The organism is Ammoniphilus resinae, from assembly GCF_017873965.1.
In the GTDB taxonomy this organism is placed as follows: domain Bacteria; phylum Bacillota; class Bacilli; order Aneurinibacillales; family RAOX-1; genus Ammoniphilus_A; species Ammoniphilus_A resinae.
In genome coordinates, this window is record NZ_JAGGKT010000007.1 from 115,344 (window position 1) to 230,686 (window position 115,343).

At 42.7% G+C, this 115,343-nt stretch carries 111 protein-coding genes and 1 riboswitch (2 of these 112 cut by a window edge); of the genes, 94 read left to right on the plus strand and 17 right to left on the minus strand.

Annotated elements, in window-relative coordinates:
* Positions 1–195, minus strand: partial view of a YhcN/YlaJ family sporulation lipoprotein gene (locus tag J2Z37_RS12865; RefSeq protein WP_209810668.1) — the beginning only. 294 nt of this gene lie to the left of the window's left edge; 195 of the gene's 489 nt are visible here — the first part of the coding sequence; it begins with the start codon at positions 193–195; the stop codon falls past the left edge of the window.
* A gap of 617 nt (positions 196–812) precedes the next feature.
* Between J2Z37_RS12865 and coxB the strand changes: the two genes are divergently transcribed.
* From coxB to J2Z37_RS12970, 21 genes are all read left to right on the plus strand, one after another.
* On the plus strand, positions 813–1,832 hold the full coding sequence (gene coxB, locus J2Z37_RS12870) for a cytochrome c oxidase subunit II (protein WP_209810669.1): 1,020 nt from the start codon (positions 813–815) through the stop codon (positions 1,830–1,832).
* 96 nt (positions 1,833–1,928) lie between these two features.
* Positions 1,929–3,734, plus strand: a complete 1,806-nt coding sequence (gene ctaD, locus J2Z37_RS12875) for a cytochrome c oxidase subunit I (protein WP_209810781.1) — start codon at positions 1,929–1,931, stop codon at positions 3,732–3,734.
* Positions 3,734–4,345 (plus strand): cytochrome (ubi)quinol oxidase subunit III, encoded by a 612-nt coding sequence (locus J2Z37_RS12880; protein ID WP_209810670.1) that lies wholly within the window; start codon positions 3,734–3,736, stop codon positions 4,343–4,345. Before ctaD ends, J2Z37_RS12880 begins: the two co-directional genes overlap by 1 nt.
* A gap of 3 nt (positions 4,346–4,348) precedes the next feature.
* Complete coding sequence (locus J2Z37_RS12885; protein WP_209810671.1) at positions 4,349–4,666, plus strand: cytochrome C oxidase subunit IV family protein; 318 nt, start codon at positions 4,349–4,351, stop codon at positions 4,664–4,666.
* 72 nt (positions 4,667–4,738) lie between these two features.
* A complete protein-coding gene (locus tag J2Z37_RS12890) occupies positions 4,739–5,617 on the plus strand; it encodes a cytochrome c oxidase assembly protein (protein ID WP_209810672.1) in 879 nt (292 codons plus the stop codon).
* A 14-nt stretch (positions 5,618–5,631) separates the two neighbouring features.
* Positions 5,632–6,090 (plus strand): DUF420 domain-containing protein, encoded by a 459-nt coding sequence (locus J2Z37_RS12895; RefSeq protein ID WP_209810673.1) that lies wholly within the window; start codon positions 5,632–5,634, stop codon positions 6,088–6,090.
* Between the two features lie 344 nt (positions 6,091–6,434).
* On the plus strand, positions 6,435–7,481 hold the full coding sequence (locus J2Z37_RS12900; protein ID WP_209810674.1) for a LacI family DNA-binding transcriptional regulator: 1,047 nt from the start codon (positions 6,435–6,437) through the stop codon (positions 7,479–7,481).
* A gap of 15 nt (positions 7,482–7,496) precedes the next feature.
* On the plus strand, positions 7,497–8,066 hold the full coding sequence (locus J2Z37_RS12905) for a TRAP transporter small permease (RefSeq protein ID WP_209810675.1): 570 nt from the start codon (positions 7,497–7,499) through the stop codon (positions 8,064–8,066).
* Positions 8,063–9,346, plus strand: coding sequence for a TRAP transporter large permease (locus J2Z37_RS12910; protein WP_209810676.1), 1,284 nt, complete (start codon positions 8,063–8,065; stop codon positions 9,344–9,346). The genes J2Z37_RS12905 and J2Z37_RS12910 overlap by 4 nt, the downstream gene beginning before the upstream one ends.
* Positions 9,347–9,413: 67 nt before the next feature.
* Complete coding sequence (locus J2Z37_RS12915) at positions 9,414–10,463, plus strand: TRAP transporter substrate-binding protein (protein ID WP_209810677.1); 1,050 nt, start codon at positions 9,414–9,416, stop codon at positions 10,461–10,463.
* Positions 10,464–10,538: 75 nt separating this feature from the next.
* Entirely contained in the window at positions 10,539–10,964 is a 426-nt protein-coding gene (locus J2Z37_RS12920) for a MaoC family dehydratase (RefSeq protein WP_209810678.1), read from the plus strand.
* Between the two features lie 52 nt (positions 10,965–11,016).
* Complete coding sequence (locus J2Z37_RS12925) at positions 11,017–12,777, plus strand: FAD-binding protein (RefSeq protein WP_209810679.1); 1,761 nt, start codon at positions 11,017–11,019, stop codon at positions 12,775–12,777.
* Positions 12,758–13,537, plus strand: a complete 780-nt coding sequence (locus tag J2Z37_RS12930; RefSeq protein WP_209810680.1) for an enoyl-CoA hydratase/isomerase family protein — start codon at positions 12,758–12,760, stop codon at positions 13,535–13,537. The genes J2Z37_RS12925 and J2Z37_RS12930 overlap by 20 nt, the downstream gene beginning before the upstream one ends.
* A gap of 9 nt (positions 13,538–13,546) precedes the next feature.
* A complete protein-coding gene (locus J2Z37_RS12935) occupies positions 13,547–14,689 on the plus strand; it encodes an acyl-CoA dehydrogenase family protein (RefSeq protein WP_245203784.1) in 1,143 nt (380 codons plus the stop codon).
* A gap of 18 nt (positions 14,690–14,707) precedes the next feature.
* Positions 14,708–15,907 (plus strand): CaiB/BaiF CoA transferase family protein, encoded by a 1,200-nt coding sequence (locus tag J2Z37_RS12940; RefSeq protein WP_209810681.1) that lies wholly within the window; start codon positions 14,708–14,710, stop codon positions 15,905–15,907.
* A gap of 2 nt (positions 15,908–15,909) precedes the next feature.
* Positions 15,910–16,347, plus strand: a complete 438-nt coding sequence (locus tag J2Z37_RS12945; protein ID WP_209810682.1) for a MaoC family dehydratase — start codon at positions 15,910–15,912, stop codon at positions 16,345–16,347.
* Between the two features lie 113 nt (positions 16,348–16,460).
* Complete coding sequence (locus tag J2Z37_RS12950; protein ID WP_209810683.1) at positions 16,461–17,456, plus strand: LacI family DNA-binding transcriptional regulator; 996 nt, start codon at positions 16,461–16,463, stop codon at positions 17,454–17,456.
* A gap of 137 nt (positions 17,457–17,593) precedes the next feature.
* The gene (locus J2Z37_RS12955; RefSeq protein WP_209810684.1) at positions 17,594–19,063 is read left to right on the plus strand and encodes an MFS transporter; all 1,470 of its coding nucleotides are present in this window, start codon (positions 17,594–17,596) and stop codon (positions 19,061–19,063) included.
* A gap of 124 nt (positions 19,064–19,187) precedes the next feature.
* Positions 19,188–20,762, plus strand: coding sequence for a copper resistance CopC/CopD family protein (locus J2Z37_RS12960; RefSeq protein ID WP_209810685.1), 1,575 nt, complete (start codon positions 19,188–19,190; stop codon positions 20,760–20,762).
* Between the two features lie 23 nt (positions 20,763–20,785).
* Positions 20,786–21,892 carry a molybdopterin-dependent oxidoreductase gene (locus J2Z37_RS12965; protein ID WP_209810686.1) on the plus strand — a complete coding sequence of 369 codons (1,107 nt, stop codon included), beginning with the start codon at positions 20,786–20,788 and terminating at the stop codon, positions 21,890–21,892.
* Between the two features lie 34 nt (positions 21,893–21,926).
* On the plus strand, positions 21,927–22,610 hold the full coding sequence (locus J2Z37_RS12970; protein ID WP_209810687.1) for a hypothetical protein: 684 nt from the start codon (positions 21,927–21,929) through the stop codon (positions 22,608–22,610).
* Between the two features lie 63 nt (positions 22,611–22,673).
* Here J2Z37_RS12970 and J2Z37_RS12975 read toward each other — a convergent pair whose 3' ends face one another.
* Positions 22,674–23,603: an NAD(P)-dependent oxidoreductase gene (locus J2Z37_RS12975; RefSeq protein WP_280922211.1), complete on the minus strand. Its 930-nt coding sequence runs from the start codon at positions 23,601–23,603 to the stop codon at positions 22,674–22,676.
* 188 nt (positions 23,604–23,791) lie between these two features.
* Entirely contained in the window at positions 23,792–24,937 is a 1,146-nt protein-coding gene (locus J2Z37_RS12980) for an acyl-CoA dehydrogenase family protein (protein WP_209810689.1), read from the minus strand.
* A gap of 226 nt (positions 24,938–25,163) precedes the next feature.
* On the opposite strand from J2Z37_RS12980, the gene J2Z37_RS12985 reads away from it, so the two are divergent.
* The 37 genes from J2Z37_RS12985 (at position 25,164) to J2Z37_RS13165 (ending at position 64,754) form a co-directional block, all read left to right on the plus strand.
* Entirely contained in the window at positions 25,164–25,580 is a 417-nt protein-coding gene (locus J2Z37_RS12985) for a MaoC family dehydratase (RefSeq protein ID WP_209810690.1), read from the plus strand.
* Between the two features lie 39 nt (positions 25,581–25,619).
* Positions 25,620–27,206, plus strand: a complete 1,587-nt coding sequence (locus J2Z37_RS12990; protein WP_209810691.1) for an acyl CoA:acetate/3-ketoacid CoA transferase — start codon at positions 25,620–25,622, stop codon at positions 27,204–27,206.
* A complete protein-coding gene (locus J2Z37_RS12995; protein ID WP_209810692.1) occupies positions 27,203–28,147 on the plus strand; it encodes a dihydrodipicolinate synthase family protein in 945 nt (314 codons plus the stop codon). The genes J2Z37_RS12990 and J2Z37_RS12995 overlap by 4 nt, the downstream gene beginning before the upstream one ends.
* A gap of 37 nt (positions 28,148–28,184) precedes the next feature.
* The gene (locus J2Z37_RS13000; protein ID WP_209810693.1) at positions 28,185–28,985 is read left to right on the plus strand and encodes an enoyl-CoA hydratase/isomerase family protein; all 801 of its coding nucleotides are present in this window, start codon (positions 28,185–28,187) and stop codon (positions 28,983–28,985) included.
* A gap of 36 nt (positions 28,986–29,021) precedes the next feature.
* Entirely contained in the window at positions 29,022–30,767 is a 1,746-nt protein-coding gene (locus tag J2Z37_RS13005; RefSeq protein WP_209810694.1) for an FAD-binding protein, read from the plus strand.
* Positions 30,768–30,910: 143 nt separating this feature from the next.
* Entirely contained in the window at positions 30,911–31,933 is a 1,023-nt protein-coding gene (locus J2Z37_RS13010; protein ID WP_245203796.1) for a LacI family DNA-binding transcriptional regulator, read from the plus strand.
* A gap of 93 nt (positions 31,934–32,026) precedes the next feature.
* Complete coding sequence (locus tag J2Z37_RS13015; protein WP_209810696.1) at positions 32,027–33,100, plus strand: TRAP transporter substrate-binding protein; 1,074 nt, start codon at positions 32,027–32,029, stop codon at positions 33,098–33,100.
* 62 nt (positions 33,101–33,162) lie between these two features.
* Entirely contained in the window at positions 33,163–33,753 is a 591-nt protein-coding gene (locus J2Z37_RS13020; RefSeq protein ID WP_209810697.1) for a TRAP transporter small permease, read from the plus strand.
* Entirely contained in the window at positions 33,753–35,090 is a 1,338-nt protein-coding gene (locus J2Z37_RS13025; RefSeq protein WP_209810698.1) for a TRAP transporter large permease, read from the plus strand. The genes J2Z37_RS13020 and J2Z37_RS13025 overlap by 1 nt, the downstream gene beginning before the upstream one ends.
* A gap of 14 nt (positions 35,091–35,104) precedes the next feature.
* Complete coding sequence (locus tag J2Z37_RS13030; RefSeq protein ID WP_209810699.1) at positions 35,105–35,866, plus strand: SDR family NAD(P)-dependent oxidoreductase; 762 nt, start codon at positions 35,105–35,107, stop codon at positions 35,864–35,866.
* Positions 35,867–35,881: 15 nt separating this feature from the next.
* Positions 35,882–36,868, plus strand: coding sequence for a Gfo/Idh/MocA family protein (locus tag J2Z37_RS13035; RefSeq protein ID WP_209810700.1), 987 nt, complete (start codon positions 35,882–35,884; stop codon positions 36,866–36,868).
* Positions 36,869–36,888: 20 nt separating this feature from the next.
* Positions 36,889–37,653: an SDR family NAD(P)-dependent oxidoreductase gene (locus tag J2Z37_RS13040; RefSeq protein ID WP_209810701.1), complete on the plus strand. Its 765-nt coding sequence runs from the start codon at positions 36,889–36,891 to the stop codon at positions 37,651–37,653.
* The gene (locus tag J2Z37_RS13045) at positions 37,646–38,431 is read left to right on the plus strand and encodes an inositol monophosphatase family protein (RefSeq protein WP_209810702.1); all 786 of its coding nucleotides are present in this window, start codon (positions 37,646–37,648) and stop codon (positions 38,429–38,431) included. The genes J2Z37_RS13040 and J2Z37_RS13045 overlap by 8 nt, the downstream gene beginning before the upstream one ends.
* A gap of 90 nt (positions 38,432–38,521) precedes the next feature.
* Positions 38,522–39,280: an SDR family NAD(P)-dependent oxidoreductase gene (locus tag J2Z37_RS13050; protein WP_209810703.1), complete on the plus strand. Its 759-nt coding sequence runs from the start codon at positions 38,522–38,524 to the stop codon at positions 39,278–39,280.
* Positions 39,281–39,722: 442 nt separating this feature from the next.
* On the plus strand, positions 39,723–40,766 hold the full coding sequence (locus tag J2Z37_RS13055; protein ID WP_209810704.1) for a TRAP transporter substrate-binding protein: 1,044 nt from the start codon (positions 39,723–39,725) through the stop codon (positions 40,764–40,766).
* A 54-nt stretch (positions 40,767–40,820) separates the two neighbouring features.
* A complete protein-coding gene (locus tag J2Z37_RS13060) occupies positions 40,821–41,369 on the plus strand; it encodes a TRAP transporter small permease (RefSeq protein WP_209810705.1) in 549 nt (182 codons plus the stop codon).
* Positions 41,370–41,372: 3 nt separating this feature from the next.
* Positions 41,373–42,650, plus strand: a complete 1,278-nt coding sequence (locus tag J2Z37_RS13065; RefSeq protein ID WP_209810706.1) for a TRAP transporter large permease — start codon at positions 41,373–41,375, stop codon at positions 42,648–42,650.
* A gap of 74 nt (positions 42,651–42,724) precedes the next feature.
* Positions 42,725–43,753 (plus strand): C-terminal binding protein, encoded by a 1,029-nt coding sequence (locus J2Z37_RS13070; protein ID WP_209810783.1) that lies wholly within the window; start codon positions 42,725–42,727, stop codon positions 43,751–43,753.
* A gap of 32 nt (positions 43,754–43,785) precedes the next feature.
* Complete coding sequence (locus J2Z37_RS13075) at positions 43,786–44,874, plus strand: TRAP transporter substrate-binding protein (RefSeq protein ID WP_209810707.1); 1,089 nt, start codon at positions 43,786–43,788, stop codon at positions 44,872–44,874.
* An 84-nt stretch (positions 44,875–44,958) separates the two neighbouring features.
* Positions 44,959–46,218 (plus strand): nickel pincer cofactor-dependent isomerase, group 22, encoded by a 1,260-nt coding sequence (locus J2Z37_RS13080; protein ID WP_209810708.1) that lies wholly within the window; start codon positions 44,959–44,961, stop codon positions 46,216–46,218.
* Positions 46,219–46,480: 262 nt separating this feature from the next.
* Positions 46,481–48,673, plus strand: a complete 2,193-nt coding sequence (locus J2Z37_RS13085) for a dihydroxy-acid dehydratase domain-containing protein (protein WP_209810709.1) — start codon at positions 46,481–46,483, stop codon at positions 48,671–48,673.
* 18 nt (positions 48,674–48,691) lie between these two features.
* A complete protein-coding gene (locus tag J2Z37_RS13090) occupies positions 48,692–49,639 on the plus strand; it encodes a U32 family peptidase (RefSeq protein ID WP_209810710.1) in 948 nt (315 codons plus the stop codon).
* Positions 49,630–50,574 (plus strand): sugar kinase, encoded by a 945-nt coding sequence (locus tag J2Z37_RS13095; RefSeq protein WP_209810711.1) that lies wholly within the window; start codon positions 49,630–49,632, stop codon positions 50,572–50,574. The genes J2Z37_RS13090 and J2Z37_RS13095 overlap by 10 nt, the downstream gene beginning before the upstream one ends.
* A 17-nt stretch (positions 50,575–50,591) precedes the next feature.
* The gene (locus J2Z37_RS13100) at positions 50,592–51,254 is read left to right on the plus strand and encodes a bifunctional 4-hydroxy-2-oxoglutarate aldolase/2-dehydro-3-deoxy-phosphogluconate aldolase (protein WP_209810712.1); all 663 of its coding nucleotides are present in this window, start codon (positions 50,592–50,594) and stop codon (positions 51,252–51,254) included.
* A gap of 69 nt (positions 51,255–51,323) precedes the next feature.
* Positions 51,324–52,100, plus strand: a complete 777-nt coding sequence (locus J2Z37_RS13105; protein ID WP_209810713.1) for an IclR family transcriptional regulator — start codon at positions 51,324–51,326, stop codon at positions 52,098–52,100.
* Positions 52,101–52,191: 91 nt separating this feature from the next.
* The gene (locus tag J2Z37_RS13110) at positions 52,192–53,076 is read left to right on the plus strand and encodes a fumarylacetoacetate hydrolase family protein (RefSeq protein WP_209810714.1); all 885 of its coding nucleotides are present in this window, start codon (positions 52,192–52,194) and stop codon (positions 53,074–53,076) included.
* A gap of 45 nt (positions 53,077–53,121) precedes the next feature.
* Positions 53,122–53,886 (plus strand): SDR family NAD(P)-dependent oxidoreductase, encoded by a 765-nt coding sequence (locus J2Z37_RS13115; protein ID WP_209810715.1) that lies wholly within the window; start codon positions 53,122–53,124, stop codon positions 53,884–53,886.
* Positions 53,887–54,002: 116 nt separating this feature from the next.
* A complete protein-coding gene (gucD, locus tag J2Z37_RS13120; protein WP_245203785.1) occupies positions 54,003–55,475 on the plus strand; it encodes an alpha-ketoglutaric semialdehyde dehydrogenase GucD in 1,473 nt (490 codons plus the stop codon).
* A gap of 102 nt (positions 55,476–55,577) precedes the next feature.
* Positions 55,578–56,546: a 2-hydroxyacid dehydrogenase gene (locus J2Z37_RS13125; RefSeq protein ID WP_209810717.1), complete on the plus strand. Its 969-nt coding sequence runs from the start codon at positions 55,578–55,580 to the stop codon at positions 56,544–56,546.
* Between the two features lie 31 nt (positions 56,547–56,577).
* Positions 56,578–57,465 carry a fumarylacetoacetate hydrolase family protein gene (locus J2Z37_RS13130; RefSeq protein WP_209810718.1) on the plus strand — a complete coding sequence of 296 codons (888 nt, stop codon included), beginning with the start codon at positions 56,578–56,580 and terminating at the stop codon, positions 57,463–57,465.
* Between the two features lie 301 nt (positions 57,466–57,766).
* Complete coding sequence (locus tag J2Z37_RS13135; protein ID WP_209810719.1) at positions 57,767–58,828, plus strand: tripartite tricarboxylate transporter substrate binding protein; 1,062 nt, start codon at positions 57,767–57,769, stop codon at positions 58,826–58,828.
* 359 nt (positions 58,829–59,187) lie between these two features.
* The gene (locus tag J2Z37_RS13140) at positions 59,188–60,222 is read left to right on the plus strand and encodes a tripartite tricarboxylate transporter substrate binding protein (RefSeq protein ID WP_209810720.1); all 1,035 of its coding nucleotides are present in this window, start codon (positions 59,188–59,190) and stop codon (positions 60,220–60,222) included.
* A 130-nt stretch (positions 60,223–60,352) separates the two neighbouring features.
* The gene (locus tag J2Z37_RS13145) at positions 60,353–60,790 is read left to right on the plus strand and encodes a tripartite tricarboxylate transporter TctB family protein (protein ID WP_209810721.1); all 438 of its coding nucleotides are present in this window, start codon (positions 60,353–60,355) and stop codon (positions 60,788–60,790) included.
* Between the two features lie 30 nt (positions 60,791–60,820).
* Positions 60,821–62,317, plus strand: a complete 1,497-nt coding sequence (locus J2Z37_RS13150; protein WP_209810722.1) for a tripartite tricarboxylate transporter permease — start codon at positions 60,821–60,823, stop codon at positions 62,315–62,317.
* Between the two features lie 146 nt (positions 62,318–62,463).
* Positions 62,464–63,483 (plus strand): galactitol-1-phosphate 5-dehydrogenase, encoded by a 1,020-nt coding sequence (locus J2Z37_RS13155; protein ID WP_209810723.1) that lies wholly within the window; start codon positions 62,464–62,466, stop codon positions 63,481–63,483.
* A 54-nt stretch (positions 63,484–63,537) separates the two neighbouring features.
* A complete protein-coding gene (locus J2Z37_RS13160) occupies positions 63,538–64,443 on the plus strand; it encodes a DMT family transporter (RefSeq protein WP_209810724.1) in 906 nt (301 codons plus the stop codon).
* A 17-nt stretch (positions 64,444–64,460) separates the two neighbouring features.
* Positions 64,461–64,754, plus strand: a complete 294-nt coding sequence (locus J2Z37_RS13165) for a hypothetical protein (RefSeq protein ID WP_209810725.1) — start codon at positions 64,461–64,463, stop codon at positions 64,752–64,754.
* A gap of 490 nt (positions 64,755–65,244) precedes the next feature.
* On the opposite strand, the gene hemQ is transcribed toward J2Z37_RS13165, so the two are convergent.
* Positions 65,245–65,988, minus strand: a complete 744-nt coding sequence (hemQ, locus tag J2Z37_RS13170; protein WP_209810726.1) for a hydrogen peroxide-dependent heme synthase — start codon at positions 65,986–65,988, stop codon at positions 65,245–65,247.
* A gap of 228 nt (positions 65,989–66,216) precedes the next feature.
* On the opposite strand from hemQ, the gene J2Z37_RS13175 reads away from it, so the two are divergent.
* From J2Z37_RS13175 to J2Z37_RS13215, 9 genes are all read left to right on the plus strand, one after another.
* A complete protein-coding gene (locus J2Z37_RS13175) occupies positions 66,217–67,548 on the plus strand; it encodes a glutamine synthetase family protein (RefSeq protein WP_209810784.1) in 1,332 nt (443 codons plus the stop codon).
* A 151-nt stretch (positions 67,549–67,699) separates the two neighbouring features.
* A complete protein-coding gene (locus tag J2Z37_RS13180; protein WP_209810727.1) occupies positions 67,700–68,983 on the plus strand; it encodes a molybdopterin molybdotransferase MoeA in 1,284 nt (427 codons plus the stop codon).
* A 34-nt stretch (positions 68,984–69,017) separates the two neighbouring features.
* Positions 69,018–70,526, plus strand: coding sequence for a nitrate/nitrite transporter (locus J2Z37_RS13185; protein WP_209810728.1), 1,509 nt, complete (start codon positions 69,018–69,020; stop codon positions 70,524–70,526).
* Between the two features lie 134 nt (positions 70,527–70,660).
* Entirely contained in the window at positions 70,661–71,362 is a 702-nt protein-coding gene (locus J2Z37_RS13190) for a sensor histidine kinase (RefSeq protein WP_209810729.1), read from the plus strand.
* A complete protein-coding gene (locus tag J2Z37_RS13195; protein WP_245203786.1) occupies positions 71,337–71,993 on the plus strand; it encodes a response regulator in 657 nt (218 codons plus the stop codon). The genes J2Z37_RS13190 and J2Z37_RS13195 overlap by 26 nt, the downstream gene beginning before the upstream one ends.
* Before the next feature lie 27 nt (positions 71,994–72,020).
* Positions 72,021–72,470 (plus strand): GAF domain-containing protein, encoded by a 450-nt coding sequence (locus tag J2Z37_RS13200; protein ID WP_245203787.1) that lies wholly within the window; start codon positions 72,021–72,023, stop codon positions 72,468–72,470.
* A gap of 128 nt (positions 72,471–72,598) precedes the next feature.
* Positions 72,599–74,080 carry a PAS domain-containing sensor histidine kinase gene (locus J2Z37_RS13205; RefSeq protein ID WP_425340320.1) on the plus strand — a complete coding sequence of 494 codons (1,482 nt, stop codon included), beginning with the start codon at positions 72,599–72,601 and terminating at the stop codon, positions 74,078–74,080.
* Between the two features lie 299 nt (positions 74,081–74,379).
* The gene (locus J2Z37_RS13210) at positions 74,380–74,607 is read left to right on the plus strand and encodes a DUF2249 domain-containing protein (RefSeq protein ID WP_209810731.1); all 228 of its coding nucleotides are present in this window, start codon (positions 74,380–74,382) and stop codon (positions 74,605–74,607) included.
* Between the two features lie 290 nt (positions 74,608–74,897).
* Positions 74,898–76,403, plus strand: a complete 1,506-nt coding sequence (locus J2Z37_RS13215; protein WP_209810732.1) for a nitrate/nitrite transporter — start codon at positions 74,898–74,900, stop codon at positions 76,401–76,403.
* A gap of 620 nt (positions 76,404–77,023) precedes the next feature.
* Here J2Z37_RS13215 and J2Z37_RS13220 read toward each other — a convergent pair.
* The 5 genes from J2Z37_RS13220 to ric are packed head-to-tail and all read right to left on the minus strand — an operon-like array spanning position 77,024 to position 79,804.
* On the minus strand, positions 77,024–77,323 hold the full coding sequence (locus J2Z37_RS13220; RefSeq protein ID WP_209810733.1) for a metal-sulfur cluster assembly factor: 300 nt from the start codon (positions 77,321–77,323) through the stop codon (positions 77,024–77,026).
* Between the two features lie 14 nt (positions 77,324–77,337).
* Positions 77,338–78,588: a hypothetical protein gene (locus tag J2Z37_RS13225; protein WP_209810734.1), complete on the minus strand. Its 1,251-nt coding sequence runs from the start codon at positions 78,586–78,588 to the stop codon at positions 77,338–77,340.
* 9 nt (positions 78,589–78,597) lie between these two features.
* Entirely contained in the window at positions 78,598–78,813 is a 216-nt protein-coding gene (locus tag J2Z37_RS25550; protein WP_245203788.1) for a DUF2249 domain-containing protein, read from the minus strand.
* A gap of 6 nt (positions 78,814–78,819) precedes the next feature.
* On the minus strand, positions 78,820–79,053 hold the full coding sequence (locus tag J2Z37_RS25555; protein ID WP_245203789.1) for a DUF2249 domain-containing protein: 234 nt from the start codon (positions 79,051–79,053) through the stop codon (positions 78,820–78,822).
* 28 nt (positions 79,054–79,081) lie between these two features.
* A complete protein-coding gene (gene ric, locus J2Z37_RS13235) occupies positions 79,082–79,804 on the minus strand; it encodes an iron-sulfur cluster repair di-iron protein (protein ID WP_209810735.1) in 723 nt (240 codons plus the stop codon).
* 243 nt (positions 79,805–80,047) lie between these two features.
* Between ric and J2Z37_RS13240 the strand changes: the two genes are divergently transcribed.
* Entirely contained in the window at positions 80,048–81,187 is a 1,140-nt protein-coding gene (locus J2Z37_RS13240; protein ID WP_245203790.1) for a TIGR04053 family radical SAM/SPASM domain-containing protein, read from the plus strand.
* Between the two features lie 12 nt (positions 81,188–81,199).
* The gene (locus J2Z37_RS13245) at positions 81,200–81,919 is read left to right on the plus strand and encodes a YwiC-like family protein (RefSeq protein WP_209810736.1); all 720 of its coding nucleotides are present in this window, start codon (positions 81,200–81,202) and stop codon (positions 81,917–81,919) included.
* A gap of 157 nt (positions 81,920–82,076) precedes the next feature.
* Here the strand turns inward: J2Z37_RS13245 and J2Z37_RS13250 are convergent, their stop codons facing one another.
* The gene (locus tag J2Z37_RS13250; protein ID WP_209810737.1) at positions 82,077–82,595 is read right to left on the minus strand and encodes a hypothetical protein; all 519 of its coding nucleotides are present in this window, start codon (positions 82,593–82,595) and stop codon (positions 82,077–82,079) included.
* A gap of 135 nt (positions 82,596–82,730) precedes the next feature.
* Between J2Z37_RS13250 and J2Z37_RS13255 the strand changes: the two genes are divergently transcribed.
* Positions 82,731–83,204, plus strand: a complete 474-nt coding sequence (locus J2Z37_RS13255; RefSeq protein WP_209810738.1) for a hypothetical protein — start codon at positions 82,731–82,733, stop codon at positions 83,202–83,204.
* Positions 83,205–83,246: 42 nt separating this feature from the next.
* Here the strand turns inward: J2Z37_RS13255 and acnA are convergent, their stop codons facing one another.
* The gene (acnA, locus tag J2Z37_RS13260) at positions 83,247–85,949 is read right to left on the minus strand and encodes an aconitate hydratase AcnA (RefSeq protein WP_209810739.1); all 2,703 of its coding nucleotides are present in this window, start codon (positions 85,947–85,949) and stop codon (positions 83,247–83,249) included.
* 356 nt (positions 85,950–86,305) lie between these two features.
* Between acnA and J2Z37_RS13265 the strand changes: the two genes are divergently transcribed.
* The 11 genes from J2Z37_RS13265 (at position 86,306) to J2Z37_RS13315 (ending at position 98,621) form a co-directional block, all read left to right on the plus strand.
* Positions 86,306–87,037 carry an IclR family transcriptional regulator gene (locus J2Z37_RS13265; protein WP_209810740.1) on the plus strand — a complete coding sequence of 244 codons (732 nt, stop codon included), beginning with the start codon at positions 86,306–86,308 and terminating at the stop codon, positions 87,035–87,037.
* Between the two features lie 367 nt (positions 87,038–87,404).
* Positions 87,405–88,574 (plus strand): pyridoxal-phosphate-dependent aminotransferase family protein, encoded by a 1,170-nt coding sequence (locus tag J2Z37_RS13270; RefSeq protein WP_209810741.1) that lies wholly within the window; start codon positions 87,405–87,407, stop codon positions 88,572–88,574.
* Between the two features lie 15 nt (positions 88,575–88,589).
* A complete protein-coding gene (locus J2Z37_RS13275) occupies positions 88,590–89,285 on the plus strand; it encodes a hypothetical protein (protein WP_209810742.1) in 696 nt (231 codons plus the stop codon).
* Between the two features lie 73 nt (positions 89,286–89,358).
* Positions 89,359–91,245, plus strand: a complete 1,887-nt coding sequence (locus J2Z37_RS13280; RefSeq protein ID WP_209810743.1) for a sigma 54-interacting transcriptional regulator — start codon at positions 89,359–89,361, stop codon at positions 91,243–91,245.
* 11 nt (positions 91,246–91,256) lie between these two features.
* Positions 91,257–92,663, plus strand: a complete 1,407-nt coding sequence (locus tag J2Z37_RS13285; protein ID WP_209810744.1) for an FAD-binding oxidoreductase — start codon at positions 91,257–91,259, stop codon at positions 92,661–92,663.
* Between the two features lie 35 nt (positions 92,664–92,698).
* Positions 92,699–94,051 (plus strand): (Fe-S)-binding protein, encoded by a 1,353-nt coding sequence (locus J2Z37_RS13290; protein WP_209810745.1) that lies wholly within the window; start codon positions 92,699–92,701, stop codon positions 94,049–94,051.
* Positions 94,052–94,473: 422 nt separating this feature from the next.
* On the plus strand, positions 94,474–95,556 hold the full coding sequence (locus tag J2Z37_RS13295; protein ID WP_209810746.1) for a TRAP transporter substrate-binding protein: 1,083 nt from the start codon (positions 94,474–94,476) through the stop codon (positions 95,554–95,556).
* Between the two features lie 90 nt (positions 95,557–95,646).
* A complete protein-coding gene (locus tag J2Z37_RS13300; RefSeq protein ID WP_209810747.1) occupies positions 95,647–96,153 on the plus strand; it encodes a TRAP transporter small permease in 507 nt (168 codons plus the stop codon).
* 15 nt (positions 96,154–96,168) lie between these two features.
* A complete protein-coding gene (locus J2Z37_RS13305; protein WP_209810748.1) occupies positions 96,169–97,443 on the plus strand; it encodes a TRAP transporter large permease in 1,275 nt (424 codons plus the stop codon).
* Positions 97,444–97,455: 12 nt separating this feature from the next.
* Complete coding sequence (gene modA, locus J2Z37_RS13310; RefSeq protein WP_209810749.1) at positions 97,456–98,241, plus strand: molybdate ABC transporter substrate-binding protein; 786 nt, start codon at positions 97,456–97,458, stop codon at positions 98,239–98,241.
* Positions 98,242–98,369: 128 nt separating this feature from the next.
* Entirely contained in the window at positions 98,370–98,621 is a 252-nt protein-coding gene (locus tag J2Z37_RS13315; protein WP_209810750.1) for a hypothetical protein, read from the plus strand.
* 60 nt (positions 98,622–98,681) lie between these two features.
* Here J2Z37_RS13315 and J2Z37_RS13320 read toward each other — a convergent pair whose 3' ends face one another.
* From J2Z37_RS13320 to J2Z37_RS13335, 4 genes are all read right to left on the minus strand, one after another.
* Positions 98,682–99,593, minus strand: a complete 912-nt coding sequence (locus J2Z37_RS13320) for a carbohydrate kinase family protein (protein WP_209810751.1) — start codon at positions 99,591–99,593, stop codon at positions 98,682–98,684.
* Between the two features lie 117 nt (positions 99,594–99,710).
* The gene (locus J2Z37_RS13325) at positions 99,711–100,748 is read right to left on the minus strand and encodes a ThiF family adenylyltransferase (RefSeq protein WP_209810752.1); all 1,038 of its coding nucleotides are present in this window, start codon (positions 100,746–100,748) and stop codon (positions 99,711–99,713) included.
* Positions 100,749–100,825: 77 nt separating this feature from the next.
* Positions 100,826–101,566, minus strand: coding sequence for an ATP-binding cassette domain-containing protein (locus J2Z37_RS13330; protein ID WP_209810753.1), 741 nt, complete (start codon positions 101,564–101,566; stop codon positions 100,826–100,828).
* Positions 101,567–101,569: 3 nt separating this feature from the next.
* Complete coding sequence (locus J2Z37_RS13335) at positions 101,570–102,241, minus strand: ABC transporter permease (RefSeq protein WP_209810754.1); 672 nt, start codon at positions 102,239–102,241, stop codon at positions 101,570–101,572.
* Between the two features lie 255 nt (positions 102,242–102,496).
* On the opposite strand from J2Z37_RS13335, the gene J2Z37_RS13340 reads away from it, so the two are divergent.
* Entirely contained in the window at positions 102,497–104,305 is a 1,809-nt protein-coding gene (locus tag J2Z37_RS13340) for an aldehyde ferredoxin oxidoreductase family protein (RefSeq protein ID WP_209810755.1), read from the plus strand.
* A gap of 50 nt (positions 104,306–104,355) precedes the next feature.
* On the opposite strand, the gene J2Z37_RS13345 is transcribed toward J2Z37_RS13340, so the two are convergent.
* Together J2Z37_RS13345 and J2Z37_RS13350 are read right to left on the minus strand one after the other, a co-directional pair.
* Entirely contained in the window at positions 104,356–104,628 is a 273-nt protein-coding gene (locus J2Z37_RS13345; RefSeq protein ID WP_209810756.1) for a MoaD-like domain-containing protein, read from the minus strand.
* 1 nt (position 104,629) lies between these two features.
* Positions 104,630–104,908 (minus strand): ubiquitin-like small modifier protein 1, encoded by a 279-nt coding sequence (locus J2Z37_RS13350; protein WP_209810757.1) that lies wholly within the window; start codon positions 104,906–104,908, stop codon positions 104,630–104,632.
* Positions 104,909–105,086: 178 nt separating this feature from the next.
* Here J2Z37_RS13350 and J2Z37_RS13355 point away from each other — a divergent pair, with 178 nt between their 5' ends.
* The 12 genes from J2Z37_RS13355 to J2Z37_RS13410 form a co-directional block, all read left to right on the plus strand.
* The gene (locus J2Z37_RS13355) at positions 105,087–106,319 is read left to right on the plus strand and encodes a molybdopterin molybdotransferase MoeA (protein WP_209810758.1); all 1,233 of its coding nucleotides are present in this window, start codon (positions 105,087–105,089) and stop codon (positions 106,317–106,319) included.
* Positions 106,320–106,329: 10 nt separating this feature from the next.
* The gene (locus J2Z37_RS13360) at positions 106,330–108,243 is read left to right on the plus strand and encodes a molybdopterin biosynthesis protein (protein WP_209810759.1); all 1,914 of its coding nucleotides are present in this window, start codon (positions 106,330–106,332) and stop codon (positions 108,241–108,243) included.
* A gap of 11 nt (positions 108,244–108,254) precedes the next feature.
* A complete protein-coding gene (gene moaA, locus J2Z37_RS13365) occupies positions 108,255–109,286 on the plus strand; it encodes a GTP 3',8-cyclase MoaA (RefSeq protein WP_209810788.1) in 1,032 nt (343 codons plus the stop codon).
* A 12-nt stretch (positions 109,287–109,298) separates the two neighbouring features.
* Entirely contained in the window at positions 109,299–109,562 is a 264-nt protein-coding gene (locus J2Z37_RS13370) for a DUF1294 domain-containing protein (RefSeq protein ID WP_209810760.1), read from the plus strand.
* Between the two features lie 120 nt (positions 109,563–109,682).
* Positions 109,683–109,782: riboswitch (TPP riboswitch) on the plus strand.
* Positions 109,783–109,941: 159 nt separating this feature from the next.
* A complete protein-coding gene (gene tenI, locus J2Z37_RS13375; RefSeq protein ID WP_209810761.1) occupies positions 109,942–110,550 on the plus strand; it encodes a thiazole tautomerase TenI in 609 nt (202 codons plus the stop codon).
* Positions 110,551–110,552: 2 nt separating this feature from the next.
* Positions 110,553–111,662 carry a glycine oxidase ThiO gene (thiO, locus tag J2Z37_RS13380; RefSeq protein WP_209810762.1) on the plus strand — a complete coding sequence of 370 codons (1,110 nt, stop codon included), beginning with the start codon at positions 110,553–110,555 and terminating at the stop codon, positions 111,660–111,662.
* A 28-nt stretch (positions 111,663–111,690) separates the two neighbouring features.
* Complete coding sequence (gene thiS, locus J2Z37_RS13385; RefSeq protein ID WP_209810763.1) at positions 111,691–111,894, plus strand: sulfur carrier protein ThiS; 204 nt, start codon at positions 111,691–111,693, stop codon at positions 111,892–111,894.
* A 2-nt stretch (positions 111,895–111,896) separates the two neighbouring features.
* Positions 111,897–112,664 carry a thiazole synthase gene (locus J2Z37_RS13390; RefSeq protein ID WP_209810764.1) on the plus strand — a complete coding sequence of 256 codons (768 nt, stop codon included), beginning with the start codon at positions 111,897–111,899 and terminating at the stop codon, positions 112,662–112,664.
* Entirely contained in the window at positions 112,661–113,680 is a 1,020-nt protein-coding gene (locus tag J2Z37_RS13395; RefSeq protein WP_209810765.1) for a thiazole biosynthesis adenylyltransferase ThiF, read from the plus strand. Before J2Z37_RS13390 ends, J2Z37_RS13395 begins: the two co-directional genes overlap by 4 nt.
* Positions 113,681–113,687: 7 nt before the next feature.
* Positions 113,688–114,437, plus strand: a complete 750-nt coding sequence (locus J2Z37_RS13400; RefSeq protein WP_209810766.1) for an ABC transporter ATP-binding protein — start codon at positions 113,688–113,690, stop codon at positions 114,435–114,437.
* Entirely contained in the window at positions 114,434–115,201 is a 768-nt protein-coding gene (locus J2Z37_RS13405; RefSeq protein ID WP_209810767.1) for an ABC transporter permease, read from the plus strand. The genes J2Z37_RS13400 and J2Z37_RS13405 overlap by 4 nt, the downstream gene beginning before the upstream one ends.
* A gap of 5 nt (positions 115,202–115,206) precedes the next feature.
* Positions 115,207–115,343 carry the start of an ABC transporter substrate-binding protein gene (locus J2Z37_RS13410; protein WP_209810768.1) on the plus strand. The gene runs 865 nt beyond the window's last position, so 137 of the gene's 1,002 nt are visible here — the first part of the coding sequence; its start codon is at positions 115,207–115,209; the stop codon falls past the right edge of the window.

The following is a 115,343-nucleotide window of genomic DNA, read 5'->3' on the forward strand; positions in this document are numbered from 1 at the left end:
ACCAGGAATGGATTCAATTTGTCTATTGATCTCCCGATGGGTGTCATGGATATTTCCTGGTTGTTGGAGTTGGTTGGTTTCATAAGAACCGGGTTCATTGTTGGCGCTGTTTTTTATTTCAGCAGACTGATTATTACATCCGGTCAAGAGAAAAGCAGTGATTATACTGGCGACATAAACCGACTTTATTTTCATTCTAACACCTCCATAACTTCAAACGATACTGTGCAGAACTTCCTGTGAGCTTTTTCGATTAGATTCTAATAGAGGCTTTTCTTATAGGGTTGGTCCTGAACGGCCTTTTCAGTCAGGGAAGTTTATCCAAAAACGTTTGGATGTTTTATTGCCTGTAAAACAGTTCTATCGAGGAATAAAAAATTTCGCTCAAATTTAAATAAAAACAACAATTATGTTTCAAATGTGTCTAAATTATGTCAAACAACAAAAATACGTTTTTTACACTTCTAATAATGAAAATTATAATGTATAATCGTCACGTGAGGCGATATGTGCAAAGAAAGGATGGATAAACAATCTAATTCGTGTTTCTAACTTGATTTGTTATCCCTCAATCTCTTTTGACATGTATTATGTTTAAAGCAGAGGATAAATGGGAAAAAAGAAGATAATGGCAAATTTGTCGTTTTTTCTGGATTACGGCTTGTTTTGTCTGTTCTTTTCATGTGCAAAGAGCAGGGGGCTGCTACGGCTTAGTAAAGCCATTAGGTTAGGTTGAACCATCTCGGATGGTCATCATAAATTTATTACATTGTTCATTGCAACTATAAACAAGGAAGTGGGGTTGATTACTGATGAGTGGCTGGAAAAATCTATGTCGCTTGCTCCCGATTGTCGCTTTGGCGATGTTCGTCTTAACAGGATGCGGCGATCCGTATCTATCTGCTCTAGACCCGAAAGGGCCTGTTGCGGAAAGTCAATTATCTCTTATCAAGCTTAGTTTCTACATCATGTTAGGGGTCTTCATAGTCGTAATGGTTATCTTTACATACGTACTTGTGAAGTTTAGAAAACGTCCTGGACAAACGGGGATTCCTAAACAGGTGGAAGGGAATCACAAGCTTGAAATTATTTGGACTACTATTCCAATTATCTTGCTGTTAGTTCTTGCAATACCTACCGTTATTACAACTTTCGATTTGGCGGAAAAATTCCCGTCTGAAGATGTTGTCAACGTAAAGGTCACTGCACATCAATTCTGGTGGGAGTTTGACTATCCAGATCTAGAAGTTTCAACGGGACAGGATCTCTATATTCCTACCGGGAAGAAAGTCCAGTTCCAATTAACTTCTGCTGACGTTATCCACTCTTTCTGGGTGCCGGCACTTGCAGGTAAAACGGATACAAACCCTGGAATGGTTAACCACATGTGGTTCCAGGCTGACCAACCAGGAGTTTACCAAGGGAAATGTGCTGAGTTGTGTGGACCTTCTCACGCTCTGATGGATTTCAAAGTTGTTGCCGTAAGTCCTGAAGAATTTGATACGTGGGTAGGAAAAATGAAGGCAGCTGCAGAGCGTACACCAGCAACAGCTACTGCTCAGCAAGGTCAAGAGATCTTTAACAAGAGCTGCTTAGGATGTCATGCTGTTGGAGGCCAAGGTGGGAAAATGGGACCTAACCTTACAGCTTTTGGAGACCGAGATAAAGTGGCTGGAATTTTAGAATATAATAAGGAAAACATTGCTGCTTGGATTCATGATCCACAAAGCAAGAAGCCTGGAAATCTAATGCCTGCCTTCGGTGATAAGTTAAGCGATCAAGAAATCGACTCCTTGGTTGAGTACCTTGATGGTCTAAAAATTAATGAGTAAAAATGGGGTCTTCCTGTTTAGTTTAAAAAAAAGGAGGAAATAATTGTGGCTGGACATGGACATGTGGCTCATTCCCCAAAACGACATACAGGCCTGATGGATTGGCTCACGACTGTGGATCATAAAAAAATCGGTATTCTGTATCTAGTTGCCGGGGGGTTCTTCTTCTTATTAGGTGGTTTAGAAGCCATCCTAATCCGTATACAGTTGATGTATCCTGATAGTAAGATCTTTATCGGGGCAACATTCAACGAATTGACAACAATGCATGGTACGACAATGATCTTCCTTGCAGCGATGCCTGTCATATTTGCGCTTATGAATGCGGTTGTTCCATTGCAAATAGGAGCTCGCGACGTAGCGTTTCCGTTTTTAAATTCCTTAGGCTTTTGGCTCTTCTTCATGGGGGGACTTTTGCTTAATACGAGTTGGTTTTTAGGTGGCGCACCTGACGCTGGTTGGACTGCGTATGCCCCCCTTTCCTCAGCATTTAGTGGTCGTGGGGTAGACTTCTACGTATTAGGTTTACAAATTGCCGGGATTGGAACTTGGCTTGGAGGAATTAACTTCCTAGTCACGATTATTAACATGAGGGCACCAGGTCTGAGTTTCATGAGATTACCAATGTTTACTTGGACAGCGTTCATCACATCAACTCTTGTTTTGTTTGCTTTCCCAGCAATCACAGTCAGTTTGGTATTGCTCATGTTTGATCGTCTGTTTGGGGCAAACTTCTTTGATGCTGCTGCAGGTGGTAATGAGGTAATTTGGGAGCACTTATTCTGGATTTTTGGACACCCTGAAGTGTACATTCTGATCTTGCCAGCTTTCGGGGTTATATCTGAAGTTATGCCAACTTTTTCAAAGAAGCGTCTATTTGGATATAGTGCAATGGTATTTTCTACCGTATTAATCGGTTTCTTAGGCTTTATGGTATGGGCACACCATATGTTTACAGTCGGGCTTGGTCCGGTTGCCAACGCCATCTTCGGGGTTGCTACGATGTTGATTGCTATTCCAACAGGGATTAAGATCTTTAACTGGCTGTTTACCTTGTGGGGCGGACATATTCGCTTTACTACTGCCATGCTGTATGCTGTTGGATTTATTCCTACATTTGTAATTGGTGGGATGACGGGTGTTATGCTCGCGATTCCAACTGCTGACTATCAGTACCATGATACTTACTTTGTAATTGCTCACTTCCACTACGTAATCGTAGGGGGAATGGTACTTGGTTTGTTTTCTGGACTCTATTACTGGTGGCCAAAGATGTTTGGTAGAATGTTAAACGAAACTTTAGGAAAGTGGAATTTCTGGACATTTTTCATTGGGTTCCATCTAACCTTCTTCCCGCAGCATTTCCTTGGCTTACTAGGAATGCCGCGTCGTGTGTTCACTTACCAGGCCGGAGTGGGACTTGAGTCGATGAACTTTATTAGTACCATTGGAGCTTTCTTAATGGGTGTTGGTTTCATTATTTTCATCTGGAACGTTATTGTTACTAATTCGAAGAAAAAGGATGCACCTGCGGATCCGTGGGATGCACGTACATTAGAATGGACCATTGCATCACCAGCACCGGAATATAACTTTGCGCAAACTCCACTTGTACGTGGACTAGATGCATTATGGACAGAGAAGATGGCGGGTAATAAAAAGATGACACCAGCTGAACCGCTTGGTGAAATCCATATGCCTTCCGCATCGATTTTACCTTTCTTGATGTCTGTTGGTTTATTTATCGCAGGATATGGTTTTATCTACCACATGTATGTGTTAATCGGGGTTGGAGCAGTGATTGTCGTTTCATGTATGTTTACCCGTTCGTTTAAGGATGATCCAGGTTGGCATGTACCTATAGATGAAGTTGAAAGAACGGAAAAGGAGGCTAGAGCGTAATGTCGACAGAAGTATCTACGAATTTACCTCCCCATCCGGAGAAAGCGACCCTTGAAGGGAAAAATAAAGTATTAGGCTTTTGGCTGTTCCTTGGCGGGGAAGTCATCCTGTTTGGTTCGCTGTTCGCCACCTTCATTGCTTTACGTACAGCATTTGGAAGTGGCCCAGCATCCCAAGAATTGTTTAGCTTGCCACTGACTGCTGTAGCAACCTTTATCCTGTTAACTAGTAGTTTATTTAGTGTCTTGGGAATTCAAGCTATGCACCGGAATGATTTATCAGGTGTTCTCAAATGGTTTGGAATTACCGTATTATTTGGGCTTGCCTTCCTTGGACTAGAGATTTATGAGTTTTTTGAGTATGTACATGAAGGACATACTATGTCCAGTGGTGCTTTTGGATCTGCATTCTATACCTTGGTTGGATTCCACGGGGCACACGTACTTGGTGGGGTTTGCTGGATTACAGGCTTGCTATCCAAATTGCCGAAGAAGGGGCTTAATGTCGTAACGGCTCCTAAGCTTTATGTTGCAAGTCTTTACTGGCACTTTATTGACTTGGTATGGGTTTTCATCTTTACCGTCGTTTATCTTATGGGAAAGGTGGGGTAAAAATTGACTGCTCACGCGAATCATTCAGAAGAGAACAAATCTCTTCGTCCGCAAGAAGGACCAAAGCGTCATATTATCACCTTTATCGTTTCAATTTTTCTAACTGCCCTGGCATTCTTTGCTGTAGCATATATGCCTGAAAGCCCATTTGTAATCCCATTTATTGTTCTCATTGGGCTCATACAAGCAGGCTTCCAACTTTACGTATGGATGCATTTAGATCAAAAGGGTCACGAGTTTCCTACTCTTGGTATTTGGATGGGTGTATTCTTTGTTGCCGCGTTCATCATCGTATTTATTTACTGGTTGGGCGGTTATTAATGGAAGGGGGGCACAAGCCTCCCTTTTATTTGGTATAATGGTTTAAAAAGATTACTGGAAGGGGGAAGGAACATGCCACAAACACATGGAACTGTAATTGAGGCCGGATTTGTTGAATTATGGGGTCCTCAAGTCTTCTTGTTCTGTATTCTTGCGATTTTACTGTATGAAAAAATGGCCAAGGCCTTTAAGGATAATGGATCTCAAGTAGAGGCGAAAAATAGATTCTTGTTTTACGCTGGAATCGTCTTGTTTTATGTGGCGAAAGGGAGCCCAGTAGATTTTTATGGGCATCACTATCTGTTTAGCTTGCATATGGTGCAGCAATCCCTTTTGTATTATATTATCCCGCCATTAATGCTAATGGGTATACCTACGCGGGCATGGGAAAAAGCATTGGAGGTAAAGATTGTAAAGAGCTTGGTTACCTTGAATCCTTTAATCGCTACCTTCTTATTTAATGGAATGTTTTCACTCTACCATTATCCGGCTATTTTTGATGGGATCATGGGAAATCCCTATTTCACCGTTCTCTCCCAAATCCTTTTAATTACGGTTTCCTCACTGATGTGGTGGCATATTATATCCCCTGTTCCTAGTGTAGAGCGGATATCTGGCTTGAAAAAAATAGGATACATTTTTTTATCTGGTGTTTTGTTAACTCCTGCTTGCGGATTGATTATGTTCGCAGGGAAGGTGGTATACAGCACATATATTAATGCCCCTATTCTAGTCCGTGTCCTTCCAACTACACTTGATGATCAGCAATTGGGCGGTATTTTGATGAAGATTTTTCAAGAGATCGCTTTGATGGGGGCACTTGTATTGGCTTTCTTTGAATGGTACCGTAAGGAAAATCCAACGGATTCGATCGACCCGATTGGGGGGGAGAATCAGATGGAATACCTTCATCTTTCTACATCGTTGGCAGGTCCGCAAAATAGACCATAGAAAGGGCAAAATTTATGGGTCATGTATTACCTTTGATTAGTACCTTGCTAATTGTCACGAGTGCAATCTTAATTGCTTTCGGATGGTATTATATTCGCAAAAGACAACTTGAAAAGCATAAGAAAATCATGTCTTTGGCTGGCATAGCCGCCTTGCTCTTTTTTATCATCTATTCCAGTCGAACGGTATTTATCGGCAATACGACGTTTGGTGGCCCGGAAAGCATTAAACCTTTTTACACTGGTTTTTTAATTTTTCATATCTTCTTGGCAACGGTCGGTGCTGTTTTTGGGATCGTGTCAATTTCTTCGGGATATAAAAGCCGCCTTAAGATTCATCGTAAAATAGGTCCCTGGACCTCTGTAATTTGGTTTATTACAGCCGTTACAGGGGTAATGGTTTACTTTCTCCTGTACGTCTTTTGGGAACCAGGAGAGGCTGATAGTATGATAAAGGCAATACTTGGGTTGTAATTGTATTAAACAAAAGGATCGCTTCTCATTGCAGCGATCCTTTTATATTTCTGCCAGTTTAATCATTAATGAAAATAATCATAATAAATTATAAAAAAACACTAGACAACCAAATAAAATAATCTGTATACTTATATCAATCAGAAATGGTAGGATATACAGAATGATATTACTCATCAATATTGAAAACGTATACAACTTTTCTCACACAGAATGTAACTTTTTCTAGTTAAATACTTACGATTTACAAGCTGAAATAGTCGAAAAGGGTATAAATGTGTAGGAATTTAACAGATAAGTTGTAAACGATTTCAAACTATAGTTGTTTATTAGGAGGTGATCAATTGAATTCAACGATTTTGGATATTGCCAAATTAGCTGGTGTTTCAACAGCTACTGTTTCAAGGGTTTTGAACAATTATCCCTTTGTAAAAGAACAAACCCGAAACAAAGTTTTGGAAGCGATCGAGGCTTTAAACTATTACCCGGATCTTGTTGCAAGAAGTATGGTTAAAGGGCGAACTTACAATATTGGATTGATTGTTGGAACCTTAGGGAATCCGTTTTTCGCCGAGACTTCAGAGGTAATTATTAAAACGGCGGAAATGTATAAATGCCATGTGACTCTCTGTGTATCAGAAGAAAATGAAACCAAGCTATCAGAGTACGTAGACTTGCTCTGCAATAAACGTGTTGATGGGTTAATCATCGGTTCTATTTTTAAGGGGGTTACTATTCCAAGGTTGAAGTCATCGAATATTCCGTATGTGCTCTATAACCGGAAAAATGTTTTTGAAGATGCTGACTACGTGATACAAGATAATTTTCAAGCAGCCTATGAAGCGGTAAACCATCTCGTTCGTTTGGGACATAGAAAGATTGCCATCTTGCATGGTCCACAGGTGTTTGACAGCGTAGCTGAACGTTTGGAGGGGTATTACAAAGCGCTTCAAGATGCCAAGCTCAAGACCTACGATCATTTCCATCAAGAGGTACATTTTGAAAAGGTAGACGCGGATTTAGAATCATCAATGAATCGGATGATGGAGGACAAAAATCGACCTACAGCGATTTTTGCAACAGCAGATTTTCTTGCACTTGCGGCTATTGAATATCTGATGAACAAGGGGTACCGAATACCTGAGGATGTGGCGATTGTTGGCTTTGATAATTTGCGTTTATCTGGTCACAGTATGATCGGCTTAACCACAGTAGGACAAAGAGCAGAAGATATGGCCAGGTTAGCAGTAGAAAGATTGATGCAAAAAATTGAACAGACCGTTACCGGGAACAGTTCAGAGGAAGATTCTTGGAAAATTAGATTAAAGCCCGAGTTAATTATACGCCGCTCTTGTGGTGCACATCTTAAAGATATGATTTTTAATCCATAAAAAAGGGGGATTGACATGCAATTCATCAATTTTGTAGATAAGTTCAACAGGATATTGGAAATTTTAGCTGGAATTGCAGTGATCGTGATGACGCTTGTTGTATTTCTGCAAGTTATAGTCCGCTTTGGTTTAACAGCTATTGGATGGGATTTGTCAGTTCCCTGGACAGAGGAACTTGCTCGTTATCTTATGATTTGGGTGATATTTATCGGTGGGGCAATTGCGACAAGAAAAGGGAAGTTGATTGCAGTTGAAGCGCTGGTTGTTGCTTTGCCCGCTTTACCGGGGAAATTGATTAAGTTCGTATCACACATCGTATCCCTCGTCTTTTATGCCATTATTTTTACGATTGGTTTGGAATGGGCCAAGTTTGGACTAAGTGAAACAGCCCCAGTAATGAAGTTTCCGATGGTTTATGTTTATAGTGCATTGGTAGTTTCAGCAGGAATTATGATTCTTAATACGATTTCTTTTCTCTTGGAAATATTCATTAAAAAGATAGACATCCGAGAGGCTTCTGTAGATGAGGAAGTGGAGGACGCGTTAGCTGAATACAAAAATAAAGGGGAGGGGGTAACCCAATGATATCTACCTTATTTATTAGTTTACTAGTATTGTTTGTTATCAGTGTTCCCATTGCGGTTTCCCTCGGGTTGTCCTCAATTATTGCCTTGAGTTTGAAGGGAATCCCCCTTATTACGCTAGCGCAAAGTGTATTCGAGAGCTTAGACTCCTTTTCCCTAATGGCGGTTCCATTCTTTATTCTAGCAGGGAACTTGATGCAAACCGGTGGAATTTCAAAACGATTGATCAACTTGGCTAATGTTTTAGTAGGTTGGATCAAAGGTGGACTTGGGGCGGTTGCAGTATTGACATCGATGTTTTTCGCTACATTATCCGGATCGTCTTCCGCGACAACGGCGGCAATTGGATCAACCTTAATCCCGGCAATGGAAAAGAAAGGGTACCCGAGAAATTTTGCTGCTGCTGTGTGTGCCTCATCAGGCGAATTAGGAGTTATCATCCCTCCTTCTATCTCGATGATTGTATATGGCTTGGTAGCAAACGTTTCGATTGGAAGTTTGTTTATTGCAGGTTTCCTTCCAGGGTTATTAATTGGTTTAAGTTTAATTCTTTTAATTTCCATTGTGGCTCGCATCAGAGGGTTTGATACGGTAAGTAGTTTTCAGAAGAGTCAATGGTTAAAAGAATTATGGATTGCCTTTAAGGATTCATTTCTTGCTTTATTGATGCCCATTATTATTTTGGGTGGTATTTACGCAGGATGGTTTACCCCGACAGAAGCATCGGTAGTTGCAGTAGTTTATGGATTTTTTATCGGTACGGTTGTTTACCGGGAAATAAGAATGAAAGACTTGATGCCAATTCTTATCCGCTCAACGTTGGCTACCTCGATCATTATGCTAATCGTGGCGTTTGCTTCGATCTTTGCCTATATCTTAACCATGGAACAGGTCCCACATCATGTAGGGAAATCAATCGCAGAATTTTCAGATAGCCCAGTCGTCTTCTTGATTCTCGTCAATTTGATGCTTTTTATAACAGGGATGTTTATGGAAACACTGGCGTCAATTATCATTATAGCCCCGATCTTGGCACCGGTTGCTATTCAATTCGGAATTGACCCCGTTCATTTCGGTATTATCATGGTCGTTAACCTTGCTGTAGGGATGGTTACACCACCCGTTGGAGTAAATTTATTTGTTGCTTGCCAAATCGCTAATATTCGAATCGATCAGCTTGCGCGGCCTTTAGTTCTTTTCTTAGGGGTATTGATACTAGATGTATTCATTATTAGTTATGTACCTATCCTGAGTACGTGGTTGCCATCTCTGCTCCAATAATGGTTTAGAGGTTTTATATAATTTGTAGAGACAACAATAACAACAATAATAAGGGGGATATTTTAAAATGAAAAAGAATAAAATTCTATCAACTGTTGCAGCGGTAAGTCTAGCTATGGGAACCATATTGACTGGGTGTGGCGGTAGCGAAACTACACAAGATTCTGCTAACGCAAACAATTCGGGTGGGGATCAGCCAAAAGCCGAAACGATTGAACTGAATTTGGGGCATACCTTAGCACCTGATAGTCATTATCATGCTATGGCAACGAAATTAGCAGAGCTTGTTGAACAAAAATCAAATGGAACGATTAAGGTGACAGTCTTCCCACAGTCACAGCTTGGCGGAGAGGTGAAAATGATTCAAGGGGCACGGACAGGTACTGTGGGAATGCTTATTACGGCACAGGCCCCGCTAACAAACACAGTCCCAGAATACTCCTTGTTTGATTTGCCATATCTATTTGATAGTATCGATCAGGCAAATGAAGTTTTGGACGGACCAGTAGGAGATAAGTTTCTAGATATGCTTCCAGAGCACGGAATGGTAGGCTTAGGATGGTTATCTGTCATGGAAAGAAGTGTATTCTCCAATAAACCTATTAAATCTGCTGCAGATATGAAAGGGTTTAAAGTTCGAGTGATGCAATCCCCGGGCTATGTAAAGGCATATGAAGCACTTGGTGCACAGCCTACCCCAATGGCTTACTCGGAAGTATATCTATCTTTACAACAAGGGGTAGTAGATGGGGCAGATACATCCCCTGATCAATTCGTAATGGATAAGTTCGTTGAGGTTTCTAAGTATTTCAATAGAACAGCCGTGCATTATTTACCAGCCCTAGTGGTTGTTTCTAAGCAAAAATGGGATGCTATGACCCCAGATCAGCAAAAAGCATTGCAAGAAGCAACAGATGAGGCATTGGCATATGGTAAAGATTATTATAAAAAGTCATTTGATGAATCACTTGCGAAAGCAAAGGAAGCAGGAGTGGAAATCGTAGATACGGACCTTGAGAGTATGAAGAAAGCAACGCAGCCAGTATATGAGGAATTACTAAAAGAAATTCCTAATGGCCAAGCATTATTTGATGAAGTTCAAGCAGCCAAAAAATAATTGAAAAGTATAATCTCGGAATCCATAGGAATATCCCATGGATTCCTCTACTAATAAGAGAAAGTAGGTTGAATCATGGCTAAGAGACCCAATATGGATATCTTTCAAATCGGTGATCACGCTGAATTTTCAAAGACTGTAAGTGAGTATGATGTATATGGATTTGCTGGAATCGTAGGGGATTTTTATGGGGTTCATTTAAATGAGGAATATTCCAAGAAGACACGGTTTGGCAAGCGAATTGCTCAAGGTGCGTTGTCTGTAGGATTCTTGGCAACAGTTATGGGGTATATGGCAGGAAGGGTACCTGATCCAGGGGCGGTTTCTTATCGTTATGATATTACCTTTACAGCACCCGTGTTTTTAGGAGATACCGTAACGGCCCGGCTGGAATTAATAGAAAAAGAAGAAGAAAGAAATGTATGTATTTTTGAGGCAAAGGTTGTTAACCAGAACGATGAAATCGTGGCAAAGGGAAATACTTATTTAAAAGTTTTATAGCAGAGAGCAGTAATTGCAAACGTTTACGAAAAAATGATAGGAGGTCTGGCTGATGATCGTTCAATGTGATGTATTAGTTATTGGTGGCGGTGCTGCAGCAGGACGTGCTGCAATGGATGCCCATGATAACGGAGCAAAAGTGGCCGTTGTGATGAAAGGCTCGTTTGGAACTAGTGGAGCGAGTGCCTTCAAAATTGCGGAAATTGCTGGATACAATGTGGCAGATGGAGTAGTTGATCAAGCTGATTCACCGGAAACACATTTCGCTGATATTATGAGGGCTGCAGCGGGAATGGCAGATCCTAAATTGGCAAAAATTTTGGCAGAGGGATCGATTGAATCATTAAGACGTCTTGAAGAAATGAATGTTCCCTTTCATAAGGATGTGAATGGAGATTATCTGGAGGTTCTTGGCTGTTTTGCTACGAAGCCGCGCATGCACTTAATATCGGGCCATGCCGAGCCGATCGTTCACGAGCAGAAAAAAGCAGTTTTAAGTCGCAACATACCTGTTTATGAATGGACGATTTTGACCCGTTTTCTAGTAGAAGACAATCAGATTGTTGGGGCTGTTGGGTTTAATCGGGATGGTGAACAAGTCGTGTTTCATACCAAAGCCATCGTAATGGGGACAGGCGGCGCTGGCCAGCTCTTCTCCTATAATATTAATCCGGCAGATATCACAGGTGATGGTTATTCCTTAGGCTTTCGGGCAGGTGCAGAGCTAATCAACATGGAATTTATGCAGGCAGGTCCTGGGTTAATCTATCCTTGTAAAAACATGTTTAATTCCTGGTTATGGGCTTTTCATCCGAAAGTAACGAACGGATTGGGAGAAGAATTTATTCATAAATATCTCCCCGATGGGATGACAGTTGAGCAATGTATGAATTTAAGATCCGGTCATTATCCTTTTTCCAGCTATGATGGATCCCAATGGATCGACATCGCTATCCAAACGGAGATCAAAGAAGGAAGAGGAGGCCCTCATGGTGGGGTTATCGTAGATTTTACCAATGTCAGCGAGGATGCTTTGCCAAAGAACGCCCGCGGCGAAGAATTAAAGAAATCCTGGGATATTACCGTCAATTGGTTAATTGAAAATCGTAATTTAGATATTAGAAAAACGCCGGTAGAAATAGCGATATTAGGCCATGCGATCAATGGCGGTTTGAACATCAATGAAAAAGCGGAAACCACCATTCGCGGGTTATTTGCCGCTGGAGAAACCGCTGGGGGGCCGCACGGTGCCGATCGGTTAGGTGGAAATATGATTTTAACCTGTCAGGTCTACGGGAAGCGGGCGGGAACCTTTGCCGCTGAGTTTGCAAAGGAGCATACCTTTATCGATTTACCGTTAAATCAAATTGAGGAAGAAAACCAACGCCTCACTGCTATAAAAGGGGTGAATGGAACTTTAAAACCTCATCATATCAAGAAGCAATTACAGGAAATCATGTGGCGTTATGTATTGGTTACGCGTAGTGAAGAAAGCCTGACTACAGCGATCGAACAACTGGAAATTCTTCGTGAAAAGTGTCGCAAGGAAATCGCAGTGACAAATACTAGAGAGCTTATGCATGCGATTGAAGCGGAAAACCTCGTGCTTGTTGGAGAAATCATTTCACGAGTTGCCCGGATTCGGAAGGAAACAAGAGGGAGTCATTTCCGAGTGGATTATCAAAGCCGAAACGACGAAGAGTTCTTATACCGAATGGCTGTTAAATTAGACGGAGAAGAGATCAAACTACGGAAAATCAATAGTGATATGGAATGGGTGAGGAGCTACCCTTATGACATCGTACATGTTTGAATCGCTCGTCGTTGAATCCAAGGAACAAGTGATGGTTGCAGCATTTAACCGTCCTGATAAATTGAATGCCTTTAGTCCAAAGGTGATGGGCGAACTAAATAAGTTATTGGATTGTGTTGAAAGTGATGATGAAGTAAAAGTTCTCGTCTTAACGGGTGTTGGGGAAAAGGCATTTGTAGTTGGTAACGATTTACCTCAATTAGCTGCCTTAGACCCAATGGGTGCTTATGAACAGATGGTGACGGGGCAAAAAACATTTTTGCGAATTCACGAACTATCTAAACCGGTTATCGCCATGGTAAATGGATATGCACTTGGCGGAGGGTTCGAGCTAGCGCTTGCTTGTGACATGGTCTTTGCTTCTACGAATGCAAAATTTGGTTTCCCAGAAATCAATTTAAACACCATGCCAGGATGGGGTGGAACGCAATTAGCCGTGAAGAAAATGGGGCTTAACCGGGCGAAGGAAATGATTCTTTCCGGGTTATTTTATAAGTCCGAAGATTGTAGGGAATTTGGTTTTATTAATAGAGTGGTTTCTCCTGATGAATTGTTGGGCGCAACACTTGAATTTGCACAGACTCTTGCAGCTAAAAACAGCTTTAGTATCAAAATGGCCAAAAATGCGATAAACCGTGGGGCTGAATTGGACTTAAACGCAGGATTTTTCTTCGAGGCGCAGGCCTATGCTGTTAATTTTAGTGCACCACATGCTAAAGAAGGTTTTGAAGCCTTCCTCAATCGAAAAACGAAAAAGTAGGTGAAAAAAATGATCGTATTAACAGAAGAGCAAGAAATGATTCGTAAGATGGTGAGAGAATTCGCTGAGGAGGAAGTTGCGCCAATATCTGAAAAACTTTGGGAGCATCAAGATTTCCCCTATGAATTTTGGCGCAAGGCGGGGGAACTAGGCTTAATCGGTCTCCCATACGATGAGAAATACGGTGGTTCTGGCGGTGACTGGTTGTCTTTTGCGATCGTATTAGAAGAATTGGCACGCGTAGACTGTGCTGTAGCTAATTCCATTATGGCAAATTCCTCTGCAGCTAGTCTGATTTCGAACTTCGGGTCTGAACAACAAAAAGAACAATATCTACGACCGATTCTTACTGCTGAAAAAATCGGAGCTATTGGATTAACAGAAGCAAACGCAGGTTCCGATGCCTCGTCTATAAAAACACAAGCGGTACTTGATGGGGATGAATGGGTAATTAATGGCTCTAAGATTTTCATTAGCAATTCAGATAATGACATTACGGGCCCTGTCGTCATTGCTGCTGTAACAGGAAAAAAAGAAAATGGAAAAAACGAAATCTCCAACTTTATCGTACCACAAGGTACGCCAGGTTTTACTTATGGGAGGAAGCTGAATAAAATTGGATGGCGCGCGTCAAGCACAGGGGAACTTTTCTTTGAACAGTGCCGCATTCCGAAGGAAAATCTGCTTGGAGAAAGAGGAGCAGGAATGCGCCAAACCCTTTCGACGATTGGTACCGGACGTATTTTAATTGCGTCACTCGGTTTAGGTATTATTCAGGGGTCGCTGGATCGGTCCATAGCTTATTTACATGAGAGAACGGCTTTTGGTAAGCCGCTTAGTGACTATCAAGCACTCCAATTTAAGATTGCGGATATGGCTACACATGCACACGCTGCCCGATTAATGATTTATCAGGCGGCTTCACTTAGAGATGCTGGTCAGCCTTTTGAACAAGAATCTTCGATGGCAAAGCTCTTTACCACAGAAAAGGCTATGGAAGCAGCACATCAGGCCATTCAGATCCATGGCGGTTACGGAATTATGAGTGAATATGCAGTATCTCGTGCATTTGGTGATGCAAAAGTGTTGGAAATTGTGGAGGGAACATCGGAAATTCAGCGGATGATTATTTCACGCTATTTATTAAAATAAAAGGCAGGGGGAAGTGCTATGCTACAGGGTATTAAGGTTTTGAGTTTCACCCATTTTCTACAAGGACCATCAGCTGTTCAAATGCTTGCAGATCTGGGCGCAGATGTGATTAAGATTGAATCGCCAACAGGTGCTTTCGAACGACAATGGTCTGGCTTTGATGCCTTTATTGATGATGTCAGTGTTTTCTTTCTGCTAGGAAACCGCAATCAGCGCAGTTTATCGATCAACCTGCGGACAAATGAGGGGAAAGAGATCATTTACAAGATGGTGCAAGATGCTGATGTGGTCGTGGAAAACTTCCGTCCAGGGGTAATGGATCGCCTTGGATTTGGGTATGAGAAGTTAAAGGAAATGAACCCTCGTTTGGTATATTGCTCTTGTACGGGATATGGCTCAGACGGACCCTACCAGCAACGCCCAGGACAAGATATGCTGTTGCAGGCAATGAGTGGCTTAGCATCAATTTCAGGTGGGAAAGATCAGCCTCCAACACCCGTTGGTACTGCGGCAGTTGACCAGCATGGTGCGGTTTTAGCGGCATTTGGAATCGTTAGCGCACTTCTGAGCAGAGAAAAGACAGGAAAAGGACGCAAGGTCGAGAGTAATTTATTAAATGCTGCGATCGACTTGCAAATTGAGCCACTTACTTATTACTTAAATAAAGGGCCTCTTTGGGAACGAAGTGAAACAGGTTTAGCGACACAGTTCCATCAGGCACCCTATGGAATCTATCAAACGGCAAATGGTTGGATTGGTATTTCCATGACACCTATAGATAAGTTAATCAGTGCTTTTGGAACAGATTCATTAGCTGGCTATACTAATAAAGATCAAATGGAGAAGAGAGAGGAGGTTAACCGCATTGTTGTCGAAGAGGTAAAGAAGAGAACGACAGAAGATTGGTATAAGATTTTTGAGGAAAATGGAATTTGGCATGCTCCAGTCAATGGGTATGAAGAAATAGAAAAGGATCCACAAGTAAATTGGAATAAGATGATTATAACAGCACAACATCCGGATGTAGGACAAATTCGTTTGCTCAACCATCCAGTGCGCTATGAAGATTATGAGATTGAAGTTAAAAAATATCCCCCGCGTCTAGGGGAGCATACCAATGAAGTACTGGAGGAATACGGCTTTTCTCAAGAAGAAATTGAAAGTTACCTTTCTAAAGGGATTACTGTCAATTCAATGTTAAGCAAGGGAGGAAAATAAATATGATTCCATCCAAAACATTTGACCAAATCCCTGTAGGAACGCAAGAAGTGACCATCCGAACGGTGACGGAGGAAGATGTCAATCAATTTGGGCATCTATCAGGAGACCTCAATCCACTGCATATGAATGAAGACTTTGCAAAGAATACGCCGTTTGGAAGGAGGGTCGTTCATGGGATGTTTACAGCTGCCATTATATCCACGACCCACACGAATCTGACGGGACCGGGATTTGTATACGTTGGTCAGGAACTCAATTTTAAGGGACCTGTTTATATAGGTGATACCATTAGCGTTACTGTAACCGTTTCAAACAGGAAGGAAGAGAAGGGGATTCTAGCTCTTCAAACAGTAGTTACAAACCAGGATGGGCAGTTGATCCTTGATGGTAAATCTGCTTTGATGGAGTTAGACCGTTTAAAACAACGCCGAAAATAACGGGTAGTCCCTATCCTATTACTGATCATGTAATACACGTTTCTTGGCAGTAGACAAAATTCAGAAAAGATAATATAGTAAGGGAAAGATTGTGGAGTTAAAGTGAGGGAATAATGGTTACATCAACAGACGTGGCACGAAGAGCAGGAGTATCGCAAGCTACTGTTTCGCGAGTGCTCAATAATCCGAATAGCGTTAAATCTGGAACGAGAGAAAAAGTTCTTCGCGTGATGGAGGAAATGAATTATAAGCCAAATCTCATCGCCCGTAGTCTAGTGATGAATCACACAAAAACGATCGCTTTACTATCGGGAACTTTAAAAAATGGATTTTTTGTTGAAACCATAGACTCAATGATAAACTTGGCAACTTCCCGGGGATACAAGACTTTGGTTTTTTTTGAAGGAGAAAAAGAGATTACGGATCTATTAGATACTATTAGGGGCAATAAAGTAGACGGCATTTTGTTGTCTGCAATGAAATATGATGATCCGCTTTTTGAAGAACTTGAAAGTTGGGGAATTCCATTCATCCAAATGAGTAGAAGACATCGGAAGGGTGGAAATTATGTTGTTTTAGACAACATTCTGGCCACTCAATTGCTGACAAAGCACATTCTTGAATTAGGGCATAGAAGGCTTGCATTTATTGTTGGTTCAACCAATGCCTCTACCTTTTTAGAACGGAAAATGGGTTTTGAGAAGGCTCTACAACAAGTAGGAATGGAAAATCTAAAGGAGTTCATTTATCCAATCGAACCTATTACTTCTGAAGTGGCAAAAACAACCCGTATGCTTATGAATCTGCCTGAACCACCGACAGCGATTATTTGTTCTTCCGATGCGATGGCCTTAGTTGCCATGGATACGCTTCTTTCCATGGGATTGAAGGTACCGGAAGATGTAAATTTAGCTGGGATGGATAATATCGGGATCACCTCCCATCAAGCGATTCAGTTGACTACGATTGGTCACCAAATGAATTCGATGGGTGAACTTGCGGTGGATCATCTAATAGACCTAATCGAAGAAAAAGTAGAAGCCCCTGTGCAGCAGGTTTTAATGCCAGAACTAATTATTCGAAACACAACAACGAATCTATCAAAATAAATGAATAGAAAATAGTTAACGGTATTTTCCAAAAGACTCTGATCTAGATGTTATGCACAAGAATAAGTGATCAGAGTTTTTTGGTATACCCTGTAGTTTGCCTATTTTAAATATTTACACAAGAGGAGATTAAGAAAATGACGATGGATTCGACTAAGCTTTCCCCCAATCGTATTTTGGCAGGCGTTGTTACAGGGTATTTTATGGTTCAGCTGGCCTTGGTGCCTGTTGCAGCGATGCTGCCAACACTTGCTACCGAATTTGAAGTGGACGTGGGACTTATTGGATGGGTCATGACGATTTATTTGCTTTCATTAACAGGTTTTCAATTGTTTGGTGGTCGTATGGGAGATCAATTATCCCACCAACGTGTATTTAAAGCAGGGCTAATTATTTTTGGTCTTTCCTCACTCTTAGCGGGATTGTCAGCAAGTTATTGGCAAATGGTTCTGTGGCGTGCTTTACAAGGTATTGGCGCTGCCATGCTGGCAGGAAACAGTATGGCGATCGTTCATAAAGCATTTGATTCTAAGGACCGCGGGAAAGCAATCGGATGGCTGACCTCTGCAGCAGCATTTGGCTCCTTATTGGGGATTATTATTGGCTCTTTATTTACCCACTATTTAAGTTGGAGATTGGTATTCTTTTTAGGCATTCCTCTTTCTTTAATTAGTCTGTTTTTATTGAAAGGCAAGGAGGAAAAGGTAGCCAATGGAAATTGGCGTAACATCGATTTCCCGGGTGGAATTATGTTGTACCTGTTGTTGGTTTGCTTTTCCATGTCGTTTGCATCTGGACACAAAGGACATGGAGGGGGTGGGGAACCCACCAATACAGCTGTTTCCATCAGTTCCTTGATACGTTGGGAGTATTTAGCAGCCATGGTGCTGTGCTTTGTATTGTTAGTTTGGATTGAAAAGCGATCGCAAAATCCCTTAGTCATCTTTCATCAATTCAAGAATAAACAATTTACAGGTGCGGTATCTGCTAATTTTATTCTGCATTTTGTTATGATTTGTGTGGTTTTCTTTATTCCTTTTATTGTCGAACAGGGACTAGGGAAAACTGCCATATTTACAGCAGCTGTCCTTTTGTCTGTTGAATTTATGAATGCTATTTTCCCCCCTATAGCCAGTTCCTTTTATCATCGTTTTCAATGGTATTGGCTGCGTCCTTTGGGGATGGGTGTCATCGCAACCGGACTATGTGCTTACTACTTTTTAGTTGATCATACCGGTGTGCCAGGCTTAATCTTGTTAGGAGGTTGGATTGGCATTGGCATGGGGATTTTCTGGTCAATTAATAATCATGTAATCATGACCTCTCTCGATGATGAGTACCGCGGGTTTGCTTCTGGCATGCTTGAAACGACAAGGCAATCGGGGCATACATTGGCATCTGGGATCTCCGCCGTTGCAATGAGTTTTGCTTTGAATCAACAGCTGACCCAGGATATTACCGTCCTTGACTCGCTGTATGTTGGAACCAAGTATATTTTGTTGATTGGCACAGTCACGGCAACTGTTGGCTTGTTATTTACCTTTATGAAAAACAAGCCAAAGGAGCAATTGGTTCATAAAGATGATAGGATTTCAGCCGAGATCTGATAGAGAAAAATCCCTAGAAACGTTTCCTGGGTGGAAATATCTAGGGATTTTGATTTGTTTGGAAGCTCATAAATAATGAGACTTTTCGTGTATATCCAACAAGAATTGAGAGGTGGGGGTGACGGTGATTACTAAAAGAAAAAATGGTTGGTTGCCCTTTTTTCTTTTGTTGCTCATTCTTTTTCCACAACAGGTCTTTGCTCACGCGAAATTGGAGAAAGCATATCCTGGGCCCGACAGTCAACTTTCTGCTTCTCCAAGTGAAATTACCCTGACATTTAATGAACGGTTGGAGAGAGAGCTGTATTATATTCAAGTTTTTGATGGCCATGGAGTGTCGGTGACGGAGAATTTAACAGAAATGAGCCGAGACCAAAGGGAATTGGTTTTGCCGCTTCCTCCGTTAAAAGATGATCACTACACTGTTACCTACCGTGTGATATCTGCGGACGGACATACCATTCGCGGAACCTATGTGATGAATGTGGGGGAGATTGCCCCTGTTGCTACGACTGGGCTCGTTGAAATTTATAAGGATGCTTCTGTCCGGGCGGCGGTTTTTGGGGTGCGAATCTTTTATTTCCTTCTCCTTTTGTTCTTGACAGGTTTGATTCTTTGGGGGACCTATTTTTCGTTTCGATCGAGGGAATTCTCTGATGAATATAAAAAGGAAACCAAAGATGCGCAGGTGCTTTTTTTAGTTGCCCTTTTTGTACTGACCTTCGTTCAAATGGGGGAAGTATTGACCGACTGGAAGTTTGCAGGTATGGTGGACTTTTTATTCAAAACAATGACAGGAGGATCTCTGATTTTTTCTTTAGCTCTTTCTCTTGCAGGTTTTGCTGTTTTACATCGGAGATGGTGGATTGACGGGGGATGGGCTCTTTCTCTTTTATTTGCCAAATCCTTGAATGGCCACGCTGTGGGTTTTGATCCTCCATTTTTGACAATACCATTAAATTTTATTCACTTACTGTCTGCTGCATTATGGGTCGGGGGACTGTTTTACCTGCTGCTTTTTTGGAAAGGTCACCAGGAACAGGTGGTTGGCTTTTTACCTGTCTTTTCAAGAACAGCGGTTGTCAGTATCGTTGTTTTGACGCTTACCGGATCATTGTCCTCTATTATCTATTTGCCCAAATTGAGCTACTTGGTTGAAACCCTCTGGGGAATCTTATTATTGGTAAAATTGGCGTTGGTAGGGTTCGTTATTGTTGTGGGGGCTATTATTCGACAAAGGATGAAAAAGAATTTGGTGGACCAACTCCAAACTTGGATAAAGGTTGATTTGTGTTTGATGATACTAATCGTTGGTATCGTAGGGGTGTTTACCTATCTTAGCCCATCTCCTTCTAATAAACCATTGTATTGGGAGGAACGGATAGAAGTTGCTCGAATAACTACCCAAATCACACCCAATGCCCCTGGTGTCAATCAGTTTCGTGTAAACATTTCCATTAATAAAAAAGAAGTGAAGATGAAGGACGTAACCATGTTCTTAAGCTATCTTGAAAATCCTCAAATTGCTCCGATTGAAGTTCCGTTTTCATCTGAGCAACTTATAGCGGGAAGGGATGAATACGAGTTGAACAGTGTCGGAGCGTATTTGCCGTTTGCCGGTCGCTGGATGGTTGAAGTAAGAATAATGGATGGGGAGGACAATGAAACCGTGTCTAAGAAAGAATTTACAATTTATTGAAATTAGTTCAGGAGGAATGGGCCTTGTCATTTAAAAAGGTAAAAATGATTCATCATTTGCATGTTCTTTTTGTATGCTTGCTTCTATTCACAGGTATTCTCCTTTATTTTGCAGGCATTCCTTGGATTTCAAAAATGTTAATGAGGAATATACATCTTGGCATTGCCGTAGGATACATAGTGCTCCTGCTTTATTCTCTGTTGCCAGTCTATCAATATAAAAAAAAGTTGGGAAAGTCTGCAGGTAAACAATGGCATATCCTATTTATTTATCTATTCTCCTTGCTGTGGTTGCTTTCTGGATTTATTCTTTGGATCAACCATCCCGCAATTTTGGATTATCGGATCATTGCTTTGCAGCTTCATGATTGGATAAGTGTGGTCATTATTCCTTGGGTCCTCATCCATGTCTATTGGAAAAAACGGGGAGTTCCGTTCATCGGGAGGCATAGAATAAAGGGGATTGAACAAGCCTTATCGGAAAGGTTGCTTACCAGAAGAGAATGGCTTGTTCTTGCAACAGGGACAGGATTATCCATGGTAATTGCTGCTTCCTTGAAATGGTTTAAACCCTTCTTGGAGCCATGGGAAACCGTTCGGGCAGTAGGAATGGCAAGAAAAGGGTATTTTCGTATCTATACGGTTACCTCGAAAAATCCCTCATTTGATCCAAAAAGTTGGAAACTGACCCTTGATGGTTTGGTTGACTCCCCTCAGCAGTTTTATTATTCCGATCTGACAGCGATGGAATGGCGGACCATTACCCGTGACTTCCACTGTGTCACGGGTTGGAGTGTATTCAATGTAACGTGGAGTGGGATACCGTTTGTAAGCTTAATAAATATTGCCCAACCCAAGCAGGAGGGGAGATTTGTAAAAATCTATTCTGCAGATGGGGTTTATACTGAAACCTATACAATCGAACAATTGGCGAATCAAGATGTTTTACTTGCATTTCAATTGGATGATCAGCCATTAATTCAAAGCCAAGGGGCTCCTTGTCGTCTTATTCATCCCAAGATGTACGGATATAAATCAATTAAATGGGTTAATCGAATCGAAATTACGAGTGAGAGAGGCAAGGGGTATTGGGAGGCATTAGAAAATTATGATTTGGATGGCTATATTTAAACAGAAACGCTTTATTTGGATGACAATACTTTGCATGTTTTTCTGGTCAGTGACTGGATGGGCAGTTTTTTCGGCGATGCCTAGTGGGGTAAAGCAAAATTGGAACGAGGTTAATTCGGCATTGGAACATATGCAGGAGTGGAATTCCTATCAAACTACAGAAAACGTAATAGTAGATGGCCAGGAGGTAGTGAGTTTAATAGGGAGCATCCAACATATTCCCAAGCAAAGCCGTTTTCAAACGAACATCCGCTTGAATGACAAGGATACCTTTCAATTTGAAGCATATATTCAGGATAAAATGATTTATCTCTATGACCCCTCTACGCCTAAATGGGTTCAGATGTCTATGAGACACCCAACGGCAGGGGAGTTAAATGCAATGACGGATAACTTGAACTTCTGGGTGTTACTTCTTTCCTATGCCAAGTCGGTGGAAAAGAGCCAAGAAGCGGAGGGCTACCTGCGTTATAGAGTGTTACTGAATCCTTTTGCAGAATCCATTCATGGTATACTTTTTGAAGGAGACCAAGGGTATTTAGAGTTTGTCTTAGAAAAACAAACAGGGAATATTATTGAAGCACAATTAATCTCCAAACATAAAAACCTGTTTTCAAATCTTAAAAATGCAACATACACTGCTCGATTCTCCTCCATCAACCAAGTAGAATCATTAAATGTACCAAAAGAGGCTTACCGAGGAGAAAAGTTAGATTGACTCCGTTATTCTATAAAAAAGAACCGTCCCTAGAATTGATAGAGACGGTTCTTTATATATAACTTATTTAAGGTTACCCCATTCTTGATATAATTTAAATACAGATGCTACGTCCTCATCCCCTAGACCTTTATTTGTTGACGTAGTAAACATTTGTTTTGCAAGACCCAATGCAGGGGTAACAACTTTAAGGCTTTCCGCAAGGTTGTAGGCTAATCCCAAATCTTTATTCATCAAAGCCACTGCGAATTGAACAGAATAATCTTCTTCAATTAGTTTTCCGGATTTCATTTCAACCATTCTGCTATTGGCACCACCTGCTGCAACAACAGAAAGAAACTTTTCCAGATCTAAATTACTTTTTTGGGCCATTGTCATCCCTTCTGACAGAGCAAGAAGGGAAATCCCAACCATGGTATTACTAATTAATTTTGTTGTAGCGCCTGCACCACTTTCTCCCATATAGACCCATGATTTTCCCATAGATTTAAAGAGAACTTCAGACTTCTCGTAGGCGTCTTTTGATCCACCAACCATAAAGCCAAGAATTCCGTCTTTCGCTTGTGGAGCAGAGCCTGTCACTGGTGCATCAAGGAATTGTACGTCTCTTTCAGCAAAGATCTGGTGAAGTTCGCGACTAGTTAAGGGGGAGACAGTACTTGAATCGATAATAATTTGACCAGGCTTAACACCCTCAATTACTCCATTTTCACCAAGGAGAACTTCTTTTAGTTGTTGATCTGCACTTAACATCGTAATAATGGCATCTGAATGTTGAGCAACCTCGAAGGGGCTTGATACCACCTTGGCTCCTTTTTCTTTAAAGGGAAGGGCCTTTTCCGCTGTACGGTTCCATACAACTAAAGAAAATCCATCTTTCAATAAATTATCAGCCATTCCAGCTCCCATCGTCCCTAATCCAATCATCCCTATTGTTTTCATGCTTGACTCTCCTTTAATAGTAGATTTGTCTGTGATTGCAAAGAAGTACAAATTGTAAACCTTTACAAAAATAAAAAGTTAAAAGGTTTGCACTTCAATTAAATTACATTCTATTATACCTTTTTAAGAGAACAATCGTCTAGAGATTAATAGGAGGAGTCGCAAAAAATGAGTATGAGGATAACATGATAGAAAAGAAGAAGATGCTCGAAAGAAAATACGAGCATCTTCTTCTTTTTCTATTGATATTGCTTTAGCACATGTCGCGCAATAATCACGCGCTGGATTTGGTTGGTTCCTTCATAGATTTGCGGCAGTTTGGCATCGCGGTACATTCTTTCCACTGGATATTCCTTAGTATAGCCGTATCCGCCATGGATTTGCACGGCATTCGTTGAGATCTCCTGGGCAATATCGGAAGCATAGAGCTTTGCGATCGCCGCTTCTTTTGAATAGGGGCGGCCCTGGTCTTTTAAATAACAAGCTTTATAGATGAGAAGTCGTGCTGCCTCGATTTTTGCTTCGGCGTCGGCAATCATAAACTGGATCGCTTGATAATTGCTAATCGTCTTTCCAAAGGCTTCCCGCTGTAAAGCATATTTAATAGATTGATCCAATGCACCTTGGGCGATCCCTAATGCCAAGGAAGCTATCACAATTCGGCCATTATCAAATGAACCCATGGCATACTTGAAGCCTTCCCCTTCGTGGCCAATCAAATTTTCCATAGGTACGGTGCAGTCTTCGTAAATAATAGAGGAGGTTCCAATTCCGCGAATCCCCATTAGTTTTTCTTTTTTGCCAACTTGAAGCCCTGGACGATCCCGTTCAACTAAAATAGCAGAAATGCCGCGATGCCCAGGCTGTTCGTTTGTCCGAGCCATGGTAACGTAGACATCACCTAGTGTCCCCATCGTAATAAATTGCTTGGTTCCATTGATTATAAACTGATCACCTTCCCTGACGGCACGGGTTTTTAAAGACGCAAGGTCTGTCCCGCCGCTTGGTTCGGTAGCAGAAATACAACAAATAACTTCTCCGCGTCCAATGGCAGCGACATATTTTTCCTTTTGTTCTTCCGAAGCAAAACGCACAAGGAAGTCACTTTGTAATTTAGAGGTGAGTACAGCGTTGGACATTGCAGCAGATACCTTTGCTAATTCTTCAAGCATAATGCTGCAGCTAATATGATCTGCTCCAATGCCTCCATACTTTTCTGGCAATGTTAAGGAAATAAAACCAAGTTCAGCCATTTGTCTCCAAATATCTTTCGGAAATTCATCCGATTCATCAATTTCAGCCGCACGTGGAGCCACGACTTCTTGCGCAAACTGGCGAACTGTCTCACGAATCATTTTCTGTTCTTCGTTCAATTCAAAGATCATGTTCTATCTCCTCCAGATTCGTTGCAAAGTAGGGGTGAAATTCAGGCTCATTATAACCTGTGCTAAATATTCAGTCAATATAGCAAAGGTTAATATTTAATATTATACGAATTGACATAAAAATTAAATAATGTATATTAATATTGAGAGGGAATAAATATCTATTTAATCTCAGAAATATTGAATACGTATTCATAACTTTGATTGACGAGAGGAGCGGTTTGCGATGGGGAAAATTCCTTTGGAAATTGACGAACAGGTTAGTTTCAGTAAAACGATTGGTGAGGCGGACGTGTATATGTTTGCCGGGATTACTGGTGACTTGAGCCCTAATCATGTGAATGAAGATTATATGAGTAAAACGCAGTATAAGAAAAGAATTGCACACGGCGTTTTGTCCATTGGTTTTGCTTCTACGACCTCGACATTGATGCAGCAGAAAACAGATATGACTGCAGTTTCTTACGGATATGACCGGATTCGTTTTATTAAACCGATCTTTATCGGTGACACCATCACCGTAACCTACACCATTGCAGAAATTGATCAGGAAAATTTAAAAACAAAAGCGAATATTGAAGTGGTTAACCAAGATGGTGAACTATGTACAGTAGGACAGCATATTCTAAAGTTTTTTGAGTAGATCGGCTTGAGCTTAAAGATAAGAAGGGATGATCGCATGGTGGACCAGATAAGCATGAAGGAAGCTGCATATAAAATTAAATCAGGTCAGACGATCACAGTTTCAGGGAACGGGGAGTTCCTTAACCCTGATGGAGTATTGGCTGCACTGGAAAAGCGATTTTTAGAAACAGGAGAACCAAAAGATCTTACATTGATTTACAACGTTATACCGGGTTCTCCGCGGCGTGGAACAGGAGTTGACCGTCTGGCGCATCCTGGGATGCTGAAAAGGATTTATGCCGGAAGCTATTATACGCTCGAAGTGGAAAAATTAAACGATTTAATCCGGGAGAATCAAGTGGAAGCCTATCTTGTTCCCTACGGTGCCCTCTACAATATGATGCGGACCGCATCTGCCGGTCAGCCAGGTGTATTAACACCTGTTGGCATCGGGACATTCGTTGACCCCCGGATCGGAGGGGATAAGCTAACCCCACGCACAACAGAAGATATATCACAGGTTATGGAAATTGATGGAAAAGAATATCTTTTTTATAAGGCAGTGCCGATTGACGTTGCCATCATTCGAGCGACGACCGCAGACGAGGATGGGAATCTGTCACTTGAGCAAGAACCCTTTTCCATCGGAATTCTGCACAAGGCGATGGCTGCAAAAAACCGGGGAGGTACAGTGATCGCTCAGGTCAAACAAATCGCCAAACGGGGTTCAATCCATCCAAAATCGGTCGCCGTTCCAGGAATTTTCGTCGATCATGTGGTACTTGCTCCTGATCAGATGGACGCAATGCCATACAATCCAGCATGGACTGGTGATATCCGCATCCCGATGGAGGCAATCGAACCCATGCCGCTGGATTATAAAAAGGTCATTTCGCGGCGTGCGGCAATGGAATTGGAGCCTGGGGACCTCGTTAATTTCGGCTTTGGCATTAGTGCTAGTGTCCCGCAGATTGCTAGTGAAGAAGGGATTGCAGACCAGGTAATTTTCAACGTTGAGCATGGGCCGGTTGGAGGTATTCCTAATAACAAGTATGCCTTTGGAGCGGGTGTCAATATGATGGCAACCATGGATGCGCAAAATATTTTCGAATTTTATGATGCCGGAAGACTTAATATGACCTGTCTTGGGATGGCGGAAGTCAATCGGGATGGCAGCATTAATGTCAGCCGTGTCAACGGAAAGTACAATCTAGGCGGATTCATGGATATCGTTCACGCGACAAAGAAAATCGTCTTTTGCGGAACTTTCACGGCCGGTGGACTAGATATCCAGGTTGAAGACGGGAAGATAAAAATCATTCGCGATGGGCGTTATAGGAAATTTGTCAACAACCTTCAGCATGTGACATTTAACGGAAACTTTGCCCTCGAAAAAGTACAGAAGGTCGTGTATGTTACAGAGCGAGCTGTGTTTACGATCACTGAGGAAGGGCTGACATTAACCGAGATTGCACCTGGTGTTGACTTGGAACAGGATATCTTAGCAAAGATGGAGTTTCGTCCGGCCATTTCAAAAAACCTGAAAGAGATGGATGACTGCTTATTTCAACCTGAACGGATGGGACTTAGGCAAAAAGAGTCGTTTGCACGCCAATTAAAGGATGAGAGGGGATCAAGCAAATGAGACCGGATTTAGTTCTAAAAGGGGTTATCCCGGCAAACCTGATTGCATTTGATGCGAATCTGCAAATCGATGAGAGGAACTATCGCCGACACATTCGCTATATCGTTAATACAGAAGGGGTGGCTGGATTAACGACAAACGGCCATGCAGCAGAAGTAGCCACATTAACTCTGGAAGAACAGCAGCGAAGCCTGCAAATTACCCTTGATGAAGTAAATGGGAAAGTCCCAGTCATATGCGGGGTGTATCAAGACGGAACACAGAAGGCCGTGGACATCGCTAAAATGGCGGAGCGGGAAGGAGCAGACTGTTTGCTTATTTTTCCGTCAGCAGTGTTTGATTACGGTTCACAACTTCGTCCAGAAATGGCCTATAAGCATTATGCAACGATTGCTGAAGCGACGAATCTTCCGATGGTTGCCTTTGTCTATCCGGTAACCTCCGGTCTTCATATTCCAACAGAAAATTTAATAAAAATTTGCAGTGAAATAGATAATGTGATTGCCGTCAAGGAATGGTCTAACGACATCGGTGTCTATGAAAGGAACTATCGTGAGCTAAAGGGCCTAGATAAGAAAATATCCCTTCTAACCAGCTTCAGTAAAGCGCTGCTTCCATCCTTGTGCATTGGTGCAGACGGGATTCTTTCCGGGCACGGAAGTCTAATTGCTGATTTACAAGTAGCCTTGTTCAATGCAGTAGAACAGGAAGATCTAAAGACTGCCCGAAGGATTGCGGATCGAATTTATCCTTTGGTTCAGGTCTTTTATAAGGAACCTTTCCTTGATATGCATAACCGCATGAAAGAAGCCAACGCCATGCTCGGCCGTATTGATGAAGCCTATGTACGCCCGCCGCTGCAGCGTCTATCGAATGAGGAAAGAGAAACAATTGGTCGCGTGATTTTGGAAGCGGGATTGCCTAGCGAACGGGTCAAGTAGTTTATATAAATAAGAGATTAGAGAGGATGTAGCTAAGATGGAGCAACCGTTAATCCTGTTAGATAAATTCGAAAATGGAGTGGCCCAAGTTACCTTAAATAACCCTCCATTTAATTTAAATACCTTAGAATCTACCCGCCAGCTAAGCGATATTTTGGACCAGGTGGAAGCGGATGATTCCATTCGTGTCGTTGTTTTAGCCAGTGCGGGAACCCGGGCGTTCTGTACTGGCTCGGATATCAAGGAATTCCCCTATGTTTCGGATGATGTCATTGAGAAGAAATTACGCAAAGAAAATGAGACCTTTAGCAAATTTGAATTTCTGTCCAAACCAACGATTGCTGCAATTGATGCCCTCGCTTGTGGGGGAGGATGTGAAATTACGCTAGCCTGTGATATACGGATTATCGCAGAAACAGCCCAAATGGGATTGCCAGAGATAAAATTGGGCGTATTTCCAGGAAGCGGGGGACTTTTTCGTCTGCCAAAAATTATCGGTCCAGCTCGAGCGATGGAATTGATGTTCCGTGGCCACTTCATTTCTGCTGGCGAAGCGGAACGGATCGGGTTGGTCAACCAGGTTGTACCTGAGGGGCAAGCCCTGTCTGCTGCGCTAACCTTGGCTGAGGAATTGGCACGTCAGCCTCGGGAGTCAATCAAAGCCATTAAACAAGGAATTAGACAGGCACTCTATAGCACGTATGAAGAGAATCTGCAATTAACACTTAGTTTAAGTGAAAAGGTGTTTAAAACAGAAGATTGCAAGGAAGGGGTCCAGGCTTTCTTTGAGAAACGCAAACCTAGATTTGCAGGGGTTCCCACCATATCTGAGAAGTAAGTCTAATCGATTAAATAAAACGAAGGGGTTTTAGATTTGACTCATACATGGAATGATAGCAATCCTATTATAGTAGAGACTGATGTGTTAGTCGTTGGAAGCGGCGGTGCTGCCTTGCGCGCCGCTCTTGCAGCAAATTCCTGTGGAGCGGACGTGTTGGTCGCGGTAAAGGGGAATTTCGCCAGAAGCGGTGCAACCTTTTATAGTGTGGCGGAAGTGGGAGCTTTTAATGTTCCGGATGGAGCAGCGGATGTAAGCGATTCCCCAGATCAATTCCTGCAAGACATATTAGATGCAGCTCAGGGGATGGCGGATCCTCGCTTAAGCCGTATTTTGGTTTCGGAAGCCGCAGAGGCAATGGAATTTCTTGAAAAATACGGAGTTGTATTCGATAAAAAGGAAGACCGGTATCTGGCCTTTCAAGCCTGTTTTTCTTCCAAGCCGCGGGCACATGTCATCCAAGATCATTTCAAGCCTATTGTGAAAGCATTAGGAGAAGAGGCCACGCGTCGTGAAATTCGCACAATGAGCCGCCTGATGGTTACCAACTTGATCGTTGACGAGGGACAGTGTTATGGTGCTTTTGCCATCGATGAGGATGGGAGATCTATCATGATTCGTGCCAAATCTACTGTTCTTACAACTGGCGGAGCTAGCCAACTATTTAAAACAAACCTGTATCCGCCAGATATCACAGGAGATGGGTATGCCATGGCTTACCGTGCAGGGGCACAGATCGCGAACTTCGAGTTTATGCAAGCTGGGATAAGTATCGTTGCTCCTTTTATCAATTTGTTTGGCAATTATTTATGGGATGCTGCTCCCCGGATTGCGAATAAAGAAGGGGAGTCGTTTATTCATAAATATGCTGAAGATGATCTCACAGTTGCTGAAATCATTAAAGCAAAAGAAAGACACTTTCCGTTCAGTTCGAGCGATATATCTAAGTATATTGAAATCTCTATCCAGAAGGAGATTAACCAGGGTGGGGGGACAGAAAATGGGGGAGTCTACCTTGATTTTACCAGCACAGATTTTGCCGAGGTGCTGGCCAACCCCAACACTAGTATTAGTAAAATGTGGGACACGACTTATCGATGGTACCTAAAACAAAAAGTGGATTTGTATAAAGATAAAGTGGAAATTGCTTGTTCAGCCCATGCGATTAACGGTGGGGTGAGAATTGATCAGCATGGCGGATCAAATATCAAAGGACTATTTGCAGCAGGTGAAGTAGCGGCAGGACCTCACGGTGCTGACCGTTTGGGCGGAAATATGTCTGTGACCTGTCAGGTTTTTGGTCGAAGGGCAGGGGAGGCGGCGGCTAAACACAGCCAATCCTATGAATCTAAAGAACTGCCAGGAATCATAGAGAAACAAAAACAATTTATAAACCAGTTCAAAGGCAATGGTAAACATTCTTTGCGAGGATTAAAGAAAGAATTACAGGAAGCAGCTAATCGACATCTATTAATTATTCGAAATGAGAAAGGGCTTAAAACATTTACAGCAAAGATAAAAGAGATTCAAGATCTGCTGCTAAATGATACAGAGATTGAAACACCGAAGGATCTCATTCGCGCGATCGAATTAAAAAATCTAATCGATGTCGGGTCCATGATGGCAACCGCCGCACTTATTCGGAAGGAAAGCCGGGGAAGCCATTATCGGGAGGATTATCCCGACAAGAGCGGTGATTGGAATAAGAATATTATTCTGGATATTTCCAAGCAGGAGGGTTATTTTACTTCAAGGCTTGAAGATATCGAGACTGGTTATTAATAATTATATTGTTTTAAAATTATATATAATAAAATAATGCGTTAAATTAAGAAAAATATATTGAAAATCACGAGCTGTAATTGTAAAATAGAAACATTCATAAGATTTAATCGTTTTACTTGGGAGTGACAGCATTGGTTACGATGAGGGATATCGCAAAACATGCAGGTGTATCCGTAGCAACGGTTTCTCACGTTCTCAATTCTTCTCGCAGGGTTGGAGCAGAAAGGAAGGAGAGAATTCTTCGCGCAATCGAGGAATTGAATTATGTTCCAAACGCAGTAGCACGGGGGTTAAGAGTGAGAGAAACGCGAACGTTAGGGTTGATATTACCTGATATTACGAATCCCTTTTTTCCCGAACTGGCTAAGGCTTGTGAAGAGATGGCTCAGTCACTAGGATATGCAGTTAATATGATTAACACGAATGACCTTGAAGGAAGAATGGCTGGGGCGGTCACCCAGATTAGGGAAGCAAGGGTTGACGGACTGATTATCACCAGTGCTGCGGAAGGGAACAAAGTATTGTTGTCCAAGCTGGTGCAGGAAGGATACCCGATGGTTCTTGTCCATCGCAGAATTCAGGGGGTTGCAGTAGATACCGTTGTAGCTGATAACTTTACCGGTGGCTACAGTGCCGCACGCCATCTCTTGTCTCTTGGACACACACGTATTGCTATGTTGACCGGGGTTGCCCACTCACCTGTGATAATGAAACGTCTAGAGGGTTATATGAAAGCAATGCAGGATGCCGGGGTTACCATTCAACCGGAATGGGTGACAAGTGGTTATGGCAAATACGAACTGAGTTTCCATGCGACGGAAAACTTGATGCGGTTGCCAGAGAGCAAACGACCTACAGCGATGATTGCCAGTAATGATATTTCTGCCTTAGGTGTCATGGATGCTGCAGAGCATCTAGGAATCTGCATTCCTGAGGAATTATCCCTTGTTGGTTTTGATGATTTGTTTTTCTCTGCTATGAAAGCGGTTCAATTGACTACAGTAAGGATCCCTAGGTACGAAATGGGGCAAATGGCTACTCGTTTGTTGATTGATCGGATAAGCAGGTCAGGGCCGCCGCATCCAATTGAGATGGTGCTGCCAACCACATTGATTATTCGAAAAACCTGCGGAGCTACTAATAATACTTTTATTTCAAAGTAACGGTTTAATCGATTAACTATTGTTGAAAGGGGGGATGTCACAAAAAAGTATTCTTGGTAATTTAACATTTCATTAAGTAAAGGGGGAAAAGCGATGAAAGTAAGAAAGGGATTATCAGCTCTTCTGGCAGGTGTTTTAGTATCTGCTATGGCATTAACAGGATGTGGTGCGAAGCCGGCCGCAGACAATTCAAGCAATAATAACTCATCATCTAATCAAGCTGCTCCGGCACCTGAGAAAAAAGAAGTAAAGAAGTTTAAATTTGGTTATGATCAACCAGACACTACGGGATACGGGATCGCCGCAAATATTTTTAATGACAAATTAAAGGAACTTAGCGGCGGTACAATGGAAATTGAACAATTCCCGGCAGCGCAATTGGGTTCTGAGCCACAAATGCTACAGAAAATCCGTTCCGGTGACTTGGACTTTATGATTTCCTCTACCGCAAATGCTTCTACTGTTGCGCCACAATCAGGTGTTTTTTCACTACATTACATTTTTAAATCGGAAGAACATTTGAAGAAGGTTCTCGCGGATCCTGGGGTACTTCAGGCATACAAGGATATGGTTAGCGAATCCGTTGATGGTGGGCGTATTCTTACGTTGATGACTTTGGGACTGCGGGATATTTATTCAAAAAAGGAAATTAAATCGGTTAAAGACTTAGAAGGATTCAAAATTCGGGTTCAAGCTACACCGACAGAAGATGCCCATTTTCCAGCATATGGTGCACAGACCGTTCATATGCCGTTTGGTGAAGTGTATACCTCCATTCAAACAGGGGTTATGGATGGAGCGGAAAATGGTGTCAACGTTTATTTAAGCAATAAGCATTATGAAGTTGGCCCCGTTTTATCTATGACAGAACACGAAGCAAACAATTCCTTAATCTGGGTCAGTGACAAAGTTTGGAACAGCCTATCTGACGAAGAAAAGAAGTGGGTTGAGGAAGCAGCAGCTGAAGTAGGGAAAACGCAGCCAGAGAAGGCATTTGAACTTGAGCATCAATCACAAGACAAATTAAAGTCCATGGGGGTTACGGTTGTTGAGGATGTAGATAAGTCTGGATTTATCGAAAAAGCCACCCCAATCCAGGATCAATTGGCCAAAGAACTTGGACCACATGCAGAAAAAATTCTTAAGCTTGTACGTGATTTAGAATAGGTATCTATAATTAGCAAAGGCCAATCCAGGATTGGCCTTCTTATTACAAAGGGGGGAACAGGATGAGTCAAAATCAAATGGATTCGATTGTATCACCATTGGATCGAAATATGAAATGGAAATCCTTTGATATCCTTGAACGCATTTTAATGATTTTATGTGGAATTTGTATTTCAGGATTTACCCTCGGGGTATTTCTAGATGTACTGACAAGAACCATTGGGCACCCCTGGTTATGGCTACAAGAAGTGACAATTAGCTTCTTCACCTATGGAATATTTATCGGAGCTGCGGCGGCAACAAGAAGGAATCAACACGTCCTCTTATCATCCGCTGCCTCGAAATATACCGGGAAGGTTCGTTTATTTTGGGAAGTTTTTAACCGCATAGTTATATTAGCTGTTGCATTTTGTTTAATCTTTTATGGCTATTCTAATTATCTCCTTGGCTTTGGTAGTTTTCTTATGCCTTCCATGACACCGATCGCAGTGTTATACGCAGCAATCCCGATTTCGGGCATTTTAATTAGCCTATTTATCATAGAGCAAATTGTGAATGGGTGGAAAAACGGGTTTGACACGCAATCTTTTTATGAGGTTCAGATCCTCGAACAGGTTGGAAGTGAATCAGATAATAAAGGGGTGGCAGGATAATGTCCGCGGGAATGATAATTGGATTGATGGGCGTTTCTTTTATGGGTTTCGGTATTTTGGGTATACCTGTGCCCTTTGCCATCATGGCTTCCGTTTTTCTTGGTACGATGTTTACGGATGTTAGTATGGCATCCATGGTCGGTCAGTTGTATAACGGAATTGATTCTGTTCCGTTAATGGCTGTTCCCTTCTTTTTATTAGCCGGAGAACTCATGGCATCGACTAACGTGACGGAAAGAATTTTTAACTTTACAAGAAGCTTAGTTGGTCATATTCGCAGTGGTCTGGCCCAAGTGAATACTTTGTTCAGCCTGTTTTTCGCTGGGATGTCAGGTTCATCCACAGCTGATGTATCTGCGGAAGTGAGGATTTTAGCCCCGCAGATGAGAAAGGAAGGATACAATCCAGCTTTCTCTGCTGCCTTATCTGCTGCTACATCTACCCTAGCAAATATCATTCCTCCAAGTATTATGGGGGTTATCTATGGAGCAACAGGCAATGTTTCCATCGGAGGAATTTTTCTCGGAGGAATTATTCCAGGAATTATGATTGCAGGCGGGTTTATGATTTATTGTTATTTTTTTAACGCACCTAAGATCAGAAAACCTCGTTCCACTTTCGTAGAGATGGCCGTAGCGGCAAAAGGGGCAGCACTTCCACTCCTCATTCCTTTCGTTATTATGGGTGGGATCTTAAGTGGATGGTTCACGCCAACTGAGTCTGGGATGATTGCGGTTATGTATACGATCTTAATCGTAATTCCAATTATTAAGAGGGATCACCTTAAAAACTTACCAAGAGACTTTATGAATGCCGGGATTTTATATGCTGTACCGATGATCTGTGTTGCGGGGGCATCCGCGTTTGGATGGATGATTGCTTACTTAAAGGCACCTCAAATTGTATCGGGATGGATCCAAGGAATTGCGGGTACAGATCCGTTACTGATCTTATTTTTGGTTATCTTAATGTTTATCGTTGTTGGACAATTTCTAGATGCTGTTCCAGCCATTATCATTTTCATGCCCATTATCGCTGCGCTTGTTGATTTAGGTAGTATTAACCCGATTCATATGGGTGTTATTGTTATTATAACTTTAGCGTTTGGTTTAATTACGCCTCCGTACGGACTATCGCTATTATTGGCTTCATCCATTTCGGGGGTTCCATTCAAGGATGCATTAAAGAAGACGATACCTATGTACGGGATTTTCATAGTTGTACTTTCATGTTTAGTATTCTTTCCAGAATTGGTTCTATGGTTGCCAAAAACATTGATGCCTGAATCTGTAGGCTGCTTTAAGGCACCAGATGGGCTTAGCTATATTTGTCCTTAAGGAGGCAGAAAGTAATGCAATATCCATATGAAATGGAAAACAAGATAGTATTGATAACAGGAGCAGGCAGTGGCATTGGTCGTGCCACTGCAAAGGGGTTCGCAGAGCTAGGGGCTAGCGTGATTCTCGCAGACAGAAATCTTGGAGCTGTTGAACAGGTGAAAAATGAGCTTGCCTCTATCAATACATCGATCCAGACGGTGGAGGTTGATGTCAGCAACCCAAAAAGCATTGAACAAATGTTTAGTTTTGTAGAAATGAAATATGGTAGATTGGATGCCTGTGTAACCTGCGCAGGCGTCATTAGTAAAACGAAGTTGATCGAATTAGATCTGGAAGAATGGAATCGTGTGATGGCGGTGAATCTGACAGGAACTTTCCTATCGATTCAGGGGGCCTACAAGCTAATGCTTCCCAATAAATCCGGTAGTATCGTAGCTATTGCCTCAGATACAGCAAAACGCGGCGGAGGCAGGATTGGAACAGCGGCTTACGGTGCATCAAAAGGTGGGGTGTTGGCATTAGTTAAGTCGATCGCCCGGGAAATGGCTGGTTCAGGCATTCGTATTAACACCATATGTCCAGGTCCGGCAGCGACGGAAATGCATCACGAGCTTCAACCGGAGTTGGTGGCGCAATTAGCTGCAGGAATTCCGCTCGGCCGATTTGCAAACCCTGCGGAAATTGCCAATGCCATCATTTTTCTCTGCTCGGATGCTGCCAGTTATTTCTATGGGGAGAGTATGAATGTTGATGGCGGAGTGATAATGGAATAAAATGGAGGTGGAAGGATGAGCGAAAAACTTCAATTGGCTGTAGTGGGTATTGGTCGAATATCGACAGCCCATATCAGAGGCATTCTTAATAATGAGGATATTTCCGAACTATCTGCTGTGGTGAGCCGCAATGAAGAAAAAGTAAAGCAGGCAGCAGAAACGTTTGGTGTCTCCAAAACGTATACAAGCTACCAAGAGGTACTAGCGGATCCAGAGATTGACGGGGTTGTTCTTTGTACACCTAATAAAGACCATTACAGCCAGACGATCGCTGCGCTTCAAGCCGGGAAACATGTTCTGGTTGAAAAGCCGATGGCGATGGATCGTGGGGAAGCGCTGGAAATGCAGGCGGTGGCCGAGCAACAGCAAAAGATTTTAATGGTAGCGCATTGTCGAAGATTTTTCAAAGCCATTGAACAAGCGAAGCAGCGACTAGACGACTTAGGGACCATCATAGATACTACCCACTTCTTAGGAGTCCAGTTTGGCCATGTTCTTACTGAGTGGTGGAACGATATGGAACATCTCGTTATAGAATTAAATGCACCACATCCTTTGGATACTACCCTTTATCTTTTGGATGAAATGCCGGAGACAGTATATGCTGTAGGTGGAAAATTCAGTGATCAACTGGCGGGGACTACACAGGCGACTATTGTACTTACTTTCCCTTCCGGGAAAACCGCTACCGTGCACTTATCTTTCCATTGCAATCCGCCTCGGAATGAGCGAATAATCATTGGCACCAAAGGGACGATGAGGATTCACGATGAGAAGGATTTGTGGGTCAATGATTGTCAAGTTGTTTCAGAAGATTACGGAAACTACTTGGAGGGTGGAATTAACTTTGACAGGCAGATCAGAGAATTTTGCATGGCCATTAGGGAAAATCGGGAACCTGTGGCTTCTGGAAGAGAGATCATCCGCTTAATGGGAGTGCTTGAGGCTGTAAAGCGGTCGTTAGATCTGAAGCGAATCATCCGTATGGAAGAAATATTATAAGGTAGGGGAGATTAGCAAAAGTGAATGGGAAATTAGATGGAAAAATTGCCCTTGTTACCGGAGGGTCTAGAGGTTTGGGGAAATGGATTAGTTATGCATTGGCACAAGCAGGTGCGAAGGTAGTTGTCAACTATGCTAATCAACAAAGTTTCGCTGATGAAACAGTTAAGTGGATCGCCTCTGAAGGTGGTGAGGCGATTGCTATGCAAGCAGATATTCGGGATGAAGCCAAGGTTATCGGATTGATTCAATCGATTGAAGAGTATTATGGAGGACAGGTGGATATTCTCGTCAACAACGCTACAGGGCCACAGCCGCGCTATTCAATCGAAGAGTCAAATTGGGAAATCTATTTGGAACAACTAGATTTCCATGTGAAAGCCCCCTTATATCTTACGAAAGCGGTTCTACCAGGGATGAAAAAGAAGAAGCAAGGCCGGATTATTAATATTAGTAGTGAAGTCGTTCAGTTGGCTCCGCCAAATTTCTCGAATTATGTAATAGGAAAAACTGCGATGATCGGGATGACGCGTTCCTGGGCAAATGAGCTAGGTTCAAATGGAATTACCGTCAATGCTGTAGCCCCTGGTTTCATCTTAGTTGAACGACATGAAGGGCAAGATCTGGAAGCGCGAATTGCCGATTATGTAAAGAGGGTTCCTTTGGGGCATCAAGGGGAACCGCTTGATGTTGGGAACGCCGTAGCCTATCTTGCTTCAGAAGATGCTAAATTTGTGACTGGACAATGTTTAAATGTAAGTGGCGGGGTTGTGTTTGATGTCTAATGAAAGGGTCACTCAAGTGATAAATGGGGATCACTATCTTCCGTTTATGCTAGAACTAGCCGCAGAAAGTGGAAAGATGATTTTGCCTTATGCTGGCAATGCCGGGGAAGCAACGCAAAAGAGTAAGGCAGATTTTGTGACTGAGATGGACCTCAAGGTTGAAAAATATATCATCAATCAAATCTTGCAGCGATACCCTGAACATCGTATTTTTAGCGAAGAAATCGGTGTGCTGGGAGATTCCAAAGAGTACGAATGGGTGATTGATCCGATTGATGGAACGATTAATTACAGTATGGGCCTTCCTCTTTATGGAATATCCATTGCCCTTTGTTACCAGGACGAATGCATTGCAGGTGTGATTGCCCTTCCAGCACTTGCGGAAACCTTTTGGGCGGTAAAAGGGAAAGGGACCTTTATGAATGGAAAAAAGGTAACTATGAGGCAATGCGAGCTAAGTGAAGCCTATGTATCTTTTGGGGATTTCTCTAAAGAAGGGAATAGGCAAAGTAATGCACATCGCTTGGCTGCCTTTGGGAACCTCGTTAATGAGGTCTACCGTATTCGTATGGTGGGTTCAGCAGCTGTAACGATGTCTTATATTGCAGCTGGGCGTTTGGATGCAGCGGTATATGTTAAACCTAATCGGTACGACGTGGCTGCAGGTGAGTTGCTCGTCTCGGAGGCTGGGGGTACTTGGATGAAGAGCGAAGGCTATACGATTTATGGTAAAGAGCACATAGCTAAAGAACTCATAGAACTTTTACCCGTTCTCTAGTATCTTGGATTGAGAGTTGCAGATTGCTAGAAAAACAATAAAATGGTATAGTAAATATTCGGATATTTGGAAAAAGATGGAGGGATTGTATTGTTTACATTTCAGGATCAAGTGGTTTGGGTAACAGGCAGCAGTACAGGGATTGGACGAGCGGCCGCTTTAGGTTTTGCCCAACACGGTGCGAAGGTAATTATCCACTATAACAGTAGTGCCCAAGAAGCAGAAGAATTAGCGGGAGAAATCAAAAAACTTGGCCGCGAGGTCTTATTGGTCAAAGGGGACGTTGCTGATAAAAACCAGGTAAAAGAAATGGTTGCGCAAATTGAGGAGCGATTTGGGCGGATAGACATATTGGTCAATAACGCAGGCTCCCTAGTGAAACGCGCACGGCTAGAAGAACTTGAGGAAGACCTTTGGGATCGTATTATGAATGTTAACCTTAAATCGGTATACTTGGTAAGTCAAGCAGTCTTGCCTTTAATGAAATTACAAGGAAAAGGAAAAATCATTAATGTTACCTCAGTAGCTGCTCGGAATGGCGGAGGAAAAGGATCGCTTGCTTATGCAGCCTCAAAGGGTGGGGTATCGACGTTGACTAGAGGGATGGCCAAAGATTTGGTCGAATATAATATCCTTGTTAATGCAATTGCACCTGGAGTTATCTCAACACCATTCCACGATCGCTTTTCCTCACCAGAATTGCGTAAAGTCATGGCAAGTCAAATTCCGATGGGCCGAGAAGGGACGCCAGAGGAAACGATCGGATCTATTTTATTCCTGGCTTCAAGCTATGCGGACTACATAACAGGTGAGATTGTTGAAGTAAACGGCGGCCAACTCATGGATTAATTAAAACAATATTTGATTTCGAACGCCTCTTTGGTAGAATGGAACAAGTTGTAATACTACCAAAGAGGTCTTTTTTTGTTCTTTAAAAATCCCATAGTTCCCAATACCCAGAATATTATTGTAGTTTTTTGTAGAAATTTGTAGAAAAAGTGATTAAAATCATTTAAAAATCGTTGACACCCTTTTTAAATTCCACTATCATTAAATTCAGGAAAGCGAAAACAAAACACAATTCTATAATATAAAACAAATTGCAAAGGATGACTTATCCTTGAATCATCCTTATCTGCAAAACGCAGTTTTATATTGTAGACTTCCGTTCGTTGTATGAATGGTGGTTTGTTTGGGAAACCTTCTTTTGAGATTGGCGTGATCTTATTACAGTTTAATGAGAAGGCTTTCAAAACTTAAAAAAGAGATAAAATGAGGGAGGGCAACCATGATGAAAAACAAAAAAGCTTTTGCTGTTTTATCAAGTGTGGCATTAGTAAGTTCAGTTTTCCTTGCTGCTTGTGGTGGAGGAGAACAGTCCGGTTCCGCTGAAAACGGTGAAGGGGCTGTAAAAGCGCAAACAATTAAAGTGGCAAACTACTTTGCAACAGATCACCCGCAAAACGTAGCACTAAATGAAAAGTTCAAGCCGCTTGTTGAAGAGGGTTCAAAAGGAACTTTAAAAGTTGAAATTTACGATAATAGTAAATTAGGTGCAGAACAAGAATTTTACGATGGTGTTCGTAATGGGACGATCGAAATGGGTATCCCGGGAATGATCATGCAAGCTGACGTAGAAAAGATGGCTGTTCCTGAATGGCCGTTCTTGTTCAAAGATTACGACCATGTTGAAAAAGTTCTTAATGGACCAATCGGTGAAGAAATCACCGCAGATCTTGAGAGCAAACACGGGGTAACTCCGCTTGCATGGAGTGCAAATGGATTCAGGATGTTCTCCAGCAACAAGACTTTGAGTAGTATCGATGATTTCAAAGGGCTTCGTGTAAGAATGCCATCCATCCCGAACTATATCAGACAAGGTGAATTGTTAGGTGCGAACGTAACACCGATGCCGATCTCTGAAGTGTTTACAGCCCTTGAACAAAAGGTTGTAGATGGACAAGATAACCCAATTGCAACAGTAAGAGCTTCAGGATGGTATGAAGTGCAGTCTGATATTCTAGAATCTAACCATATGTTCAGTCCGAACATTTATATCATTAACAGTAAATTCTTTAATGGTCTTACTCCAGAACAGCAGCAGGTTATCCGTGACGCAGCGGCAGAATCTGCGAAATATGAGTTTGAGCTAATGAAGAAGAGCTATGCTGATGATAAGAAATTCCTAGAGGATAACGGAGTGAAGTTCACAACTCCTGATGACAAGTTCAAGGCTGACATGGAGAATGCAATGAAGCCGTTATACGACGACATCTTCGCGAAGTATCCTTGGGCAAAAGATATGTATGACAAAATCAAAGCAGAAGCTAAATAGGAAGTAATTCATGGGGCCTCCGGGCCCCAAATTTAAATACAGGGAGGGGAATATATGAAAGGTGCCGGAAAGGCTTTGAATCACCTTCTGAATGTTTTTATTGCCTTTACTCTTGCTTCAATGGCAATTTTAGTATTCGGAAACGTAGTGTTGCGTTATGCTTTTAACTCAGGTATTACATGGTCTGAAGAGATGTCCCGCTTCTTATTTGTCTGGATGGTTTTCTTGGGGGCGATTGCTGCCTTGAAGGAAAATGCGCACCTTGGGATGGATATTGTAGTAAATGCATTGAATAGAACTTGGAAAAAGATCTTTTTCATTATTAGTAACATTACTGTCCTATACATCCTTTGGTTAGTGTTGGATGGAAGCTGGAAAATGACTGTGTTAAACATGGTTAGTAAGGCGCCTGCTACCGGTCTTCCACTTGCTTATGTGTATGGCATAGGTATCGTTATGAGTATTTCAATGATTTTGATTGTATTGATTAACTTTTATAAAGTCATCACAAATAAAGCCTCTGATGCAGAACTTACATTTACTCCAACGTTAGAAATTCATGAAGCGGAAATTATAGAAGACCCTAAAAAAGGAGGGAACTAACGTATGATGTTAGGTATTTTTCTAGGTTCCTTGTTTGTTGCCCTCATTTTTGGGGTACCGATTGCTTTTGCCTTGATGCTTAGTGCTGTGGCAATGATGTTTTCAATGGATATGTTTGATAGCCAAATCGTTGCTCAAAACTTAATTAACGGAGCAAATAACTTTCCGTTAATGGCTATTCCCTTCTTTATCCTGGCTGGGGAATTTATGAACGCCGGCGGGATCTCCAAGCGTATCGTTGAATTTGCGATGGCTTGGGTTGGACATATTCGTGGTGGTTTGGGGTATGTTGCGATTATTGCTGCTGTATTGTTTTCTGGGTTGTCTGGATCAGCGGTAGCGGATACCGCGGCGCTAGGGGCTATACTTATCCCAATGATGGTTGCTAGAGGATATAATAAGAACGTATCTACAGGTGTTATCTGTGCTGCGGGTATTATTGCTTGTGTTATCCCGCCAAGTATTCCAATGATTATTTACGGGGTTGTCAGTGGTGCGTCTATCACCCAATTATTTATGGGAGGGATTATCCCTGGTATTATCATGGGATTGGGATTGATTGTAACCTGGTTCATTATCTCTAGAAAAGAGAAAATGGAACTCCCACCAAAAATGACGATGAAACAAAAAGCAATTGCAACCAAAGATGCTGTATGGGCTTTAATGATGCCTGTTATCATCATCGGCGGATTGCGTGGTGGTGTGTTTACACCAACAGAAGCTGCGGTAGTGGCTGCTGTTTACGCCTTGTTTGTAGGGGTAGTTATTTATCGTCAAATTAAATTGAAAGATATCTATGAAAACCTGATTGCTGCAGGAAAAACGACAAGTACAGTTATGTTCGTAGCAGCTGCAGCGATGGTTGCTGCCTGGTTGATTACAGTTGCCAACGTGCCAAACGATATGGCAGATTTGCTAGGCTCTCTAACAGAAAGTCCATTACTCTTAATGCTAGTTATTAATATTATTTTACTTGCTGTTGGGATGGTTATGGATTTAACACCAGCGATCCTAATTTTCACACCAGTACTTCTTCCGATTATAAAATCTGCAGGTATTGACCCTGTATATTTTGGTCTTGTTATGATCATTAACCTTACTATTGGGTTAATCACGCCACCTGTTGGAACCGTGCTTTATGTTGGATGTGGTATTAGTGGAATTAGTATGGTTGACGTCGTAAAAGGAATTTGGCCGTTCCTGATTGTACATGCTATAGTATTATTGTTATTGATTTTATTCCCATCCATTATTATCGTACCTTTACATTGGTTCGTTTAATTTTGATAGTGACTTGGGAGTAATAATTTTTAATGAAATAATTTTAGATGTGGAAGAAAGAAGGGTATTCATCAATGAAAAAGTTCAAAGTAGTTGTAACAGATTGGGAGTATGATGATCTTCGCTTTGAAGAAGCTGTGTTGAACCATCCTGATATTGAATTAGTGCCAGCGCAATGCCGTACAGAAGATGATGTGATTGCTGCATGCAAAGATGCGGACGCATTAATTAACCAGTATGCACCAATTGGACGAAAGGTCATTGAGGCCTTGGAAAATTGCAAGGTTATTACTCGTTACGGTGTAGGTGTCAATACAATTGATCTTGATGCAGCAACAGAGAAAGGAATCTGCGTAGCGAATGTTCCTGATTACTGCATGGATGAAGTTGCAGACCATGCATTAGCACTACTCATGAGCTGGACCCGTAAAGTTCCGATAGCAAATTATTATGTGAAAAATGGACGTTGGGATTTCAAAGTAACACAACCGATCTACCGTTTACGTGGAAGAAAACTAGGTTTGGTTGGGTTCGGGAAAATCCCGCAAGCATTAGCAGCAAAAACTAAACCATTAGGGTTAGAGGTTATTGCGTATGATCCATTCTTCCCAGCTGATGTTGCGAAGCAAATGGGAGTTGAACTGGTATCTTTAGATGAGCTGTGCCAACAATCCGATATCATTTCTGTACATGCTCCATTAATGGCTGCTACCAAAGGGATGATTGGCAAAGAACAATTTGCTCAAATGAAAAAAGAAACGATTATTATCAATACATCCCGTGGACCTGTTATTGATGAACCAGCATTAATTGAAGCCCTTCAAAACGGTCAAATTGCTGGAGCAGCTCTTGATGTGGCTGAGCAAGAACCGATCAATCAGGATAACCCGATGTTAAAAATGGAAAATGTTATTTTAACACCACATGTTGCTTGGTATTCTGAAGAAGCTGCAGAAGAGATGCGCTCAAAAGCTGCAATGGGTGTTGTTGATACTCTGATTCACGGAGAGTATCCTAAATATTTGGTTAACAAACAAGTGCGCGAAGTGGTCAGCCTCAAAGAGACTCAACCAGAAGAACGCTACGCCCCGCTTGTTCGTTAAATAATAAAAAGCATTTAAGGGGGATTTTTAGCATGAAAAAATGGGTAAAAAACTTGGCAATCAGTTTGACTGTTCCTAGCTTGCTAGTACTTAGTGCATGCGGCGGCGGTGGAGGGAATGAACAGACAGAACCAGCAAAGGATAACAACTCCGCTTCTACCGAGCAGCCAGCTGCAGGGAATGATGTCCAAGAACGTACAATTAAAGCTGGGATTGGTTTGAATGAAGACCATCCACAGGGTATTGCATTAAAGAAATTTGCTGAATTGGTTTCCGAGAAATCCGGCGGCAAGATGAAGGTACAAACTTTCTTTGCAGCAACACTTGGGGATGACCAGAAGATGACCGAAGCACTTCAGGGAGGTCTGCAAGAAGTTACTATTCCATCGACTTCACCTCTTGTAGGGATGGTTAAAGAGTTTGGAATGTTTGACTTCCCGTTCATCTTCAATAATGGAGAGGAAGCAGATGCAGTTCTTGATGGTCCTGTAGGTCAAAAAGTATTGGACAAACTTCCTGAACATGGCTTGGTTGGTTTGGCATATTGGGAGAATGGATTCCGTAACTTAACCAACAGTAAGCACCCTGTTGAAACTGCTAAGGATTTCCAAGGGCTAAAAATCCGTACAATGCAAAATGCAGTTCACTTAGAAGTATTCCAAAAGCTAGGAGCTAACCCAACTCCAATGGCATTCTCTGAAGTGTTTACTGCGCTTGAAAGTAAAACGGTTGATGGACAAGAAAACCCACTTGCAACCATCGAATCCAACAAATTTAATGAAGTACAGCCTTATCTAAGCATGACGAATCACGTGTATACTCCGTTTGTTTTCCTAGTGAGCAAGAAGTTCTGGGATCAGCTTTCAGATACTGAAAAGCAAATCATGAAGGACTCTGCAGTTGAAGCTGGTAAATATAACCGTGAAGTAAACCGTGAAGTCAACGAAAAGACAAAAGAAAGCTTAAAAGCTGCTGGTATGCAGGTAAACGAAGTATCTGATGAAGCCAAAGCAGAAATGAATGAAATGATAAAACCGGTAATTGAGAAGTTCTCTAAAGACATCGGTGAGGATCTTGTGAAAGAAATGTATGCAGAGGTTGAAAAAGTCCGTAATAAGTAATAACTTATAAATGTATTAAATTCTATTGTTTATGGATGATGTGATTAACATCATCCATAAACTCATAAGCAGGAGGAAAGCTCAATGGGAATAATTGAAGATCTTCTTCGCGAGATCCCCATTCCTAAAATGGTGAAAATCAGACAGAATTTTCATGCACCGGAAGTGCCAGATACCGCTGCTGCTGTGCACCAAACCTTGCAGGAAACAGGTGTTCTATCTAGGATTTCCAGCGGTGATCGCGTAGCGATTGCTGTAGGAAGCCGTGGTGTTGCGGATGTACACATTATGGCTCGCGAAATGGTTAACGCAGTGAAATCTGTTGGTGGACAACCTTTCATCGTTCCGTCGATGGGAAGCCATGGTGGGGCTACGGCCGAAGGGCAGATTGAAATTTTAGAACAGTTAGGAGTTACTGAAGAATTTGTAGGTGCACCTATTGTTTCTAGTATGGACGTTGTGAAGGTAGGAGAACTTCCGAATGGCCTGCCGGTATACATTGATAAAAATGCCTATGAAGCAGATAAGATTATTGTCATTTGCCGCGTGAAACCACATACTGCTTTCCGTGGACCAATTGAAAGCGGATTAATGAAGATGATCACGATCGGTCTAGGGAAACAAAAGGGAGCAGAAGCTGCACATGCATATAGCTTTAAATATATGGCTGAGCATGTACCGGAAATGGCGAAAATCACGCTATCTAAGGCACCTATTATTTTTGGGTTGGCTTCACTTGAAAATGCATATGATCGTCCTTCGAAAATTCTTGCTGTACCAGCAGAAAAATTCGAGGAAGTTGAACCGGGCCTTCTGGTTGAAGCAAAGGCACTTATGCCTCGCTTGATTTTGGATCCTATCGATGTTTTAGTTGTTGATGAAATTGGTAAAGATATTTCCGGTGATGGAATGGATCCTAATATCACTGGCCGGTATGCTACCCCATACGCTTCTGGTGGACCAGAGGTAAGCCGGATCGTAGTCTTAGGATTAACAGAAAAAACACATGGGAACAGTAACGGTGTGGGGACAGCGGATATTACAACCCGCAGAGTCTTTGAGGAAACCATTTTCGAAATGGGTTACGCGAATGCACTAACTAGCACTGTTGTCAGTTGTGTCAAAATTCCTATGTTTTTAGATAATGAAAAATTGGCTGTACAGGCTGCAATTAAAACCTGTAATGCCTTTGATTTGAATAAAATCCGCATGGTGCGTATTCACAATACATTAGAATTGAAGGAAATTTGGATATCTGAAAGTATGTTAGAAGAAGCACAGAAACATCAAGATATCGAAATTTTAAGTGAACCAACTGTCATGCATTTTTCAGAAGAAAGATAGCAAACTCGTTCAACCTGCCCTATGACCTATTTTTTCATGCATCACTGCCGGGTGGGTGTTTCTTCTGTTAAATGTGTTAGTTGCTCCAATTCGTTTGAAGTGAAGGCGCTCTATTTTCTGTGGGCCTTTACTGCGAACGTCAATGATCATGATCTTGACGTTGTTGTACGTTGGTTTAAACGTTCTGTTTATAAAAAGGGTCCGTGGGCTTGGCTAGTCTAGGCCAGAGCTTAGGAAAATAGAGAAAAAGGGGAGAGGGAATATGGCAGTTAAATACCCATTGATGAATTCGATAAATTTCTACGAATTTAACGTCCAAGGTAAAGCGAACGAGCCTATTACAGTTGCAGGCATTCTCGATCGGGCAAAGCAAATTCTCGGTGCATCATATAATGGTCCGAAGCCGGATTGGACATTGGAAGCCATCTATGACCGCTTAGAAGCGAATGCCCCAAGAATTGCTATTGTAGGAGGGTCTCCTGACCATCCTGCACATATCATGGATTTTCAAACTTCATCGCATGCGGCTATCCGGATCTGGCAAAATGGTGGCGTTCCGTTTTATTTTTCCACCCCGGTTATGTGCGATGGTACAGCACAAAATACAATGGGGATGAGCTACTCCTTGCAAAGTCGGAATGCGATTGCCCAAATGATTGTTAACCAAATGGAAGCACAAAGCTACCACGGTGCCTTTGTTATTCAGGGATGTGATAAACAACCATTGGGTGTTGTAAGTGCTATGGCACACCTAGACCGTCTTCGTCAGTCCCGTGGGGAAGCCCCATTCTTTGCTACGTTTGTGCCTGCTCACGTATTGCAAGGGGGAACGATTCCTGAACAATTGTTTGTTGAACTTGAAGAAGTGGCGAAAAGAGCCGAATCTCTTGGAGATGAAGATGTCGCTTATGACCTGCGTGATGCGATGGCTTATATTCTGCAATGCTCATCTAATACCGCGTTCCAGGGTGTTTTAGAGCGTGCACAACTAAAAGGTTTAATCACAAAGGAACAACATAAAGATTTTGAGAAGAGATTAGCTGTCGCAACTTGTGATGGACAAGGTGGGGTTTGTGCCTTTAACGGAACCGGTAACAGCTCTCGTCATCTGGTTGCAGGTCTTGGATTAGTTCACCCAAGTGTTGAATTATTAACAGGACCTCCGGGTCAAGAACAAATCAATCAGGCATTGGACAGCCTAGCAACAATGATTAATGATCCCGTGTACGGAACAGCAAATATTATGGCAACAAATATTAAGAATGCCATTCGAATTCATAGTGCTTCTGGTGGCTCTACCAACTTAATGATGCACGTTGTTGCTGGAATGCTATACGGCGGCTTCGACTTTAGTCTATGGGATCTAGACCAAATTCATCATGAATTCCCAATCCCCGATCTGTTTGATTATAGCCTTACAGAAGGTCGCGATATTTTCGCCCTTGCTAAGCAATGCTGCAGTGGGGATAGCCGCGGAATGGAATCCTTGTTCTATGAGTTAATCCGTAACGGTGTGCCGATGGACGTTGATGCACCAACTGTTACCGGAGGGACTTGGCGCGAACGGTTAAGCAACCTTGAAAGCTTGTCCGCTGAATACGTAAAAGAAAACCCTGTCATTTTATCGAAGCCCCGCCGTGCATTCAGTGGTGTTGATGTGTTGACTGGAAACTTCTTTGAAAGCGCAGTGGTTAAGATTAGTGGGATGACCACACATCAGTTGGATGAGTTTGATAAGAAGGCAGGTTTTGTTCTTTATTATCAAAATGAAGATGAAGCAAACCGCAACTTGCTTGACATAAACCTTTTGGATAAACTCCGCGAAGATCGCAAGTTTGACGAAGAAAATATGCGTGCCATGTTGAAGCACAACAAGCCAGATGTTTATGAAGAAGCTAATGGCTTCGATTATGATCAACTGTTCGATAAGATGGTGGAAACGGGAGCTTTGAAAATTGCTGTCATTGTTTCTGGACAAGGACCTGAAGCGTTTGGAATGCCTGAAATGTTTACACCAATGCAGCATATTAATGCTAATCGCAAATTAAAGCGTTTGGCGACTTTGATCAGTGACGGACGTTACTCTGGTGTAACCTATGGGGCGGCTATTGGACATATGACCCCAGAAGCGAAAAATGGCGGTGGTATACTTTATCTCCAAACAGGGGACTTATTATACCTCAACTTGCGCGAAAGAGAAATTCAATTCCTAAATGAGGCGGCATTCCGCTTTGGTACAGTTGAATTTAAATTTGACCATATCAAGGAAGAAAGAAAAGAATTGGCAAATGAGCGCATGACTGCCATTCGTAAACGCCAGAAGCAAGTGGCTGCAAGCAATCGTATGGTTGGTCATACAGATGCAGCACACGGTGTTGTCCCTCTTGCTGTATCCGAAGATGCAACCCTTGATTATAAAACAGATATTCTATTGCCTAATAAGCAGTCGAAATAATAGGAGGTTGGAGCAACCATGGAAAAGTCAAGACAATTTATTGAAAGTTTAGGATTCCCATCCAGCGATTTGAATGATTTGCCAACATCTACGAAAACTTTCCCAGATGGGGCACAGTACCGCGTAGAAATTCCTAGTGTTGAAGGTCCTGCTTCTTTCGAAGCAGTTGTGGAAGCTTGTAAGCAGTACGATGTATACATTCAACGGATCTCACAGGGTAGTGGAATTATGCTTTTAACCGATGAAGATCTAAACGGGATGGCAGAAATTGGCCGTCGTGAAAATTTAGAAGTTAGCCTTTTCGTCGGGCCTCGCGGTACTTTTGACATTACCCCAATGCGATTGGCAAGTGCTGGACAAATCCAGGGTCTTCGCGTTCAGGGAATGGATCAATTAGTGTATTCACTAGAAGATATCAAGCGTGCTTGCCGTGCTGGTATTCGTTCCATCCTTGTTGCAGATGAAGGATTAGTTTGGTTAGTAAATGAAGCAAAGAAAAGCGGAGAACTTCCTTCTGACCTTGTTGTTAAGATCTCTGTACAAATTGCGCAATCCAATCCTGTTTCCATTAAATTGATGGAGCAAATTGGTGCAGATACTTACAATGTACCAACTGATTTAACCTTGGCAAAATTAGCGGCTATCCGTAAAGTAATTGATATTCCAATCGATATCTATATTGAAGTTCCGGATGATGTTGGTGGATATATCCGTCATTATGACATTCCAGAAATTATTCGCGTGGCAGCACCTGTCTACATCAAATTCGGCTTAAGAAATTCACCAAACATCTATCCATCTGGAACACATTTGGAGTCAACTTCTATTGCACTTTGTAAAGAACGCGTCCGTCGTGCAAGAATTGGGTTGGATATGATTAAACGTTATGCTCCACACCTTAAAACATCTGAAAAAGGAGCTGCAGGACTTGGTGTTCCTGCAGAAGCGGATGATAAATGGATGTAGTAACCTTAGGAGAAACGATGGTCCTGTTTACCGCAGGATCCATCGGACCTCTCCGTTTTGCCAAACAATTTGAAAAAACGATAGGTGGAGCGGAATCCAATCTGTCTATTGCCATCTCTCGATTAGGACACCAGGTGGGGTGGATCAGTCGTCTTGGTGATGATGAATTTGGTTTGTTTACTCGTGATTTCATCCGTGGTGAAGGTGTGGATACATCTCACGTTAAATTTGATCCGAAATTTCCTACCGCTGTCTTTTTTAAAGAAAGACAGGCTGCGCATGATCCAAAGATTTATTATTATCGGAAAGGCTCTGCAGCCAGTCAAATGACTCCTGAAGACTTGGACGAACAATATATTGCCAGTGCGAAATATCTACACATTACGGGAATCACACCAGCGCTTAGTGATTCATGCAAAGAAACCGTACTTGCTGCGATTGAACTAGCAAGAAAAAATGGTTTGACGATTGTTTTTGACCCGAATATTCGCTTGAAATTATGGTCCAAGGAAGAGGCACGTAAAACGCTAATGGAGATTGCTGCCTTATGTGATATTGTCCTCCCTGGAATAGAAGAAGGAGAAATTTTGACTGGAGAAGATAGCCCTGAAGGAATCGCTAAAGTCCTTTTGGCAAATGGAAGCAAGCTCGTCGTCATTAAATTGGGAGCTAAAGGTGCATTCTACGCCAATAAGGAAAAGCAAGAATACGTTGCCGGATACCCTGTAGAACATATTGTCGATACTGTGGGTGCCGGAGACGGGTTTGCTGCTGGGTTTATTTCCGGATTATTACGTGGCTTTGACTATCGCGAAGCTGTGAAGTTAGGCAACCGGATTGGTGCATTTGCCCTCACTGTTCTCGGCGATGTTGAAGGCTATCCGTTTTGGTCACAGATTGATCCGTCTAAAGGGGATCAAATCATTAATCGATAACCAGAAGGGGTGGAAATATGAGTTTGCCTAAAGTATCTTTATTACAAAAATTGGTTGAGAGCGGAGTTATTGCTGTTATTCGCAGATTGCCTGAGGATAAGGTGGAAAAGGTAGCCGAAGCTCTTGTGGATGGTGGCGTTACAGCACTAGAAGTGACAGTAGATAGCCAAGGTGCCTTCCAAGTCATTGAGAAGATTTCCAAGCAATTGAAAGGAAGAGCGATTGTTGGGGCAGGAACTGTTATCGATAGTGAATCTGCACGATTGGCCATTGTCCATGGCGCAGACTTTGTTTTCAGTCCAAGCCTTCACCAAGACGTGATTAAGACGGCACTTCGTTATGGTAAAATTGCTGTTCCTGGTGTTATGACTCCTACTGAAATGATTACAGCCTTGGAGTGGGGGGCAGATCTGGTGAAAATTTTCCCAGCAGCAGGACTTGGTGTTCGTTACATTAAAGATGTAAAAGCTCCTTTCCCGCAGGTTCCTGTTATTCCAACGGGTGGTGTTGATCTTAACAACGTTGCCGACTTTATAAAGGCTGGGGTTGCTGCCGTGGGTATTGGTGGTAATCTAATGGATAAGGCAGCCATTGAACAAAATGATTTTGCAAAGATCACACAAATTGCGGCTCAGTATGTTGCAGCTATTCAAAGTGCACGCTTAGAGCTGAAAAAATAAGTACTTTTTGTGGAATTTATGTTAAAATCATCATGCAGGCTGGATAAACAATGGTAAAGGGTGATTATGATGCCAATTATTCAGGCTGTTGACAGGGCGCTTCGAATCCTTGATTTATTTGATGAGCAGAGTCCAGAAATCAAGATTACAGAAATTAGCGAACGCATGAACTTACATAAAAGTACTGTGCATTCGCTTTTAAAAACATTGCAGCTTCACGGATACATCACTCAAAATTCAGAGAATGGGAAGTATAAGCTTGGTCTTAAATTGGTGGAAAGAGGACATTCTGTTGTCTATGGACTAGATATCCGGAAAATCGCCAAACCTTACTTGGTTGACCTTTCAATGAAAACAGGTCAAACTACCCATCTGGTCATTCTGGATGGTCGAGAGGGTGTTTATATCGATAAGGTAGAAGGACCTTTGGCAGTCATCCTCTATTCACGAATAGGCCGGCGGATTCCCATTCACTGTAGTGCTGTCGGGAAGGTTCTGGTATCCTTCAAGCCAAAGCATGAACAGAAGAAAATTCTTGAACAATATGTATTTACCTCACATACAGAGAACACTATAATCAACAAAAATGAATTTTTACAAGAATTACAGGATGTAAGACAAGCTGGTTATGCTTTGGATAACGAAGAAAATGAACCAGGGGTACGCTGTATTGCTGTACCCATTCGCGATCATACAGGAAACGTGGTTGCTGCGATTAGTATGTCGACTTTAATTTCAAGGGTGGATGATGAGAAATTAAAGGACTTGATCGATTTGCTAAAACAGAAAAGTATGGAGTTGTCTTCCCAAATGGGTTACGGCATACTTTCATCACATTTGCCATAAGATTTTGCTCCTGATTTAAATTAAAACAGGGCGGAATTTTATCTATATAATAAAACAGAGTTTCATATTATAAAACAATGGAGGAATTAATATGCGCATTATTCGATTCTTAAATGAAAACCAGGTTCCAACTTTAGCTGCTTTAACTGATGATGAAAAGGTATATACTTTGCCACAGCAGGGTTTCATGGAATTAGTTGATGCAGCTGAAGCTGAGGGAACAACAACACTTGCATTCGTACAAAACTTAATTGCTTCCGCATCCCCATTAAACCAAAACGTCCAAGACCTTCAATTGCTTGTTCCAATTGAAGCACCTGAAGTATGGGCATCTGGGGTAACTTATGAAAAAAGTCGTGATGCAAGAAACTATGAAGCAACAGGCGGTAAATTAGACGCAACAACTTTCTACGATAAAGTGTATGATGCCGAACGTCCTGAAATCTTCTTCAAATCTACCGCTGCTCGTACAGTTGGGCCAAACCAAGATGTATATTTGCGTTCGGACTCTAACTGGCAAATTCCTGAGCCAGAACTTGGACTTGTTATCAACAAAGATGGTAAAGTTGTTGGATATACCATTGGTAATGATATGAGCTCCCGTGATATTGAAGGAGAAAACCCACTATACTTGCCACAGGCAAAAGTTTGGAAAAATTCCTGTTCAATTGGACCAGCTATCCGTTTAGCTGATACCGTTGCTGATCCTTATGATTTCCAAATTACTTGCCGGATTTACCGAAATGAAGAAAAGGTTGTGGAAGGAACTGCGAAGACTTCCCAGTTGAAGAGAAAATTCGACGAATTAGTTTCGTACCTTCTTCGCGACAACGAAATCTTCGATGGAACAGTTCTTCTAACTGGAACATGTATCGTACCACCAAACGAATTCACCTTGGAAAACGGTGACCGTATTGAAATTGAAATTTCCAGTATTGGTGTTTTAAATAACCCAGTAAAAAGTCAATCTCGCTAATTAACAGAACCCAAGACTTAAGGCCTTGCGTTGGGAGGGTAAATGATGAGAGTGGATGGGAAAGTAGCGGTTGTAACAGGTTCAGGATCCGGTATCGGGGAAGCCATCGCGAAACGATTAAGTAAAGAAGGCGCCATCGTAGCTATTTGTGATCTCGATGAAGCAAATGGGAATCGGGTGGCTGATGAGATTCTTTCTACTGGAAATCAAGCTGCATTCTTTAAGTTGGATGTTAGCAAAGAGCAAAATATGAAAGAAACCATCGACAAGGTAGTAGAAAAGTTTGGGAAATTCGATATAATGGTAAATAATGCGGGGATCGGAAAAGCGGGTACTGTGATTGAACAAACCGAAGCGGATTGGGATCTCATGATGAACGTGAATGCCAAGGGAGCGTTTTTTGGCTGTAAATATGCAGTGAAGAAAATGCTTGATCTAGGAACCAAAGGCAGTATTGTCAATATTGCTTCTGTTGCGGGGATGGTCGGTGTCTTTAACCGCGCTGGATATTGTGCGTCAAAAGCTGCGATTGCCGGTTTAACTAAATCGGTTGCCTCTGACTTTGCCGAACAAGGGATCCGTGTGAATTCTATTTCGCCTGGAACCATTGAATCTCCATGGATCAAAAAAATTCTTTCGGACAATCCGGAGCCTGAACAAGCACGCATCCAAATGCAACAGCGCCAACCAATCGGAAGAATGGGTACACCTGATGAAATTGCTAATCTTGCTGTGTTTCTTGCGAGTGATGAGGCAAGCTTTATCACGGGAAGTAATATGGTAGCTGATGGTGGATTAACTGCACGCTAGGAAATTTGCCAAGATCAGACATTCGAAGTACAATTATAAAATGATGTTATTGATCGGGATTAAGATCCCGGTCAATCTTCATAGATAAAAAAGAGTGGAAGAGAAAGGACAGGTGAATGTACGTGTCAGTACAAACAGAAGTTAAGACTTACCTTAACTATATAAACGGGGAATGGGTTGCCGCCTCGACAAACAAAGTAGATGCGAGCATTAACCCCGCAAATAAAAACGAAATTGTTGGTTATCTACAAAAGTCTGGCAAAGAAGATTTAGATAAGGCTGTTGCTGCAGCTAAAGCAGCACAAGTTGCATGGAGAAAACTTTCTGGTGCTGCAAGAGGAGAATTTCTTTACAAAGCAGCCAATGTATTAGAAAAACGCCTTGATGAAGTAGCAGAAACTTTAACGAATGAAATGGGTAAGACGTTCCCTGAAGCAAAGGGTGAAACAGCACGCGGTATTGCGATTCTACGTTACTATGCTGGTGAAGGAATGCGCAAGGTTGGGGAAGTTATTCCATCTTCCGATGCCGATGCATTAATGTTCACGAGCCGTGCACCGCTTGGCGTTGTGGGACTAATTACTCCTTGGAATTTCCCAGTAGCGATTCCAATTTGGAAGATGGCTCCTGCTTTAATCTATGGAAATACAGTTGTTATTAAGCCAGCCAGTGAAGCTGCTGTTACTGCTGCGAAGGTTATTGAGTGCTTTGCCGAAGCTGGCATCCCTGCAGGTGTATTAAATATGGTAACAGGACCAGGATCTGTCGTAGGACAAGGAATTATTGACCATCCAGATATTAAAGGGATTAGCTTTACTGGATCAGATGTTACAGGAGCTCGCGTGGCTCAAGGAGCAGCTGCTCGTGGTGCGAAGTTCCAGACAGAAATGGGTGGGAAAAACCCAGTGATTGTTGCAGCTGATGCGGATCTTGATCTTGCAGTATCTGCAACGATTAGTGGTGGACTTGCTTCAACTGGACAGAAATGTACAGCAACAAGCCGCGTAATTGTGCAAAGTGAAGTTTACGATGCCTTTAAAGAAAAATTAGTTGAAGCAGTTAAGAAAATTAAAGTTGGTCACGGACTTCAAAGTGGAAGCTGGATGGGTCCATGTGCAAGTGAGAGCCAGTTGAATACGGTTCTTTCCTACGTGGAAAAAGGACAAGCTGAAGGAGCAACCTTGATCTATGGTGGTAAGCGTGTAGAGGGTGAAGGTTTAGAGCATGGTTTCTATGTTGAACCTACTGTTTTCGACAACGTAACACCAAAGATGGCGATTGCCCAAGAAGAAATCTTTGGTCCGGTATTGGCTTTGATTAAAGTTGATACAATTGAAGAAGCTATTGAAATTGCAAACGATTCACAGTTTGGATTAAGTGCTTCGATCTTTACCACTAACGTGGGGAACATGTTAAACTTTATCCGTGATATGGAAGCTGGACTTGTTCGAATCAATGCAGAAAGTGCCGGTGTTGAACTGCAAGCTCCATTTGGTGGAATGAAATCCTCAAGTTCTGGTTCAAGAGAGCAAGGACAGGCGGCAATTGAATTCTACACATCCATTAAAACTGTCTTCGTAAAAGCTTAATCTAAGTTGATTCTTTCTCTCTGGATTGTATCTGACAGATCAATCCAGAGAGAACTCATTATATATATTTTTTTTAGATTAATGCTCAGGAGGATTTTAGACATGAAACCTAAAGTGTATATTGCCAGATCCATACCAAAGCAAGTAGAAGCGTACATTGCAGAGCATTGCGATTACGAAAAATGGGAAGAAGAGAGCGCAATTCCTCGTGAAAAACTGCTTGAGGCTGTCCGTGATGTAGATGGTTTGTTGACGAGCGGTACAGCAATTGATCAAGAACTTCTCGACCAAGCACCACGCTTGAAGGCTGTATGCAATGCGTCGGTTGGTTATAACAACTTTGATTTGGCAGCAATGAAAGAGAAAAAGGTCATGGGTACAAATACACCTTCTGTACTGGATGATACTGTAGCGGATCTTGTCTTTGGCTTAATGCTTGCAGCAGCACGCAGAATTCCTGAGTTAGATCGCTTTGTAAAAGAAGGTAAGTGGGAAAAAGGTGATGATTCTCCGCTATTTGGCCTTGACGTACACCATACCACTTTAGGGATCATTGGGATGGGAAGAATCGGGGAAGCCATTGTTAAACGCGGTAAATTCGGGTTTGGCATGAATGTGCTCTATAATAACCGTCGCAGGAAACCTCAGGTTGAGCAAGAGTTGGGGATTACCTACGCGGAATTGGATGACCTGCTTAAGCAATCTGACTTCATTGTTTTGATGACACCATTAACCCCACAAACTGAGAATTTGATTGGTCGTGATCAATTCAAATTAATGAAGAATACTGCTGTCTTTATCAATGCGTCTAGGGGTCAAACCGTTGATGAAGATGCGTTATATGAGGCATTATCAGAAGGTCAAATCTATGCTGCTGGATTAGATGTATTCCGTGACGAGCCGGTTAATCCTGCCAACAGATTACTGACTCTTCCGAATGCCGTGACTTTACCGCACATTGGTTCTGCCACAGCAAAGACACGACTCGATATGGCTATGTGTGCCGCGAAAAACTTGGTTGATGCGGTTTCTGGTCGTACGCCGGCAAATCTAGTAGAAGAATTAAAATAATAGAATTAAAATAATAGGAGGAACGACAATAATGAAAACTGTATCGTATCGCAAAGATAATCAAGTTCTTTTAGGTGTAAAAACAGATAAAGGGATCTTGGATGTAGCAGCTGCTGTTGCAAAATACTCTGAATTCGCTTCTGCTCCTACTTCCGCTATGGAATTGATTGATAGAGGACAAGAAGGAAACGACTTATTAGCGAAATTGGCCGTTGCAGCATCTGGAGATGATGCGTTGTATTTGGCAGAAGAATCCCTTGATCTAGAAGCGTGTGTTCCTAACCCATCGAAAATCATTTGTGTTGGTCTAAATTATCGTAAGCATGCTGATGAGTGTAATTTGCCTTACCCTCCATCTCCACTTCTTTTCAGCAAATTTAACAACACACTTTCTGGGAACGGGGATGACGTGAAGCTTCCTGAGAATTCTTCACAAGTGGATTACGAGGCTGAATTAGCGATCGTAATTGGTAAGACTACTAAAAATGTATCCAAAGATGAAGCGCTTTCTTATGTTTACGGATACTGTAATGCTGATGATTTATCTGCTCGTGATTTGCAAATGAAAACTTCACAATGGTTGCTAGGTAAAACGCTAGATGGCTTTGCTCCATTAGGACCTTATTTGGTAAGTGCTGATGAAGTGCCAAATCCTAACGCATTAAACATTAAGGCGTTTGTAAATGGGGAAGAGCGTCAGAATTCCAATACAAGTGATATGATTTTCTATTGTGATGAAATCATTAGCTATATTTCGGAGCACTTCACATTGTATCCTGGAGATGTAATCCTAACAGGTACACCAGAAGGTGTTATTCATGGGTATCCAAAAGAAAAGCAAGTATGGTTAAAAGATGGAGATCAAGTAACGATTGAAATCGAAGGATTAGGAAGTTTAACAAATACGTTGAAGAAATAATGAACAGTGATAGAAGAGTCGTCCACTTGGGCGGCTCTTTTTAATTGCTATCTTGCCAATTTTAAAAGAGTTAACTGAATAATAGTTTTATCACAAAATTATATACACTAATTTATAACTAATTTATAATTAAATTAAGTAAAATCTAAAATATCACTTTACAATACAATAGATTATTTTTATACTATTCGTAAGAGGTGGACTTAATTAAAATATGAAAGCGCTAACCTCTACTGATTTTAGGTTGTTTTTATTGCGACCTATTATTAAATAAAAATGTAAATGGAGGGGGATTTTACTCATGGTAAAAGGATCTTGGAGAAAGTGGGTTACATCGGCAGCTGTTGCTGGCATGTTGGCTTTAACTGCTTGCGGTGGCGGAAGCACGAATACATCGTCAGGCGGCGGTAACAACGCACAACCGGAAAATAAACAGGCGGAGGCACCGGCTCCAGCACCGGAAAAGAAAAGTGACTTTCCGAATAAGGCAGTAACCCTGCTTGTTCCACATGCAGCGGGTGGTGGTACGGATGCAACAGCGCGGGCACTGGCGAAAGAGGCTGAGCAATTTTTAGGTCAGTCGATTGCTGTAATAAACAAAACCGGTGGCGGTGGAGCCGTTGGATTTACTGAAGGGGCAAATGCTAAGCCAGATGGCTACCTTGTAACCATGGTAACTGTCGAAATCGCATCATTACATCATTTGAACCTAACACCGTTAACTTATGAGGCATACACACCGATCGCCCAAATCAACTATGACCCAGCAACTATTACGGTAAAAGCGGATGCACCATGGAATACCGTAAAAGAATTTATTGAATATGCGAAAGCACATCCTGGTGAAGTGAAGATGGGGAACTCTGGTCCTGGATCAATTTGGCACTTATCTGCAGCAGCTGTTGAAAAAGATACCGGTGTAAAGTTCAACCATGTGCCATTTGATGGAGCAGCACCTGCTGTTACAGCATTACTAGGTGGACATATAGATGCCGTACCAGTTAGTCCGGCTGAAGTAAAAGCCCAAGTAGAAGCTGGAAAGCTAAAAACATTAGCAATTTTGGATGAAAAGCCATCTGATGCCCTTCCAGGGGTAAAAACATGGGAAGAAGAAATGGGTTCTAAGACAACTTACCTTGGTCCATGGCGTGGACTTGTGGTACCAAAGGGTACTCCGGATGATGCCGTTCAAGTGTTAACAGATGCTTTCATGAAAGCAGCTGAATCAGATGGATTTAAAGAATACATGAAGAATAATGGTCTAGGAATTGACATTAAGGATGGTCCTGGATTTGAGAAGTTAATGCAAGACTCGGATAAAAACTTTGGTGAGCTAATTCCAGCACTTGGTCTTGTCAAGTAATAAAGGATCTCTCATACGGGTTAATCGCTTAATCAAAGTTTGATGGAACAATGCTAATTTAAACAGGTAATACATCACGAGTCATGAGGAAACAGTGTGAAGGCTGAGCTTGCTCAGCCTTTTCAGATGAGTTGATCCATTAAATTATCCCCCTTAAATAAAAAATAGTTGATCCATAAATAATAATGAATTATAATTCAATTAAGAAAAGGTGGAAACGTCATTTAGTATTATAAAACAAATTGTTTCAACAGTATGGAATGGTTTGTTTTTTAAAAACTATGAAAGCGTTATCTACCTGGTTTAGGCAGATCAGTTAGACATACTGCTTAGATCAAAAAGATAAAGGGGGATTTCTGATGGAGAGAGGATCTTGGAGAAAGTGGGTTGCTTCTGCTGCTGTGGTAGGTATGCTTGCACTAACAGCTTGTGGTGGCGGCGGTAATACATCGTCATCAGGAGGAGATGATAAAGCTTCTGCTGCATCATCTGAAACGAAAACCGATTTTCCTAAAAAGTCTGTAAACTTAATTGTTCCTTATGCAGCTGGTGGTGGTACTGATGCAACAGCACGAGCGTTAGCTAAGGAGGCTGAAAAGCACCTTGGGCAATCGATCGCTGTTGTGAATAAAACCGGTGGCGGCGGTGCTGTTGGATTTACAGAAGGAGCAACAGCAAAGCCTGATGGGTATACCGTTACCATGGTTACGGTAGAACTTACGACATTACATCATTTAAATCTAACTCCAGTTACTTATAAAGAGTTTAAACCGATCGCACAGATCAACTTTGATCCAGCCACGATTACTGTAAGAGCAGATTCACCTTGGAAAACAGCCCAAGAATTTATTGATTATGCGAAAGCGCATCCTGGGGAAGTGAAGGTCGGAAATTCAGGTCCAGGATCCATCTGGCACCTTTCTGCTGCGGCACTTGAAAAAGATGCAGGCCTGAAGTTCAACCATGTACCATTCGATGGTGCTGCACCAGCTGTAACGGCGCTTCTTGGCGGACATATTGATGCTGTACCGGTTAGTCCAGCAGAGGTTAAAGCACAAGTGGATGCAGGAAAACTAAGAACACTTGCCATTGTTGATGACAAGCCTTCCGATGCCCTTCCTGGAGTGAAGACACTTGAAGAAGAGACAGGAATTAAGACAACATACCTTGGTCCATGGCGTGGAGTTGTTGTACCTAAGGATACTCCAGACGATGTCGTTCAAGTGTTGACGGATGCCTTTATGAAGGCTGCCGATGAGCCAGCGTTCAAGGAATATATGAACAATAACGGTCTCGGAATTGTTATTAAGGATGGGGCAGGCTTTGAAAAGTTGATGGAGGAAGCCGATCAATCATTCGGTGAACTTATCCCGGCTTTAGGGCTTGTCAAGTAAGGGAAGCTTCCTATTGAAGCTTGAGCGTGTAGAAGAAATGGTTTAGCCATCGCTATACAGAAAGTTTCAATCTAAATCAATTTAAAGGCTGGGCCCAGCTCAGCCTTTATCCAAAAAGGAGGTTGAATGAATGAAAACAGCAGAACAAATTGCTAGCTTCATAGTGATGATTCTTGCGGTAGCCGTTTATGCTATGACCCTGCAGTTTCCGTCACTTGAGGGCTTCGAGACGGGCCCAGCCTTTTTTCCAAAAATGCTTAGTATCGTATTCTTTATTTTAGGTGTCCTTCTATTTTTACAATCGTTCCGCAGTTCAAATGATAAGCTTCCAGAAAAAATGAGAGATGCACTAATTATTATGGTACTTATGCTAGTCTATCTTTATTTAGTAACATTATTAGGATTTAATATTTCAACCCCGATTATTTTGGTAATCTTCCTAGCATTCCTCAAAGTTAGAACTTGGTACTCGTATATCGCATTACCCATTGGTGTTACTTTCTTCGTTTATCTTATTTTCCAGGTGTTTCTGGGTGTTCCGATTCCAGAAGGTGCTATGTTTGGCTAAATTAATCTTATACAGAAAGGAGGAGACCCCTTGTTATTACAAGCCTTTTTTGACGTTTTCCAATTCAATGTAATAGGTATTTTGATCCTTGGAGTTATTTCCGGAATTGCCATTGGATCATTGCCGGGATTAACTGCTACAATGGGGGTTGCCCTGCTTCTACCTTTAACCTTTGGAATGTCAGCAGTTACTGGTGTTCTTCTACTTATTGGTATTTATTTTGGCGCGATTTATGGTGGTTCAATCAGTGCCATCTTAATTAATACCCCTGGAACGCCATCTGCGGCAGCCACAACGATGGATGGTTATCCTTTGGCCCAACAGGGACATGCCAAAAAAGCATTGATGGTTTCTACAATCTCTTCCGGGGTTGGCGGGACAATCAGCGTCTTTTTCCTAATCTTTTTTGCTCCAATTCTAGCAGATTGGGCACTTGAGTTTAGTGCTGCGGAATCATTTGCTTTAGCAATCTTTGGTTTATCGATTATAACCAGTATTGCTGGGGAATCCATGGTAAAGGGGTTAATTACAGGGGTTGCAGGATTACTGATAGCAACAATGGGATTAGACCCAGTAAGTGGCTTTCCACGATTCACCTTTGGTGAAGTGAACTTGATGAACGGCCTTAATTTCATCCCAGTTATGATTGGTCTATTTGCAGCAAGTGAAGCGTTTAAATCAATGGAATCGATTAATTTTCAAGACAAAGTGAAAGTCACTTTAAACAAAGCGGGACTAAAATGGCCTGAATTTAAAAGAATCATACCAACCATTCTCCGTTCTACTGGACTTGGAACCTTTATTGGAATGATACCTGCAGCGGGCGGAGATGTTGCATCCTTCGTATCCTATAATGAAGCAAAGCGCTTTTCCAAGAAGCCTGAGGAATTTGGTAAAGGTGCATTAGAGGGTATTTCAGCACCGGAGGCAGCCAATAACGCGACAACAGGTGGGGCGATGATTCCGTTACTGACTCTTGGGATTCCGGGAGATGCCGTTACAGCAGTATTATTAGGTGCGTTTTTGGTTCAGGGTCTACAGCCTGGTCCATTGCTTTTCCAAAATCACGGTGAAGTTGTATACGCTTTATTTATTGGGATGATTCTTGCAAACCTACTGATTATTATTTGCGGTCTGTCTGGAATTCGCCTGTTCGTGAAGGTTCTGGATGTTCCTAAGAAATACTTGACACCTACCATTCTTGTGCTCTGTGTGATTGGGTCTTATGCGTTGAACAATAACTTCTTTGATGTATGGGTGATGATGATTTCCGGGATTGTTGGTTATTTCATGCAGCGTTATGGATTCCCGGCATCTCCGGTGATCTTGGCTCTCATTCTTGGACCAATGGCAGAAAGTAACCTTCGACGCGCATTGGTAATGTCGGAAGGAAGCTATAGCATCTTCTTTACCCGTCCAATTGCTTGCACACTGATTATTTTGGCGATTTTAACCTTGTTTACGCCTTTATTCCGCTATTTGTGGAATAACCACAAGAAGAGAAAAGCAAATTCAGAAGCAATTTAATATCCATATCTTTGTGAAATGTGATATTTTAGAAGAGAAAGGTTCAATGGTTTAATCTAGATTAGATTAAACCATTGCCCTTTTTCCATGGCAGTAGTTTAACATGATATAACTCAAAAATATAATAATGTGAGGAGTAATGGAAGATGAGAAGCCTGGTATGGACAAAAGCAGAATGGATGGAAATGCAGGAGACAGATGTTCCAAAAATTGCAGCTGACGAAGTTCTAGTTAAGGTGGATGTTATTGGTATTTGTGGTTCTGAAATTGAAGGATACCTCGGACATAACAGTTTGCGAGTACCACCGTTAATTATGGGACATGAATTTAGCGGAACTGTTGTTGAAGTTGGGTCAAATGCGCAAAGAGTTTCCGTTGGAAAACGTGTAGTTGTTAATCCATTAATCTCCTGTGGGCATTGTGCCTCTTGCCGCAAAGGATTAGTTCAACTTTGTAAGGAACGGAGCATTGTTGGGATCCATCGGCCCGGAGCATTTGCTGAATATGTCAATGTTCCCGCTTCCGCCGTTCACGAAATTCCAGATTCGCTTAGTTCTTTCCGGGCTGCACTAACCGAGCCGCTTGCATGTTCCTTACGGGCAGCGAGAAGAGCGATGGAAAACCATCCTTTTGCTAATGTCGTGGTATTCGGGGCAGGAACCATCGGACTTTTGAGTTTTCTCGTAGCACAGATTCTTGGTGCGTCGAAAACAGTGGTTGTCGATACGAATGATGCTAGATTGAAGACACCAGAACGTTTAGGTGCGTCCTTTACAATCAATCCAAAGACTCCGAACTTTGTACAGAAAATTAAGGATGCTGTCGGACCTAATGGAGTTGATGTGATTATTGATGCTGCTGGTTTTCAACCGACCCGTTCAGCAGCGGTTGAGCTTGTTAATTCAGGTGGTACCATCATGAATATTGGTTTGGGAATTGATCAAACTCAATTGCCGATCAATGTTTGCATCCGTCAAGAGATTAGTGTTTTAGGATCCTTCTCCTATACTCACCAAGATTTCCATGAGGCGTTGGAGTTACTTAAAAGTGGACGAATCGATGAAACGGAATGGTCGGAAATTCGCTCCTTGCCAGAAGGAAATCAGGCTTTTCAGGACCTTGTTAAAGGTCGTGTAGAAAACGCGAAGATTTTTCTTACCGTATAGAAGAAAACTTGAACGTTCCCTTCATGGGAACGTTCTCTATTTGGGGGCATCATGATGAACTGGCTTATATTTATTCTTTGCTTTATTTGGGGTTCCAATTGGGTAGCAATGAAAGCAGCAGTGGACTATTTTCCACCTGTCATGTTTTCGGCTATCCGTTTTCTTTTAGGAGCTGTTGTGTTGTTTCTCATCTTGTTTTACAAGAAGACCCCTTTCCCAAATCGCTATAAGTTGAAATGGTATGCTGTCTGTGGGTTTTTACAGACTGCATTTATGTATGCGATTTCGCAATCTTCCGTGCTTTATATTAATGCAGGAATAGCTTGTGTTTTGGGATTTACGATGCCATTTTGGTTGTCGATCATGGCACATTTTTTCTTGCCAGGTGAGCGGCTGACACCAGTGAAAATGGCGGGATTGATGATTGGAATTATTGGTCTAATTTTTGTAATGAATATTAATCCGTTTCAGATGGAATTCGATGGCTTAACCCTTTTTGTTGAGCTTCTTGTCGTTTTAAGTTCACTTGCCTGGGCGATTGCCAATCTAATTATAAAAACCAAACTGCAGAATTGCGATATGGTTGAATTCACAGCATATCAGATGGGATTTGGCGGGATGATGTTGTTCGTCTTTGCCTTATTTTATGAGGCCGGCCAACCCATAGAGTGGACTTCCCAAGCCGTGTTCGCATTAATTTATGCGGGGGTTTTAGCCTCCTCCTTGGCTTATGTTTTATGGTTCTATATTCTTTCTCGAGTGGAGGCAAGCAAAAGTTCTGTCAGTCTTTTATTAGTACCAGTGATCGGAGCCTTGTCTGTATGGATTGTATTAGGTGAACAGTTGGAATGGGGCGCCTGGTTTGGTATTCTATTAGTGGTATTAGGAATTGGCTTTGTAAATAGGAAAGAAAAGACTGTGGAGCTAAAAACATATCGGCACAGCGATATAGCTTCTTAAGAGGGGAGTTGAAACTATTGAAATATCATCTTTTACTTAGTCCTTTTCAGGTGGAGATATTGCTTGAAACGGTAGAAGCCTTTGTCGATAATCAAAAGCTTTTACATATCCCTAATAAAGAGGGAGATATCGTAGCCCTACCGTTGACAAAGGATGCACTGTTATTTATAAAAGACCAAATGAATGATGAGAGAACAGAGATAGAGATTGATGTGGCTGAGGATTCAGGAAACCTAGCGACAGTTTCGATACAGATTACAGGGGTTTCTGAATCTTATCAGGTAGATCTCAATGACTTTGATGTGAGTTAAAGGCTTGATTTGTGACAGGGAATCTCAGTTTTTCCTTGAGCCTGTCAGAAAAAGGAATGATTCGAGACAGGGAACTGTGATTTCACCGTGAGCCTGTCAGAAAAGGTCCTGATTTGAGACAGGGAACCGTGATTTCACCGTGAGCCTGTCAGAAAAGGGCCTGATTCGTGACAGGGAATCTTGGTTTTTCCCTGAGCCTGTCAGAAAAAAGCATGATTTGAGACAGGGAACCGCGATTTCGCCGTGAGCCTGTCAGAAAAAGGCCTGATTTGTGACAAGGAACTGCGTTTTTGCCGTGAGCCTGTCAGAAAAGGGCTTGATTTGTGACAAGGAACTGCGATTTCACCGTAAGGCTCGGAATTTGACAGGGGGACCTCGATTTCGCCCCGAAGCTGTCACAAACCAGGCCTAGATATTGAGAGGAATCAGCTCTTTCCCCCTGAACTCCCGCAAAATAAAAAATCCTCCCTTCACCAAGGGAGGCCGTTCATTATATTGCAAATAACTGCTTCAATTGATCCTCTTCTAAACGATTCCCCACAAAGAAGGAACCAAAGTCTCCATAGCGGGCACTTACTTCATCAAAACGCATTTCATAAACCAGTTTTTTATAGGTAACGGGATCATCTGCAAAAAGAGTAACTCCCCATTCCCAATCATCGAGGCCAACAGATCCAGAGATAATTTGGATAACTTGTCCAGCATACTTTCTTCCGATCATTCCGTGGCTTCTCATCATGCTTGAACGCTCTTCCATTGGAAGCATGTACCAGTTATCATTGCCTGATCTCCGCTTATTCATTGGATAGAAGCATATATGCTTAGTCTTTGGAAGGACAGGCTTTAGACGTCCCTGAATATATGGATCGGTGTCTGGATTTACATCGGAATGGACATAAGTACTTAATTCTACAACAGATACATAGGAGTAGCTTGGTACTGTAAATTCTGCAAAACGTGTTTTATTAAAGCTGGTTTCAACATCTTGCAATTCCTCAAGGGTTGGTCGAAGATGCATGAAAACCAGATCGGCTTTATGCCCGACAACGGAGAAGACGCCAAAACTGCCTTCTTTCTTTTCTTCGACAGTTTTCCACTCCGAATACAAGGAAAACAATTCTTCTTGAATTTGCCCTCTTTCATCTGCGGAGAGCGATTTCCAGGCTGCCCAATCAATCGTTCTAAAATCATGAAGGACGTACCATCCTTCTAATGTCTGTACAGATTGACTCATCTTATTCACACTCCTTATCATTTGTCACCGAGGATAGTATACCATAATCATGCAGCTTTTCTAAAACTTTATCTTCCTTTAACGGACTATCGGCAAAAAAATTGGTTTAATGTACGGAAAAAAGGATTGCAAGAATGGATCTTGTCCCCTATAATTAACCGGGTGAGAATCAATGTTAGATAAGCTGACACCGATCGGGAGGTTGCAGAAGTGGTATTAGCAGCAGGAATGGATAGCAAATTACAAGAAATTCAGAAAATGATTGAGAAGATGCATGTTGAACTTCTACACCTTCAGTTCGTTGATCTTGAAGGCACCTTGAAGCAGTTGACAATTACTGTTGAACAGCTGGAGGATGCAGTAGATGGCAAAATTATGTTTGATGGATCATCGATTATCGGGTTTGCACCGATAAACAAATCAGATTTATACTTACAGCCAGATCTTTCCACCTTTTCTATAATCCCTTGGACTGTGGAGAATGGCTATGCAGAAGCAAGATTTCTATGCAGTGTCTTCAATCCAGATGGAACCCCTTATGAAGGAGATACCCGAAACGTCTTAAAGAGGACGGTCGATCATGCGGCAAAAATGGGATATCAAGTCTATTTGGGTCCTGAATTGGAATTTTTTCTTTTTCAAGTTGATGATAAGGGGAAACCAACAATTAATACGGTCGATCAAGCTTCTTACTTTGAACCGGCTCCATATGACCTAGGAGAACGAGTTCGCTTGGAAATTTACCGCACGTTGAAAGCGATGGGTTATACGATTGAAGCCTCTCATCATGAGGTTGCACCTGGGCAACATGAAATTAGCTATAAATACGCGGATGCGCTTGGGGCTGCAGACCGTGCGACAACCTTTAAATGGGTGGTTAGAACAATTGCGAGGAAGTTCGGACTGCACGCGACTTTTATGCCAAAACCCCTTTATGGACAATCTGGTTCAGGGATGCACGTGAATGTTTCCTTATTTCAAAATGAACAAAATGTCTTTTATGATGAATATAGAAAACTTCAGCTTTCAAAAGTAGCCTACCAATTTATTGCCGGGTTATTGGAAAATGTGAAAACTCTTACGGCAGTTACCAATCCGTTGGTAAATTCTTATAAACGGCTTGTTCCGGGCTTTGAGGCACCTTGTTATATTGCTTGGTCGGCTTCTAATCGATCGGCCTTAATCAGGATCCCTGCCAAGAGGGGAGCAGCCACACGCGTTGAGCTTCGTTGTCCAGACCCTTCTGCCAATCCTTATTTAGCTTATGCAATCATTGTTTCGGCTGGATTGGATGGGGTAGAACGAGAGCTCACAGCAGTGGATGCTGTTGATGAAGACATTTTCCATATGTCCCCAGCGGAAAGAAAGAGGAGAGGGATTGCTAGTCTTCCTGCAAGCCTTGAGGCTGCATTAGCTCTTTTCGAAGAAGGACATATAGGACTTGAAACGTTTGGTGAGCATGTCTACAATGAATATGTTGCACTAAAAAGGGATGAATGGGATCGATACCGTACAGCTGTTCATCCATGGGAAATAGAAGCATACCAACAAAAATTCTAATCATGAGACTGTCATGGGAGACCGTGGCAGTCTTTTTCATTTTCCCTATTCAGGACTTTTTAACCTGAAGAATCAGGGGAATTCCCGATGTAAGGATTACTTGACTCTTGTTAGAATATGTTTAAGAAAAGCTTTTATTGAGGGGGACGTTATGAAACGGATAAGAAAGGCTTTGCCGGTCGATGAAGCAATCCGGAAAGTCGTTGAAGCTTGCCCGCCTGGAAAGGTGGAAGAAATAGATCTCTTCGACTGTTACCATCGTGTATTGGCCGAAGATATATTGGCTAGCCACTCTGTTCCTTTTTTTAACAGATCAGCCATGGATGGTTTTGCTATCTCTTCGTCAGATAGCATTGGAGCCACAAGGGAAAAACCGAAGGCCTTGAAAGTGGTTGATCGTCTCGCTGCTGGTGATGTGGCGAGAGTCCCTGTAACCCCCGGTCATGCCATTCGCATTATGACTGGGGCAGCGATGCCTGAGGGAGCAAATGCTGTAGTCATGCTTGAAAAGGTAACGGAAAAAGAAACATTCGCAGAAAAGTGGATTGAATTTTATGAAGAAATTGAGCCTGGAAAGCACGTATCACAAATAGGGGAAGATCTTACTAAAGGAGAATTGGTGGTCGCAAAGGGAACAAGGATTTCAGAAGGGGATTTGGCCTTACTGGCAACCTTTGGATCCCGTCGAGTGGCTGTACAAAAGCAGCCGGTCATTGGAATATATGCCACCGGAGCGGAACTGCTTCAAGTCGAGGAAGCATTACAACCAGGGAAAATTCGCAACTCAAACAGTGTTATGATCATGGGCCAGGTTCGAAAATACGGTGGGGTTCCAAAGCTGTTAGGGATCATTCCTGATCGAAAAGAGGAAGCAGTGAAAGCGATCGGGAGTGCTCTTTCAGAGGTTGATATGATCGTCACCACTGGGGGCGTCTCTGTCGGGGACTATGATCTGATGTTAGACGTCTATGAAGAATTGGGAGCGGATTTCATTTTTGATCGGGTGGCAATGAGACCAGGGAAACCAACGACAGTTGCAGCAGTTCATGGAAAACTAATCTTTGGATTGTCTGGTAATCCTGCAGCTTGCTTTGTCGGCTTCGAGCTTTTTGCTAAGCCCGCCTTGTTAAGCTATCAAGGGTTTGATGCAAGTGGACTGGATGGTTTTGAGGCCACTATTGCGGAGGATTTCTCCAGTCAGAGCCCCTTTTTGACCTTTATCCGCGCTATTGCTTACATTGAACATGGGATCGTGAAAGTAATGCCAATGCATAAAAACAGAGCCTCTATGTTATCTAGCCTTGGGCAATCTAATTGCTTTATCCTTGTTCAGCCTGGTTCGGTTACAGTGCAAGAAAATGAAAAAGTGCAGATTTTGTTGTTTGCTCCTTTTGCCGGACGAGAGGAATCAAGATTTTCTATACATTGGATTTAAATAAAACATATTTTTTCGAAAAAGAGGTGTACTTATGAATCAGCAAAAACTTCAACTGCCTTTACAAACGATGAGTTTAGTTGTTGGCTTTATGGTATGGGTCATTCTATCTTCACTTATGCCATTTATTAAAGATGACATTCCCTTAAGTGCTGACCAAATTGCTTGGGTAGCAGCTGTTCCAGTAATTTTAGGTTCGATAGCACGCGTTCCGCTTGGCTATTTAACCAACCGTTTCGGGGCCAGAATAATCTTTTTTATTTGTTTTCTACTGTTGCTGTTTCCTGTTTATTTTATTAGCATTGCTACCAGCTTTACTGATTTGTTGATCGGGGGACTTTTCCTCGGGCTTGGCGGAGCGATTTTCTCCGTTGGGGTAACTTCTCTGCCTAAATACTACGAAAAAAAGCGTCATGGATTCGTCAACGGGGTTTATGGTGCTGGTAATATCGGAACGGCTATTACAGCCTTTTCCGCCCCTGTTGTGGCAAATGCTTTTGGGTGGGCCGTGACCGTTCAGTTCTATCTCGTTGTTCTTGTGGCGTTCGCTCTCTTGAACTTTGCTTTTGGCGATCGAAAGGAACAAAAAGTCACAACACCTTTGATGGAACAAATTAAAAGTGTCTATCGCAATGAAAAATTATGGGTGCTTAGCCTGTTTTATTTTATTACCTTTGGCTCTTTTGTAGCCTTCACAATCTATTTGCCGAACTTTTTGGTTTCCCATTTTGAACTGGAAAAAGTCGATGCGGGCATTCGGACGGCTGGTTTTATCGCTCTAGCCACGATTATGCGCCCATTGGGGGGCTGGATGGCTGACAAATGGAATACATTCAAGATTCTCATGTTCGTTTTCTTAGGATTTACGATTGCCGCTATTCTATTGGCTTTTTCTCCAAAGATGGGACTATATACAGCGGGTTGTTTAACCATTGCCGTATGCGCGGGAATTGGGAATGGGGCCATCTTTAAATTGGTTCCTATGTATTTCAGCAAGCAGGCCGGGATTGTAAACGGGATTGTTTCTGCTATGGGGGGATTAGGAGGATTCTTCCCGCCATTAATTCTTACTACCTTATACAGCATGACTGGACATTATGCCATCGGATTCATGGCCTTGTCACAAATTGCTTTGGTAAGTTTCGTCATTGTTGTTTGGATGTTCTATCAGGAACGTATTCAAATTTCCAATAAAATTGTGGAAGCAAGTGTGGAAGCAGTCTTAATCACAGATGCCAAAGGGAAAATTACTTTGGTCAACGATTCCTTTACTGCCATCACAGGTTATCAGCCTGGAGAAGTCATTGGGCAAATGCCAAGTATCCTGCAATCCGGTGTTCATGATGCAGGATTTTATCGAGAAATGTGGGACACCATAGCAAAAAAGGGATATTGGCAGGGTGAAATATGGAATAAGCGTAAGGATGGGGAGATGTTCCTCGAATCGCTGACCATTAGTGCAATTAAAAACGACAGTGGAGAAATTAAATACTATACAGGAATGTTTAGCGATATTACAAAAACAAAAAAAGTAGCTAATTAAACGTGTTGGCCGTAGAGTACCCGCAAAAAAATCAGGGAAAACCCTAATAGGATGTGGGTACTCATCTTGTTATAATACAAAAAGGGGAGAAGGTGTAACCCTTTACTTATAAGTCGAAATTTGAGGAGGCAGTTATGGGACACCTTGCCACCCAGAGAAAAATAACTTCGTACATCATTCAATCCCAAGAAGAAGAAATTAAGAGGCTATCTACAGAGCTACATGAAGGGATTGCGCAAACCCTGTACAGCTTGTTAACGGGGCTTGAGATCATCCAGAACGGGCTTGAATCCCATGATATGAAACAGTATGTCGAACAACTAAAGCAGCTTTCCAAACGAACGATTGAAGAAGTACGCTGGATCTCAACTGAGCTGCACCCAGCTGTGTTGGATACACATGGAATATTGCCTGCCCTTCAATCTTACAATACAATATATACATCGACCTTTGGAATTGAAGTGGATTTAGAGGTAAGTGGGGAACCAATAAGACTTCTTCCTTCCGTTGAAATTTTGCTTTACAGAATTTGTCAGGAAATCCTCTCGAATGCTGCCAAATATGCAGATACCAATCGGGTGCGGATCACCTTCCACTGGTCGAAGAAAGAGCTAAAGGTTCATATTGAAGACTTTGGAGTCGGTTTCTGTGCGGATAATTATCCTGACCAAGAGCTTGCTTTAGGTATTGCAGCGATGCGTGAGAAAGTGGCTTTGGCAGGGGGGGAATTTGAAATTTCATCTGCGCTTGGAAAGGGAACTACCGTAACTCTTCATTTCCCGCTAGAACCTTATGTGAAAGGAGATACCGATGATTCGTTTGCTAATTGTGGATGATCACGCCGTCGTCCGTTCGGGTCTTTCCATGCTTTTAGGCGCTAAGCCTAATATCAAGGTGGTAGGAGAGGCTTCAGAAGGGAATGAAGCGATTGAAAAAGCTGAAGAGCTCGAACCAAACGTGATCTTAATGGATCTAAGTATGCCACATGGGAAAGATGGATTGACGGCAACAACGGAAATTAAAAAAATGTTTCCGAAGATTGCGATCTTGATATTGACTATGCATGATGATGAAGAATATTTGTTTCGCGTAATCCAGGCAGGCGCGTCTGGTTATATATTGAAAAGCGCGCCACATGATGAGTTGGTTTCTGCTATTGAATCGGTTTCCACTGGGCAAGCTTATCTGTATCCATCGGCAACCAAAAAGCTGATGACGGAATACCTAGAAAAGCTGAAACAAGGGGATAACAACGACATTTACGAGCACCTTTCCGACCGGGAAAAAGAGGTTTTGGCCCTCATTGTAAAAGGATACTCGAATAAAGAAATTGCAGAACAATTAGTGATCAGCGTAAAAACGGTTGAAACACACAAAAGTAATCTCATGGAGAAGTTGAAATTGAAAACCAGACCTGAACTCGTCAAATATGCCGTGAAAAAAGGTTTGCTCAATTACGAGCTGTAACTAATTTGATAGAATGAAGTGATGCACATGAATAAAACCGATCAAATTTTAGTTCTATGCACCGAAATAGCCCATGAGATTTCTTGTGATTTTGTCGGCCTTGCGATCTATAACCCACAAGGAAAAGAACTTCGTTGGATGTACGCCGTAGGTAATCGCAATGATAAATATCGCCGCATTGTCGTCCGTTATGGAAAAGGAATTGCTGGACAGGTCATTCGAAGTGGACGCCCGATGACTATTTCACAATTTCCTCAGAATATCATTGGCAAAGCGACGGATTACCCGATTATGCTTGCTGAACAGCTTATTTCTGCATTGGCTCAACCCATTCATCGTGGGGGAATTCCCTGGGGTGTTTTGTTAATAGGGAATCGATTAGAGTCGGCCTTTACAAAGGAACAACAGGATAAAATAAAAAAAGCTGTCAATAGTATTGAAAACATGATAAAAGATCCTATGTTTACCTTAGGATAAATCAGACCCCTTCCTGTTCATTCAGAATGAAGGGTTTTTCTGTGTATTGGCAGGTTTTTTAACACTATTTTTCATGTGTTAATGATATAATTAATATTCCACACCTATATAGATATGAGGTGAAGTGAATGTCAAATCAATACGAAGGCTTCGGACAGGATATCGATGTGCTTCTTAGCTATATTAATGACCATAATTTCTCCGATCAAGTAATGGAGAATGTAAGGGAATCTTTAAAAGAACTAACGGATCTGAAGTATGCCTTGGATGTGTCGACAATTGTTGCGATTACGGATGCCAGGGGGAAAATTAAGTACGTTAACGATAAATTCTGCGAAATTTCCCAATATACAAGAGAAGAGCTTTTGGGACGAGACCACCGAATCATTAATTCCGGGTACCATTCCAAGGAATTTATGCGCAAACTTTGGGAGACAATATTGTGCGGTCAGGTATGGAAAGGCGATATAAAAAATAGGGCAAAGGATGGAACCTATTATTGGGTAAAAACTACGATCGTTCCCTTTTTGAACCAGCAGGGAAAGCCTTATCAATTTCTAGCGATCCGCACGGAAATTACGGAGGCTAAACGAAATGAAGAAGAACTGAAAAAATCCCTTGAGGAATTAGTGGACCTTAAATTTGCCCTAGATGAATCCTCGATCGTCGCGATTACGGATGCCAAAGGGAAAATTAAATATGTTAATGATAAATTCTGCGAGGTATCAAAGTATACACGTGAAGAGTTGCTCGGACAAGACCATCAGATTATTAATTCCGGGTACCATTCCAAAGATTTTTTCCGTGCCCTGTGGCAGACGATTAGGGAGGGGCATGTTTGGAAGGGAGAAATCAAAAACCGCGCGAAAGACGGGACCTATTATTGGGTGGACACCACCATTGTTCCATTTCTTGATGTGGAAGGTGTACCTTATCAGTACCTAGCTATTCGTTCAGAAATTACCGAGAGAAAAAGGGTAGAGGAAGAACTGCAAAGGATGACTGCGGAGTTGATGCGAGTCCAGGAAGAGGAAAGAAAAAGGGTTTCGCGGGACCTCCATGATGGAATTGGGCAAAGTATGTACACCCTGCTCATCACTATTGATCGCTTGGCTCAGGAAGTTGCCGGTGACCATCCAATTCTCCAAGATATACGTACCCAAGCAGAAAATATCGTCAATGATATTCGTAGTATTTCCTGGGAGCTTCGTCCTTCGGTCTTGGATGATCTGGGCTTGGTTCCTGCACTCCGTTCCTATATTCAGCGTTTTATCGAATTCCATGGGATTAACGTACATTTAGAATGTACGTTAAAAAAACGGCTTTCAATCCAGATTGAAACTGCGATTTACCGAATTATCCAGGAGGCTTTAAACAACATCCGCAAGTATGCAGGTGTAAAGGAAGCCTACGTTTACGTGCTGGATTGTGAAAAGTACCTCGAAGTGCGAATTGAAGATCAAGGGGAAGGGTTCTCTCCTGAAACCAGCGTAAAGGGAGTAGGACTGTTTAGTATGCAGGAAAGAGCCAAAGCTGTTGAAGGGCAAATGGACATTACCTCACAGCCAGAGAAAGGCACGAAAATACGTCTGCAGATCCCGATGGGATAAAGGTATACCAATTAAATGGTATGCTTTTTTTTTGCGTTATTTCCAACATTGCTAGGGTGATTAAGATCACTGATTGGATCGACCTAATTGGTTAAAATATTTTGAAAAATGATAGGAGTGGATCACGATGCTGTCAGGTGCGGAAATACTTATCCAATCGCTGCTCGAGGTTCGTCCCGGTCATTATAACCATGAAATGAGATAGATTTGAATTTTGTGATGGTCATCACTTCTTCGAGAATGAATTTCATTTAGAATGAAAACTGTAGAAAGAAACCTATTATGAAAAGAGGGATACTATGTTTGCTGCAGAAGTAGACGTTCGTAAATATCTTCCAAGAGAAAAACACCCAACCATCTTCCGGACTTTTGATGATTTGAATAACGGTGAAGCCATGCAAATCATCAATGATCATGATCCAAGACCTCTTCAATATCAATTCATGATGGAGCGCCCAAACCAATTTGAATGGGAATTCATTGAGCAAGGGCCAGAAGTATGGCGTGTTTCAATTAAAAAAATCTAATTTTGTATGAAAAAGGTCAGCCCTATACTTTAGGGTTGGCCCTTTTTATATTTCTAAAATAAAACTACATGTGTCATGAAAAGGGCGCCTACCGATTATAAACGAACCTCCTTACGCACTAGTAGTGGAGGTTTTATAATTTCGTCTAAACGATGACGTCTTTGTTAATGAAGTGTGAACAATGATTGGATATTTTGTGTCACGTGATTAATCTCACAAATATTCTGCACTATCCTTCTTATAATCAATAGAAAGGTTTTATTAAAACATCAAACAAAGGTGGAATCTTTATGATCCAAAGGATTCAATTGCCTCTGCAAACGTTATGTATGATTGCAGCCTTTATTGTATGGGTGCTGCTTTCCCCATTAATTGCCTTTATTAAAGAGGATATCGTATTGACTGCCGGACAAATTGCCTGGATCACAGCCATCCCTGTTTTACTCGGCTCCGTTCTTAGGATACCGGTCGGTTATTTGGCAAATCGGTATGGGGCTAGGGTGATGTTTTTCATTTCTTTCGTTGTTTTACTAGTTCCTGTTTTCTATGTAAGTCATGCAGACTCATTCCTCGACTTGTTCATTGGAAACCTGTTCATCGGGGTTGCTGGTGCAACCTTTTCTATCGGAGTTACATCAGTGCCAAAGTATTATTCCAAAGATCGACATGGGTTTGTTAATGGAATTTATGGAGTTGGGAATATCGGAACTGCAATTACAGCATTTAGTGCACCAGTTTTGGCTAATCATCTTGGGTGGTCAACCACCATCCAGCTCTCTATGATACTGTTAGCTGGGTTTGCTTTGCTAATCTTTCTTTTTGGGGATCGCCATGAGAAAAAGGTAACCACCCCACTCATGAAGCAAATCAGAGAAGTATACAAAAATCAAAAACTTTGGTTTCTAAGCCTATTCTACTTTATTACTTTTGGTTCATTCGTAGCTTTTACCGTTTATTTACCCAATTTCCTTGTTGATTATTTTGGACTAGACAAAGTCGATGCAGGACTTCGGACTGCTGGATATATTGCGCTCGCCACCTTTATCCGTCCTTTAGGGGGATGGCTTGCAGACCGTTGGAATCCCTATCACATATTAATGGTCGTATTTCTTGGCTTGACCGTATCAGGTGTGTTGCTTTCCTTCTCACCGAACATTGAACTTTATACAATCGGAGCGTTAAGCATTGCGGCGTGTGCGGGAGTCGGCAATGGTACAGTATTTAAATTGGTACCCCTTTATTTCAGCAAACAAGCGGGCGTTGTAAACGGTCTGGTTTCTGCAATGGGAGGATTAGGCGGCTTCTTTCCACCATTGGTTCTATCAACTGTTTACGAAATAACCGGTCATTACGCCATCGGTTTCATGGCCCTTTCTCAATTTGCCTTAGCTAGCTTCGTGATTGTTTTGTGGATGTTTTATCAAGATAAAATGTACTTGGCATCGCAAGTTATTGAGAGTACTGTGGAGGGTGTTCTAATTACAGATTTAAAAGGGAAGATAGTCTCCGTAAACCCATCGTTTACAAAGGTCACAGGGTATGCACCCGATGAGGTCATTGGAAAAGAACCCCGGATCTTCAGCTCCGGAATACAGGGAAAAGATTTCTACGAAAAAATGTGGAAAGACATCGCTGAAACTGGACAGTGGACCGGAGAAATCTGGAACAAACGAAAGAATGGCGAGATCTATCAGCAATTGTTGACTATTAGTTCGATTAGAAATGAGGCTGGGGAATTGAAAAACTATGCCGGTATGTTTAGCGATATTACGCAAATGAAGAATAAGATAGGCTAGAGAAAAGGGGAGCGATTCGTCTCGGGATCGTTCCTCTTTTTTGTGTTGGCTTTGATTCGGACTGAATCTCGTTGGTTCCGCCAAACAGAGTCCGAATCACCCCTCGATTCGGACTGACTCTCGCTGATTGCGCTAAACAGAGTCCGAATCACCCCTCGATTCGGACTGACTCTTGTTGGTTCCGCCAAACAGAGTCCGAATCACCCCTCGATTCGGACTGACTCTCGTTGGTTCCGCCAAACAGAGTCCGAATCACCTCTGGATTCGGACTGAATCCCGTTGATTTAGCTAGACTGAGTCCGAATCACCCCTTGATTCGGACTGAACCTCGTTGGTTCCGCCAAACAGAGTCCGAATCACCCCTCGATTCAGACTGACTCTCGCAGGTTCCACCAAACAGAGTCCGAATCAACCTTATAGCGAGTTGTTTGACCAGGGATCATTCCTTCATCGGGTCTATGGACATTCCCAGTGGAGATGGCTCAAGCTTTGTCCTTCATAACCGCCTAGAGGCCATTTTGGATATCTGATCAAATGGGAGAGTGCTCAAAGGGTAACTACCCCGCCCCCCAGACACAACAAAACCCGGTGATCACCACCGGGTTTTCCTTGCGCAATTATTACGCTCTTCCTAGCATATTTTTTGCTCTTTCGGACATCATTTCTGGGTTCCAAGCTGGAGTCCAGGTTAACTCAACATTTGCCCGCTTTACACCTTCGATTTGCAAGATAGCATTGCGTGCACCAGCTGTGATGCTGTCATGCATTGGACAACCAGGGGTAGTTAGTGTAATAGTGGCATTAACAATATCATCTTCAATCAACACATCGTAAACTAATCCTAAGTCAACGATATTAATTCCAAGCTCTGGGTCATACACTTCATAAAGTTTTTGCATTACCATTTCTTCGGTTATCATGGGACATTTCTCCTTTACTTTCGAAATACTTCAAATACCATATAGGTAAACAAGATAGCTGCCACAAGGAGTAGGGTCTGTGACAGGTAAAGCAAACTGGAAAGTGAAGCCAAAATCCCGATTGTAAAACCAATTAAGCCAATAGCGGTTGTGATAAAAATAATTCTTGCGAGTCGTTCATTCATTAGGTCCTTAAGAAGTGGGACGTTGGCTCTTCCAATCAAATCGCTGTATTTTTTCGTCCACCATAGAAACGGAACAATCTTGTACATATAACCCATTATGCTGTATGAGATCCAACCAAAGATGAACAAATACACAAGGGAGATAAGCAAGCGGTTCCCCAAGTTAAATCCCAATGTTAAAGGAAAAAGCAGCATTGGCACTAATCCAAAAAGGACCGCCATAATGGCTGTAGTGAATCCAACATCCAGCTTTTTCTTCATTCTCTTCTGTAGAATATCCTTTACATGGAGGAGGAAGAGAATATAATTTAAGGCTACAATAATCAGCCCAACGACAATTAAAATCATGAAGCCAGTAAATAAGCCTAAGATGGTTGCAATCATCCCAATATGTGTGATTGGCAGCATCCGCTTCGGCAATGTCTCCCCAAATCCATGGGAGAGTGAAAACATCGGGACCATCTTGAATGAAAATCCAAAAATTAAAAGGGTGAACCACCCGACAACCCCTGTAAGTATATGGGTATAAAACAGATTTTGGTATATTTCTCCTAAAAAACTCCATTTAAAATTCGCAGCAAGTGTGATGCCAATCAAAATCGTTATGAATAAGTAAACTAAAGCTGACAGGATAAATTGAGATATATAGGTCTGTTCCGGCATCATACTAATGGTCTTACACATATTAAAAATAAAAAGCAGGATGCCGATGACGGTTAAAATGCCAAATGTAACAAGAACAGACGGCTGAAACCAAAAAAAGCCGTGGAGCAGACCAAGGATTCCGATGGTGTATACAAAAAATTGAATGTATCCTAATTTTTCGCTGTAAATGGGTACCTGCAAAGCAACCGAGACCAATTGATACATTGCACCCATAGCTACCATCATGGCCCATCCTAATAGGGTAAGGTGGGCGGCTGTCCAAAGGACAGGCCCACGAACATTCCCATCAATAAATGAGGGAATACCTAAATATAGGATAACATTCAACAGCAGAAACGCGACGACTCCTGTCAGCAAAAAATAGAAAGGCAGTTTACTGATCGGTGTGTTCGATGTTGCAGCGGCTGGGAACATAAGTTATCCTCATTTCGTGATGATGATTTGAAAGCTTCCATCCGGTAGTTGAGAAGTTTCGTAGCTATAGCCCCGCTCATCAAGCTCTGGATACAAGAACATTGGCTGTCTGTCATTGTTGATTGTTAAACGGTCGCCTTTTTCCATCTCATCAAGTTTTTGTAGTGTCCGAATCATTGGCTGCGGTGGTGTCAGCCCTCGGTTATTGAGGCTGTACTCGGCCATTCAAAATCACCCCTCACGGGTAAATGTGATTACATAATGGTCCTCTGCTTTACATTCCACCGAATTTGCATATCCTTTTGATTTCATTACATTAAGCAGTGGGGTTGGATTAAATGTTGCGTGCATGACAAACACATCAGTTGGTTTTAGCTTTTCTACGGTTTCCATAATCACCTGAAAAGGTTCTTGTTTTGCCAATAAAATTGGGCGGACATCCAATTCAACAATATTTTGCTCCATAATAAAGCCCTCCATCCAAATATTATATTTAATCAACTAAAATTGTTAGCTCGTTTTCCAATCTTGGGAAAAGGATATTGTTTTCTAAATGGATATGCTGGAACATATCAGACTCTAAGGCTTCCAATCTTTTAAAGGTTAGAGTATAGGTTGCACAAGCTTCCTCCGGAAGAGTAAAATCGTTTGTTACCTGGCGAATTTGCTCAAGCAAATTACCAGATGCCTTATGCTCTTCGTCTAACTCCCTATTTGCTGTGACAATCGTGTTCAACTTATCTTCAGAATGATCTTTTTCATATTCCTTAATAAGTGGGAAAATCACTTCTTCTTCCTTAATCATGTGCTGCTCCATATCCATCTTCAATTCATGAAATAACTTATGAAGCTGTGCCAACTCTGAATGATTTGGTCCGTGAACACGAAGAATTTTGGTCACATAACCACTCAACTCAGGCAGTTCTTGATGTAGAAAGGCGTGATGGGTAGATACAACGTGGTCGATTAATTCACCGTAAGGAGCCTGCTCCCAATCCCGATCACTTGAATTTAAATTCTTCATTTCCTCGTACAATTGATTTAATTGGTTTAAAAATGCACCTTCATCTATATTCTTTTCCTGCAAGGCCTCACTAAGTGGTCGATTTCCTCCACAGCAAAAGTCAATCCTGTTCTGCTTAAACAAATCACTTGCCTTCGGCAAACGTTTTACAATATCTCCGATTTTGTTTGAACTTTCAAAGATCGTTTGCATAGCCTCTACCTCCTTAGGATTAACACTATCTACACCTTAAAATGTACAGCTTTTTCCTTTTGCCATCCGTGACATTGATCACTAAATGATAATTATTTTCAAAAGGAATTCAATATTACCATCATCGTTCCTGTGATTAATGTCATAGTGAAGATATTTTCTAATAGTTAAAATGTGCATATAAGACTTGATAATTATTTTCAATTTCAATTTCAAGCCTACCTGGAGAAGGAGGATCTGTATATGTTTAAAAATAGTGAAATTATGGATACAAAAGGAATAAATCCCTACCGTGATTACAATGAAAATCCCTTTATTGTGATCTGGGAGGTAACCCGGGCGTGTGCACTTAAATGTTTGCATTGTCGTGCCGAGGCGCAATACAAACGAGATCCGCGTGAACTTTCCTTTGAAGAAGGAACGAAATTATTAGATCAGATCGCTGAAATGGATAATCCGTTGTTAGTGTTCACAGGCGGCGACCCATTAATGCGGGAAGATATTTATGATCTGGCAAAATACGCTATTAGCATTGGGTTAAGTGTATCGATGACCCCAAGCGCTACACCGAGGGTAACAAAGCGTGCAATAGAGCAAGCGAAGGAAGTGGGATTGTCCCGTTGGGCGTTCAGTTTAGATGGTTCAACTGCGGAAATTCACGACCGTTTTCGTGGAACCAATGGATCATTTGATCTAACAATGAATGCAATCCAGTACTTAAAAGAATTAGAGATTCCGTTGCAAATTAACACAACGGTGTCTCGATATAACCTCGATGATCTGCCAAAGATTGCGGAGAAAATGACAGAGCTTGGCGTTGTATTATGGAGCGTATTTTTCCTTGTTCCTACTGGGCGGGGAAAGGAATCAGATATGATTTCCCCAGTGGAACACGAACAAGTCTTCAATTGGTTGTATGACCTCAACAAGAGGGTTCCCTACGATATTAAAACAACAGCTGCCCAACATTACCGCAGGGTTGTTGTACAAAGGAAAAAGGAAGAATTGGCGGAAAGCAAAAACGGTCACCTAGATGCACCTTTTGAACCGTTAAAGATCAAAGATGTGATTGGCCGGGCGCCAAAAGGAGTAAATGATGGAAATGGTTTTGTTTTTATTTCACATATTGGGGACGTATATCCAAGTGGATTATTACCTGTCGTTTGTGGAAATATAAGGGAACAGAGCTTGGCATCGATCTATCGGGATTCTCCTGTTTTTCAATCTTTAAGAAATCCCGATGGATTTAAAGGGAAATGTGGAGTGTGTGAATATCGTCATCTTTGCGGAGGATCAAGATCTCGTGCTTATGCTATGACCGGTGATTATTTGGAAAGTGAGCCATTCTGCACCTATATCCCACAAGCTTATACACAAGCATAAGGAGCTAGAAGAATGAAGCTGATGTTGCCGAAGCAGCATGGATCCTGGGCGATGTTTTTAGTTCCCCTGTTCATCGGAATAGGGGCGGGGCAGCAACAATGGGTCCATGTTCCCCTTGTCCTTGGATGGTTTCTTTTTTATGCTGCGTCTTTCCCTTTATTGCGCCTTTTTCAAGTGGAAAAAGGACGGGAATCTTTTGTAAGGTGGGTTTTCATTTATTTTGGACTTGGCATTCTTTTGATGGTCATTCCACTTTACCACGATCTCTCGATCATTTGGTTCGGATTTGCCCTCCTTCCGTTTTTTTTGGTTAATATTTATTTTGCCAAAATGAAAAATGAACGAGCGGTATTAAATGATTTCTCAGCGATAGCCAGTTTAGCTTTGGGAGGAACCGTTAGCTACTATGTTGGAACGGGAGAGCTAGACCAAAACGCCTTCTATATTTGGGTGTTCTGTGTACTATTCTTTATGGGGAGCGTGTTTTTTGTTAAATCATTAATCCGCGAAAAGCGCAATGCGAATTTCCGCTGGGTTTCCTGGGGGTATCATATTGCGATGGCTTTAGCAATCCTCTTGACAGCTTATCCTTTACTTATTCTCGCATTTGTGCCAAGCGTAGTCCGTGCACTGTTTTTATACGGGAGGAAACTGTCCCCCAAGCAAATAGGAATTATTGAGATTGTGAATTCAGTATATTTTGCTGTGTTTTTAATGGTTTTTATAGGTTAAGGGAAAAATCGGTGTATAACCGATTTTTTTACGTTAAATATTTCTTTCCGGTGGGTTCCCCTTCAAGTTTTGGCATTTGGTAAGAAATAGCGTCTTTACAGTCCGCTTGGCTTTGTAATCGGACCAGAAGCCTTATTTGGGTAAAATCCCCAAGAACTTATTTGTTTAGAATCCGCGGAGATTTAATGCAAAGCTGAAACCAATTTTTAACAGGGGAAATTTCCCTGTTTATATTAGAACCATGTACATCTTCCAATAGTAGATCTTCAGGGCACTTTCTTTTTAATTCACACAGTTCTTTCCATGTCAGCCCTTGAAAAGAGCGAATTATTTCTTGACGATGATTCCTTTGTTTCTCCTCCAATTGTTTGCGCAACTCTTGCATTTCTTCTGTTAATTCCTGAATCGTTAATTGAAGACTTTCCATAATGGTTGTATCGGAGTAGAAATGCTTGTCCAAAATGATATTAATCACTTCATCTTTTAACTGAAGCTGTTTGGCAAGGTGGATCACAGCAAATATCTTGGCTGCTTGTGTGGTGTATTTTAATTGATTTTCCTGTCGATACGTGGGAATATAAAAATCAAATTGATATTTCCAGCGAAGAAGGGTTTGCCAGTCTACATTTAATTCGTTAGAAATCTCTTTGATTGAATACAATCCGACTTCATTCATCACGGGTCACCTTTCATTTTTCATTCTATATGATACAGCGTATCAGAAGATGCGGGAAAAGGTTGTCGGAAACTGTGCGATTTTATTGTATAGTTTTGCTGAACGATGTATAACTAACATGAAGGGGGAGAGCAAATGGACCAATCTTTTAAATCGATGAAAAGCGTATCGCCTTCCGAATTGAAGGAACGTGTCGAGACGATCAAGGATGTCTCACAAAACGACACAGAGGCCTATGAGGTGATTCGTGATAGAGTCACTGGAGAACAATATCTTCACTATGCTTATCTTCATATAAATTTCACTTCAGAGGGGGAGAAGGAGGTGTTCCATCATCTGCTCCCATTAGAGAATGATCAGGTGTTGGATATAATTATTAACGGTGAACTTTATAATTATCCTGAAAACTGGCAGACCCCATATTTACGAAGTGGTCCAGAGGGGAGCTTAGTATGGTTCGATCCTACGGATTTAAAAGAGGACCAGGAGGAAGAAAAAACAGCACTTGAAATTCAGAAAAAGCTGGAAGAGTATAAGGCCAAGGGAAATCTCGATGATGATTCATTGAAAAAAATGCTTGAGGAAATTGAGAATTTGTGGAAGAAATAAAACAAATAAAGGAGCCTATATTAGGCTCCTTTTTGCGTGAGACTATTTATTTGCCAATTGACGAAGAACAGTCTGAAGAATTCCACCATTGCGGTAGTATTCAATGTCAACCACGCTGTCCAAACGAACAACAGCATCAAATTCAAGGCTGCTTCCATCTTCACGGGTTGCTTTTACTTTAATTTTTTGACCTGGTTTAATGTCATTGCTTAAACCGGTAATATCATAGGTTTCCTTTCCAGTGATGCCAAGGGATTCAGCATTGGTTCCATCAGCGAACTGTAAAGGAAGGACACCCATACCTACCAGGTTGCTGCGGTGAATCCGTTCAAAGCTTTCGGCAATAACGGCTTTAATGCCAAGCAGTAAGGTTCCTTTTGCAGCCCAGTCACGAGAACTTCCTGTACCGTATTCTTTACCTGCAATAACAACAAGTGGGGTACCTGCATCTTGATATTTCATCGAAGCATCATAGATGGACATGACTTCACCAGTTGGCAGATAAGTGGTTACACCACCCTCAGTTCCTGGTGCCATCTTGTTACGGATACGAATATTGGCGAAGGTTCCGCGCATCATAACTTCATGGTTACCACGACGGGATCCATAGGAGTTAAAGTCAATACGCTTCACTCCATTTTCCTGAAGGTATAATCCTGCAGGGCTGTCTGCCTTGATATTTCCGGCTGGGGAAATATGGTCTGTTGTTACAGAGTCCCCAAGGTAAGCTAGTGTTGTTGCACCAGTAATATCAGCAATATCATTTAAGTTCTCGGAGAGCTCCATAAAGAACGGAGGCTCTTGAATGTAAGTGGAGGATTTATCCCACTCATAGAGATCGCCAGTAGGTGCATCAATTTGATTCCAGCGGCTATTTGCCTTAAAGACATCTTCATAACGCTTGCGGAATAGTTCAGGACGAACCGCCGAACTTAGTGTATCTTGGATTTCTTTCGAAGTTGGCCAAATATCTTTCAGATAAACCGGTTGATTATTTTGATCATATCCAAGCGGTTCGTTAGTTAAATCAATATCCACAGTTCCTGCCAAAGCATAAGCAATAACTAATGGAGGAGAAGCAAGGTAGTTTGCTTTCACTTGGGCATGAATTCGTCCTTCAAAGTTACGGTTACCGGATAAAACGGCAGCAACAGTCAAATCAGAATCGGCAATCGCCTTGCTAACTTCTTCAGGAAGTGGACCGGAGTTACCGATACAGGTCGCACAACCGTAACCAGCCACGTTGAACCCAAGGGTTTCTAGAGCGTCTAAAAGTCCTGCTTCTTTTAAATAATCTGTTACAACGCGGGAACCAGGAGTCAAACTGCTCTTTACATAAGCAGGTTTCTTTAGTCCTTTTTCCACTGCTTTTTTCGCGATTAATCCGGCACCGATCAATACGCTAGGATTGGAGGTGTTTGTACAGCTAGTAATCGCTGTGATCACAACCGCTCCGTTTTTCATGACTGTTTTTTCACCATTCGGATGTTCAACAGTCACTTCTTTCTTTAATTGCTCATCAGCTAGACCAAATCCACCTTTATCAATAGGGGTCCGTACCGCATCGTTAAAAGCCTGCTTCATATCGCCAAGTTCAACGCGGTCTTGCGGACGCTTCGGACCAGCTAAGGAAGAGGTTACTGTGGAAAGATCCAATTCAACGATATCGGAATAGACTGGTTCTTGACTTTCGGAAGAATAGAACATTCCTTGGGCTTTATAGTAGCTTTCAACAAGGGAAATTTGTTCTTCGCTGCGTCCAGTTAGGCGCATATAATTAAGTGTTTCTTCATCAACTGGGAAGAAACCAATAGTAGCTCCATACTCAGGGGCCATGTTTGCAACTGTTGCCCGGTCTGCCAAGCTCATGCTCTGTACACCAGGACCAAAGTATTCAACGAATTTACCAACTACACCCTTTTTGCGAAGAATATTCGTTACAGTTAGGGCAAGGTCTGTGGCGGTTGCACCTTCAGACAGTTTTCCAGTCATTTTAAATCCAACAACTTCAGGTGTAACGAAATACAAAGGCTGTCCTAACATTCCTGCTTCAGCTTCAATTCCCCCTACACCCCAGCCGACTACACCAAGACCATTGATCATGGTGGTATGTGAGTCAGTACCAACGAGTGAATCTGGGAATACCTGTGTTTCGCCGTCTACTTCCCGAGTAGCCGCTACAGATGCTAGGTATTCAAGGTTAACCTGGTGGACAATCCCTGTGGAAGGTGGTACGGCACGGAAATTATTGAATGCAGTTTGTGCCCAGCGAAGGAAACGATAACGTTCACTGTTGCGTTCAAATTCAATCTTTTCATTTTCTTCCAAAGCACTGTTTGTACCGAAGCTATCAACCATAACAGAGTGGTCAATAACGAGGTCAACAGGGACGAGAGGGTTGATTTTGGAAACATCTCCACCCATCCGTTCCATTGTTGCGCGCATCGCTGCTAGGTCAACAACCGCTGGAACCCCTGTAAAGTCCTGTAATACAATACGAGCGGGTTTAAATGGAACCTCTTGATTTGGATCGCGTTCTACGGTCCAGTTCGCAAGTTTTTTAACATGTTCTTCAGTAATTGCTACACCATCAAATTGACGGACAGCAGCTTCCAACAGCACCCTGATCGAATACGGGAGTTTAGATACAGGTCCCAATTGCTCAAGATTCTGGATGTTGTAATAACGATACGTTTTATCCCCTACCTTTAAATCGGAGAGAACATTAAAAAAATCTTTTGCCATTTTTTCCTTTGACCTCCTTCAACGACATATATGGAAACTATTGCTTCCTATAAAGCAGAAACATGATTCGATTTTGTTTCATCTGATGAAACTTAGTTTCTCCTAATAACATTATACTACGTAATAATAATGCCGTACATATCCATTTTAATTAATTTGCAAATATATCCGTCAAATAAAAGAGTATTGGCTCTCCTTTACCAAGTACATTTCCTGGGATATAATATTACTGTGTGCAATCGGGTTTTGTAGAGTGAAACTCTATAGGAGACTAGAGCCATTACTCAATCCCTAATTTAGGATTTCCCGGATTATAATTATTAACCAAATCTTTCTTTCCAGTGGAGTGATATACAATGGAAGAGAATAAACATACTGTACGTGCTGTTGAACGTGCATTGGATATCCTGTTATGTTTTACCGAAAGCAAGGAACTCAGTCTTACAGAGATTTCACATCAGGTTTCTTTAAATAAAAGCACAGTTTATCGGTTACTTGCTTCCTTGGAGGGGAAGGGCTTTCTGATTCGTGATAAAATGACGGACAAATATCGGCTAGGTTTTCGCCTGTGGGAGCTATCTGCCAATTTGGTACGGGATGACGACCCGGCTATTTTATTTCTTCCGGAAATGGAAAGGATTAGAGATTTAATTGGTGAAACGATTAGTCTCTACGTGCGTGATGGTTTGGAAAGGATCCGCATTCAAGCTGTTGAAGGCAATCAGGCCATTCGCCGTGTGGCACCGATCGGGGTCAGAATGCCTTTAACAGTTGGAGCCTCAAGCAAGGTTCTTGTTGCCTTTTCTGAAGAAATCGACCTAAATGATTTTAAATGGCCGGAGACCGTTGATCAGCAGAAGTATACTGAACAATTGAAAAGGATTCGGGAAGCGGGATTTGCGACTAGTGCTGAAGAACGGGAGCAAGGGACAGCAGCCATTGCCGCCCCGGTGTTTAATCGTCACGGAAAAGTGATTTGTGCATTGTGTGTATCCGGTCCCGTTTCAAGGTTAACGATCGATAAAATGTTGGAGATCGCTCCGCTTGTAATGGACTCCGCTAAAAGAATGGGCAGAATAGCCAGGTAGAATTGCGCAGCTTTCAGGGGCTCCTATCTTTTTGACAATAAGGGGAATTCCTCCCCTTATTATCAGCCCCCCACTGTAGGTCAAACGCCACCATAGAAAGAATCCCTATTAAGAAAAACGAGATTAGGAACCCCTCCAAACTATTCCCTTTTGAAACTACGAAACTGTTTCACTGTTTCTATACGAAACACCCGACTAACCATGTCCGTTATCAATCTCATCCAATCCTTTCTCCAATACCCTAACTTTCCCCTAATCCGAACATGATTACCGCCAAAAGAACCTAAAACACATTCGTTTTCTCAGTTTGGCATGCTAATTGCTTAAATCATTGGTAGATGAAATTTTACCAAGAGGAGAGGATTACATGTTTTCTGAAAAAATGGATTTAAGATTGCCAGGGCCTGTTCAGGTTCCGAAGGAAATTCAACGTGCAATGCTGCGATCGTTCGATCATCCGATGATGGATTACAGAAATGAGGAATTTCAAGGTATTTTGAAAGAGGCTGCGGAGGTCTCCAAAGAAATTTTCCAAACCCGTAACGATGTTTACATTCTTTGTGGAAGTGGCGCATCAGCTCTGGAAACTTCCATGATTAATATTGCTGGCCCTGGTGATACCATTTTAATCTGTGTGATCGGTTATTTCGGGGAATATCTGACCGACATCGCTTCCCATCTGGGGATTAACGTGATTCGTGTGGATGCACCATGGGGGGAGATTGTCGATCCTGAAGCGGTTAAGCAGGCATTGGATCAACACCCTGAAATTAAGGCCGTATACGCTACACATTGTGAGACATCTACCGGTGCAATCAATAATATTCAGGCTTTAGCTGGAATCATCAAGGACTATGATGCGATTTTTGTTGTTGATGCGGTCAGTTCTATTGCGGGAACCCCTCTCTATATGGATGAATGGGGGATCGATATAGTCGCAACCGGCGGACAGAAAGCATTGATGCTGCCTCCTGGAAATGCGCTTGTAACAGTAAGTGAAAAAGCCTGGGGGATGATCCAGGAGCATAAATGTCCTTCCTTCTATTTTGATCTAAAGAAATATAGGGAATTAATTCATAAGGGACATACTCCGTATACACCTAATATTGCACTTGTCAATGGATTGCTGGAATCCTGCCGAATGATTGAAAGAGCAGGTGGCATGGAGGCGTCTTTTAAGCGTCATGCGGCGCTGCGAGATATGACAAGAGCAGGGGTTCGCGCACTTGGTTTGCCTTTGCTTGTGGAAGATTCAGCTGCAAGTCCAACCCTTACTTCAGTTGTTTTTGATTTAGCTGATGCGGATCAATTCCGCAAGATGATGAGAGAAGAATTCCATGTAGCTGTAGGTGGAGGGCTTGGAAAACTAAAAGGCAAACTGCTTCGTTTGGGCCATATGGGATATACCGATGCGGCCGATCTTTTGAAAATGTTTGCAGCTTTAGAATTGGGGCTGAAGAAAATCGGGTGTGAAGTGGAGTTAGGAAAGAGTGTAGCAGCCGCGCAGGCCCATTGGATAGAAAATCCTAATTGTTAAACTGGGTGACCTAGGATGAATGTTTTGGAGCGGGTATTTGCCCGTGCAGCGAAACGCCAGTCCGTGCAGCCGGGGGAATTTGTAAAGCTTGAACCCGATTGGGTATTAGGTTATAAAGACTCTTTCCTTTACGCCATGGAAAGTTTCCAAAAAGAGGGCTTTGAACAGGTTATTAAACCAGAACGCATTAGGCTAGCCTTGGATCTCCATTCCCCTGACACCTTTATTCTCAGTTTTTGCCGCAGGTATGGTATTCGACCATGTGCATTACAAGAGGATCCACTGAAATTCATACGAGATCAGGGGCAACAAAAAATGTCGGGTTTATTCATAGCGGGTGGCGGATGGGAGGTCTGTCAGTATGGTGCCTACGGTGCCGCAGCTATCCTGATCCCCCCACAAAAGATGGGGAATCTCCTAGGTGTAGGTTCTCTTGAAATGAACATTCCAGAAATGTTTTTTATTGAGTTAAGTGCAAGCTCTAAGCAAAGGCAATCTTTAGCAGCCTGGGCGGAACAAATCACTCATCAATTTGGCGTGGATGGGTTGAGCGGGTTGGGGGTCATACTCGGGGGAAGCGCCTTTAAATCTATGAATTGGGAAGATATGAAAGCGATTATTCGTCTCCTTTATGAAGTGGGGGCGGTAGTGGCGGTTGTCTCTCCGCAAGGTCCGATGGGTCAGGTAGAAAAAGTGATAAAAATGAAATAGGGTCCAACAAAGAGGGATTTAGGCCAGTTTAATAGAATTGTTATTTTATGAAAATTGGGAACAGGAGGCGCTTATGGACCCTATACAACTTATAGCCCCTTTTGAAGACCAAGCGAAGGTTGCTGAGCAGGCATGTGAGAAGCTTGGGGTGAAGATCCCCATCCATGTAGGAAGTATGGATGAAGCGGTGAAGCATGCGAAACGAGCAGAAGCCAGCGGTGTGGAAGTGCTGATTAGCCGCGGAACTTCTGCTTGGAAAATAGCGCAATCCGGCGTTAATATCCCTCTCGTTGAGATCCCGATCACTGGATATGATCTTCTTCGTGCATTTATGGAAGCTAGACAGTTAGGTCAAAAAATTGGAATAGCGGATATCCCAGATGTTTTACACGGGGTGGAGGCTCTGGAGGAGATTTTTCATTATCCCATCGAAAAACACGTGATAGAGTCACTGGAAGATGTAGATCTTGCCGTTCACCGCTTAATGGAGCGGGACATCGAGGTTCTCATTGGGAAATGGGTTTATGTACAAAAGTTGAAGGAAACACCTATCAAGACGGTCGTTTTGTCCTCGGGTATCGAGTCGATTATTCAGGCGATTAAGGAGGCTAAGAACCTTCTGGAGGTTCGCCGCAAAGAAGCGGCCAGATCGAAGCAGATTCGAGCGATTCTCGATTTTATTGCAGATGGCGTCATCTCTGTTGATGAACAAGGGAAGGTTTCAGTTTGCAATCCTGCTGCCGAGAAAATCTTAAATATTCAATCCACCGACATTGTTGGAAGAAAAATTGATGATATTTTACCCCAGTCGCGTATCAATCAAGTCCTTCTTAGTGGGAGAGAAGAGCTAAATTCCATCCAGGAGTATAACGGAACGAAGATGATCGCAAATCGAATCCCGATTCTTTATGGAGAAAAAGTGATGGGGGTAGTCAATACTTTCCAGGAATTAAAAAAACTACAGCAGCAAGAACAAGAAATTCGTAAAAAGCTTTCACATCAAGGCCATGTGACGAAATATCAGTTAGACAAAATTGTGGGCACCAGTCCTTCCTTTCTGGGAGCCATGGAAAAGGTCAGCAACTATGCCAAAGCGGATTCTACTATTCTTCTTTCTGGAGAAACAGGTGTAGGAAAAGAAGTTTTTGCCCACATGATTCATAACTTGAGCCATCGCAGCAAGGGTCCGTTCGTCGCGGTAAACTGTGCTGCTATCCCGGAAAACCTGCTAGAAAGTGAGTTGTTTGGTTATGTGGAAGGTGCTTTCACAGGGGCCAAAAAAGGCGGGAAAACTGGTTTGTTTGAGTTAGCCCATGGTGGAACAATCTTTTTGGATGAAATCGGGGAACTAGCGGCCTCCCTTCAGGCGCGATTGCTTCGGGTCCTGCAGGAGGAAGAAGTGATGCGACTGGGTGACGAACGGGTCATTCCTATAGATATCCGAGTAGTAACTGCATCCAATCGGGATTTAGAAGAAATGGTGGAGGCGGGCGGTTTTCGTGCAGACCTCTTTTATCGCATAAATATTCTTCATATCCACGTTCCGGCATTAAGAGAAAGGAAGGAAGATATTCCACTTTTATGCGATCTGTTTTTAGAGGAGCTTGAAGATCAGATTCACAAAAAGATTTGTGGTTTTAAGCAAGAGGCCATGCAGATTATGCAAGAATACCATTGGCCGGGTAATATCCGCCAACTTCGCAATGTAGTAGAAAGGGCAGCAATTCTTTCCGCTGATGAGTGGATTGATCAGGAGACAGTAATTGAGGCGGGTGGGCGTGCGTTTCAGTCCATCGGATTGACTTATCGTCCACAAATAAATGAAACAAGTAAATTAGAGGATTATGAAATTAAACATATTCTGCAAGTATTAGAGCAGGTTGGAGGGAATCAAACCGAGGCAGCCAAAATTCTAGGGATTGGCCGCACTACCTTATGGCGGAAATTAAATAGAAGGTAGGGATAACATATATGGATGGTAGGGTAATATTACGCTTGGAGCAGTTGTTCGGAAAGGAACGAGTGCTGACAAACCAAACAGACCTAATGACGTATTCTTATGATGCGTCTTTTGCAACACAATTAGAACCGAAGGAACCGGAAATTGTGGTTATTCCACAATCTACAGAAGAAATCAGCGCCTGCGTGAAGTTAGCCAATGAGTACCAAGTCCCACTTTACCCGAGAGGTGCTGGCACTGCTCAAACAGGTGGACCTGTTCCGGTCATGGGCGGAATTGTGATGGATTTATCGCGAATGAATCGAATTTTGGAGATTGACCATAAAAATATGCAGGCTATTATTGAACCTGGGGTTGTTCAGGCGAATCTGAATAACGCACTGAAGGAATATGGACTTTTCTTCCCTCCAGATCCAGGCAGTGCGAAAATGTGCACAATCGGTGGAATGGTGGCTAACAATTCCAGTGGGCTGCGGGCTGTAAAATACGGAAACACCCGATTCTATGTTTTAGGATTGGAGGTTGTTCTACCGACGGGCGATGTAATCGTTACCGGAGGGTCAAAATCGAAGGCACTAAAATCAGTTTCGGGTTATGACTTAGCGCATCTCATGGTTGGATCGGAAGGCACACTGGGGATTATCACAAAGCTGCGCTTAAAGGTATTGCCTTTGCCGTCAAGAAGAGGAATTGTCCTGTGTTCCTTTAGTAAGTTGGAGCAGGCGGGGGAAGCCGTTAACGAGCTTTTTCGCTCGGGAATCTTACCATCTGCGCTAGAAATTATGGATCAGCAATGTACCAAAGCAGCCAATCTCATGAGGCCTCAATTGGCTCTCCCAGAAAATGAGGCCTTGTTAGTTATTGAAGCGGATGGCAGTAAGGAGGAAGTTGCCTCCCAGGTGAAGAGAATTACTGAGGTGATTAGTAAATTTACTGATTACGTAAAGTTCAGTGATGAACCAGAAGAGTGCCAACAATTATGGCAGGCCAGGCAAATTGTTGGAGCGGCTACAGGAAGATTGAAGCCAGGTGGGTTTCGTGTATATGGCGGTGAGGATATTTGTGTTCCGCTTTCCAGGCTTCCTGAAACATTGCGGAAGATTCATGAAATCGCTCGCTCTTACAATATTGTGTGTGCCATCTATGGTCACATCGGGGATGGAAATCTTCATACCTCACCGGTAATTAATAGACGGGATAAAGAGGAAATCGAGAATGCCAAGAAAATGATTGAAGATATTCATCGACTTGCTATAGAAATGGAAGGAACTACGACAGCGGAACACGGAGTAGGGATCGTGCGTGCACAGTATATGGAAATTGAACATGGTACAGCTTTAGAGGTCATGAAAGCTATCAAAAGGACTTTGGATCCAAATAATATTTTGAACCCGGGTAAAATGGCGCTGCCAGTCTAAGCGCTGATCAGACAACAAGCAAAGGAGGGGGTCAAATGAAACAGTTAACAACTGTGGAATCCATGTATTCCTGTGTTCGTTGCGGCGCCTGCAGGGAAGCTTGCCCAACGCTATCGATTACTGGAAGAGAAGCCGATGGGCCACGAGGGCGAGTTCTTATGGCACGAAACTTAATTGAAGGTGTCATCCCGGTTAATGATGAAATTAAGGAACAATTAGATCGCTGTCTGTTATGTTCGGCTTGTGTAGATGCCTGTCCTGTAGACGTTGCAGTACCAGATATCGTGATGATGGCAAAGGAAAAGATCAGCGAGGTTCGCCCGCAAGAAGGGGTGACTGGGATCGTAGGCAAATGGGTATTTCGCAAGCTGCTGCCATTTCCAAAACGTCTTCAAAAATTGGGCCACTTGCTTTGGATCTATCAAAAGAGTGGTTTACAAATGGTTGTCAGAAAGTTACGCGTTTTAAAATTATTATCTGAGTCTCTTCAACAGATGGAACGGGCTATGCCGGAGATCCTGCCACCCTCCCGAAGAAATCCCCATCCGCTGTTTACTCCAAGTGACCGAAAAGACCTGAAAGGTTCATCACATTCTGCGCCAAGAGCGGCTCTTTTTCAGGGCTGTATCATGGATATGATGTTTCGGTCGACGAATGAAAATACGATTCGATTCCTCGCGCAAAGCGGTTTTGATGTGGTCACACCGGGACAGCAAGTCTGCTGCGGGGCCCTGCATACCCATAACGGAGAGAAAGACACAGCACTTGAATTGGCTAAAAGGAATATCGAAGTTTTCGAACAGGCAAATGTGGATTATATTGTAAGCAATGCTGGGGGATGTGGAGCAATGCTTCGCGAATACGAAGAACTGTTCCGGGATGACCCAGAATGGTTGCCACGGGCTCGCCAATTTTGCCAGAAGGTAAAGGATGTAAGTGAGGTGGCTGTGCAAAAAGGAACGATTCCACAAGCAGCGGGTCAGGGTGAAAGAATTACCTATCAGCCGTCCTGTCATTTGCAGTACGTAATGGGAGTAAAAGACGCACCAAAGAAAATCTTGCGTTCTGTTGCAGATGCACAATATGTTGAACTTCCTGAGGCTGGTTATTGCTGCGGTTCTGCCGGAATCTATAATTTGCTGCAGGAACAAATGGCAAACGATATTTTGGACAAAAAAATGGGCAATGTCGCTAAAACCCGAGCCAATGTCATTGTTACTGCAAATCCAGGCTGTCTGCTGCAAATGAAAATGGGAATTGAAAGGGCAGGGATGCAAGGATCTGTGGAAGCTGTTCATATAGTAGATTACATCGTTGAAGCCATGGAAAGGAATAAGCAAAGCCAAACAGCGGAAGATCAGGAAGAATTGCAAAAGCAAAGCGTTTAGATATGAAACACGTGAAATAGACGGTGAACACCAGTGTTCTCATTTGAAACAAATAAGAGGAAGGGATTAGGATTTTACACCTCTAGAAGTAGAATAGTAAATCATCTTGGTGGACTTTAAACCAAGCATGTCATTGATTCTGAGCCTTTCCTCCTTTTTTTGATGTTTTTGGAAGCTTAAACATCTTTTTTGGCATGAGATTTGCTTATTAAATCTATAAAGAAAGGAGGGGAACAGATTACTGTCTAATTTTATCTGAATATTTACTTTAAATTGAATTATCCATTATCGTTTGAGATGCTTGTAGTTTGTCCTTTCCTAGGGGGTCTCTAAAAAATTACATAAGCCCTAAAAGACATATGGCTTGTAACGAATGCGAATCGACGCAGTACACAAGCCCATTAAAGAAGGAGGAAAAAATTATGGCAAAAGGAATTCGGGTATTTTCTGGTTTTGTTGCAATAGCTATGGCAGCGTCATTGGTAGGATGTGGTGGAGGCAGCTCTAACACGTCTTCTTCGGGTTCGTCATCCTCATCCTCTAGCGGCGGTGAACAGGCATCATCCGGTGGATCAAGCAGTGGGGGTTCAGAGGCAGCTTTAACTGTACGGCTTGCGACAACATCAGCAAAAGGCGGGGCGCTATATGAAGGTGCAGTCAAGTTCTCCGAAATCGTAAAGGAAAAATCTAACGGAACGATTGATGTGCAGGTGTTTCCGGACGGGCAACTAGGTAAAGACCTTTCTGTATTGGATGCGCAAAAAACAGGGACGGTAGAGATGTCCATACCTTCAACCGCAATGGCCCAGAAAAGCCCGGAATTTGGTGTGTTCGATATTCCTTTCTTATTTGAAAACAGGGAGAAAGTGCAGAACTTTGCAAACGGGGAAATCTGGAAGAGTGATTTACTTCCACTTTTTGAAAAGCACGGACTCGTTGGTTTGGGTTTTTGGGAAAACGGTTTTAGACAAATCACGAACAACACTCGCCCAATTAATACACCAGAGGATCTTGAAGGGATCAAATTACGTGTACCGGAAAGTAAACTACGTGTAGCAGCGTTTAAGGTCTTCGGGGCAAATCCGACAACAATGGATTTTAGTGAAGTATTTACAGCCCTGCAGCAAGGGGTTGTTGATGGCCAGGAAAATCCGCTCGGACAAATTGAAGCGGGACGCTTCTATGAAATTCAAAAATATCTCTCCATTACCAATCACACTTATACCCCAGGTTATTTAGTCGCAAGTAAGATGTGGTGGGACAAATTAACGCCAGATCAGCAGAAGATTCTTTCTGAAGCGGCTGTAGAAGCGGGTGATTACTCCCGTACTTATGGGGCACAAGCAGACGATGAATTGCTGAAAAAATTCAAGGATGCTGGAATGGAAGTAAATGATGCTGATGTGAAATCCTTCCAGGCCAAAGTTGAACCGGTTATTGATGAGTTGAAAAAATCCATTGATCCAGGGTTTGTCGATAAGGTCGTAAAGGCAGCTCAGGAATAGGCTTCTGTCCCCTATTCCTTTAGAATAGGGGTCTTCCTTTCTATTCCATCTAAAACTGCTTAACTGCTAACTAAAGAAAGGAGAATGTAAATGCAGAGGTTACATGGATTATTAATGAGTGGTCTAAAAGGCACTCTAATCATTTTAATGGCCGTTATTACCTTTTCAGTAACTTGGGGTGTTTTTACACGATATGTCTTGAATGCGGCAGCTAGTTGGACTGGTGAGCTTTCTGGCTACTGTTTAGCATGGATAACCTTTATCGGATCAGCTTACGCTATTTTTCAAAAAACACATATTCGTTTTGAATCTTTAATTGAAGTTTTGCCGAGACCAATCAGACTAACTATTGAGACCATTTTTTCCTTGGCAATGTTATTCTTCGTGTCTGTGCTGTTGGTATACGGGGGCAGGCTTGCGCTTAATTCCATGGGCGATGAAACACTTTCCTTGCCCGTAACAAAAGGCATTATTTTTCTTGTTTTACCGATCAGTGGCGCGATCATGTTTATCGGGTTTTTAGTCGAGTTAATACAACTATACAGAGGAGATAAATCTTCCTCAACGAAAATAGCTGAAATCGACAAGGCAATGTAAAGGGAGAGTGATAAAATGACAGGTGCCATCTTGGTCGGCGGACTCATTGGCCTAGTACTACTCGGTATGCCGATTGGTTTTGCCTTAGGTATAATTGGATTATCATTGCTTTTAATGCTAGGCACTGCGCCATTGGATATTGTTCCCATTAGCCTTTTTGATGGATCGAACAGTTTTCCTCTATTGGCGATTCCGCTTTTTATGCTCGTTGGTGAATTAATGGATGCTTGTAATTTGTCAAGGCGTCTAGTTTCCTTTGCCGGCAGTTTGGTGGGCTTTATCCGTGGAGGACTAGCCCAAGTCGTGGTTATCACTTCCATGTTTTTTGCGGAAATATCAGGTTCTGCAGTTGCGGGTGCAGCAGCTTTAGGTAGCGTGCTTATTCCCGAAATGAAGAAAAAGGGGTACCCGGAGGGTTTTGCTGCGGCTCTTGTTTCCGTTGCTGCAACGATGGCGATAATCTTGCCTCCTAGTGTGCCAATGATCCTTTACGGTGTAATGGCAGGGGTAAGTGTAGCAAAATTGTTTATTGCTGGGATTATTCCGGGAATAATTGTGGCTGCTAGCTTAATGATCGTCAATTATTGCTATGCTAGAAAATATGGTTTTGATGTGGAACAGAATTTCTCGGTTTCCAATGTAGGGAAAACATTTAAAGAAGCCTTTTGGGCTTTAATGATCCCTGTCATTATTTTGGGAGGGATTCTTGGAGGGATTTTTACTCCTACAGAAGCAGCTGCTATAGCTGCTGTTGCCGCTTTTATCATTGGTTCAGTCATATATCGCGAACTGAAGTGGAACATGCTTCCCAAGATGCTTCTCGGTGCTGCCAATCAAACGGCAGTGGTCATGATCATTATTGCTACATCTGCTTTAGTGGGATGGTTCCTGACAAGTGAAAGAATTCCCCAAGGATTGGCAAATTCGGTTATGGCGGTAACCAATAATCCGATATTAGTACTGGCAATTCTCAATGTCTTTTTCTTAATTGTAGGAATGATTATGCATTCAGCAGCGGCCATTATCATGCTTGTACCAATCCTAATGCCGCTGGTTCATGAATTGGGAATAGATCCTATCCATTTCGGGATTATCGTCACGATTAATCTTGGAATTGGACAGCAAACGCCACCAGTTGCCTCCGTTCTTTTAACAACTTGTTCGGTAGGTAATGTACCTTTGGTTAAAACCTTTAAGTACTTAAAAGTGTTTATCGCTGTCATGCTCGTGATTTTGGCTATCATTACCTATATTCCAATCATAAGTACATGGTTGCCTTCGATTCTGTAGGGGGTGTAGTGGATGCAGGAAAGGAAAATACATATATTCCACGCTGATTCCCTTACGGGACCAATGAATGATTTGAAAGAATCCTTTCAACAAAATCATTTCAATACGGAAATTATCCTCCACGCAGGCCGTTCGAAAGAATTGGCTGAGCAAATTTTAGCGGGGGAGCGTTGCGATGTTTTTGCCGCATCTGACCCAAAGGTCATGGAAACCCTATTGGGAAGAAGAATCGCGGACCAGGAGAAAGAAGCAGTTAGCTGGCATGTCAGCTTTTCCGCAAATGAAATGGTACTGATTTCGAGGAAAGGTTGCGAGATTAAAAGCTTAAAAGATTTGCTTCACCCGGAGATTCGTTTCGCTAGGGTTACAGGAGGAAAAGACCTTGCCAGTGCAAGGACCATTCGATTTTTGGAGCTCGCAGCAAAGTGGGAAAATGACGACCCAGGAGCTGCACAGTATTTAATTGATCACACGAAAATTGAGGCTGCAACAATCCCAGATTGTCTGAGTGCGGTCACTAACGGCCAAGCCGATGCCGCTGTCGTTTACCGTTCTGCAGCCCTTACAGTAGAAAAAGATGTACGGGTTCTCTCCTTCCCATCGTCCGTCAATCTTAGCGATCAAATACGCAATGTTTTAACGGTCCCGGGAACAGCGGAAAATTCTTTAGGTGCCTACGAATTTGTTCAGTTTATACTTTCAACACAAGGAAAAAGTATCCTGGAAAGATGCGGTCAACCTCCACTTAACCCTCCAGTTATTTATGGGGAGCTTCCTTTTGTGATATCAGCTGGGTGAGATTTCTCACCTAGTTTTTTTTGTCAATATCGACAAAAGCTTACAATAAATACTTCATCCATTGACACCTTTTTCAAATCACCTTTGGTACGATAAAGCTTATAGTATACGAAAGGATGAAGTAGACCATGATCGAGCAAAACGAAGTAAACGAGCAAAATGGCAATCAATTAATAGACAAGCCCTCCCAAGATTCTGAATGGGCGCTGGAGATGCAGGAAACGGTTCTTACACTTCAAGAGGAAATCAAATCATTGAAAATAAAACTTGCAGAGGAGCAGATTGCTCGGCGGGATCAAATTTTAATGGAAAACCTTAGGGTGATTAGGGAAAAAAAGAAACATAGAAACCTTTGGCAGCAGATGTTTGGGACAAGGTAGTTAATCCCTTGTTTGTATCGAATAAAAAAAGCCACCCTTTGTAAGGCGGCCCTTAACATATTAACTCAAACTTAGTGCAGGCATCCGTATCAGTGCGTTTTCTTGGCTTTGGATGACTTCCAGGGCCGCTAACGTACCAACTTGCATGGCATCATCAACAGATTTTCCTTGGAGGAGTGCCGCGACGAGTCCTGAAAAGAATGAGTCACCCGCACCTGTCGTATCAACGACCTTCGCTTTTGGGGCGGGGACATGGCCGGAACGATTCGTCTGCCGATCGTAATAGACACTTCCTTTAGCACCAAGGGTAATCACAGTAAGCGGCGCTCCGCTATCTGCAAGCTTTTGAGCGGCTTGCATGGCCGTATTTACCTCATCAACAGCGTATCCTAATAAAATCGATGCCTCCTCTTCACTGCATACAAAGCAGGTAAGATCTTTCAGGATGTCCCGGTGATTTTTAACGATGTCGAGGTTTCCTACCACACCGTAGAGCGGGATATTCCGATGTTTCCCAACTTGAATAATCTTTTCGGTGATCGGATAGGTTAAATCCAAATCGAAAGCAATGGCCTGGTTTTCGCTAGCCAGTTTGTCGATTTGCTCGAAGACTGCCTTTTCTAAAAGCCCAAGGTCTGGTTGATGGGAAATAGAGCAAACCAAATCTCCCTCATGATCTAAAATAGCGACCCAAATCCCCATACCGTCCTCTTTATGCCAGTGTGCATAGGTTGTTTCCACTTGGTGCTGTTGCAAAACATCGATAACTTCTTTACCAAATCCGTCACTGTTGACGGTTGTTAAAAAACTTGTTTTCACTCCAAGCACAGCTAGATTCTGCGCCACATTTCGGGCCACACCACCGTGTGAGAAAGTCGCTTTCCCGACGTTTTTTGCATCCTTATGAACAGATGTAAAGGATTGGCCTTTCACATCAACAAATATAGTTCCTATCACTGCAATCTTTTTCATTTATTCAAATACCTCTTTCCCATTAAGGGGTCAGACCTCTATCTAAATACTGACCCTGGTTCACTTGTTTTTATCATAGCCTATCATTGATCCAATAAAAATCCCCAAATATCCCCTTTAACTTCCAACATACTTGGCATACAGTGTTTTGGCAACGACTACATCATCCGTCCCCTGGACGAGTAGACGGCCGTCTTTAAAGAAGACAAGTGTATATCCATCAATATGAAACCTCAGTAAAAAGGCGTTTTGCTCTACGGTTCCAATCCCGGACAAGTGATCTTTTAACTCCTCAAGATTGACTGTTTGCTTTTTTCTCGGTGTAATCTGGACTGTGTCTCTGCCGCAAAGGGAGGTATAATCTTCACCTGTATCACCAGCAGGATCGAGAAATTCAAAATGACTTAATCCACAGGCAGGACATTGGTCACTTCTTCCTTTTTGGACATTCAACTGCATATGTTGGTTGGACCATATATCAAATTGCTCTAAATAGGGGTTGTATTTTTCTTCAGCCCCTAGCAGAATTTTAAGAGCCTCTGTTGCTTGATAAGAAGCAATTATATGAATGATAGGTCCAATCACCCCGCTTGTATCGCAGGTTTCCCCCCTACCGCTTGGTGGGTTGGGGAAGAGACAGCGATAGCAAGGGGTTTCGTAAGGACGAATGGCTGTGAACATTCCTTTGGAACCGACAGCTCCCCCATAAACCCAGGGGATACGATGCTTAACCGCGACATCGTTAATCAAATAACGGATCTGAAAGTTATCATTTCCATCTAAAATCAGATCGACATCGGAGAGTAGATCTTCTGCATTGGTCGCATTCACATCGGCAATGACGGGCTCGATTTGAACGGAGGAATTGATTTTTGCCAGCTTAGCTGCGGCAGCTGTTGCTTTCGGCAGATGTTGTTTGGCATCGTCCTCGTCATATAACATCTGCCGTTGCAGATTGCTTGCTTCAATAAAATCCCGGTCAATAATGCGAACAAAGCCGACCCCAGCGCGAACCATATGGTTCGCAAGGACAGTTCCTAATGCGCCGGCTCCAACGATCGCGATTCTGCTCTTTCCTAGTTTTTCTTGACCTGATCTGCCGATCGGCTGGAAGAGGATTTGCCGCGAGTATCTTGTTTGGTTTAAATCATCCATTATTTTGCACCTCCTTCTTCTGTGGGTTTGTGTACTACGTCGTGTTCGCCTTCTTTCACATGTCTTTAGGGCTAGAATCAATAGACCATTTGGCCGCTTAAAAACGCTTTTAAATCCTCCGTTTTAGGAGTTTGAAAAAAGCTATCTGTGTCCGCCATTTCAACCAGTTTTCCTTCATGAATAAACAAACAATGAGAAGCAAGCCTTCTTGCCTGATGAAGATGATGGGTAACGATTAAAATCGTCGTCTGAAAGGTCTGATGGATGTTTCGCGTGACCTGTTCAAAAATCGAGACGTTTTTTGGATCCAGGTTCGAAGTGGGTTCATCAAGCAGGAGAAGTTTCGGCTTTAGGACGAGAGCCCGAGCCAAAGCAACACGCTGTGCTTCACCGCCTGATAGGGTGTGGGCAGCCTGTCCAGCAGATCCAAGCAGTCCAACTTGCTCTAAGGCTTCATTCACTCTTTTTCGGATCGTCAACCGGTCGATCCCCCGATAGCGAAGCCCCATCGCTACATTCTCAAACACGGTCGTCTGAAACATCACTGGCTTTTGGGCAACAAAAGCCATCTCACGCTGCACCAGCAGCCTGCCCGAACCAGATAAGTGAGGCAAGGACAACTCCTGACCAAAGAAATTCATTTTCCCTTGAACGGGCTTCATCAAAAGATTGATTACTTTGAGAAAAGTGCTCTTTCCCGATCCGCTTGGACCAACGATAGCATAGATTTGGCTTTCCATTAGTGTCAACTGTTCTAGTTTTAAAATCTCCTTCGTTCCCGGTTTAACCAGAATGTTTTGAAGCTGAAGATCAGGCATTGCCTAAGACTCCTTTCTACGGCGGCTGCGAAAATCGGCGAGAATTCCCATAACCAGCAAGTTGTTGAGAATAAAACTGATAATAAGCAGCACAGCTCCAAGCTGTAATGCCGCATCGAAGTTACCCATCCTTGTTTCCAAAATAATTGCTGTGGTCATTACCCGGGTGTGTCCTTCAATATTCCCCCCTACAAGCATAACCGCTCCGACTTCGGAGATCGCCCGTCCATAGGCCGTTGCCACACCCGCCCAAATTCCTTTGCGCGATTCCTTGATGATTGTCCAAATGGTCTGTGCAGGAGTAGCACCTAGGCTCCTGATCGTTTCCAGATAGGTTTGTTCCTTTGCTTGGACCGCAGACATTGATAAACCGATAATAATCGGTGTTACAAGAATGCTCTGGGCAACCATCATCGCTTGCGGTGTAAACAGCCATTGAAGGGAACCGAGTGGACCATGTTTTGAAAGCAGCAAATAAACGATTACCCCAATTAAAACCGGTGGCAACCCCATCAAGGTATAGATCACTACAGTGAGTAGGCGTTTCCCAGGGAAGGCATATAGACCGAGAAACGAACCAAAGGGGATCCCGATAAGGACCCCTATAACGATGGCTACTGTAGAAACTTGAAGCGATAGTAAAATAACAGAAATCACATCTTGACTAAATGGCATCTGATTCACCCTGACCCCGAAAATTCCCGTTTACCAAATATAATACAACACAGACTCAACGATTCCTTCCTTAAGGTTTTTTTTCATGAAGTAAAACATTTCTCACAGATTTCACAAACCCATGACATCGGTCTAAAAATCTACACTTTTAAGAGTGGAATATAAAAAGGAAAACATTCATAAAGGTCGAATAAAGGAGGTATATACATCTTCGGGATTCGCACAAAAAAAACATATGGTCAGGAGGGGTAAATTATGAGTTTTGGAGGTTTTAAGAATCGGGAAGTGTTGGCCAATCTTTCAACGGGTACGATTGAATATCGGCAATTAAATGAAGAATTGATCCGCAAGTATATTGGCGGAAGAGGATTGGGAGTCAAATATGTATTTGACAACGGACCACAAGTTGAAGCGTTTTCGGAAGATAATCTACTCTGTATTATGACAGGTCCAGTTACAGGGTCCAGATCACCCATGAGTGGAAGGTTATGTGTTGTTACTAAGTCCCCGTTAACAGGTACGGTAACGGATTCACATATGGGGGGATGGACGGCGGCCAGGCTGAAGTGGGCTGGGATCGATAATATCCTGATTCGTGGCAAAAGTGATAAACCCGTCTATCTGTATATTGAAAACGGTCAGGCGGAAATTCGTGATGCACAGGATCTATGGGGAAAAGGCACTCGCGAGACGGTTAAATTCATGCAAGACCGTTATGGCAAAGAGGATCTTAGTGTGATGACGATCGGACAGGCCGGAGAAAATAAAGTTCTGTTTTCCTCTTTTATTAATGAGAACGATCGAGCAGCAGGACGCGGAGGTACAGGAGCTGTAGCAGGGGATAAAATGCTTAAGGCAATCGTGATCAAGGCTGCCCAAAAAGGAAATATGCCGCAACCCGCCCTCGGGGAAGAATATAAAAAATCCAATCAAAAGGCACTTAAAGCAATTATGGAGGGCGGATTAACAGCACCAAAAAAAGGCGGATTATCCGTTTACGGAACGAACGTATTAACAAGTATAATCAACGAAGTTGGCGCACTGCCTACAATGAATTCAAAGTTTTCCCACTTCGACGGGGCGGATGGACATAGTGGGGAAACAGTGAATGCCACCCTGTTAGTTGCGGATAACACCTGTCATGCTTGTCCTGTCGCTTGCAAAAAGGAAGTCGAAGTAAAGGAAGGGAAGTATAAAACGAGAGTGGAAAGCTTTGAATTTGAATCAGGTTGGGCACTGGGGTCCAATTGCGGCTTAAGCAATGCCGAGGCAATCTCTTATCTAATCAATATGTGCAACGAATATGGGATAGACACTATTGAATTGGGGAATGCCTTCTCCGTTGCCATGGAAGCTTCTGAAAAAGGTCTAACGGAAGAAGCTTTTGTTTGGGGAGATGCAGACCGCATGATTGAATTAACAGAGGCAATTACCTTCCGCAAAGGATTTGGAAATATACTTGCTGATGGACCAGCTCGTGCAGCTGCGAGTTTTGGTGATCCAGGTCTTGCTATGTGTGTAAAAGGGCAAGCGATTCCAGCTTACGATCCACGTGGAATCCAAGGGATTGGTCTTGGTTATGCTACGAGCAATCGCGGAGCTTGTCACCTTCGCGGCTATACCGTTGCAAGTGAGATTGCCGGGATTCCAGAACCAACGGATCGTCTGAAGCCAGAAGGAAAAGGAGAGTTGCTGAAGATCTTCCAGGATCTCTTTGCCTTTTCGGATTCGATGAATCTATGTAAGTTCTCTTCTTTCTCTGAGAACGCGGATAACTACGCTGATCAATATTCAGCGATGACGGGATTCAAAGTGACCTCAGATGATGTGATGAAAATCGGGGAGAGAATCTATAATCTGGAACGTTACTATAACAATTTAGCCGGATTTAATAAGAAGGAAGATGATTTCCTACCGAAGCGTTTTACTGAAGAAGGGGGTTCCGGTAACAGTGCCGGCTATGTAAGCCGGATGGATATTATGCTTGATGAATACTATCAGGTGCGCGGTTGGCAGGATGGGGTTGTTCCAGAAGGGAAATTAAAAGAATTGGACATCATTTAGCAAAATGATAGAGTGCAGAAAGAAAAGGTGGGAGATGCTTCCACCTTTTCTCATCCGCCAACCCGAAGGGTTTTTTTGCGGTATCTAGCAATGATCTCTGCTAATGCTTCTTCATTGGGGGCCAAAAAACGAACAAAAACCGCATTTACCTGGAAGGTAGAAGTGATAGATACCATTTTTTCGCTGGTCAATTCCACCTGCCAACGATCGTTTTGAATAGAAATAGGCAAAGATGAGGTCAGTCTAGTCCCGCCGAGTTCAAGAAAATATTCAACTAATTGTGCGAGGGGGATCCCGCGAAATTCCAATACTTTTTCTGCCATTTTAGCCTCCTGCAACCGGTGGAAAGAGAGCAAACTGATCATCGGATTTTACTTTGGTTAATAATCCTTCTTCATGAAGGACATTGCGTCCATTAATAAAAACATGGACGAATGGCTTGAGGGTTCTTTCCGTTGTAAACACTTCCACCTCTAATTCAGGATAGAGGCGGATTAGAGCCTCCAGGACCTCAACAACCGTACTGTCTTCGGATGCGGGCACCTCAACTACCTTATTATCGTTACAGATGTCTCGAAAAGTCGCAAAAAGTTTTACCTTCATAAATTAAATCCCCTTTTAACATTTCATTCAAAAAAAAGTGTATCTAGTTTCCATTATAATGGATTTGTTAATAAAAAGGTCAGAAAGCTTCGCAATTTTCGATATAGTTAACAATTCAGCACCTATCGTTTCAAGACATGTGTTAAAATAAAGCAAAGTCGTCATTTGGAGGAAGGAAATGAAGTTTTTCAATGTGAAAACAGTACCCGAAACACATGATATAATCAGAGAGCATTTTCAAGCGACAAAAAAACCGATCACTGTGGCTTTATCCAATGCGTTAGGAATGGTCCTGGCTGAAGAAATCATTTCCCCCGAAACAGTGCCTCCGTTTGCCAGGTCGACGGTAGATGGCTATACAGTAAAAGCGAAAGATACATATGGGGCTTCCGAGTCTCTTCCAGGTTTTCTCGATATTACTGGGAAAATCGAAATGGGAAAAGCAGCAGACAAGCTGTTGCAGGAAGGTCAAGCCCAATATATCCCTACCGGTGGGATGTTACCGCCAGGTGCAGATAGTGTGGTGATGGTAGAACATGTTGAAGAACTTGGAGATCTGCTTAATGTTTACCGTCAGGTTGCACCTGGAGAAAATGTGATCCAAGCGGGTGAAGATGTCCAAGCAGGAGACGTGGTGTTGCGTGCGGGACGTCGACTGCGTCCACAGGATTTGGGAGTACTCTCGGCCATTGGTATCACAGAAGTTTCTGTTTTTCCAAGACCTGTTGTAGGGATTCTTTCCACCGGTGATGAAATTGTTCCCCCTGATAAAAAAGAGCTCAGTCCGGGAGAAATTCGGGATATTAATGGAATTACTATTTCTGCTGCCGCTAGAGCCTACGGTGCTACGGTAATTGATGCTGGAATCGTCAAGGATGAGTATGACGAGTTTTTCACTCGCGCCAAAGAGCTTTTTGAAAAGGTGGATTTATTACTGTTATCCGGAGGAAGTTCAGTTGGAACGAGGGACTTTACGGTTCACGTCTTGGAGGCATTAGGGGAACCCGGAATTTTAGTCCACGGTGTGGCTGTTAAACCCGGTAAACCAACCATTTTGGCAAAAGCACAAGGGAAACCGGTCCTTGGGTTACCAGGGCATCCCGCATCTGCCATGATTATCTTTGACTTGTTTGCGATTCCTGTGTTGCGGCAATTGGAAGGCTTATCAACACCTGCAATCGATCATAGGTTATCTGTCCGTATTGCCAGAAACATTCCATCCGCTGTCGGGAGAACGGATTATGTGCGGGTGAAATTGGAGAACCGCGAAAATGAGCTTTGGGCTATACCGGTGTTTGGGAAATCTGGACTGATTACAACGATGGCGGAAAGTGATGGAATGGTGGAAATCCCAGCGAGTAAAGAGGGGATTCTAGAAGGCGAATTTGTGCGGGTGAAGTTGTTTGTTTAAGGAGGATACCATGCGAAAGATATACCTTGAAGACACCCCATTGCAGGAAGCACAGCAAGGAGTGCTGAGTAAGATACAGTTTGAGAGACAGGTAGAGTGGATCCCCACTCAGAAAGCATTGGGAAGGATTACAGCACAGTCGATCTATGCAAAAGTATCGATGCCTAATTACCATGCTTCAGCCATGGATGGAATTGCAGTACGGGCCCATCAAACCCACGGGGCCAGTGAACAAAATCCTATCCGCTTAAGGCAGCAGGAAGAATACGTCATTGTGGATACGGGGGATCCTATTCCGGCAGGGTTTGATGCGGTCATTATGGTTGAACATCTGCATCAGGTCGATGAAAAGACCGTCGAAATTTTAGATCCAATTGCTCCCTGGCAGCATATTCGACCGATCGGTGAAGACGTTGTTGTTGGTGAGATGATAGTAGCAGCACATCACAAATTAAGGCCAGTCGATTTAGGAGCTTTGCTCGCTGGGGGGAATGTCACGGTCCCAGTCATTAAAAAGCCAAAAGTTGCCATTATCCCTACCGGGACCGAACTGATCCCCCCTTCCGAGGATGTAGCGCTGGGAGAAATTATCGAGTTTAATGGTACTGTCTTTTCCGCCTATCTTGAGGAATGGGGAGCACAACCGGATTATCGTGGTATCGTGAAAGACCATTATGAAACGATAAAAAATGCGGTGTTGGAAGCCGTTAAAGATTCCGATATCGTGATCATGAATGCGGGATCATCAGCAGGAACGGAAGATTTCACCTACCATGTGATCAATGAAATTGGAGAAGTATTAACACATGGGGTGGCCACAAGACCAGGCAAACCTGTTGTGCTCGGCATTGTCGAAGGCAAGCCTGTGGTGGGGCTGCCAGGATATCCTGTTTCCGCCTATCTTAATCTGGAATGGTTTGCTAGACCACTTGTCAATCATTACTATGGACTATTGGAACCGGAACGAGCTAAGCTAAAGGTTAAACTAGGCAGAAGAATCGTCTCGGTTATGGGGGCCGAGGACTTTGTACGGATGACGATTGGTAGGATTGACGGCAAATATATCGCGAATCCATTAACAAGAGCAGCAGGAGTCACAATGTCGATGGTAAAGGCCGATGGATTGCTACGAATTCCCCCTGGACATTTGGGATATGAACAAGGAGAAGAAGCAGAGGTTGAGCTTTATCGCCCGCTTGAACAAATTAAGCAAACCGTGGTGGCAACGGGAAGTCATGATCTGTCCATCGATGTTCTGCACACCTTGTTACGAAAGAAGAATCCAGGGCAATTCCTCGTTTCCTCGCATGTAGGCAGCATGGGAGGGATTCTCGCCATCCAGAAAGGGGAAGCACATATCGCTGGTGTGCACCTGTTTGATGAAGGAACAGGGACCTATAATATCCCTTTTCTGGAAAGATATCTTCAAGAACAGGAGGCAGTTCTGATTCAGTTGGTCTATCGTCAGCAGGGATGGATCGTACCAAAGGGAAATCCGCTGCAGATTACCACAATAAAAGATGTTGCTAGGGATGGGATTACCTATATGAACAGGCAAAGAGGTGCGGGGACGAGATTGCTGTTTGATTACCTATTAAAACAAGAACAGCTCGACCGAAGCGGAGTTTATGGGTATGACAGGGAAGCGATTTCCCATCTTAGTGTAGCTGCCGCGGTGGCTGGGGGAACGGCTGATACGGGTCTTGGGATTTATTCTGCAGCGCAGGCTATGAATTTGGATTTCATCCCTGTTATGGAAGAAAGATATGATTTGTTAATGAGCAGAAGCTTCTATGAAAGCAAGGATGGGATTAATCTATTATCGCTTATTCGTTCCCCTGAATTCCAAGCGGAAGTAGAAGCACTTGGTGGGTATAGTTGTCGGGATACCGGAAGCTTGTTATATCAGAATTATTTAGATTAGGAGAGCGGGTGATAGAATTGGAAAGCCAGGAAAACAAAGTGGTTGATTCACTTGGAAGACCTCTCCGTGATTTGCGAATTTCCGTTACAGATAAATGCAATTTCCGCTGTACATACTGCATGCCGGCGGAACTGTTTGGCCCTGATTACGAATTTTTGCCGAAAGAGAAGTTGCTCAGTTTTGAGGAGATCACAAGACTTGTCCAGATCTTTTCTCGATTAGGTGTAGAGAAAATTCGACTTACGGGCGGAGAGCCTCTGATGCGAAAAAACCTGGATAGTCTGGTTGGAATGATTAAACAGGTAGAAGGAATAGATGATATCGCGATGACAACGAATGGATCCCTGTTGTCCGAAAAGGTCAATGCCTTAAAACAGGCGGGGTTGAAACGGGTTACAGTTAGCTTAGACAGTCTGGATGTAGGGCGGTTTGGTCAGCTAAATGGGCGCGGTTATCAAGTGGAAGATATTCTTCACGGGATTGAAGTAGCGGCAGCTGCTGGACTTGATGTTAAAGTGAATATGGTGGTACAGCGCGGCATTAATGATCAGGACATTCTGCCAATGGCCAAATACTTCTTTGAAAAAGGCCATACTCTGCGTTTTATTGAGTTTATGGATGTTGGGAACAGTAACGGTTGGAAGCTTGATCAAGTTCTTCCAAGCCGCTCCATTTTGGAAAAGATTCATGAGGAAATGCCGCTTGAGCCAGTGGAACCAAACTATTATGGGGAAGTTGCCTCGCGGTATCGGTATAAAGGGACAGACAAAGAGATCGGATTTATCTCATCGGTAACCCAAGCATTCTGTTCGACCTGCACTCGGGCAAGAATTTCTGCCGAGGGACATCTCTATTTATGTCTGTTCGCTTCCGGCGGTGTTGATCTGCGGACACCGTTGCGTGAGGGTAAGACCGATGAGGAAATGCTTGAGATGATCCGGAAGATCTGGGAAAAAAGAGAAGACCGCTACTCGGAAATTCGCCTTAGCAACACTACCGGTTTAGACCGCAAAAAAGTGGAGATGTCACACATTGGCGGATAGAGGGATTGTACGATGAAATGGTTGTTATATTATCTTCTATTTATGAACCTTGTTACCTATATATCCTTTGGAATGGATAAAAAACGAGCACAGAAGAGATTATGGAGAATTTCAGAAAAACGCCTCTTGGGAATGGCGGTCATCGGCGGAGGGGTTGGCGGATGGTTAGGAATGTTCATGTTTCACCATAAAACCAAAAAGTGGCCTTTTCGGATCCTTGTTCCTATATTTACATTGATCCAGGTGGGGATTGTTGGGTACTATTGGTCATCCTGATGTTCCATGATGTCGAAATTTCCCCGGAAATAAAAGTTTATTGGTAAAATATCAGTTTCTAGGGGGATATTGACAAACCTTCACAACGTGCTATGCTAGAGAAGAATTAATTACCTTTTGCAAGATCACTAGGGGAGCTTTTTTGCTGAGATGGATTTTTTCCAGACCCTTTGAACCTGATCTGGTTAGTGCCAGCGTAGGGAAGTGGAAATTCGTTAACAGTGTTTACAAAACCACTTTTCCTTACGGAGAGGTGGTTTTTTTGTTTGATGCGCTAGCGGAAATCTTTCCGCTAATAATGCCAGCCTTTTTTCGCCGACAGGATCAATAGGGATAAGTGGTCCCGATCAGCAAACTGGACCAAGGATGGTGAACAATAATGTCAAAAAAAGAACTCCATCTCATTAGCAATGGAAAGCAATCCCTCGAGCAGTTTGTAGACCTGGCTCAGCAGGTTTACGAATATGTCACGGCCATACATATTAGGGAAAAGCAAAAAACGGCAAGAGAATTATCTGATTGGGTTGAACGTTTAATAGGGGCGGGTGTCCCGAGAGAAAAGATCTATCTCAATGATCGTTTAGATGTTGCCTGGGCAGCTGGAGTGGCAGGGGTGCAGCTCGCCTACCATAGCTTAGAGCCTTCCGTTGTTAAAAGAAGGTTTCCGAGATTTCGGGTAGGACGATCTGTCCACTCTTTGCAAGAAGCCAAGGAAATGGAAAGCCAAGGAGTCGATTTTCTTTTGTTCGGTCACATTTACCAAACGGGGTCCAAGCCGGGGCTTGCTGCGAGAGGAATTGAAAGCTTGAAGGAAATAGTAGAGGCTGTCTCTATCCCAGTGATCGCGATTGGTGGGATCAAGGTATGCCACATCGAGGAAATCATAGCAGCGGGGGCATCGGGGATTGCGGTGATGTCTGGAATTGCGGGTGCGGAGGACCCACGTGGCAAAGCGAAAGAATACATGCAAGCAATGGTGGGGGAATGAAAATGAAAGAAATGTATGATGTTGCGATTATAGGTGGGGGAGTAATTGGGGCTTCTATCGCATATCAGTTAGTGAAACGAGGAATGAAAGTAGTTTTACTAGAAAAAGGAAGAGTTGTCAGTCAGGCATCATCAGCGGCGGCGGGGATGTTGGCGGCGCAAGCTGAGTTTGAGGAGGAGACGGGAAGTCTATTTCAATTGGCAGTGCAAAGTCGGGAACTCTTTCCACAGATTTCCTCAGAATTAAAAGAGGCCAGTGGGATTGATATTGGGCTTGTACAGCAAGGGATGTTAAAGGTTGCTTTGACTGAGGGGGAGGCTCAGCAACTGCAAAACATTATCCGGATTCAGCAGGCAGCAGGTCAATCTGCGGAATGGCTATCCGCAAGTGAAGTGAAGGAGAAGGAGCCGAATCTATCGCAACATGTTCTCGGAGCGATGTATATTCCTGGTGACGGTCAGGTAATAGCGCCAGAACTATCTTTAGGTTTTGTGAAGTCTGCTGCGACTCTTGGCGCCGTGATTAAGGAATTTTCAGAGGTCAAAAGCCTGCTTATCGAAGATGGTCGGGTAAAAGGCGTTGTGACCCGCGAAGAAACCATTTATGCCGGAAAAGTTGTGCTGGCTGCTGGGGCATGGAGTGATGAACTGCTCCAGGAAATTGGAATAAATCTTGCAGTCTATCCGGTCAAAGGGGAATGTTTCTCTGTGTTAACTCATCAGTCTTTGGTCACATCGACCATTTTCTCTCACGGATGCTATCTGGTTCCCAAAAGGGGCGGTCGGCTTGTGGTCGGAGCGACGATGGTGGAACATACCTATGACAAGCGAGTCTCAGTGGAGGGAATGTCGCTTCTGCTGGAGCGGGCGAAACGTTTGCTTCCTACCATTAGCCAGGCAGAATGGGAGAAAGGCTGGGCTGGAACTCGCCCCCAAACAAAAGATGGTTTGCCTTATCTGGGGGAACATCCAGATTATCCAGGAGTGTTTGTGGCGGCAGGTCATTACCGCAATGGGATCTTGCTTAGTCCGATTACTGGGGTCCTGATTGCAGACCTGATTGAAGGGAATAGCAGCACCATCGATTTGCAGCCTTTTCGAATCATGCGTTAAAAAATACATGAATCCAGGAGGAAGAGCGATGAAATTAAACGTCAATGGGGAGCAGGTAGAGATCCCTAATACGGTTGAAAAGGTTTCGGATTTATTAGAGCACCTGGGCATCAACGAAAAAGTTGCGATTGTAGAACTGAATGCCAACATTCTGCAGAAAGCCGATCACGCCGCAACAAAATTAACGAACGGTGATCGTGTAGAAATTGTTCATTTTGTAGGAGGAGGATAAAGATGTTAAAAATAGGACCTTATGAATTTCATTCGCGTTTATTGCTAGGAACTGGTAAATTTCCTGATTTTGAGATTCAGAAAAAAGCAGTGGAGGTATCGGAAACCCAAATCTTAACCTTTGCGGTTCGTCGGATGAATATCTATGAGCCATCTCAACCAAATTTTCTTGAAATGATTGATGTTAGCAAGTACACGCTACTGCCCAATACAGCAGGTGCTTCTACAGCAGAGGAAGCGGTGCGTATTGCCAAGCTAGCAAAAGCCTCTGGTCTGTGCGATATGATTAAGGTTGAGGTGATTGGCGATCCGAAAACCCTTCTGCCTGATCCGATCGAAACCTTGAAAGCTTCCGAGATGCTATTAGAAGAAGGATTCATTGTACTCCCTTATACGTCTGACGATGTTCTGCTAGCAAAACGCTTGCAGGACTTGGGGGTCCATGCGATCATGCCGGGTGCATCGCCGATTGGTTCGGGACAGGGAATCATCAACCCCTTAAATTTAAGCTTTATCATCGAGCAGGCCACCGTGCCCGTGATTGTGGATGCAGGAATTGGAACACCTTCTGATGCTGCAATTGCGATGGAGATGGGGGCATCTGGTGTACTGCTGAACACAGCCGTTTCCGGTGCCAAGGATCCAGTCAAGATGGCGTTAGCGATGAAACTTGGCATTGAAGCGGGACGTTTGGGTTATGAAGCGGGACGAATCGCCAAAAAGCGCTATGCTACAGCAAGCAGTCCGATGGAAGGAATGAGCAGAGTTTGAATGGAAGATATTCTCGCCAGGAATTATTCACGGAGATTGGTGTAGAGGGACAAAAAAAGCTGGCCACTAAACATCTCCTAATAATCGGGGCAGGGGCCCTCGGGACTGGCAATGCCGAGGCCTTGGTCCGAGCGGGTGTTGGTAAGGTTACCATCGTGGATCGAGATTATGTCGATTGGAGCAATTTGCAAAGGCAACAATTGTACGATGAATCAAATGCTGCAGAGCAGCTTCCGAAAGCCATTGCAGCCAAAGAGAGACTTTCCAGAGTAAATTCAGGGGTTGAAATTGAGGCAATTATCAGTGATGTTTCACCGCAAGAGCTTGATACCTTGGTTCCTGGAGTCGACTTAATTTTGGACGCCACGGATAATTTTGATATCCGTCTGATGATCAATGATGCAGCGCAAAAGTATAATATCCCTTGGATCTATGGGGCCTGTGTGGGAAGTTACGGGATCACGTACACCGTTCTTCCCGGGCAGACTCCCTGCTTAAATTGTTTGTTGGAATCCATCCCCTTAGGAGGGGCTACCTGTGATACTGCGGGAATTATCAGTCCTGCCGTACAGATGGTCGTTTCCTATCAAACAGCAGAGGCGTTGAAAATTCTTGTGGAAAAAAGGGAGTCTCTACGAGGGACGCTTGTTTCTTTTGATCTTTGGAAAAATCAGTATTCCTCCATCCGCGTAGATTCGTTAAGAAAACCAGAGTGTCCTTCTTGCGGGGAAACTCCCACTTTTCCGTTCCTGGATTATTCGAATCAAACAAAAACGGCCGTGTTATGCGGGAGAGACACGGTACAAATTCGTCCACCGGTCAAAATGGAAAGGAATTTGGAAGAGCTAGCCGTAACACTTTCCAAGCAGCAGGGAACTTTAGAGCAAAATCCCCATTTAGTTTCTTTTGCCTTGGAAACATATCGGCTCGTCTTTTTCCGCGATGGAAGGGTTTTGGTTCATGGCACAAAAGATGTGACGGAGGCAAAAAGCCTTTATCACCGATATCTGGGGTAAAAGAAAAATGAGTATTTTAAAAGCTATAGACATAACCTTCGGGTTTGAACATGACCGTCTGATTCTACGTAAATGCAGTTTTGAGATTGGAGAAAACGAATTTATAAGTCTTGTTGGCCTGAGTGGATGTGGGAAGAGCACGGTCTTAAAATTGATCGCTGGTTTATACCCTCCACAGGAAGGGCGGCTGGAATACGCACATGGAGCTCAACTTGGGAAAATTGGTTTCATGCCGCAACAAGATCTATTAATGCCTTGGCGCACAGTTCTGGAAAATGCCGCATTGCCGATGGAAATCCAAGGGGTGAATAAAAGGGAGGCACAGCGTCGTGTGCTAGAGTTGCTCCCTATTTTCGGCTTGCAAGGATATGAAAATGCATATCCCTTCGAACTTTCCGGAGGGATGCGGCAGCGTGTATCTTTCCTGAGATGTGTTTTAACCGGGCATCAAATGCTCTTATTGGATGAGCCATTTGGCTCCCTGGATGCCCTCACGCGAAGGGAAATGCAGTTGTGGTTGACTGAAACCTGGCAAAAGTGGAAGCAATCCGTCCTTTTGGTTACCCATGATTTAGATGAAGCCTTGTTGTTATCAGATCGAATTTTTGTGATGACAAGTCCGCAAGAGGGGCCTTATTACGAAATTAAGGTTCCTTTCCCAAAACCAAGGCAACCATCCCAAGTATATACAAAAGAATGGTTGGATTTGAAAGAAAAAATGACTACGTTCTTATATAAAAAGAGAGAAATCAAATGAAAAAAAATCAAGCGATTTTGATTACCGTCGTGCTTCTGCTTCTAGGATGGGAATTGTTGATTCGTGGACTTCATGTTCCCATGTACATTTTACCGCCGCCATCAATGATTTTTCTTTCCTTGATGAAAGAATGGAAGTTGCTTATTTTCATTCACCTTCCTTCTACCCTTTTGGAGGTCCTTATCGGGCTGTTTCTTGCCGTTCTGATGGGGGTGGTGGTAGCTGTGTTGATTGTGTTTAGCAGAATTGGGGGAAAAGTGTTGTATCCGCTGGTCATCGCATCACAAACCATTCCGTTGGTTGCCCTTTCCCCCATCCTTATCATGTGGTTTGGTTATTCCATCTGGGGAAAGGTAGCGATTACCGTATTAATCTCTTTTTTTCCTATTGTGGTGAATGTTGTGGATGGGCTTCGGGCGACCAATGAGGAATGGATTCAATTAATGAAAACGATGGGGGCCAGCCCACGGCAAATCTTTTGGAAACTTCAAATCCCGCATGCCCTGCCCTCTTTTTTTTCCGGGTTAAAGGTGGCCGCTACGGTAAGTGTTGTTGGCGCAACCATTGGTGAGTGGCTTGGGGCTAGTGAAGGCTTGGGATTTTTTAGCCGCAGAGCTTCGAACAATCTGCAGGCAGACCTATTGTTTGCCTCTGTATTCCTGCTTTCTCTGATCGGGATCGCCTTCTTTTTGCTCATGCAGTGGATCGAAAAAAGGTCCATTCCGTGGTTCTATCAGATGAAAAAAATAGAAAGAAAAAGGTGAAATAGATGTTTAAAAAACTTATTCTTGTAGTATGTTTGTTGCTTCTTACCGCCTGTTCAACTTCGAATCAAGATTCGGCAGCATTGGAGGATTCCGGTCAGGGGAAAGAATTGAACAGGGTATCCTTGATGTTGGATTGGTA

Bases quoted from the DNA above. Each gene is read 5' to 3' on its own strand.
- coxB (WP_209810669.1), top strand. From the start codon at position 813: ATGAGTGGCTGGAAAAATCTATGTCGCTTGCTCCCGATTGTCGCTTTG.
- ctaD (WP_209810781.1), top strand. From the start codon at position 1,929: ATGGATTGGCTCACGACTGTGGATCATAAAAAAATCGGTATTCTGTAT.
- J2Z37_RS12880 (WP_209810670.1), top strand. From the start codon at position 3,734: ATGTCGACAGAAGTATCTACGAATTTACCTCCCCATCCGGAGAAAGCG.
- J2Z37_RS12890 (WP_209810672.1), top strand. From the start codon at position 4,739: ATGCCACAAACACATGGAACTGTAATTGAGGCCGGATTTGTTGAATTA.
- J2Z37_RS12895 (WP_209810673.1), top strand. From the start codon at position 5,632: ATGGGTCATGTATTACCTTTGATTAGTACCTTGCTAATTGTCACGAGT.
- J2Z37_RS12905 (WP_209810675.1), top strand. From the start codon at position 7,497: ATGCAATTCATCAATTTTGTAGATAAGTTCAACAGGATATTGGAAATT.
- J2Z37_RS12910 (WP_209810676.1), top strand. From the start codon at position 8,063: ATGATATCTACCTTATTTATTAGTTTACTAGTATTGTTTGTTATCAGT.
- J2Z37_RS12915 (WP_209810677.1), top strand. From the start codon at position 9,414: ATGAAAAAGAATAAAATTCTATCAACTGTTGCAGCGGTAAGTCTAGCT.
- J2Z37_RS12920 (WP_209810678.1), top strand. From the start codon at position 10,539: ATGGCTAAGAGACCCAATATGGATATCTTTCAAATCGGTGATCACGCT.
- J2Z37_RS12925 (WP_209810679.1), top strand. From the start codon at position 11,017: ATGATCGTTCAATGTGATGTATTAGTTATTGGTGGCGGTGCTGCAGCA.
- J2Z37_RS12930 (WP_209810680.1), top strand. From the start codon at position 12,758: ATGACATCGTACATGTTTGAATCGCTCGTCGTTGAATCCAAGGAACAA.
- J2Z37_RS12935 (WP_245203784.1), top strand. From the start codon at position 13,547: ATGATCGTATTAACAGAAGAGCAAGAAATGATTCGTAAGATGGTGAGA.
- J2Z37_RS12940 (WP_209810681.1), top strand. From the start codon at position 14,708: ATGCTACAGGGTATTAAGGTTTTGAGTTTCACCCATTTTCTACAAGGA.
- J2Z37_RS12945 (WP_209810682.1), top strand. From the start codon at position 15,910: ATGATTCCATCCAAAACATTTGACCAAATCCCTGTAGGAACGCAAGAA.
- J2Z37_RS12950 (WP_209810683.1), top strand. From the start codon at position 16,461: ATGGTTACATCAACAGACGTGGCACGAAGAGCAGGAGTATCGCAAGCT.
- J2Z37_RS12955 (WP_209810684.1), top strand. From the start codon at position 17,594: ATGACGATGGATTCGACTAAGCTTTCCCCCAATCGTATTTTGGCAGGC.
- J2Z37_RS12970 (WP_209810687.1), top strand. From the start codon at position 21,927: ATGTTTTTCTGGTCAGTGACTGGATGGGCAGTTTTTTCGGCGATGCCT.
- J2Z37_RS12980 (WP_209810689.1), bottom strand. From the start codon at position 24,937: ATGATCTTTGAATTGAACGAAGAACAGAAAATGATTCGTGAGACAGTT.
- J2Z37_RS12985 (WP_209810690.1), top strand. From the start codon at position 25,164: ATGGGGAAAATTCCTTTGGAAATTGACGAACAGGTTAGTTTCAGTAAA.
- J2Z37_RS12995 (WP_209810692.1), top strand. From the start codon at position 27,203: ATGAGACCGGATTTAGTTCTAAAAGGGGTTATCCCGGCAAACCTGATT.
- J2Z37_RS13000 (WP_209810693.1), top strand. From the start codon at position 28,185: ATGGAGCAACCGTTAATCCTGTTAGATAAATTCGAAAATGGAGTGGCC.
- J2Z37_RS13010 (WP_245203796.1), top strand. From the start codon at position 30,911: ATGAGGGATATCGCAAAACATGCAGGTGTATCCGTAGCAACGGTTTCT.
- J2Z37_RS13015 (WP_209810696.1), top strand. From the start codon at position 32,027: ATGAAAGTAAGAAAGGGATTATCAGCTCTTCTGGCAGGTGTTTTAGTA.
- J2Z37_RS13020 (WP_209810697.1), top strand. From the start codon at position 33,163: ATGAGTCAAAATCAAATGGATTCGATTGTATCACCATTGGATCGAAAT.
- J2Z37_RS13025 (WP_209810698.1), top strand. From the start codon at position 33,753: ATGTCCGCGGGAATGATAATTGGATTGATGGGCGTTTCTTTTATGGGT.
- J2Z37_RS13030 (WP_209810699.1), top strand. From the start codon at position 35,105: ATGCAATATCCATATGAAATGGAAAACAAGATAGTATTGATAACAGGA.
- J2Z37_RS13035 (WP_209810700.1), top strand. From the start codon at position 35,882: ATGAGCGAAAAACTTCAATTGGCTGTAGTGGGTATTGGTCGAATATCG.
- J2Z37_RS13045 (WP_209810702.1), top strand. From the start codon at position 37,646: ATGTCTAATGAAAGGGTCACTCAAGTGATAAATGGGGATCACTATCTT.
- J2Z37_RS13055 (WP_209810704.1), top strand. From the start codon at position 39,723: ATGAAAAACAAAAAAGCTTTTGCTGTTTTATCAAGTGTGGCATTAGTA.
- J2Z37_RS13060 (WP_209810705.1), top strand. From the start codon at position 40,821: ATGAAAGGTGCCGGAAAGGCTTTGAATCACCTTCTGAATGTTTTTATT.
- J2Z37_RS13065 (WP_209810706.1), top strand. From the start codon at position 41,373: ATGATGTTAGGTATTTTTCTAGGTTCCTTGTTTGTTGCCCTCATTTTT.
- J2Z37_RS13070 (WP_209810783.1), top strand. From the start codon at position 42,725: ATGAAAAAGTTCAAAGTAGTTGTAACAGATTGGGAGTATGATGATCTT.
- J2Z37_RS13075 (WP_209810707.1), top strand. From the start codon at position 43,786: ATGAAAAAATGGGTAAAAAACTTGGCAATCAGTTTGACTGTTCCTAGC.
- J2Z37_RS13080 (WP_209810708.1), top strand. From the start codon at position 44,959: ATGGGAATAATTGAAGATCTTCTTCGCGAGATCCCCATTCCTAAAATG.
- J2Z37_RS13085 (WP_209810709.1), top strand. From the start codon at position 46,481: ATGGCAGTTAAATACCCATTGATGAATTCGATAAATTTCTACGAATTT.
- J2Z37_RS13090 (WP_209810710.1), top strand. From the start codon at position 48,692: ATGGAAAAGTCAAGACAATTTATTGAAAGTTTAGGATTCCCATCCAGC.
- J2Z37_RS13095 (WP_209810711.1), top strand. From the start codon at position 49,630: ATGGATGTAGTAACCTTAGGAGAAACGATGGTCCTGTTTACCGCAGGA.
- J2Z37_RS13100 (WP_209810712.1), top strand. From the start codon at position 50,592: ATGAGTTTGCCTAAAGTATCTTTATTACAAAAATTGGTTGAGAGCGGA.
- J2Z37_RS13105 (WP_209810713.1), top strand. From the start codon at position 51,324: ATGCCAATTATTCAGGCTGTTGACAGGGCGCTTCGAATCCTTGATTTA.
- J2Z37_RS13110 (WP_209810714.1), top strand. From the start codon at position 52,192: ATGCGCATTATTCGATTCTTAAATGAAAACCAGGTTCCAACTTTAGCT.
- J2Z37_RS13115 (WP_209810715.1), top strand. From the start codon at position 53,122: ATGAGAGTGGATGGGAAAGTAGCGGTTGTAACAGGTTCAGGATCCGGT.
- gucD (WP_245203785.1), top strand. From the start codon at position 54,003: ATGTACGTGTCAGTACAAACAGAAGTTAAGACTTACCTTAACTATATA.
- J2Z37_RS13125 (WP_209810717.1), top strand. From the start codon at position 55,578: ATGAAACCTAAAGTGTATATTGCCAGATCCATACCAAAGCAAGTAGAA.
- J2Z37_RS13130 (WP_209810718.1), top strand. From the start codon at position 56,578: ATGAAAACTGTATCGTATCGCAAAGATAATCAAGTTCTTTTAGGTGTA.
- J2Z37_RS13135 (WP_209810719.1), top strand. From the start codon at position 57,767: ATGGTAAAAGGATCTTGGAGAAAGTGGGTTACATCGGCAGCTGTTGCT.
- J2Z37_RS13140 (WP_209810720.1), top strand. From the start codon at position 59,188: ATGGAGAGAGGATCTTGGAGAAAGTGGGTTGCTTCTGCTGCTGTGGTA.
- J2Z37_RS13145 (WP_209810721.1), top strand. From the start codon at position 60,353: ATGAAAACAGCAGAACAAATTGCTAGCTTCATAGTGATGATTCTTGCG.
- J2Z37_RS13155 (WP_209810723.1), top strand. From the start codon at position 62,464: ATGAGAAGCCTGGTATGGACAAAAGCAGAATGGATGGAAATGCAGGAG.
- J2Z37_RS13160 (WP_209810724.1), top strand. From the start codon at position 63,538: ATGAACTGGCTTATATTTATTCTTTGCTTTATTTGGGGTTCCAATTGG.
- hemQ (WP_209810726.1), bottom strand. From the start codon at position 65,988: ATGAGTCAATCTGTACAGACATTAGAAGGATGGTACGTCCTTCATGAT.
- J2Z37_RS13175 (WP_209810784.1), top strand. From the start codon at position 66,217: ATGGATAGCAAATTACAAGAAATTCAGAAAATGATTGAGAAGATGCAT.
- J2Z37_RS13180 (WP_209810727.1), top strand. From the start codon at position 67,700: ATGAAACGGATAAGAAAGGCTTTGCCGGTCGATGAAGCAATCCGGAAA.
- J2Z37_RS13185 (WP_209810728.1), top strand. From the start codon at position 69,018: ATGAATCAGCAAAAACTTCAACTGCCTTTACAAACGATGAGTTTAGTT.
- J2Z37_RS13190 (WP_209810729.1), top strand. From the start codon at position 70,661: ATGGGACACCTTGCCACCCAGAGAAAAATAACTTCGTACATCATTCAA.
- J2Z37_RS13195 (WP_245203786.1), top strand. From the start codon at position 71,337: ATGATTCGTTTGCTAATTGTGGATGATCACGCCGTCGTCCGTTCGGGT.
- J2Z37_RS13200 (WP_245203787.1), top strand. From the start codon at position 72,021: ATGAATAAAACCGATCAAATTTTAGTTCTATGCACCGAAATAGCCCAT.
- J2Z37_RS13205 (WP_425340320.1), top strand. From the start codon at position 72,599: ATGTCAAATCAATACGAAGGCTTCGGACAGGATATCGATGTGCTTCTT.
- J2Z37_RS13210 (WP_209810731.1), top strand. From the start codon at position 74,380: ATGTTTGCTGCAGAAGTAGACGTTCGTAAATATCTTCCAAGAGAAAAA.
- J2Z37_RS13215 (WP_209810732.1), top strand. From the start codon at position 74,898: ATGATCCAAAGGATTCAATTGCCTCTGCAAACGTTATGTATGATTGCA.
- J2Z37_RS13220 (WP_209810733.1), bottom strand. From the start codon at position 77,323: ATGATAACCGAAGAAATGGTAATGCAAAAACTTTATGAAGTGTATGAC.
- J2Z37_RS13225 (WP_209810734.1), bottom strand. From the start codon at position 78,588: ATGTTCCCAGCCGCTGCAACATCGAACACACCGATCAGTAAACTGCCT.
- J2Z37_RS25550 (WP_245203788.1), bottom strand. From the start codon at position 78,813: ATGGCCGAGTACAGCCTCAATAACCGAGGGCTGACACCACCGCAGCCA.
- J2Z37_RS25555 (WP_245203789.1), bottom strand. From the start codon at position 79,053: ATGGAGCAAAATATTGTTGAATTGGATGTCCGCCCAATTTTATTGGCA.
- ric (WP_209810735.1), bottom strand. From the start codon at position 79,804: ATGCAAACGATCTTTGAAAGTTCAAACAAAATCGGAGATATTGTAAAA.
- J2Z37_RS13240 (WP_245203790.1), top strand. From the start codon at position 80,048: ATGTTTAAAAATAGTGAAATTATGGATACAAAAGGAATAAATCCCTAC.
- J2Z37_RS13245 (WP_209810736.1), top strand. From the start codon at position 81,200: ATGAAGCTGATGTTGCCGAAGCAGCATGGATCCTGGGCGATGTTTTTA.
- J2Z37_RS13250 (WP_209810737.1), bottom strand. From the start codon at position 82,595: ATGAATGAAGTCGGATTGTATTCAATCAAAGAGATTTCTAACGAATTA.
- J2Z37_RS13255 (WP_209810738.1), top strand. From the start codon at position 82,731: ATGGACCAATCTTTTAAATCGATGAAAAGCGTATCGCCTTCCGAATTG.
- acnA (WP_209810739.1), bottom strand. From the start codon at position 85,949: ATGGCAAAAGATTTTTTTAATGTTCTCTCCGATTTAAAGGTAGGGGAT.
- J2Z37_RS13265 (WP_209810740.1), top strand. From the start codon at position 86,306: ATGGAAGAGAATAAACATACTGTACGTGCTGTTGAACGTGCATTGGAT.
- J2Z37_RS13270 (WP_209810741.1), top strand. From the start codon at position 87,405: ATGTTTTCTGAAAAAATGGATTTAAGATTGCCAGGGCCTGTTCAGGTT.
- J2Z37_RS13275 (WP_209810742.1), top strand. From the start codon at position 88,590: ATGAATGTTTTGGAGCGGGTATTTGCCCGTGCAGCGAAACGCCAGTCC.
- J2Z37_RS13280 (WP_209810743.1), top strand. From the start codon at position 89,359: ATGGACCCTATACAACTTATAGCCCCTTTTGAAGACCAAGCGAAGGTT.
- J2Z37_RS13285 (WP_209810744.1), top strand. From the start codon at position 91,257: ATGGATGGTAGGGTAATATTACGCTTGGAGCAGTTGTTCGGAAAGGAA.
- J2Z37_RS13290 (WP_209810745.1), top strand. From the start codon at position 92,699: ATGAAACAGTTAACAACTGTGGAATCCATGTATTCCTGTGTTCGTTGC.
- J2Z37_RS13295 (WP_209810746.1), top strand. From the start codon at position 94,474: ATGGCAAAAGGAATTCGGGTATTTTCTGGTTTTGTTGCAATAGCTATG.
- J2Z37_RS13300 (WP_209810747.1), top strand. From the start codon at position 95,647: ATGCAGAGGTTACATGGATTATTAATGAGTGGTCTAAAAGGCACTCTA.
- J2Z37_RS13305 (WP_209810748.1), top strand. From the start codon at position 96,169: ATGACAGGTGCCATCTTGGTCGGCGGACTCATTGGCCTAGTACTACTC.
- modA (WP_209810749.1), top strand. From the start codon at position 97,456: ATGCAGGAAAGGAAAATACATATATTCCACGCTGATTCCCTTACGGGA.
- J2Z37_RS13315 (WP_209810750.1), top strand. From the start codon at position 98,370: ATGATCGAGCAAAACGAAGTAAACGAGCAAAATGGCAATCAATTAATA.
- J2Z37_RS13320 (WP_209810751.1), bottom strand. From the start codon at position 99,593: ATGAAAAAGATTGCAGTGATAGGAACTATATTTGTTGATGTGAAAGGC.
- J2Z37_RS13325 (WP_209810752.1), bottom strand. From the start codon at position 100,748: ATGGATGATTTAAACCAAACAAGATACTCGCGGCAAATCCTCTTCCAG.
- J2Z37_RS13330 (WP_209810753.1), bottom strand. From the start codon at position 101,566: ATGCCTGATCTTCAGCTTCAAAACATTCTGGTTAAACCGGGAACGAAG.
- J2Z37_RS13335 (WP_209810754.1), bottom strand. From the start codon at position 102,241: ATGCCATTTAGTCAAGATGTGATTTCTGTTATTTTACTATCGCTTCAA.
- J2Z37_RS13340 (WP_209810755.1), top strand. From the start codon at position 102,497: ATGAGTTTTGGAGGTTTTAAGAATCGGGAAGTGTTGGCCAATCTTTCA.
- J2Z37_RS13345 (WP_209810756.1), bottom strand. From the start codon at position 104,628: ATGGCAGAAAAAGTATTGGAATTTCGCGGGATCCCCCTCGCACAATTA.
- J2Z37_RS13350 (WP_209810757.1), bottom strand. From the start codon at position 104,908: ATGAAGGTAAAACTTTTTGCGACTTTTCGAGACATCTGTAACGATAAT.
- J2Z37_RS13355 (WP_209810758.1), top strand. From the start codon at position 105,087: ATGAAGTTTTTCAATGTGAAAACAGTACCCGAAACACATGATATAATC.
- J2Z37_RS13360 (WP_209810759.1), top strand. From the start codon at position 106,330: ATGCGAAAGATATACCTTGAAGACACCCCATTGCAGGAAGCACAGCAA.
- J2Z37_RS13370 (WP_209810760.1), top strand. From the start codon at position 109,299: ATGAAATGGTTGTTATATTATCTTCTATTTATGAACCTTGTTACCTAT.
- tenI (WP_209810761.1), top strand. From the start codon at position 109,942: ATGTCAAAAAAAGAACTCCATCTCATTAGCAATGGAAAGCAATCCCTC.
- thiO (WP_209810762.1), top strand. From the start codon at position 110,553: ATGAAAGAAATGTATGATGTTGCGATTATAGGTGGGGGAGTAATTGGG.
- thiS (WP_209810763.1), top strand. From the start codon at position 111,691: ATGAAATTAAACGTCAATGGGGAGCAGGTAGAGATCCCTAATACGGTT.
- J2Z37_RS13390 (WP_209810764.1), top strand. From the start codon at position 111,897: ATGTTAAAAATAGGACCTTATGAATTTCATTCGCGTTTATTGCTAGGA.
- J2Z37_RS13400 (WP_209810766.1), top strand. From the start codon at position 113,688: ATGAGTATTTTAAAAGCTATAGACATAACCTTCGGGTTTGAACATGAC.
- J2Z37_RS13405 (WP_209810767.1), top strand. From the start codon at position 114,434: ATGAAAAAAAATCAAGCGATTTTGATTACCGTCGTGCTTCTGCTTCTA.